The following is a 115,343-nucleotide window of genomic DNA, read 5'->3' on the forward strand; positions in this document are numbered from 1 at the left end:
TTCGTCGGCAAGCGCGTCGTGTGGTACTCGATCGGCGCGGCCGTCATCATTCTCGCGATCGCCTTCACGGCACTGCGCGGGGGGTTCGTGTTCGGCATCGAGTTCCGCGGCGGCTCCGAGTTCCGGGTCACGGGCAGCTCGGCCGCGATCGAGGGCACTGCAGCGGCGACGTCGATCGCCGTCGAGGCGGTCGACGAGGTCGTGACGGGCGCCAACCCGCGCGTCTCCATCGTCGGCGGCGACTCCGTGCGCGTGCAGACCGAGCAGCTCACGCCGGGGGAGACGGACGAGCTCAGGGCCGCCCTCGCGGATGCCTACGGCGTCACGCAGGCCGACGTGGCCTCGTCCTTCATCGGTGCGACGTGGGGCGCGGATATCACCCGGCAGGCGGTTCTGGCTCTCGTCGTCTTCCTGCTCTTCGCGAGTGTGGTCATGGCGCTCTACTTCCGCACCTGGAAGATGGCCGTCGCGGCGATCGTCGCGCTGTTCCACGACCTCATCATCACGACCGGCGTCTACGGCGTGCTCGGGCTCGAGATCACCCCAGCGGCGGTCATCGGCTTCCTCACGATCCTCGGCTACTCCCTGTACGACACGGTCGTGGTGTTCGACAAGGTTCGCGAGAACACGAGCGAGGACGGCGTCGAGTCGCGGCGCACCTTCGCGCAATCGGTGAACCTCGCCGTCAATCAGACTCTCGTCCGCTCGATCAACACCTCCGTCGTCGCGGTGTTGCCCACCGCTGCGATCCTGTTCATCGGCTCCCTGCTCCTCGGCGCGGGAACCCTGCGCGACATCGCGCTCGCGCTGTTCATCGGCACGCTCGTGGGAACGTACTCGTCGATCTTCCTCGCGGCGCCGCTGTACGTGCACTTGCGCGAGAACGAGCCCGAGGTCAAGAAGCAGGGCGCGCGGCAGAAGGCGGCACGCCCGGAGTCGGGCGCCGTCCGCTGATCGCACCTGAGCGGGAGGCTCGCCCACGCGCCGTAGAATCGCAGCAGGAGGCGCAGGGATGACCGAGACGACGCAGCAGCAGGGTCCTGCGCTGCGCGCGCTCCTGCCCCGCATCTTCTCGCGCTCGCAGCCCGCGGGCGGTCTCGAGAGTCTCACAAAGACGGTGCGGCAGCAGCATCCCAAGGCCGATATCGCCCTCATCGAACGCGCCTACAGGGTGGCGGAGCGGGCGCACGCTGGCCAGACCCGGAAGAGCGGCGAGCCGTACATCACGCACCCGCTCGCGGTCGCGCAGATCCTCGCCGACCTCGGCATCGGGGCGAAGACCATCTCGGCGGCGCTCCTGCACGACACGGTGGAGGACACTGCGTACTCGATCGATCAGCTGCGTGCGGACTTCGGCGACGAGATCGGGATGCTCGTGGACGGCGTCACGAAGCTCGACAAGCTCAAGTACGGAGATAGTGCGCAGGCGGAGACGGTGCGCAAGATGATCGTCGCGATGTCGAAAGACATCAGGGTGCTCATCGTCAAGCTCGCCGACCGTCTGCACAATGCGCGCACGTGGGGCTTCGTGCCGGCCGAGTCGGCTCAGCGCAAAGCGCAGGAGACGCTCGAGATCTACGCGCCGCTCGCGCATCGACTCGGCATCCAGACGATCAAGTGGGAGCTCGAGGACCTCTCGTTCGCCGTGCTCTACCCGAAGATCTACGTCGAGATCGAGAGTCTCGTCAAGGGGCGCACTCCCGAGCGCGAGGCCTTCGTGCAGCAGGTCATCGACGAGGTCAAGACCGATCTGCGGCAGGCGAAGATCAAGGGAGCCGTGGTCGGGCGGCCGAAGCAGTACTACTCGATCTACCAGAAGATGGTCCATCGCGGCCGCGACTTCGACGACATCTACGACCTCACGGGAGTGCGCATCCTCGTCGGGTCGATCCGAGACTGCTACGCGGTCCTCGGCGCCGTGCATGCGCGCTGGAACCCCATGCCCGGTCGCTTCAAGGACTACATCGCGACGCCGAAGTTCAACCTGTACCAGTCTCTGCACACGACCGTGTTCGGCCCGGGAGGCCGACCCGTCGAGCTGCAGATACGCACGCACGAGATGCATCAGCGCGCAGAGTTCGGGGTGGCGGCGCACTGGAAGTACAAGGAGCGCATGGCCGGCGCGGGCCGCGGTGAGGCGGGCACGGAGCGCTCGGACACCGACATGGCCTGGCTCGCGCACATCTCCGACTGGCAGGCGGAGACGAGCGACCCGACCGAGTTCCTCGACAATCTGCGCTACGAGATCGGGGCGAAAGAGGTCTACGTCTTCACGCCCAAGGGCAAGGTCATCGGGTTGCCGGCCGGCGCGACGCCCGTGGACTTCGCCTACGCCGTGCACACCGAGATCGGCCACCGCACGATGGGCGCCAAGGTGAACGGTCGGCTCGTCCCCCTCGAGACGGTGCTGGCGAGCGGGGACTCGGTCGAGGTGTTCACCTCGAAGAATCCCGACGCGGGCCCGAGTCAGGACTGGCTGAACTTCGTCACGAGCACGCGAGCGCGCTCCAAGATCCGCCAGTGGTTCACCAAGGAGCGCCGCGACGAGGCCGTCGAGCAGGGCAAGGATGCGATCGCGCGGGCGATGCGCAAGCAGAACCTGCCCCTCCAGCGCCTCATGACGCAGGATTCTGTGGCGCATGTCGCTCACCAGCTGCGCTACGAGACCGTCGAGGCCCTGTATGCGGCGGTCGGCGAGGGGCACGTGTCCACTCAGTCGGTCATCGAGAAGATCCTCGCGACCCTGCACGTGGAGTCCGAGTCGGACGACGAGCCCTTCAGCGTCCCCTCGCGCGTGCGCAGCCCGCTGAAGACGAGCGACTCAGGTGTCCTCGTGCGCGGCGCCCCCGACATCCTCGTCAAGCTCGCCAAGTGCTGCACCCCCGTGCCCGGCGACGCTATCGTCGGCTTCGTCACGCGCGGGCAGGGTGTCAGCGTGCACCGAGGGGACTGCACCAACGTGCAGTCGCTCCTGGCTGAGCCGGACCGCATGATCGACGTCGAGTGGGCACCGACCTCCAAGAGCGTCTTCCTCGTGCAGGTGCAGGTGGAGGCGCTCGACCGGGGCGGTCTGCTCTCCGACGTCACGCGCGTGCTGACCGAGCACCACGTCAACATCCTCTCCGCGAGCGTCAACACCAATCGCGACCGGCTCGCGATCAGTCGTTTCGTCTTCGAGATGGGCGACACGACGCATCTCGACCGTGTGCTCAACGCGGTGCGCCGCATCGACGCGGTGTACGACGTCTACCGGGTCAGCAACGGCTGAGCCGCTTCGGCGGCCGCCCGCTCCAGTCGTGCTCGCGCCCGGCGGCTGTGCGCGGCCCCGGGTCGACGCCGCAGAGCCTCGTCGATGCGCTCGGCACTCAGCCCTCTCGTCACCACGGCCTCCTGCAGGGCTGAGACGAGCACACGGGGAAGATCGTCGCCTTCGTCGTGCCGGGCGAGGTCGAGGAGCGTGCGCAGCGGGGTCGTGATCGCGACGCTCTCGAGCCTCACGGTCTCATCGAGGTCGATGACGACCTCCCGAGCCGCGAGAGCACGTCGCGCCGAGGAAGGAATGCGCTGACGGCTCGAGACGCAGCAGCACAGCGTGGGGCAGCTCGAGTCGGTCCAGCCCCAGACCCACGCCGCGCAGCGCCCGGCGATGATGACGCGATCGTCACCGAGTGCGGGGGCGAGGGCCGTCGCACGCGCCCGTGGGTCGAGAGGCACGTCGAGGGGCAGGTAGCTCCCCCCGAGCGGAAGCAGCTCTCCGTCGAGGACAGCGGCGCGCAATTCGGTATCGGTCAGGCGAAGCGGAGTGCGGGGCGTCATGCCGAGAGTCTCGCGCTCGCGCGGCCGCGAGACAGAGCATCCTCTCGAAAGGGGGAGAGCGCCGCGTCGAGCCGGACCTGGGGAGAACGCTCAGGCGTCGACGGCGGCCAGCCAGGCGCGTCGGGCCTCGAGAGCCTCGGTCAGCTCGGCGACCTTCGCCTCGTCCTTCGCCGCGCGGGCGGCTGCGAGGTCTGCCTCGAGGCCGGCGATCGCCGACTCCAGCTGCGCGGCGAGACCCTCCGAGCGTGCCTTCTTCTCGGGGTTCGAGGTGTTCCAGTGGTCGTCCTCGAGCTTGCGGACGGCCGTCTCGATGGCGCGCAGTCTGTCCTCGACCGACTTCATCTGATCGCGGGGGACCTTGCCGATCGCGTCCCACCGCTTCTGGATGTTCGTGAGCGTGTTGCGCGCTGCGACGCGATCGGTCGCGGTCAGGAGAGGCTTCGCCTCCTCGAGGATCGCGAGCTTCGCCTCGAGGTTGTCGGCGAACTCCTCGTTCTCCCGCGCGTCGACCTCGGCCTTGGCGGCGTAGAGCACGTCGCCCGCGGCCTTGAACGAGTCCCAGAGCGCGTCGTCGACCTTCTTGCCGGCCCTGCCCGCCTGCTTCCACTCGTCGAGGAGCCTCCGATAGGCGGGGATGCCCGCGGTGCCCTGGCTCGCGAGCGCCTCCGCGCGCGTGACGAGCTCCTGCTTGCGCTGCCGTGCATCCTTGTGCTCGGCGTCGAGCGCCGCGAAGAAGGCGCGCCGATGCGTCTCGACCGTCGTGCGTGCCGCACGGAAGCGCTTCCAGAGCTCGTCAGCCTGCTTCTTCGGCACGCGCGGGCCGGACTGCTGGTGCTCCTTCCAGCGGGAGAACAGGGCATCCAGCTCGGCCGTGGCCTGCTTCCACTGCACCGACTGCGGGTCCTTCGCCGCGAGGGCCTCCGCCGCGACGACGATCTGGGTGCGCTCGGCGAGAGCGGCCTCGAGCGCGGCAGCCGCTTCGGCCTTCTGCTCCTCCGTGAGCTTCTCGACCGCGACGGTGAGGGCGGAGACGCGCGTGCGCAGCGCCTCGAGGTCGCCGACGGCTGCGGCCGACTCGAGGGCCTCGGTGAGGCTCGTCACGGTCTTGGCGACGTCCGCAGCGGGAGCCCCGCCGCGCGCGCGCTGCTCGAGCAGTCGCACCTGGCCCTCGAGCTCCGCGTACTTGCGGGTGAAGTAGGCGAGAGCCTCCTCGGGAGTGCCGTCGGGATACTGCCCCACTGCGCGCTCGGTACCCCGGTCGGTGACGAAGACCGTGCCGGTCTCGTCGACGCGGCCCCACTGGGTCACACCGTTGTCAGTCACGTGGATCTCATCCTCTGGTCACTCGGTCGGCGGCGAAGGTCGTCGCACGGCTTTTCAGCATATTCCACGCGTCCCGCCGCCCGGCGGGTGGCGGAGGCGGCGCGGTGCATCGCTACTGGATCGTGATGCTCGTGATCGTCGTCGGAACGGTGGGCGCGCCGTCGGGAGCGCCGCCCTCGGCGCCCGCGTCGACGATGCCGGTCATGAGCGAGTCGAGCCCGCTCGTGATGCGGCCGAGCACCGTGTATCCACCGGCGGCATCCGAGGGGATGGTCGAGTCCTCGTAGACGATGAAGAACTGGCTGCCCATGCTCGACCCGTCGCCGCCCTGGCGCGCCATCGCGAGGGTGCCTTCAGGGTAGACGTCGTCCTCCGGTGCGTTCTCGATCGGCCCGAACCGGTAGTCGGGCCCTCCCGAGCCGTCGCCGGCGGGATCGCCGCACTGCAGCACGAAGATGCCCTCTGTCGTGAGGCGGTGGCAGGTGAGACCTGCGAAGAACTCCGTCTGCGCGAGGGAGACGAACGAGGCGACAGCCTGCGGGGCCGCCATGCCGTCGAGCTCGAGGCCGAGCTCGATGTTCTCGTTGAGGGTGAGCGAGCCCGTCCAGGTGCGGAACTCGCTGAGCTCAGGGGCGGGCGCCGCGGCGTCGGGCGTTGCGGACGGGGTGGCGGACGCCTCTGCTGTGGGGGTGATGACCGGCTCGGGCGCGCCCGGCCCGGCGACGTACGCCAGCTGCGCCGTCGTCGCGAGCGCAGCAACCACGACGAGCCCGATGACGGCGACGAGGTTGTCGCGCTTGCGGCGCGCAATCTTCGCCTCATGGACGGTCTGGCGCGCCTGGTACTGGCGCAGCCTCTCGCGGGCCTGACGGTCTCTGCTCGAGCTGGCTGCCACTGTGCTCCCTCACCTTGCGGATGCTGTGGGCGCCGGGGGAGGGCGCCGAGGTGAACTCTAGTCGAGGGCGGGCGCCGCCTCGGTCGTCGACCGTCCGCTCACGGGGCGGGCCGATAGCATCGCCCCATGGATGCACAGCCCGGGCTCGGCTCGAGCGCCGTTCCCCTGGCCGTGCGCATGAGGCCGACCTCGCTCGACGAGGTCGCGGGTCAGCAGCACCTCCTCGCTCCAGGCTCGCCCCTCGTCAGCCTCGCGAGCGACGATCCCGCTCGCACTCCGAGTGCCGTCTCGGTGATCCTGTGGGGGCCGCCGGGCACGGGCAAGACGACCCTCGCGCAGGCGATCGCGCGCAGCTCGGGCCGACGCTTCGTCGAACTCTCTGCGGTCACCGCGGGCGTGCGCGATGTTCGCGACGTCATGGAGCGCGCACTGTCGGATCGCGACCTGTACGGGTCGTCGACCGTTCTCTTCCTCGACGAGATTCACCGGTTCACGAAGGCGCAGCAGGACGCTCTGCTGCCGGGGGTGGAGAACGGCTGGGTGATCCTCATCGCCGCGACGACGGAGAACCCCTCTTTCTCGGTCATCGCACCTCTTCTGAGCCGTAGCCTGCTGCTCACGCTCGCCGCGCTCAGCGACGACGACCTGGGCGAGCTCGTCGATCGAGCGGTCGCCGATCCTCGCGGTCTCGGCGGCCGGGTCGTGCTCGAGCCCGCCGCGCGCGAGACGCTCGTGCGCCTCGCCTCGGGGGATGCCCGGCGCGCCCTGACCGCGCTGGAGGCGGCCGCGCAGTCCGCAGGAGCGCACGACGGCGCTTCGGAGCAGAGCGCTCGGGACGGGCATCCCGTGATTACCGCTGACATCGTCGCGCAGGCGGTCGACCGGGCACTGCTGCGGTACGACAAGCAGGGCGACGAGCACTACGACGTCATCAGCGCTTTCATCAAGTCGATTCGGGGCAGCGACCCGGACGCCGCGCTGCACTATCTCGCGCGCATGATCGAGGCGGGGGAGGACCCGCGGTTCATCGCGCGGCGCGTCATCATCTCGGCGGCGGAGGACATCGGCATCGCCGACCCGCAGGCGCTGCCCCTCGCCGTCGCAGCCGCGCAGGCAGTGCAGCTCATCGGCATGCCGGAGGGGCGCATCCCACTCGCCGAGGCCGTCGTCTACCTCGCCACCGCACCCAAGTCGAACGCCGCCTATCGGGCGCTCGACGAGGCGATCGCCGACGTGCGGGCGGGCGGGATCGGTCGCGTGCCCGCACCGTTGCGCGATGCGCACTACCCGGGTGCGAAGCTGCTCGGCCACGGCAAGGGCTACGTGTACCCCCACGACGAACCGGTGGGCGTCGCCGAGCAGCAGCACCTGCCTGACCCGCTCGTGGGGCGCGAGTACTACCGGCCGACGGAGCGGGGGCACGAGCGCGAGGTCTCCGCGCGGCTCGCGAAGCTGCGGGCCATCGTGCGCGGCGAGAAGCGCCAGGAGTGAGCGCTCCACGCCCGTCGCTCTGCTAAGCTTGCTCGGCCCGTCAGATATGGGCACACCCTCCCTCGTAGCCTCCACCGGATCGCCTCGGCGTGCGTTCGGACCGGACGGAGCGGTGTACGCCCGTGAGCCGCTGAAATTCTCGGCCACGCCCATGGAAGGACACCGTGTCTACCAAGTCACGCACTCGCAGCAAGACCCGCCTCTCTCGCGCACTCGGCATCGCCCTCACCCCGAAGGCCGCCAAGTACCTCGAGAAGCGCCCGTACGCTCCCGGTGAGCACGGCCGCACCAAGCGCAAGGCCGACAGCGACTACGCCGTCCGTCTGCGCGAGAAGCAGCGCCTGCGCGCCCAGTACGGCATTCGCGAGGCCCAGCTCAAGATCGCGTTCAACGAGGCGCGCCGCTCCGCAGGCCTGACGGGTGAGAACCTCGTCGAGCTGCTGGAGATGCGTCTCGACGCGCTCGTGCTGCGTGCAGGCTTCGCCCGCACCACCGCGCAGGCCCGCCAGATGGTCGTGCACCGCCACATCCTCGTCGACGGCCAGCTCGTCGACCGCCCGTCGTTCCGCGTGAAGCCGGGTCAGCTCATCCACGTCAAGGCTCGCAGCGAGGGCATGGAGCCGTTCCAGGTCGCCGCGGCCGGCGGTCACGTCGACGTGCTTCCCAAGGTTCCCGGCTACCTCGAGGTCGAGCTCGACAAGCTGCAGGCGCGCCTTGTGCGCCGCCCCAAGCGTGCCGAGGTTCCCGTGACGTGCGAGGTCCAGCTCGTCGTCGAGTACTACGCCGCCCGCTAGGGCACCACAGCACGTCCTGAACGGGGGCTCGGCGCATGCCAGGCCCCCGTTCCTCGTCTCCCGGCCCCGCTAGGCTGGGGTCTGCCCGCGCGCGGGAGAGCCCGCGACCGCACTACTGACCCGCACCACCGATTGAGGGAGAACCCCATGAAGAACATCGTCTGGCTCATCGTCGGCGCTGCCGTCGGTTTCGTCGCCGCCCACCAGGTCTCCAAGACTCCTCAGGGCAAGCAGTTCTTCGACGACGTCGATGAGAAGGCTCGCGAGTTCGGCTCGGCCGTCGTCGAGGGCTACAAGCAGCGCGAGGCTGAACTGCGCGCCGCGGTGGCCGAGGCAGAGGACACGATCGCCGACCTCACGAACCGCCTCAAGTAGCACGCCCCTCGTCGTCGGGTGGGGCCCGACAGCCCCGCCACCCGAGATTCAGGAACCCCCATGCAGACCGCCGACATCCAGCGCCGGTGGCTCGACTTCTTCGGAAGCCGCGGTCACACGGTCGTGCCCTCCGCCTCGCTCATCGCGGACGACCCGACGGTCATGTTCACGATCGCGGGGATGGTGCCGTTCATTCCGTACCTCACGGGAGTCGTGCCGGCACCGTACCCGCGCGCGACGAGCGTGCAGAAGTGCATCAGGACGAACGACATCGAGGAGGTCGGCAAGACCACCCGCCACGGCACGTTCTTCCAGATGAACGGCAACTTCTCGTTCGGCGACTACTTCAAAGCCGGTGCGATCGAGTACGCCTGGGAGCTCTTGACGCTGCCCGAGTCGGAGGGCGGTCTCGGCTTCGCGGAGAAGGACCTCTGGGTCACCGTGTACGAGGAGGATGACGAGGCGCGACGACTCTGGAAGAGCATCGCCGGTCTGCCCGACGAGCGCATCCAGAACATGGGCAAGGAAGACAACTACTGGTCGACCGGCCAGCCCGGCCCGGCCGGCCCGTGCTCGGAGATCTACTTCGACCGAGGCCCGGCCTACGGCCCCGAGGGCGGCCCCGCCGTGGACGACACCCGGTACATCGAGATCTGGAACCTCGTGTTCATGCAGTACGCGATCGACCAGGTGACGTCGAAGACCGAGTTCCGCATCCTCGGCGAGCTGCCGAACAAGAACATCGACACCGGCATGGGCATGGAGCGCGTCGCGTTCCTCAAGCAGGGTGTCGAGAACATGTACGAGATCGATCAGGTGCGCCCCGTGCTCGACGCGGCCGCGGGCCTCTCCGGTCGCCGCTACGGGGCCGACCCGGAGGACGACGTGCGCATGCGCGTCATCGCCGACCACGTGCGCTCCTCGCTCATGCTCATGACGGACGGCGTGGCCCCCGGCAACGAGGGCCGCGGGTACATCCTGCGCAGGCTCATGCGCCGCAGCATTCGCGCCATGCGCCTCCTCGGCGTCGACGCGCCGAGCGTCGAGGTGCTCTTCGGCGCCTCGCGCGACGCGATGAGCACCGCGTACCCGGACGTCGCGGAGAACTACGACCGCGTCTCGCGCCTCGCCCTCGGGGAGGAGGAGGCCTTCCTGCGCACGCTCGCAGCCGGGACGAGCATCCTCGACCTCGCTGTCGACCGCACCGCGAAGGCCGGCGGGGGAGTGCTCGCCGGCGACACGGCGTTCCAGCTGCACGACACCTTCGGGTTCCCCATCGACCTCACGCTCGAGATGGCGGCGGAGGCCGGGCTCTCCGTCGACCGTGCAGCCTTCGACCGGCTCATGAGCGAGCAGCGCTCGCGCGCCAAGGCCGACGCCAAGTCGAAGAAGTCCGTGCTCGCCGACGTCTCGGTGTACGGCGAGTTCCGCGCGCACGGCGAGACGCAGTTCCTCGGCTACGACCAGCTCGACACCGAGACGACCGTGCTCGGGGTCATCGTCGACGGTCGCAGCGTGCCCGTCGCCCACGCGGGGGAACACGCCGAGATCATCCTCGCCGAGACGACCCTCTACGCGGAGTCCGGCGGCCAGGAATCCGACGCCGGGTCGATCGTCGGCCCCGGCTACGAGCTTGAGGTGCTCGACGTGCAGCGCCCCATCGCGGGGCTCGTGAGCCACCGCGTGCACGTGCGCAGCGGCGAGGTGCAGGTGGGGCACGCCGCGACCACGCACGTCGACCCGCAGTGGCGTCGTGCCGCGACCCAGGCGCACTCGGCGACGCACGTGATCCACGCCGCCCTTCGGCAGACCCTGGGCGACGACGCCCACCAGTCCGGCTCCTACAACAAGGCCGGCTACATGCGGCTCGACTTCAGCTGGAACCAGGCGCTGAGCGCCGCGACGCGCAGCGAGCTCGAGGAGATCAGCAACATCGCCGTGCGCGACAACCTTCCCGTCGAGACCCGCGTCATGGGGCTCGACGAGGCGAAGTCGCTCGGAGCGATGGCGCTGTTCGGCGAGAAGTACGGCGATCGCGTGCGGGTCGTCGACATCGGCGGCCCGTGGTCGCGCGAGCTGTGCGCGGGTACGCACGTCGCGAGCTCGGCCGAGATCGGCATGATCAGTCTCGTGAGCGAGTCCTCGGTCGGGTCGAGCAATCGGCGCGTCGAGGCGCTCGTCGGTCTCGACGCGTTCCGCGAGTTCGCGACCGAGCGCGCGATCGTCGCGCAGCTGACGAGCAGTCTCAAGACGCCGAAGGAGCAGCTGCCCGAGCGCATCACGGAGCTCACGGCTCAGCTCAAGGCGGCCGAGAAGCGCATCGCGCAGATCGAGGCGAGCCGGTTGAGCGAGCGGGTCCCCGCTCTCGTCGCCTCGGCGGCACCCGTGGGCTCCGTCACCGCGGTCGTCGAGAACCTCGGCTCGGTCGGCGCGGCCGACGACGTGCGCACGCTCGCGACGAGTGTGCGGGCACGACTCGCCGATTCCGCGGCGGTGGTCGCGCTCGCGGCCGAGGTCGGCGGCAAGGCGACCGTGATCGTGGCCACGACGCCGTCGGCGCGAGAGGCCGGCGCGAAAGCGGGTCAGCTGGCCCGGGTGGCCTCGGGGGTGCTCGGCGGCGGCGGTGGCGGCAAGGACGACCTCGCCCAGGGGGGCGGCTCCGACCCCTCGGCCATCGGTGCGGCACTCGACGCCGTCGTGCGCGAGCTGCGCGCCTGAGCATGCGCAGCGGCGTGCGACTCGGCGTCGACGTGGGGCGCGCGCGCATCGGCATCGCGCGCAGCGACCTGCACGGCATGCTCGCGACACCGGTCGAGACGCTCGCGCGCCGCGGCGACTACGGTGCGGGCATCCGGCGCATCATCGACGAGACGGGGGCGACCGAGCTGGTGGTGGGCCTTCCGCTCTCCCTGAGCGGTGCCGAGACGGCGTCCACCGCGGATTCCCGGGAGGTGGCGCTCGAGCTCGCGCGCGCGCTCGGGATCGCCGTGCGACTTGTCGATGAGCGCCTCACCACGGTGACGGCCGCACGGTCCCTGCGCGAGGCGGGCCGCACCTCTCGCACGTCGCGCGCCGTCGTCGACCAGGTGGCCGCTGTTATCCTGCTCCAGCACGCCCTCGACCACGAGCGCGCCAGCGGCAGCCCGCCCGGCGAACTCGTCGACCCGGACGAAGGACACCCCTCATCGTGAGCGAGAACGACGACAACTGGGACGCAATCTTCCGCCCGGCTCAGGAGAGCGCGGCGCCTGATCAGCGCCGCGGCGAGCCCACCGGCCCGGTCGTCACCGAGGGCGCCCCGGCTCCTCTGTCGCGCCGAGCCGCGCGGGATGCTCGAGAGCGTCCCCGCGCCGGACGAGCTCCGAAGGAGCGCACCTCGGGTTCCCGCAGGCGCCGCTGGCCCTGGGTGCTCGGCATCGTGCTCGTGCTGATCCTCGGCGGCGCGGCGGGCGGCGCGTGGTACGTCTGGACGAACTACGAGACCCAGGTGCGCGAGGCGCTGGGCTGGGAGCTGCCCAACGACTACGAGGGCGCCGGCAACGGCACCGAGGTGCTCGTGACCATCTACAGCGGCGAGATCGGCGCCGATGTCGCCGAGTCGCTCACCGAGCAGGGCGTCACGATGACCTTCGACGCGTTCTACGATCTCCTTCTCGCCGACCCCTCCATCTCCTTCATTCCGGGAACCTACCGATTGCAGGAGGAGATGTCGGCGCAAACGGCGCTGGATGCCCTGCTCGACCCCGAGAACAAGGTGGAGTTGAGCGCGACCGTGCGCGAGGGCCTGCGCGCCGGCGAGGTCATCGAGGCGCTCTCGGCCGGCACGGGCATCGCGCTCGAGGAGTACGAGGCGGCCATCGTCGACCCGTCGATCTACGGCATCCCGGAGGTTGCGCCCAATATCGAGGGCTACCTGTTCCCGGCCACCTACCGGTTCGAGCCGGGTACGACGGCCGAAGACCACATCCGCACCCTGGTCGACGAGATGTTCGCCCGGCTCGATGCGGCAGGTGTCGCGGAGGAGGACCGCCACACCGTGCTCACGAAGGCCTCGCTCATCCAGCGCGAGGCGCGGCTCGCCGACGACTTCTACCGCGTTGCGCGGGTGATCGAGAACCGCCTCGCCGAAGATGCCCTGCTGCAGTTCGACTCGGCCACGCAGTACGGTGCGGGTGAGACCGGGTCGGTGTGGTCGAGCGGCGATGCCCTCGGTGCGGAGAACCCGTACAACACCTACGCCAACCCGGGGCTCCCGATCGGACCCATCGCTGCACCGGGGGACGTCGCCATCGACGCGGCCCTGAACCCGGCGGAGGGCGACTGGTTCTACTTCGTCACGATCAACCTCGCGACGGGGGAGACGAAGTTCTCGGAGACTCTCGCGGAGCACGAAGTGGGCGTTGCTGAGCTGCGCGCCTGGTGCCGTGCGAGCGAGGAGAACGCCGTCTACTGTGAGTGAGCGCAGGCTCGCGGTGCTCGGCCATCCCGTCGCGCACTCCCTGTCGCCGGTCATGCACGCCGCGGCGTACCAGGCGCTCGGCCTTCAGTGGGCGTACGGCCGGACGGACGTCCGTGAGCACGAGCTGGCCGGCTACCTCGACGGCCTCGATCGGTCCTGGCGGGGCATCTCGGCCACGATGCCGCTCAAGGAAGAGCTCGCGCGCCTCGGCGACCACCGCGACCGCGATGTTGAGCTGACGGGCGCCGCCAACACGCTGCTGCTCGCCGACGACGGTCGGCGCATCGTGCGCAACACGGATGTGGTCGGAGTCGAGCGCTCGTTGCGCGGGGCCGGACTGAGCTCAGCCGAGCATGCTGTGCTCGTCGGAGCCGGTGCCACGGCGCGGTCGGTCGTCGTCGCACTCGATGCGCTCGGCGTGCGGGGCATCACGGTGGCGGTGCGCGACGCCGCTCGTGCGGGCGGCATCCGCACTCTGGCCGAGGAGCTCGGGCTCGAGTTCGATGCGGTCGCGCTCGGCGACCTGGCCGCCGTGGTGGAGGAGACCGACGTCGTCGCGTGGACCCTGCCCAACGGCGTGCCCCTCGACGAGCAGCTGCCCGTGAGTGCGCGAGAGCACGCTGTCGCCCTCGACGTCACCTACCACCCGTGGCCGGGGCCGCTCGCCGCGCAGTGGCTCGCTGCGGGCGGTCGCGTGGCGTCCGGTCGCGACATGCTGCTGCACCAGGCGGTCCGGCAGGTGCGTCTCTTCGTCTCCGGCCAGACCGAGGTTCCGCTGGAAGCGGAGGCAACCGTGGAGGCCGCGATGGCCTCCGCGCTCGTGAAAGACTAGGGGCATGCTGCGCTGGTTGACCGCCGGGGAATCCCACGGCCCCGAACTGATCGCCGTCCTCGAAGGGCTGCCCGCGGGCGTGCCCGTTCTGCGGGAGGCCATCCAGGCCGATCTGCAGCGTCGCAAGCTCGGGTACGGTCGCGGCGCGCGCATGAAGTTCGAGCAGGACGAGCTCACGATCTCCGGTGGCGTGCGGCACGGCCTCAGCATGGGGAGCCCCGTGGCGCTGCGCATCGGCAACACCGAGTGGCCCAAGTGGACGACCGTCATGAGCGCCGACCCGGTGGATCCCGCCGATCTGCAGAGCGGGCGCGGTGCGCCGTTGACGCGCCCCCGGCCGGGCCACGCCGACCTCGTCGGCATGCAGAAGTACGGCTTCGACGAGTCGCGCCCGGTGCTCGAGCGTGCGAGCGCGCGCGAGACCGCGGCCCGCGTCGCGCTCGGGGCGATCGCGCGGTCCTTCCTCGCGGAGCTGGGAATCCGGCTCGTCGCGCACACGCTCAGCATCGGCCCTGTGCGGGTTCCCGAGGATGCTCCGCTCCCGCACCCCGACGACGTCGAGCGTCTCGACGCCGACCCGCTCCGCTGCCTGCACGCCGAGACGAGCGCGCGCATGGTCGAGGAGGTCGACGCCGCGCACAAGAGCGGTGACACCCTCGGCGGCGTCGTCGAGGTCGTGGCGTACGGGCTCCCGCCCGGTCTGGGCTCGTACGTCCACTGGGATCGCCGGCTCGACGCTCGACTTGCGGGCGCCCTCATGGGCATCCAGGCCATCAAGGGCGTCGAGGTCGGGGACGGCTTCGAGTCGACGCGCCGGCCCGGGTCCGCCGCGCACGACGAGCTCGTGCTCGAGAACGGGGTCATCCACCGCGAGAGCGACCGCGCGGGAGGCACCGAGGGCGGCATGAGCACCGGCGGAGTGCTGCGCGTTCGAGCGGGCATGAAGCCCATCGCGACCGTGCCGCACGCCCTGCGCACGATCGACACGGCCACCGGCGAAGCCGCACCCGCGCACCATCAGCGCTCCGACGTGTGCGCGGTGCCCGCCGCGGGCGTCGTCGCCGAGGCGATGGTGGCGCTCGTCCTCGCCGAGGCGGTGACCGAGAAGTTCGGCGGAGACTCGATCACCGAGACGCGTCGCAATCTCGAGGGCTACCTCGCGGCGATTCCAGCGACGCTCACGACAGCCGTCGCGGAGGGTCGTGCCTGAGCGGGGCGAGTCAGAGGCGGTCACGACGCAGGGCCTCTCCCCGCTCGCGGTGCTCATCGGGCCGCCGGCCGCCGGCAAGACGCGGCTCGGCAAGCGGGTCGCGCGCATCCTCTCCGTACCGTTCCTCGACACCGACACGCTCATCGAAGCCGAGCACGGCCCGATTCCCGGCATCTTCGCGGAGCACGGCGAGCCGGCGTTCCGCCGCTGGGAGGCGGAGGCGGTCTCCGCGGCACTCGGTCAATCCGCGGTCGTCGCGCTCGGCGGGGGAGCTGTCATGACCCCGGCGACGGCGGAAGCGCTGCGCGGCCTGCCCGTCGTGCTGCTCACCATCTCTCCCGAGGCGGTGGCGACCCGCATCGACAACGGCAAGCGACCGCTGCTCTCGGGAGGAATCGACCGTTGGACGGAGCTCGTCGCGGCGCGGATGCCCGTGTACGAATCGCTCGCGACCGTGCGCTGGGACACCTCGCGCCGGCCGCTCAGCCAGATCGCGGACGAGATCGCCACCTGGGTGCGCACGCTGCCCGTTCACGAGTCCCCGGGAGGGCCATCATGACCACTGCTTCGACCGCGATCCCGGTGACCGGAGAGTCGGCGTACGACGTGATCGTCGGCCGTGGCCTGCTCGCCTCGCTGCACGACTGGATCCCTCCCACCGCCGCGAAGGCTCTCATCGTGCACGCCCCCACCCTCGGTGCGGTGGCGGACGGGCTGCGGGAGGCGCTCGCGGGGCGTATCGAGGTGCTGCTCGCCGAGGTTCCCGACGCGGAGGCCGCCAAACGGGTCGAGGTGGCGGCGTTCTGCTGGCAGGTCATGGGCCAGACCGATTTCACCCGCACCGACGTCGTCGTCGGGCTCGGCGGCGGAGCGACCACAGACCTCGCGGGCTTCGTCGCGGCGACCTGGCTGCGCGGTGTGCCGCTCATCCAGGTGCCCACGACCGTGCTGGGAATGGTGGATGCCGCCGTGGGCGGCAAGACGGGGATCAACACGGCGGAGGGCAAGAACCTCGTGGGCGCCTTCTACGCGCCGCGCGTGGTGCTCGCCGACCTCGACCTCCTCGGCACCCTGCCGCAGAACGAGATCCTCGCGGGCTTCGCCGAGGTGGCGAAGTGCGGCTTCATCGCCGACCCGGTGATCCTCGACCTCCTGGAGGCCGACGTGACCGTCGCGACCGACCCGAGCAGCGACGTCTTCCGGGAGCTCGTGGAGCGGGCGATCACCGTGAAGGCGCGGATCGTGAGCGAGGACTTCACGGAGCAGGGTCAGCGCGAGATCCTCAACTACGGCCACACACTGGGCCACGCGATCGAGCATGCCGAACGCTACCGGTGGCGCCATGGAGCGGCGATCGCGATCGGCATGGTGTACGTCGCCGAGCTCGCGCACCTGGCCGGCTCCCTGAGCGCGGAGGCAGTCGACCGGCATCGCCGCATCCTGGCGTCGCTCACGCTGCCGACGGGCTATCCGCTCGGGCGCTGGAAGACGCTCCTGGCCACCATGCAGCGCGACAAGAAGGCGCGAGCGGGCATGCTGCGTTTCATCGTGCTCGACGACATCGCCCGACCGCGTGTTCTCAACGGCACTGACGAATCGATGCTCTTCGCCGCGTACCAGGAGGTCGGCGAGTAGTCGCTCGGTAGGCTGGAGGCATGACGTTCGACCGCGTGCTCGTCCTCAACGGGCCCAACCTCAACCGGCTCGGCACGCGCGAGCCCGAGATCTACGGCACAGCCACTCTGGAGGACGTGCGGGCGCAGCTCGCGTCGCACGCGGGCGCCGTCGAGATCGACCTCCGCCAGACCAACGACGAGGCGGCTCTCATCGGCTGGCTGCACGAGGCCGTCGATGCGCGCACTCCCGTCATCCTCAACCCCGCGGCCTTCACGCACTACTCCTACGCGCTGCGGGATGCTGTCGCCCTTGTGACCGAGACGGGTGTTCCCGTCATCGAGGTGCACCTGTCGAATCCGCATGCCAGGGAGGAGTTCCGGCACACGAGCGTCGTGAGCGCTGTCGCGACGGGCGTGATCGCGGGTTTCGGCGCGCAGTCGTACCAGCTCGCTCTCGACGCGATTCTGCGCTCCTCCTAGCCGCGCACTAGACTCGCTCGGCGGCGCACGCACCCCTGATGCGCCGCTCGTGACCCACGGAACGGATTGTGACGGCCTCATGGCGACCACCAACGACATCAAGAACGGCAGTGTGCTCAACCTCGACGGTCAGCTCTGGGCCGTCATCGAGTTTCAGCATGTGAAGCCCGGCAAGGGTGGCGCCTTCGTGCGCACCAAGCTCAAGAACGTGACGAGCGGGAAGGTCGTCGACAAGACCTTCAACGCCGGCACGAAGATCGACTTCGCGAACGTCGATCGTCGCGACTACCAGTACCTGTACCAGGACGGTGCCGACTTCGTCTTCATGGACACGACGGACTACGACCAGGTGACGGTGCCCGGCTCCGTCGTGGGGGACGCCGCGAACTTCATGCTCGAGAACCAGCAGGTGACGATCGCCATGCACGACGGCCTGCCCCTCTATCTCGATCTGCCCGCATCGGTCGTGCTCGAAGTCACCTACACGGAGCCGGGACTGCAGGGCGACCGCTCGACGGGAGGCACCAAGCCGGCGACGCTCGAGACCGGCTACGAGATTCAGGTGCCGCTCTTCCTCGAGACCGGCACGAAGGTCAAGGTCGACACGCGCTCGGGCGACTACCTCGGCCGCGTGAACGAGTAGAGACATGGGAGCACGCACCAAGGCGCGCAAGCGCGCCCTGGACATGCTGTACGTCGCCGATGTGCGGCAGGTTCCGCTGCAGGAGGTTCTCGGCGAGGAGGCGCGGCGTGCGGTCGCGCAGCCGCAGCGCGCGTCGAGCTGGCCATACGCCGAGCAGATCGTCCGCGGCGTCATCGAGCACCAGCGCGAGCTCGACGCCGAGCTCGAGGGGCGCGCTGTCGGATGGACGCTCGCCCGCATGCCCGTCGTCGACCGAGCCATCCTGCGACTGGCAGCCTGGGAGCTGCGCCACAACCCCGAGGTGCCGACCGCCGTGGTGATCGCTGAGGCCCTCGAATTCGCCACCGTGCTCTCGACGGAGGAGTCCGCCTCCTTCGTGAACGGGGTCCTGGGTGCCGTCGCGGAGGCCGTCCGAGCGTGAGCGACGGGCTCCTCATCCTCGACTTCGACGGCACTCTGTGCCTGGGGGATGCGCCCGTGATCGCGTACGCGACAGAAGTGGCGCGTGCTCTCGGGCACGCTGAGCGGAGCATCCTCGAACCGCTCGGGGCGTTCCTCGACGGGGCATCGGACGGCCCCTTCGCGGGGAACGCCGACGGTTACGGCGCCGTCGCGCAGTGGGCGCGCGAGCGCGGCCTCGGGGAGCAGGAGCTGGGCGAGGCCTACGTGCGATCGCGCGCGGCCCTCGACTCCGGGGATCTTGAGGTGAGCATCCCGCCCGGCATCACCGACTTCCTGGGCGGTTTCCGCCACTGGGACCGCGTGCTCGTGACGAACGCGCCTCGCGAGGGCACAGAACGGCTCGTGCACGCGCTCGGCCTCGCACCGCACCTCGAGCGCGTCATCGGAGACGCACGCAAACCCGACGGGCTGCGGGCTCTGACCGCGGAGGGCGCTGAGCTCGACACGGCGCGCTGGCCGCGCGTCCTCTCGGTCGGTGACATCTGGCGCAACGACCTCGAGCCCATCGCGGACCGTGGCGCTACGGCGCTCATCGAGCGCCATGGTCAACCGGATGCCCGGCCGACGTTTCGCTCGGCGCTCATCGAGACCCTCTACGGGGATCTTGCTCATTGGCGCACTGCATCGCCGACCACCGCGTGAACAGCACGTAAATTCCCGCGCCGCAACGCGACAGCACTAGGTCGGGGCGCCGTCGGCGGAATACGGTCTAAGGGTGGTCGCCCTCATGCGGGGGCCGCCGCGCACTGCATACACATACCTATGAGGAGTCCATTGTGAAGACCATGAACCGCCGCTGGGGCGCGATCGCCGCCGCCTCGGCCCTCGCACTCGGCCTCGCCGCCTGCGCGCCCACGGCGGAGGAGCCGACTGATGACGGCGCCGCGACCGAGTGGCCCGAAGAGATCGTCCTCGGACTCGTCCCCTCGCAGGAGGTCGACCAGCTCGTGCTCGATGCCGAGGTTCTCGGTGACCTTCTGAGCGAGGAGCTCGGCATCACCGTGCGCGCCGAGGTCACCGACAGCTATAACGCCCTCGTGGTGGCGATGCAGTCGGGCCAGGCCGCGATCGGCATGTTCGGGCCCATCGCGCTCGTCCAGGCTGCCGACCAGGCCGGTGCTGAGCCGATTCTGCAGTCGGTGCGCTTCGGCTCGAGCACCTACGTCACGCAGTGGTTCACCAACGACCCCGACCGCTTCTGCGAGACGGAGGTCGTGGTCGACGAGGACGGCTTCGCGTTCTGCAACGGCGTGCTCGACGCCGAGAGCGGCCCCGTGGGCGAGAGCGCCCTCGCACTCATCGAGCAGGACGAGGCCATCTCGTTCGTCGACGAGGGTTCGGCCTCGGGCTACTACTACCCGGCCACCCAGCTCGAGGAGGCCGGTCTCGACCCCTTCGCTCTGAGCGGCTCGTTCTTCGCCGGTGGTCACCCGAACTCGGTGCTCTCCGTCGCCCGCGGCGACGCGACCGTCGGCGTGAGCTTCAATGACGCCCGCGGCAACGTGGTCGAGGAGCTGCCCACCGTCGGTGAGGACGTCGTCGTGTTCGCCTGGTCGACGGCGATCCCGAACGACGGCGTCGCCGTCGCGGGTGACCTTCCGCAGGACCTGAAGGACGCCATCACGGAGGCGTTCCTCGCGATCGCAGACAGCGAGGAGGGCCTCGCCGCCCTCGACGCGGTCTACAGCATCGAGGGTCTCGTGCCCGCCGACCTCGACGCCCTCGACGCAGCGCGTCAGGTCGAGGCCAACTTCGGCGAGTAGTACCGTCGAGGGGGTCGGGGCTGTGCCTCGGCCCCCTCGTGCATCAGCTTGAGCCTCACCAGCTCCGACGAAAGCAGTCCCGTGATCTCCTTCCGTGACGTCACCGTCACCTATCCGACCGGCACCGTGGGCCTCGACGGCGTGACTCTCGACATCGCGCCCGGAGAGTTCGTCGTCGTCGTCGGTCTCTCCGGCGCCGGGAAGTCGACCCTCGTGCGGTCGATCAACGGCCTCGTACCGGTGACGGGCGGCGAGCTCCTCGTCGACAACGTCCACGTGGACGGTGCGAAGCCCGCGCAGCTGCGGCGACTGCGATCGCGCATCGGGATGATCTTCCAGTCGTTCAACCTGGTCGGGCGCATCTCGGTGCTGCAGAACGTGCTCGTGGGTCGCCTGCACGCCACGCCCCTCCTGCTCTCCCTCTTCGGGTTCTTCCGGCAGGCCGACAAGGAGAAGGCGTTCGAGGCCCTCGAACGCGTCGGCATCGTCGAGAAGGCCTACGTGCGCGCGTCCCAGCTCTCCGGCGGCCAGCAGCAGCGGGTTGCCATCGCCCGCGTTCTCGCTCAGGACCCGACGGTGATCCTCGCCGACGAGCCCGTCGCCTCCCTCGATCCGCCGACGGCGCACATGGTCATGCGCGACCTCGAGCGCATCAACGACGAGCTCGGCATCACGACGATCGTCAACCTGCACTTCCTCGATCTCGCTCGCCGCTATGCGGACCGCATCATCGGCATGCGCGAGGGTCGAGTCGTCTTCGACGGCCCTCCTGCCGAGGCGGATGACGCTGTGTTCGAGCAGATCTACGGGCGCTCGCTCACCGCGGACGACGTGCTCTCCGAGGAGGAGCAGGCGGAGGAGGACGCCCTGCAGGCTCAGGCCGCAGCGGACCTCGACGTCGAGGAGTCACGCAAGGCGACGCCCGCGTGACGACCACGACGGCTCACCGCACGGCGACCGTTCGCCCGCCCCGACCACGACCCCGGCTCGGCACCTACATCGGCCTCGCAGCCGTTGTCGCGATCACAGTGTGGGCGGGCATCGGCATCGAGTTCGACCTGCGGCCGCTCTGGACCGACATCGGTCGCGGTTGGTTCATCATCCAGGAGTTCCTCGCGCCCAATTGGGCGTACATCGGCCGCACGGTCGGCCCGTTCATCGAGACCCTCTCGATCGCGGTGATTGCGACGCTCGTCGGGTGCGCCGTCGGCCTGGGGATGTCCCTGCTCGCGTCGCGCGTGACGACGGCGAACCCTGTCCTCTACCGCGCCGCGAAGCTCTTCCTCTCCGTCGTGCGCTCGCTGCCCGATGTCGGCTACGGCCTGCTCTTCTTCGCCCTCGTGGGCGCGGGCTCGCTCGCCGGCATCCTCGCGCTCATCATGTTCAACATCGGCATCATCGCGAAGCTGACCTCCGAGACGATCGACGCCGTCGACCGCGGGCCGCTGGAAGCCGCCGATGCGACGGGGGCATCGGCGTTGCAGCGTGCGCGGTTCGCCGTGGTGCCGATGATCCTGCCCAACTACCTCTCGTACTGCCTCTACGTGTTCGAACTCAACATCCGCGCCTCCGTCGTCATCGGCATCGTCGGCGGTGGTGGTATCGGCTCGTCGATCAGCGTGGAGTTCGCGCGGTTCAACTACTCGAACGTCTCCGCGATCGTCGTGCTGCTCATCGTCGTGGTCTTCGCCATCGACCTGCTTTCCCAATCGCTCCGACGGAGGCTCACATGAGCGCCCCGACCACGCCATCGGATCGGCCCCGCCGCGGCGCCCCGCCGCGCCCCAGCGCGCCCAGCCGCTTGCGCTACACGCTCACCCAGCTCGGCGTGCTCGTGCTCGTCATCGTGTGCCTCGTCCTCGTCGATGCGAACTGGGCCAGGCTGCTCGAGGCGCCTGCGCTCTCCCTCAACTACGGCGGGCTCATGGTGCAGGGCGTCGTGCAGAACCCGTTCAGCGAGCCATACAGCCAGTACTGGAACGACGCGATCCTTCTCATGTTCGAGTCGCTGCAGATCGCCTGGATCGGCACTGTCATCGGCGCGATCTTCTCGTTCCCCATCGGATTCCTCGCCGCCTCGAACGTCTCGCCCCGCGGAGTCGTCATCGTCACGCGGCAGATCCTCAACATCATCCGCGCGGTACCGGAGCTCGTCTTCGCGATCGCGATCATGCTGCCAATCTTCGGTCTCGGTCCGCTCGCCGGCGCCCTCGCCATCGGCGTCGGGTCTATCGGCACGCTCGGCAAGCTCACGAGCGAGGCGATCGAGGCCGTGCCGACGGGGCCGGGGGAGGCGACGATGTCGGCGGGGGCCAGCACCCTGCAGACTCTGCGCTGGGCTGTGACTCCGCAGATTCTGCCCGAAGTCATCGCGTTCTGGCTGTACCGGTTCGAGATCAACATCCGCGCGAGCGCCATCCTCGGCATCCTCGGGGCCGGGGGAGTGGGATCCCTCCTCGCGCAGGTCTTCGAGCGCCGCGACTGGGAGCGCATCGGCATCACCCTCACCGTCATCATCGTCGTGACCGTCATCGTCGACCAGATCTCGGGCGCGGTGCGGCACCGCGTGATCTCGGGAGTGCCCATCGCGAGCGCGAAGGCGCTCGTCTAGGAGACTGCTGAACAAGGGGTCTTGACCGTGGTCGGCTGGGCCGTGTCGGTTCTCTGGGCGGGCGTCGGTGGCTCGGTTCTTGGTCTGCCGTGCCAATAGTTGTCTGCCCGGAAGGCGGCGTTGCGGCACTGTTGGCGGGGGTTCCGCCGAGCTGCGACCGTGATTGGGCGCACTGGCTGGCTCTATCCGAGCGCCCAGTTCCCGTTGTGGAAGGTGAGGCCGAGGTTGAGAAGTCGTTTGAGGTTGATTCCGGCGGCGCGGGTGACCCACCAGGCGTTGTTCTTCGCGACGCCACGGAACGGCACGCGTCTGGCGTCGCGGGTGAGCCACGCGATTGAGCGTTCGACCATTGGCCGGTGTTGCCGGTAATCGGCTTGGAAGCCAGGATCCGCGGCTCGGGCCCGGTGTTCGCGTTTGATCCGGTCATGCGCAGTCACGGTCATCTTCCGTCCTCCGCCGCCGTGGTGCATCGAAGCTTCAACGGACAGGAGGAGCAGACGCTGCCGAAGGTCACTGTTCCCTTGGCGGCGATCGGTCGGGTGACTCCGGCCGGGCAGGTCATCGTTCCCGCGGTGTCATCGACGGTGAAGTCATCGATGGTGAACCCGTCAGGAACCGCCCGGGCCAGCGGCATCGGCTTGATAATCGCGGTGTGACCGGCGGTTCCGATCTGGTCGAGCAGCTCACCGCTGCCGTAGGCCGAATCGGCCAGCACGTCGACCGGTTCCTCGCCGATGCTGGTATCGGCGGTGAGCAGCTCCGCCCCGCGGGCCGCGTCGCTGTTCGCCGCCCCGGACGCCTTCGTGAGGGCGGCAGCGGTGACCAGACCGGTGTCCGGCTCGATCACAACGTGGGCTTTGAAGCCGTCCTGCTTCTTCTCCCGCGACTTGTGCGCATGCCGGGTGTCCGGATCAACGGTTGAGATCATCCGCTCCGGGGCGACCTTCCGGGCGATCCGCCACCGCCCATCGGTGCCATCGGAATCCTCCGCCGGCTCAACGTCCTGCCCTGCGACCAGTGCCAGCAACGCCACCGTTTCCTGCTGCTTCTCGCTCAGTTCGACACCGTCGAGCTCCGCCAGCAGCGTCAACGCGTCGTTCACCAACGCTGAGACGAGCAGATCGCGGGCGGCCGGGTCATCCCAGGCAATGTCCGGCTTCCCAGGCGTGGAGTAGTCATGCCCGGGCAGGCCCGCGATGAGCTCCGCCGTTGCGGGGACCTCCCGCCCGACTCGGCGGATCTGCGCGATCAGCTGGGTCACCGTGTCCTGCCGGGCAACCGCATCGTCGAGGATCGTGGAATCGATCGCCCGTCGCCGTCGACCGGTCAACGCCCCCGACTGAGCGATGACCTCGGCCACGGCATCGAAGATGCGATGCGGCCGCTCACTGCCAGCCAGACGGCGCCGCCAATACGTCAACACCGACGGGTGGAACGCTGTCTGGGCCACCGCGAACCCACAGGCCGCTTTCCAGCGCAGATCAAACGTGACCGCCTCCGCAGTCTCCCGATCGGAGAGGTTATGAATCGTCTGCAACACCAACACCGACGCGATCACATCCGCCGGGATCGAGGGACGACCCCGCCCGGACGGGAACAGATCCGCGAACGCGTCATCCGGGAACAGTTGCCTCCGGTGAGCGGCCAGGAACGCGAACACCGACCCCCGCGGGAGCAAATGACCCGCCCAGGACTGAACATCCAACAGTTGACGCTGACCATCGTCACTACCCTGCATGAACCAAGTCTTAACCCGCAGCCCGGACCAGTCCGCAGGCGCGCCTTAAACCCCCGAATTGTTCAGCGGTCTCCTAGGGTCACCCGAGCGGGCCGCGGCCCTGTGTGACGTTCTGTTGCACTCCGTGTCGGACTGTGTCGTCGCCGTTTGGGGCGGGGCGCGAGCACCTCGTACGGTTGCGACGTGTCACTCAGCCAGCGCACGACCACGCTCGAGAGCCCGGCGCTGCCGGTCTCCTTGCGCGGTGTCGGACGCAGCTTCGGCTCGGGGCGCAAGGAGCTCCCGACGACGGTACTGCGCGATGTCGACCTCGAAATCACCGCCGGGGAGATCGTGGCGCTCATCGGCCCCTCGGGGTGCGGCAAGTCGACTCTGCTTCGCCAGATCAGCGGGCTCGACACACCGACGGCCGGCTCGATCACCATCGACGACCGCCAGATCGCGCCTGCCGATCAGCGCTGCGCCGTGGCGTTCCAGGAGCCCCGGCTCCTGCCGTGGCGCACGGCAGCGCGAAACGTGCAGCTCGGTCTGGCACGCGGCCTCGACCGCGCGCGCGGTGCGGAGCGCGTCGAGGAACTGCTCGAGCTCGTCCACCTTTCACACGCGCGGGACCAGCGCCCCCGAGAGATCTCGGGTGGCATGGCTCAGCGCGTGTCGCTCGCTCGAGCCCTCGCTCGTGGCCCGGGCGTGCTGTTGCTCGACGAGCCCTTCGGCGCCCTCGACGCGCTCACGCGCCTCTCCATGCAGGATCTCCTTGTCGACATCCACGCCGCCGAGCCGACAACCATCGTCTTCGTGACCCATGACGTCGATGAGGCGCTTATTCTTGCCGACCGCGTGGTCCTCCTCGGCTCGGAGCCGGATCTGCCCGGCGCGACGATCCGTCGCGTCATCACTGTTCCCGGTCGCAGGCCGCGCGACCGCGCGGACTCCGAGCTCGGTGAGTTGCGAGCCGAGCTGCTCGACGGGCTCGGCGTTCCCAGCCATCACTCGAACAACTAGGACGTCGCCGTTCTCCCCAGCCGCACCATCCCATCCACCCGCACGACCCATCTCGAAAGGCCATCATGACATCCCGCCGCTCACTGACCGTGCTCACCGCGACACTCGCCGCGACAGCGATGGCCATGACCGGCTGTGTCGCCGGCGAAGGCTCGAACCTCACGGACGACGACGCGACTACCGCCTCGGGCGCGTGGTCCGCCGACACGCTGTCCCTCGACTTCGCGACCTACAACCCGCTCAGCCTCATCATTCGCGAGCAAGGCTGGATCGAAAAGGCGGTTGGAGACGACGTCGACGTCACGTGGACGCAGTCGCTCGGCTCCAACAAGGCGAACGAAGGCCTGCTCGCAGGCGCGCTCGACGTCGGGTCCACCGCGGGCTCGGCGGCCCTGCTCGCTCGCGCCAACGGTTCGCCCATCAAGACCATCGACATCTACACGCAGCCCGAGTGGAGCGCCCTCGTCGTGGGCGCGGACTCCGGCATCGAGTCTGTCGAGGACTTGCGGGGCGCGACGGTGGCGGTCACGATCGGCACCGACCCCTACTTCTTCCTCCTCCAGGCGCTCGACGAGGCGGGAGTCGACCCGAGCGAGGTGGAAATCCAGAACCTCCAGCACGCTGACGGTGGCGCTGCACTCGTCAACGGCAGCGTCGACGCGTGGTCGGGTCTCGACCCGATGATGGCGACGACGGAGGCCGACAACGACACTCGCCTCGTGTACCGCAACGTGGACTTCAATACCTACGGCTTCCTCAACGCGACCGAGGAGTTCCTCGAGCAGAGCCCCGACCTAGCCCAGCTGGTCGTTGACGCCTATGAGCGTGCTCGCCAGTGGGCGCTCGACAACCCTGATGAGACGGCAGCGCTCCTCGCCGAGGTCTCGGGCATCGAGCTCGCCATCGCCGAGGTCGTGCTGCTCGAGCGTACGACGATCGATCTCGACCCGGCGCCCGGGGACGCGCAGCGCACGGTCCTCGAGGCGGTCGGCCCTATCCAGGTCGCCAACGGCGATATCGCCAACCAGGACCTCGTGGACGAGGCGCTCGCGTCACTCTTCGAGCCCCGCTTTGCCGACAGCGCCGACCCGAGTCGCGTCGGCCAGTAGCGGCGATGTCCGCCTCGATCGTCCCGAGCGAGCGCGCCGCTGACCGCGGCGCGCTCGCCGCGCCTCTTGACGACGGACCCCGCCAGCGCGAGGCGAGGGCGGGCCGACGCCGTTCCGTCACGCGCATCGCCCTGGGTGGTGCCCTACCGATCCTGCTCATCGCCCTCTGGTACGCCGCTACCGCCTTCGGCTGGGTGCCGGCGCACAAACTCCCCAGTCCCGACGCGGTCATCCTGGCGGGGATCGACCTGTGGGAGCGCGGGCTTCTGGGGATGCACATCGCAATCTCTGTCCAGCGAGTCCTCCTCGGCTTTGCGATCGGCGCCGCCGCGGGGCTCGTTATCGGGGCGATCGTCGGCCTCTCCCGATTTGCCGATGGCGTGCTCGCGCCGACGGTGGGAGCGGTCAGAGCCGTTCCCTCGCTTGCGTGGGTCCCGCTCCTCATCCTGTACCTGGGGTTCGGGGAGGACTCGAAGGTGACCCTCGTGGCCATCGGCGCACTGTTCCCGGTGTACACGACGGTCGCGGGTGCCCTCCGGCACGTGGACCCGCATCTCGTCGAGATGGGGCGCGCGTACGGCTATACGCGATCGCGCTTGCTCCTGACCGTGCAGCTGCCCGCCGTGATCCCCGCGATCATCTCGGGACTGCGGCTCGCGCTTGCGCAGGCGTGGCTCTTCCTTGTCGCCGCCGAGCTCGTTGGCTCCACGATGGGGCTGGGCTTCCTGCTGATCGAGTCGCAAGGGAACTTGCGCTACGACCGGCTATTCCTCGCGATCCTCGCACTCGGTGTGATCGGCAAGACGACCGACGCGCTCATCGGCATCGGCGAGCGCGCCCTGCTCAAGCGGTGGGGGTAGCCGCGCTAGACTGACACCGTTCGACGTCCTTTAAGAACCGTCCCGTGAGGCGGGGAAGGAGGTCACGGTGGTCGCACGTCCCGTGCTGCACGGCCCTGACATCACGCGCGCTCTGCGCCGCATCGCCCACGAAGTGCTCGAGTCCCGGCGCGGCGAGGGCCGTCTCGTCTTCCTCGGCATCCCGACACGAGGTGTCGCACTCGCGGCCCGCCTGCAGAGCATCGTCGACGAGATCGAGCCGGGCACGTCGAGCCAAGGCGCTCTCGACATCACCCTCTATCGCGATGACCTTGCTCGAACGCCCACGCGCACCCCGGCTCCGACGCGCATCCCTGCCGAGGGCATCGATGACGCGATCGTCGTGCTCGTCGACGACGTGCTCTACTCGGGCCGCACCATTCGTGCCGCGCTCGACGCTCTCGCCGACCACGGGCGGCCGCGCGCCGTGCGCCTCGCCGTGCTGGTCGACCGCGGGCACCGCGAGCTGCCGATCCGCGCCGACTTCGTCGGCAAGAACCTGCCGTCCTCGACGAGCGAGCGCGTCTCCGTGCGGCTCGACGAGTTCGACGGCGTCGACGAGGTCGTGATCGAGCCGTGAAGCACCTGCTCAGCACCCGCGACCTCGACCGCGAGACGGCGGTGCGCATCCTCGATATCGCGGAGGAGATGTCGCGCACCGCGGATCGCGCCGTGCGCAAGCTGCCGACCCTGCGCGGCAAGACGGTCGTCAACCTCTTCTTCGAGGACTCGACCCGCACGCGCCTCTCCTTCGAGTCCGCCGCCAAGCGGCTGAGCGCCGATGTGATCACCTTCAGCGCCAAGGGGTCGAGCGTGTCGAAGGGCGAGAGTCTCAAGGACACCGCGCAGACGCTCGAGGCCATGGGAGCCGACGCGATCGTCGTGCGCCACGGGGTCTCCGGCGCCGCCGAGCTTCTCGCGCACGCCGGCTGGATCGACGCGACGATCGTCAACGCAGGTGACGGCACCCACGAGCATCCCACCCAGGCACTCCTGGATGCCTACACGATCCGCGCGCGGCGCTTCGGCGACGACGCCCGCGGGCGAGACCTCGCCGGGCTGCGCATCGTCATCGTGGGCGACATCCTTCATTCGCGCGTCGCGCGCTCCAATGTCTGGCTGCTGACGACGCTCGGCGCGCACGTGCACCTCGTCGCGCCGCGCACGCTGCTGCCGAGCGGCATCGCGACCTGGCCCGTGACCGTGCACGAGAGCCTCGACGACGCGCTCAGCACCACTCCAGACGCCGTCATGATGCTGCGCATCCAGAGCGAGCGCATGCACGACGCCTACTTCCCCTCCGAGCGCGAGTACGCGCGCGAGTGGGGTCTCACCGCCGAGCGGGCGACCAGGCTCGGCCCCGATACGATGGTCATGCACCCGGGGCCGATGAACCGGGGGCTCGAGATCTCGTCAGTCGCCGCTGACTCGCCCGCGTCGACCGTGCTCGACCAGGTGTCGAACGGGGTCTTCGTCCGCATGGCCGTGCTGTACCTGCTCGTGGCCGGAGAATCGCAGGAGGAATCGTGACCAGCATTCTCGTGCGCGCCGCCGCCATGCTCGGTGGCGGTCGGGAAGATCTGCGCATCCGCGACGGAGAGATCGCCTCGCGGGGCTCCTTGACCCCGGAGCGCGGCGAGACCGTGATCGACGCCGACGGACTCGTGGCGCTGCCCGGTCTCGTCGACCTGCACACCCACCTGCGCGAGCCCGGTTTCGAGGCGAGCGAGACGGTGCTGACCGGAACGCGCGCGGCGGCGGCCGGCGGTTTCACGGCCGTCCACGCGATGGCGAACACCTCGCCCGTGGCCGACACCGCGGGAGTCGTCGAGCAGGTCGCGCGGCTCGGCGACGAGCACGGCTACGCGACCGTCCGCCCCATCGGGGCCGTGACGGTCGGACTCGCGGGGGAGCGGCTCGCCGAGATCGGAGCCATGGCCCGGTCGCGCGCGGCCGTGCGGGTGTTCAGCGACGACGGCCTGTGCGTCGCCGACCCCCTGCTCATGCGCAGGGCGCTCGAGTACGTCGCGACCTTCGGAGGCGTCATCGCCCAGCATGCGCAGGAGCCGCGTCTGACGGAGGGTGCGCAGATGAACGAGGGGGCTCTCTCCGGGGAGCTCGGCCTCGCCGGCTGGCCGGCAGTCGCCGAAGAGGCCATCATCGCGAGGGATGTCCTGCTCGCCGAGCACGTCGGTGCCCGCCTGCACATCTGCCATGTCTCGACCGCCGGGTCCGTCGACATCGTCCGCTGGGCGAAGGCGCGAGGCATCAGCGTGACCGCCGAGGTCACCCCGCATCATCTGCTGCTCACCGAAGAGCTCGCGCGCGGCTACGACGCGCGCTTCAAGGTCAACCCGCCGCTGCGTCGCGACGAGGACGTGCACGCCCTGCGGGCCGCCCTCGCCGACGGCACGATCGATATCGTCGCGACCGATCACGCTCCGCACCCGAGCGAGGCGAAGGAGTGCGCGTGGGCCGAGGCGGCGTTCGGCATGGTCGGGCTCGAATCGGCACTGAGCGTCGTGCAGCACGCGATGATCGAGTCGGGGATGCTCGACTGGGCTGATATCGCCCGCGTGCTCTCCGAGGCTCCCGCGAGCATCGGACGGCTCGACGGCTACGACGCCCCGCTCGCGATCGGGGCTCCCGCGCACGTCACTCTCGTCGACCCGACCGCGGCCCGCACCTGGTCGACCAGCGACCTGCGGGGGCGCAGCAGCAACACGCCCTTCGCGGGGCGCGTGCTGCCGGGCCGGGTCATGGCGACCATCCACGCTGGTGCGCTCACGGTGTCCGACGGCGAGGTCGTCGATGCTGCCGAGCTCGGCACGAAGGAGGGTGACTGACATGGAGAGGCTTCTCCCCGCCATGATCGTCGCCGCGGTGCTCGTGCTGCTGCTCGCGCTCATGCTCCTGGGCTGGCGTCGCCGCGTGCGCTCGCAGGCAGGGATGCCCCGCCCGGATGCCCCTCCGGCCGCTCTGCACGAGGCGCTCTGGCGCGGTGACGGGCTCTACGTCGCGACGACGCGCGGCGGCGACCGTCTCGACCGCATCACCGTGCACGGCCTCGGTTTCCGCGCTCGGTGCGCCATCGCCGTGCATCCCGAGGGCATCGTCCTCTCCCTGCGCGGGAGCGACCCGGTGTTCATTCCGCGAGAGTCGGTGCGGGGTGCGGGTCGCGCGACGTGGGCGATCGACCGCGTGGTCGAGCCCGGCGGCCTCATCGTGCTGGACTGGGTGCTCGACGCCGTGCCCCTGGACAGCTATCTGCGCCTGAGTGCCGAGAACGGCGACGCCATGCTCGCCGCGACGACGACCGTACTGACCCCTGCGACCCCCGAAGGAAGCCCCACGTGACTACCACGACCGCCGTCCTCGTCCTGGAGGACGGAACCCGCTACGAGGGCCGCGCCTACGGTGCCCGAGGCCGCACGTTCGGCGAGGCGGTCTTCGCCACCGGCATGAGCGGCTACCAGGAGACCCTGACCGATCCGAGCTACGCCGGGCAGCTCGTCGTCATGACCGCGCCGCACATCGGCAACACGGGCATGAACGATGAGGACGTCGAGTCCCGCCGCATCTGGGTCGACGGCTTCGTCGTGCGCGATCCCTCGCGCGTGGTCTCCAACTATCGTGCGACCCGCAGTCTCGACGACGACCTCGTTGCGCACGGCGTCGTCGGCATCAGCGGCATCGACACCCGCGCGGTCACTCGCCGTCTGAGGGACGCCGGCGTCATGCGCGCTGGCATCTTCTCGGGCGACGACGCCGACCTCGACCCTGCGGCGCAGCTCGCCCTCGTGCAGGAGTCGGCCGGCATGCTCGGACGCAACCTGTCGAGCGAGGTGTCGGTCGCCTCGGCGACCGTCGTGCCCGCCGAGGGGGAAGCCGTCGGCCGGCTCGCCGTGCTCGATCTCGGGGTGAAGGAGTCGACGCTGCGCCACCTGGCCGCGCGCGGTTTCGAGGTGCACGTCCTGCCGCAGTCGACGACGCTCGACGAACTGCTCGCGCTCGACCCCGTGGCCGTCTTCTACTCGAACGGGCCAGGCGACCCGGCGGCGAGCGAGGCCCACGTGGAGCTGCTGCAGGGCGTCCTGCGTGCGGGCCTGCCGTTCTTCGGCATCTGCTTCGGCAACCAGCTCCTCGGTCGTGCTCTCGGCTTCGGCACCTACAAGCTCCCGTTCGGCCACCGCGGCATCAACCAGCCCGTGCTGGACCGCGAGTCCGGCCGCATCGAGATCACGGCGCACAACCACGGCTTCGCTGTCGACGCGCCGCGCGAGCGAGCGGTGGAGAGCCCCGCGGGCTTCGGGCGCGTCGAGGTCAGCCACATCGGCCTGAACGACGACGTCGTCGAGGGATTGCGGGCCCTGGACATCCCCGCCTTCTCGGTGCAGTACCACCCGGAGGCCGCTGCCGGCCCGCACGACTCCACCTACCTGTTCGACCGCTTCCGCGCGATGGTCATCGCCGCGCAGACCCCTAAGGACTCCCAGTAATGCCCAAGCGCGACGACATCAGCAGCGTTCTCGTCATCGGCTCCGGCCCCATCGTCATCGGGCAGGCGTGCGAGTTCGACTACTCCGGCACGCAGGCGTGCCGCGTGCTGCGCGAGGAGGGGATCCGCGTGATCCTCGTCAACTCGAATCCGGCGACGATCATGACCGACCCCGACTTCGCCGACGCGACCTACGTCGAGCCCATCAACGCGGAGGTCATCGAGGCGATCATCGCCAAGGAGCGCCCGGATGCCGTGCTCCCGACCCTCGGCGGCCAGACGGCGCTCAACGCGGCCATCGCGCTGCACGAGCAGGGCATCCTCGAGAAGTACGACGTCGAGCTCATCGGGGCCTCCTTCGAGGCGATTCACAAGGCGGAGGACCGCCAGCTCTTCAAGGACCTCGTGCTCGCGGCGGGAGCCGATGTCGCGCGCAGCCACATCGCCCGCACGGTCGCGGAGGCCGTGGACTTCGCGGAGGATCTCGGATACCCGCTCGTCATCCGGCCCTCGTTCACGATGGGCGGTCTCGGGTCGGGCTTCGCCTACACGCGGGCGGAGCTCGAGCGCATGGTCGCCGACGGGCTGCACCAGTCGCCCACGACCGAGGTGCTGCTCGAGGAGTCGATCCTGGGCTGGAAGGAGTACGAGCTCGAGCTCATGCGCGACCACGCCGACAACACGGTCGTCGTATGCTCCATCGAGAATGTCGATCCCGTCGGCGTGCACACGGGAGACTCGATCACGGTCGCGCCCGCGCTCACTCTCACGGACCGCGAGTACCAGAACATGCGCGATGTCGGCCTGCAGATTATTCGCGACGTCGGCGTCGACACGGGCGGCTGCAATGTGCAGTTCGCCGTCGACCCCGCCACGGGGCGCCTCATCGTCATCGAGATGAACCCGCGCGTCTCGCGATCGAGCGCCCTCGCCTCCAAGGCCACGGGGTTCCCGATCGCCAAGATCGCTGCGAAGCTCGCGATCGGCTATCGCCTCGACGAGATTCCCAACGACATCACCAAGGTGACGCCGGCCAGCTTCGAGCCGACTCTCGACTACGTCGTGGTCAAGGTTCCGCGCTTCGCCTTCGAGAAGTTCCCGGGCGCCGACACCACTCTCACCACGACCATGAAGTCGGTCGGCGAGGCCATGGCGATCGGCCGCAACTACACGACCGCCCTGCAGAAGGCGCTGCGCAGCCTCGAGAAGCGGGGGAGCTCCTTCCACTGGGACGGGGAACCGGGCGATGCCGGCGAGCTGCTCGCGATCGCCGCGCGACCCACGGACGGGCGCATCGTGACGGTGCAGCAGGCGCTGCGCGCGGGCGCGAGCGTCGAGCAGGCCTTCGACTCGACAGGCATCGACCCGTGGTTCCTCGACCAGATGGTGCTCATCAACGAGATCGCCGACGAGATCGCGCAGGCCGCCGATCTCACCGACGAGCTTCTGCGCCACGCGAAGGACCACGGCTTCAGCGATGCCCAGATCGCCTCGCTGCGCGGCACGACGGAGTCGGCCGTGCGCGCTCAGCGCCACGCGACCGGGGTGCGCCCCGTCTTCAAGACGGTCGACACGTGCGGCGGCGAGTTCCCCGCCCTGACGCCGTACCACTACTCGAGCTACGACCGTGAGACCGAGGTCGTGCCGAGCGAGGCGCGCAAGGTCATCATCCTCGGCTCGGGCCCGAACCGCATCGGCCAGGGCATCGAGTTCGACTACAGCTGCGTGCACGCGAGCTTCGCCCTGCGCGACGCCGGCTTCGAGACGATCATGATCAACTGCAACCCCGAGACGGTCTCGACCGACTACGACACCTCCGATCGCCTGTACTTCGAGCCGCTCACGCTCGAAGACGTGCTGGAGATCGTCCACGCCGAGTCGCAGTCCGGCGAGCTCGTGGGCGTCATCGTGCAGCTCGGCGGGCAGACCGCACTGGGGCTCGCCCACGGACTCGCCGACGCTGGTGTGCCCATCCTCGGCACGTCTCCTGACGCGATCGATCTTGCGGAGGAGCGCGGCGCGTTCTCGCGAATCCTCGACGCGGCCGAGCTGCACGCGCCGCGCAACGGCACGGCGATCGACGCCCCGTCGGCCGTCGTCGTCGCCGAGGAGATCGGCTATCCGGTGCTCGTGCGCCCGAGCTTCGTGCTCGGCGGGCGCGGCATGGAGATCGTCTACGACAGCCCCTCGCTGCTCGACTACTTCGAGCGCGTTCAGGATCAGGCGATCATCGGTCCCGCGCAGCCGCTCCTCGTCGACCGCTTCCTCGACGACGCGGTCGAGATCGACGTGGACGCCCTCTACGACGGCGTCGAGCTGTACGTCGGCGGCATCATGGAGCACATCGAGGAGGCGGGCATCCACTCGGGCGACTCGGCGTGCACCCTGCCGCCCGTCACCCTGGGGCGCGACGTCATCGACCGCGTCGTCGAGGCGACGCGCAGGATCGCCGCCGGCATCGGCGTGCAGGGCCTCATCAACGTGCAGTTCGCCATCGGTCAGGGCGTGCTCTACGTGCTCGAGGCCAACCCTCGTGCCTCGCGCACGGTGCCCTTCGTCTCGAAGGCGCTCGACATCCCCCTCGCGAAGGCAGCGTCGTTGCTCATGGCGGGGTCGAGCATCCGGCAGCTCGTCGAGAGCAGGCTGCTACCGTCCCAGGACGGCTCGCGCGTGCCCATGGACTCACCCGTGGCCGTCAAGGAGGCAGTGCTGCCGTTCAAGCGGTTCCGCACGAGCGAGGGGCGCATCGTCGACTCCGTCCTGGGGCCCGAGATGCGCTCGACGGGCGAGGTCATGGGCATCGACCGCGACTTCCCCCGCGCCTTCGCCAAGAGCCAGGACGCCGCCTACGGCGGGCTTCCTGACACGGGCGTCGTGTTCGTCTCCGTCGCCGATCGGGACAAGCGCAGCGTCATCCTGCCCGTGCTGCGACTCACCCAGCTCGGGTTCACGATCTGGGCGACCGAGGGCACCGCGGAGGTTCTCGCGCGCTACGGCATCCCGGCCCGCGTCGTGCGCAAGTACTTCGAAGGGGCCGCGGTCGTGCCTGGCGCTGAGCGCTCCATCGTCGATCTCATCAACGACGGCGAGGTCGATATCGTCATCAACACGCCGAGCGGTCGGACGGCGCGGGCCGACGGCTTCGAGATCCGCACCGCGACGGTCGCGGCCGACAAGCCGCTCTTCACGACGATCGCCCAGGTCGGGGCCGCCGTGGCCTCGCTCGAGAGCGCGGGGGAGCCCGTGTCGGTCACGAGCCTGCAGGATTACGCGCTCGCGAGGCGGGCCCAGCGGTGACGTCGTTCGGGGAGCGGCTGCGCGTCGCGGTCGACACGCACGGGCGGCTGTGCCTGGGGCTCGACCCGCATGCCTCGCTGCTCGCCGAGTGGGGGCTGCCGGACTCTCCCGAGGGTGCGCGCGAGCTCGCCTTGAGCGCCGTCGACGCGGCCCAGGGCCGTGTGGGGGTGGTGAAGCCGCAGGTCGCCTTCTACGAGCGATTCGGAGCGGCCGGCTACGCGGTGCTCGAGGAGGTCATCGCCCATGCGCGGGCCCAAGGCCTCCTCGTCATCGCCGACGCCAAGCGCGGCGACATAGGCTCGACGATGGCCGCCTACGGCGCCGCGTGGCTCGACCCCGACTCTCCCCTCTCTGCCGACGCCATGACGGTCGTCGCCTATCAGGGACTCGATTCCGCAGCTCCGGTGATCGACCTCGCACGCACGCACGGTCGCGGTGTGTTCGTGCTGACGGCGACCTCCAACCCCGAAGCGCGTGACGTGCAGCAGTCGATCACCGGAACGGGTCGCACCGTCGCTGGCCAGCTCGCGAGGGACGTCGCGGTCAAGAATGCGGGAACCACCGGTTGGGGGATGCTCGGGGTGGTGATCGGCGCGACGGAGCCGATCACGCGCACCGGCATCGACCCGGTGCTGCTCGCCCATACTCCCGTCCTCGCTCCGGGCTTCGGCTTCCAGGGCGGACGGCTCGGATCGCTACGAGACCTGTACGGCCTCGCAGCCGACTCCGTGCTGGCGTCGGTCTCGCGCAGCGTGCTCGGCGCGGGTCGGGGCGGCGTCGCGGATGCCCTCGATGCCCACCGGCAGGAGCTCGCCGCGTGACTGACATGCCCGAGGTCGATCGCACCGCCGCCTCGCGGGCCGCGGTGCAGGCACGACGTGCCCGAGCAGCCGTCAAGGAGGCCGTGCGGTCCGGTACGAGGAGCGCGCTGGAGGTCGCCGAGGCTGCCTGGCGCGATCCCGCCTCAGCGGAGGGCGGGCTGCGGGTGCGCGACCTCCTGCAGTCGTTGCGCGGCCTCGGGCCGGCTCGAGCCGGCACCGTGCTCGAGCAGCTGGGCATCGCCGACGTCAAGCGTCTCGGCGGTCTCGGCTCGCGGCAGCGGCTGCGGCTGCGCGAGTACCTTCGTGAACGCGGTGCGGGGTCGGCTCGGGGCCGACTCGTCGTGCTCGCCGGCCCGACTGCCGTGGGCAAGGGGACCGTGTCGAGCTACATTCGGGAGCACTACCCGGAGGTGCTGCTGAGCGTCTCCGCGACGACGCGCTCCCCGCGACCGGGTGAGATCGAGGGCGTGCACTACTACTTCGTCGACGACGACGAGTTCGACGCGATGATCGAGCGCGGCGATTTCCTCGAGTGGGCGACCGTGCACAACCTGTCGCGCTACGGCACGCCCCGGCCGCCCGTGGAGGCTACGCTCGCGGCGGGCACGAGCGTCCTGCTCGAGATTGATCTGCAGGGTGCGCGGCAGGTGCGCGCGGCCATGCCGGACGCGGTGCTCGTGTTCCTCCTGCCCCCGAGCTGGGACGAGCTCGTGCGTCGGCTCGTCGGGCGCGGCACGGAGTCCGCGGCCGAGCAGGCGCAGAGACTGGCGACCGCCAAGGGAGAGCTCGAGGCGCAGGGAGAGTTCGACGTGCACATCGTCAACGACGATGTGCCGCGCGCGGCTCGCGAGGTCGTAGACTTGCTCGCAGTGCCCGGCGGCGCCCCGCGCCTCTGACACGCCGACTACGACAGACCAGGAGCACCCCATGGCCGACAAGAACTCCGGCATCATCGAGCCGCCCATCGACGACCTGCTCTCGAAGGTCGACTCGAAGTACCAGCTCGTCATCTTCGCCGCGAAGCGTGCGCGCCAGATCAACGACTACTACGCAGACCTGCACGAGGGCAGCCTGTTCGACAACGTGGGCCCCCTCGTCGACTCGACGGTGGACGACAAGCCGCTCTCCGTCGCCCTCCACGAGATCAACGAGGACAAGCTCGTCCTCACGCGCCTCACCGACTAGGTCGTCTCTCGTGTCCGAGCCGCTCGCCGCCTCGGAGCCCCGGCGCATGATCGTCGTCGGCATCACGGGCGGCATCGCCGCCTACAAGGCGGTCGGCGTCGTGCGGGGTCTCGTGCTCGCCGGGCACGACGTGCACGTCATCGCGACCGAGAGCGCTCTGCGCTTCGTCGGTCGCCCCACTCTCGAGGCGATCAGCCGCAACACCGTCCACACGGAGCTCTTCGAGGGCGTGGCGGAGGTGCGGCACGTCGCGCTCGGGCAGCGCGCCGACCTCATCGTCATCGCCCCCGCGACGGCGCACACCCTCGCCTCCCTCGCTGCCGGGCTCGCGGGCGACCTGCTGGGCACGACTCTGCTCGCGAGCGGCGCCCCCGTGCTGCTCGCACCCGCCATGCACACGGAGATGTGGGAGCATCCCGCGACGCAGGCGAACGTCGCGACCCTCCGGGAGCGCGGTCTCGTGCTCATCGGGCCCGCGACGGGGCAGCTCACCGGTGCCGACTCGGGGGCCGGTCGTATGAGCGAGCCCGAGGAGATCGTCGCGCGAGCCCTCGGCCTGCTCCGTCCGCGCGACCTCGAGGGCAGACGCGTGCTGATCTCGGCAGGCGGCACGCGCGAGCCTCTCGACCCGGTGCGGTACCTCGGCAACCGCTCGAGCGGCCGGCAGGGGGTTGCCCTCGCCGAGGCGGCGCGCTCGCGCGGAGCCGAGGTGACACTCGTGGCCGCGCATCTGGAGGTGCCGGCTCCCGCGGGGGTCGCGATCGAGCGGGTGGGCACAGCACGGGAGCTCGAGGCGTCCCTTCGTGCTCACGCGGCATCGCACGACACCATCATCATGGCGGCGGCGGTAGCCGACTTCCGGCCGCTCGCCGTGGCGGAGGAGAAGATCAAGAAGGACGCATCCGAGGGCGGACTGAGCCTCGAGCTCGAACGCACGCCCGACATCCTCGCGGGCCTCTCCGCCCATCGTGCGCCCGGGCAGCGCATCGTCGGCTTCGCCGCCGAGACCGCCGCCGATGAGGATGCCCTGCTCGCGCTCGGCGCCGCGAAGGCACGGCGCAAAGGCGTCGACCTGCTCATCGTCAACCGGGTCGGATGGGCAGAGGGCTTCGGCGCGGAGGACAACGCGGTCATCGTGCTCGATGCGGCGGGAGTCGAGCTGGCGCGCGTCGCGGGCGACAAGGTGTCGGTCGCACACCGTATCCTCGACGTGATCCCCTGACCGGAGCGGCGCACGGCCGCCACGACTCCGGTGCACCCCACACCTCGACACGACGGGACCTCTCCGGCATGAGCGCACTGCGACTATTCACGTCCGAATCGGTGACGGAAGGCCACCCGGACAAGATCTGCGACCAGGTCTCCGACGCGATCCTGGATGCCCTGCTCACGGTCGACCCCCACTCGCGGGTCGCGGTCGAGACCCTCGTCACGACCGGTCTCGTGCACGTCGCGGGCGAGGTGAGCACCTCGGGCTACGTCGACATTCCCGGCATCGTTCGCAAGACCGTGACGGGCATCGGCTACACGTCCTCCGACGTCTGGTTCGACGGGCGCTCGTGCGGGGTGTCGGTCTCGATCGGCGAGCAGTCGCCCGACATCGCGCAGGGGGTCGACTCGGCCTTCGAGACGCGCGAGGGCAGCAGCGTCGACGCGGACGATCAGCAGGGTGCGGGCGACCAGGGCATCATGTTCGGCTACGCGACGACCGAGACCCCCTCGCTCATGCCGCTGCCGATCTGGCTCGCCCACCGGCTCTCCGAGCGCCTGGCGTTCCTGCGGCGCAGCGGTGAGCTCGACTTCCTCGCGCCGGACGGCAAGACGCAGGTCACCGTCGGGTATGACGGTGTCGTGCCGCGCACCGTCGAGACGGTCGTGCTGTCGACGCAGCACTCGCCCTCCGTCACGACCGCCCACCTGCGCGCCGAGGTGGAGAAGCACGTCATCCGCCCGGTGCTCGCCGAGAACGGGTTCGGCGACGCTGCTCCGCGCATCCTCATCAACCCCACCGGCCGTTTCGAGATCGGTGGACCGCAGGGCGACGCGGGCCTCACCGGGCGCAAGATCATCGTCGACACCTACGGCGGCGCCTCTCGTCATGGCGGCGGTGCGTTCAGCGGCAAGGATCCCTCGAAGGTCGATCGATCCGCCGCCTACGCGATGCGATGGGTCGCGAAGAACGCTGTCGCCGCGGGGCTCGCCGAGCGGCTCGAGGTGCAGGTCGCCTACGCGATCGGCACTGCCTCTCCCGTCGGCCTCTATGTCGAGACCTTCGGCACGGGCGTCGTCGACGACGAGCGCATCATCGGTGCTATCCGTGAGGTCTTCGATCTGCGACCCGGAGCGATCATCCGCGACCTGGACCTCCTGCGCCCGATCTACGGGCAGACGGCGGCGTACGGGCATTTCGGTCGCGAACTGCCCGACTTCACGTGGGAGCGTCGCGATCGCGCCGACGCTTTGCGGGCTGCCGCCGGTCTCTGATGGCGGTGCGCTAGTGGTCGGTCAGTAGTGGAGGGGCGCTAGTGGAGGGCGCGCCGACCTTCGCCCGTGTCGTGCTCGACTCGCCGCTGCCGCAGCTCGACCGGCTGTTCGACTACCGCATTCCCGAATCCTTGCGCGCGATCGCGCACCCGGGCGCACGCGTCATCGTTCCGCTGCGCACCGCTGGCCGTCGGGCGCGGGGGTACATCGTAGAGCTCGCCGATGCGGTGGATTTCGACGGCCCGGTGCACGATCTCGAGGATGTCGTCTCCGAGGTGCCCGTGCTGGACGCGGCCGTCTGGCGTCTTGTACGGCGGGCCGCTGACCGTGCGGCAGGCACCGCGAGCGACCTCCTGAGACTCGCCGTGCCTGCGCGCATGGTGCGGGTCGAGAAGGCGTGGCTCGCCCGCGAAGGCGCCGCACCGCCTCTGCCGTCCGAGCGAGGGCTGACCGGCTACGACACCGAGCAGAGCCGCGCGCTCCTGGACGGCGCGTCACCCGCGCACAGCCAGCACCGCGTCGCCCTGCGCGCGCGTGCCCACCCCGTCGCCCTCGGCGATGGCACGTGGGTGCCCGCCTTCGCCCAGACCCTGGCTGAACTTGCCGCGATGACGCTGGCCGGGGGACGCAGCGCGATCGTGAGCGTGCCCGACTACCGAGACGTCGCTCACGTCGAGCGGGCGGCCCGCACGCTCCTCGATGAGGGCCTCATCGCACGCGTCGACGCGGGGCAGTCCAATCCCGATCGCTATCGTGGCTTCCTCCGCACCCTCGAGCGTCGACCGGTCCTCGTCCTCGGCACCCGCACGGCCGTCACGGCACCCGCGCACGAGCTCGGGCTCGTCGCCGTCTGGGACGACGGCGACCCGCTGCACGTCGAGCAGCACGCTCCAGGAGTGCACACGCGCGATCTGGCGCTCCTGCGCCAGGAGCATGAGCAGTGCGCGCTCGTCTTCGCCGGCCACGCTCCGAGCGCCGACGTGCAGCGCCTTCTCGAGCTCGGCTGGCTGACCGCGCTCACACCGAACCCCGAGACACGACGCCGGCTCACGCCGACCGCCCATCAGGTCACCTCCGAGCCCTCGGCGGAGCGCGCACGCATTCCGTCGAGCGCCTGGCAGACTGCGTCCCGGGCTCTCGAGCGCGGCCCCGTGCTGGTGCAGGTGGCGCGTCCCGGCTACGCCCCGCGACTCGCCTGCACCGACTGCGGCGAGACCGCACGATGCGCGCGCTGCCAGGGCCCCCTCGCTCTGCATGCTCACGGCGCCACACCCTCGTGCCGATGGTGCGGTGCCCTCGCGGTCGACTGGCGCTGCGGGACGTGCGACGGCGTGCGCTGGCGCACCGTGGGGCGGGGAACGGCCAGGACTGCCGAGGAGCTGGGCCGAGCGTTCCCCGGTGCGCGCGTGATCGTCGCAGATGCCAGCAACCCCGTGCAGAGCATCCCGCGAGGCCGCACCCTCGTCGTGTCCACCCGCGGGGCCGAGCCGCTCGTCGCCGGAGGGTATGCCGCCGTTCTGCTGCTCGACGGCGAGCAGATGCTCGCGCGGGAGAGCCTGCGCGTGGTCGAGGACTGCCTGCGCTGGTGGCTCAATGCCGCTGCCCTCGCCGCCCCCGACGCCCCCGTCATGCTCGCGGGCGTCGGTGGAGCCGTCGCGACCGCGCTCTCGCTCGGCATGCCCGAGCAGATCGTCGCGGCTGAACTGGCCGACCGCCGTTCTCTGCGGTTCCCGCCCGCGGTGCGCGTCGCGGCGGTCGTGGGCGAACCAGAGGCGGTCTCGCGCGCGGTGGGAGTCGTGGGCGATCTCGCGGGAGTCGACGTGCTCGGCCCGGTCGAGCTCGACGACGACCGGGTGCGCGCGATCGTGCGGTTCGACTACGCGCAGGGCGCGCTCGTCGCCGAACGGCTCAAGGCCGAGCTCATCCGCAGCGCGACGCAGCGGCCCAGGCCGCTCCCGGGGCGTCCACCGCGCCGGCGCGCCCCCCTCCTGCGCGTGCGATTCGACGACGTCGAGCCCTTCGACGATCCGGCGGGGAACCGCGCGCGTGCGGCGGGCGCGAACGCATCGGGGAGAATCGAGGGATGACCGCACTGAGCATCGCCTTCGCGGGCAGCCCCACGGCCGCTGTGCCGACGCTCCGCGCGCTCGCAGCCGGGCCGCATGCTGTCCGTACGGTCATCACGCGCCCCGCCACCCCGCAGGGTCGCAAGCGCGTCCTCACGCCGACTCCCATCGCGGTCGAGGCGCGCCGACTGGACCTGCCGGTGCTCGAGGCCACTCGTCTGCACGATCTCGAGTCCGAGCTGCTGCGTGAGCCCGTCGACCTGGGCGTCATCGTGGCCTACGGGTCGCTCGTGCGTGAGCCCCTTCTGTCGTGGCCTCGGCTGGGGTGGATCAACCTGCACTTCTCCCTCCTCCCGCGGTGGCGCGGCGCGGCGCCCGTGCAGCACTCCCTCATCGCGGGCGACGAGGAGACCGGCGCGACAGTGTTCCAGCTCACCCCCGGACTCGACGACGGCGACTGGTACGGGCAGCTCCGCGAGTCGGTGTCGAGCGGCACGACCGCGGGGGCCCTCCTCGAGCGACTGAGCGAGACGGGGGCGCAGCTCACGACGCAGGTCGTCGACGAGCTCGCGGCTGGCCGCGCCCGCCCTCGCGCGCAGGAGGGTGAGGTGACCTTCGCGCCCAAGCTCACGCGCGACGACGGCCGGCTGGAGTGGCGCGAGGATGCCCGCACCGTTCTCGCACGCTGGAGCGGCGTGACCCCGGAGCCGGGGGCGTGGACGACGGCGGAGGGCGACCACGTCGTGAAGATCCTCGACCTCGCGCCGGTCGATGATGCCCCCCATCTGGAGAGCGGAGCCGTCCTGCGCGATGCCGGTCGCGTCATCGTCGGCACGGCAGACGCCTCGCTCGAACTGCTGAGCGTGCAGCCCGCCGGCAAGCAGGCCATGCCCGCGGCCGACTGGTCCCGGGGCTGGGGTGTGGAGCCGCCCCGCTTCCGATGAGAGCGAGTCCGCGCCGCGTCGCGTTCGACGTGCTCCACGCCGTCTCGGTGGAGGATGCGTACGCGAACCTGCTGCTGCCGACTCGGCTGCGCAGCGCCGCACTCACGGGCGCGGACGCCGGCTTCGCCACCGAGCTCTGCTATGGCACGCTCCGGCGCCGCGGTCTCTACGATGCGGTGCTCGCACGTGCTGCAGGTCGCGCGGTCGACACGATCGATGCGCCCGTCCTCGACGTGCTCCGCCTCGGTGCTCACCAGTTGCTGGGCATGGGCACGCCCCCGCACGCGGCGGTCGACGAGTCCGTGCGACTCGCACTTGCCCTGCGGCTCGGTCGCGCGAAGGGGTTCGTCAACGCCGTGCTGCGGCGCGTGTCGGAGCGTACGGAGCCGCAGTGGGTGGATCAGCTCCTCTCCGGCGTGAACGACCCGTTCGAGAGGCTCGCGATCACGCACGCGCATCCCCGCTGGGTCGTCGCGGCGCTCGCGAGCGCGCTCACGGCCCAGAATCGCGGCGAGGAGCTCGAGGCCCTCCTCGCCGCCGACAACGTCCCTGCCCGCGTATCGCTCGTCGCCCTGCCCGGGCTTGCGGACGCGGCAGTGGGCGCCGTGGATGCCGAGCTCAGCGACTACTCTCCGCTCGGGATGCGGGCGCCGGGCGGAGACCCCGGAGCAGACCCTCTGGTGCGCTCGGGCGTCGTGCGCGTGCAGGACGAGGGCTCGCAGCTCGCCGCGCTCGCGCTCAGCCGCGCTCGGCCGATCGCCCCGGGAGAGCGCTGGCTCGACGTGTGCGCGGGCCCGGGCGGCAAGGCCGCGCTCCTCGGCGCGGAGGCGGCCCGAGCGGGGGCGCACCTGCTCGCCTCGGAGATCTCACCAGCCCGCACCGACCTCGTGCGTCGCGCACTCGCACCGCTCGGCGACGCGGTCTCCGTGCGCACCGCGGACGGGCTGACGCTCGGTGCAGACCCGCTCGAGCGCTACGACCGCATCATGCTCGACGCGCCCTGCACAGGTCTCGGCGCCCTTCGTCGGCGCCCCGAGGCGCGCTGGCGCAAGAGCGAAGACGACGTGGTCGAGCTCGCTGCCCTGCAGGCGAGCCTCCTGACCGCAGCCCTGTCGGTGCTGTCGCCCGGGGGAGTTCTCGCCTACGTCACCTGCTCGCCGCACCCGAGCGAGACGAGCGCGATCGTCGACACGGTGCTCGAGAGTCATCCGGCGATCGAGCGCCTCGACACCGCGGAGGTGCTCGACCGAGTGACCAAGGCGCCCCTTGACGCGCGCGCGGGCCGCGGAGCGGTGCAGCTGTGGCCCCACCGACACGGCACCGACGCGATGTTCATCCAGGTGCTCTCCCGCCCCGGACGCGCCTGAGGCGAGGGCGCGCCGCGTCGGCGCTGGCCGGGTCGCTCGGCGACGCGGTCGCTACCCTGGCACGGTGACCGTACGCATCAATCCGAGCATCCTCTCCGCCGACTTCGTCAACCTCCAGCCGGAGGTCGAGCGTCTCGAGTCCGCCGACCTCGTGCACGTCGACGTCATGGACAACCACTTCGTGCCGAACCTCACCTTCGGCCCGCGCATGGTCGAGCGTCTGCAGGCTGTTTCACCGGTGCCCCTCGATGTTCACCTCATGATCAGCGATGCCGATCGGTGGGCACCGGGCTATGCCGAGCTCGGCGCCTTCTCGGTGACCTTCCATGCTGAGGCCGCAGCCGACGTGCGCGCCACGGCCCGAGCTCTGCGGGAGCGGGGAGCGCGAGCGGGTCTCGCCGTCAAGCCCGGCACCCCGATCGAGCCGTACCTCGAGCTCGTGCCGGAGTTCGACCAGTTTCTCGTCATGACGGTCGAGCCGGGCTTCGGCGGTCAGTCCTTCATGCCCGAGACCATGCCCAAGCTGCGAGCGCTGCGCGAGGCCGTGAGGCGACACGGCGGGGATGTCTGGCTGCAGGTGGACGGCGGCATCTCCGTCGACACGATCGGTGTCGCGGCGGAGGCGGGCGCGGATACCTTCGTCGCGGGATCCAGCGTGTTCGGCGCTGACTCGGTGGAACGGGCGATCGAGGAACTCCGCGCCGCGGCGAGCGCGCATCGTCACGACGACTGACGGCGGCGTCGGGCGGCTCTCGACTCTGGTTGGATAGACGCATGACCGACAAGACCAAGCCCGAGATCGACTTCATCGAGGGCCCCGCGCCGCAGGAGCTCGTCATCACCGACCTCGTGGTGGGCGAGGGCGCCGAGGCAGCACCGGGTTCCACGGTCGACGTCCACTACGTGGGCGTCGAGTTCGAGACCGGCGATGAGTTCGACGCGTCCTGGAACCGAGGCTCGTCCATCAACTTCCCTCTCGGCAGCCTCATCGCCGGCTGGCAGCAGGGCATTCCCGGCATGCGCGTCGGCGGTCGTCGACAGCTCGTCTGCCCGCCCCAGCTCGCCTACGGGCCGGCTGGCGGGGGCCATCGACTCTCCGGCAAGACTCTCGTCTTCGTCATCGATCTGCTCGGCGTCTCCTAGCGCACAGCGCTCTCGCACTCCCGGTAGCCTGGAGGGCGTGAAGACTTTCGAGACGCTCTTCGTCGAGCTGAGCGAGAAGGCTGCCGCGCGACCGGCCGGCTCCGGCACCGTGGCGCAGCTCGACGCCGGCATCCACGCGATCGGCAAGAAGATCGTCGAGGAGGCCGCTGAGGTCTGGATGGCCGCCGAGTACGAATCGGACTCCGCCACGGCCGAAGAGGTCTCCCAACTGCTGTACCACCTTCAGGTCCTCATGATCGCCAAGGGGCTCACCCTCGACGACGTGTATCGGCACCTGTGATCCCGCGCCCGTCACTGCGGTGTCGGCGACCATGGAAGTGAACGATCAGATGCTCAAGATCGCCGTGCCCAATAAGGGCTCGCTCGCCGAGACGGCTGGCGAGATGCTGCACGAGGCCGGGTACACCGGTCGGCGCGACCCGCGCGCGCTCACCGTCGCCGATCCCCGCAACGGCGTCGAGTTCTTCTACCTGCGCCCGCGTGACATTGCGACATACGTGGGCTCGGGTGCCCTCGACGTCGGCATCACCGGGCGCGACCTGCTGCTCGACTCGCGGTCGGCAGCGACGGAGATCTCGAGTCTGGACTTCGGTCACTCGACTTTCCGCTTCGCGGCCGAGCCTGGAGTGGTGAGCGAGCTCGCCGACCTGCAGGGACGGCGCATCGCGACGAGCTACCCGGGGCTCGTGGAGGACTTCCTCCAGCGCCAGGGCGTCACGGCGCAGCTCGTGCGCCTCGACGGCGCGGTCGAGTCTGCTGTGCGCCTCGGCGTCGCCGATGCAGTCGCCGATGTCGTCTCGACGGGCTCCACGCTGCGCGCGCAGGGTCTCGAGATCGTCGGCCCGGTCATCCTCGAGTCGACGGCCGTGCTCATCAGCGCCCAGCCGGAACGCCCGGGCATCGCGACGCTGCAACGTCGCCTGCAGGGTGTGCTCGTCGCCCGCCAGTACGTGCTCATGGACTACGACCTGCCGCGCAGCCTCCTCGAGCGGGCTCAGGCGGTCACCCCGGGCCTGGAGTCGCCGACCGTGAGCGCTCTCGCCGACCCCGACTGGGTCGCGGTGCGCGCGATGGTGCCCCGCAACGACACCAATCACGTCATGGACGAGCTCTACGAGCTCGGCGCCCGCGCCATCCTCGTGAGCCCCATCCACGCCGCCCGCATCTGATGAGTCTCGCCGTCCGCGTCATCCCGTGCCTCGACGTCGCCGCGGGGCGCGTCGTCAAGGGCGTGCGCTTTCAGGGCTTGCGCGACGCGGGCGATCCGATCGAGCTCTCGCGCAGATACTTCGAGCAGGGAGCCGACGAGATCACCTTCCTCGACGTGAAGGCGACCGTCGACAACCGCGACACGATGTACGAGGTCGTGCGCGAGACCGCCGAGCAGGTCTTCATCCCCCTCACCGTCGGGGGAGGGGTCAGGACCGTCGACGATGTCGCGCGACTTCTCGCCCACGGCGCCGACAAGATCGGTGTGAACAGCGCGGCGATCGCCCGCCCGCAGCTCATCGACGAGATCGCGCAGCGCTTCGGCGCGCAGGTCTGCGTCGTATCGCTCGATGTGACGCGAGATACCGGGCAGCCGAGCGGCTTCGTCGTCACGACGCACGGCGGGCGGGAGCGTGCGGGCCTGGACGCCCTCGCCTGGGCCCGCGAGGCGATCGAACGCGGGGCAGGGGAGCTCCTCGTCAACTCGATCGACGCGGACGGGACCAAGCAAGGCTTCGACCTCGAGCTCACGAGCGCGATCGCGGCGCTCTCCACGGTGCCCGTCATCGCCTCCGGCGGCGCCGGCGCACTCGAGCATTTCGCGCCGCCGCTGATCGCCGGTGCCGACGCCGTTCTCGCCGCGAGCGTCTTCCACAGCGGAGAGCTCACCGTGGGCGAGGTCAAGGGCGCGCTGCGCGAGGAAGGGATGATGGTGCGATGAGCGAGAGCATGCAGGGCGCTGAGCCCGTACTGGCACGCATCCGCTTCGATGCCGCCGGGCTCATCCCCGCCATCATCCAGGAGGACGACGGCGGAGACGTGCTCATGCTCGGGTGGATGGACGCCGAAGCCGTGCGACGCACCCTCACCGAGGGGCGAGTCACCTTCTGGAGTCGCTCCCGGCAGGAGTACTGGCGCAAAGGCGACACGAGCGGGCACGCCCAGTATGTACGATCGGCCGCCCTCGACTGCGACGGCGACACCCTTCTCGTGCGCGTGCACCAGGTAGGTGCCGCGTGCCACACGGGCGCCCACGCGTGCTTCGACGTCGACCCCCTCCAGCCCGTGGTCCTCGTCCAGAGCCCGGAGGGGTCGTCGTGAGCGCGCCCGGGGACACGACGCGGGAGGCCTTCGCGCGCCAGTGCGCGCAGGCGCGCGTCGTACCGGTCATCCGCACCCTCTTCGCGGACGCCCTCACCCCGGTGGGGCTCTACCGCGCACTCGGCGAGGGACGCTCGGGCAGCTTCCTGCTCGAGTCGGCTGAGCAGGGGGGCATCTGGTCGCGCTACTCGTTCGTCGGAGTCCGGTCCTTCGGGGTGCTCACCGAGCACGACGGCGCGACCGCGTGGCTCGCCGACGGGCTGGAGGAGGAGCGCGCGTTCGGAGGCTCCGCACCGGCGCGCTCTCTCGACGCCCTCGAGACGCTCTACTCGCGGTGGCGGTCCCCGCACGACCCCGCGCATCCTCCGCTCACGGGAGGGCTCGTCGGCTTCATCGGCTGGGACACCGTGCGGCAGGTGGAGAACCTGCCTGATGCGCCGCCGAGAGACTTCCCGTGCCCCGAGCTCGCCCTCGCCTTCGTCTCCGAGCTGCTTGTGATGGACCACCGTCGCGGCACGGTCTCGCTCATCGTGAGCGCCCTCAACGATGGAGAGGCCACGCAGGATGAGCTGTGGCAGGACGCTCACGTGCGCCTCGATCGTCTCGAGCGCGCGATGACCATGACGGCCTCGCCGGACGTTGCCCGCATCGATCTCGAGGTCGCGCCCGCGCCGCATCACCGATCGACGCCGGCCGAGTTCCTCGCCGCCGTCGACCGCTCGAAGGAGTTCATCCGCGATGGGGATGTGTTCCAGGTCGTCATCGGCCAGCGGTTCGACCACGAGCTCACCGCGAGCGCTCTCGACGTCTACCGCGTGCTGCGTGCCCTCAACCCCTCGCCGTACATGTACACGCTGACCCTCGAGACGGTGGAGGGCAACCCCTACGCGATCGTCGGCTCGTCGCCCGAGGCGCTCGTCAAGGTGACCGGCGAGCGCGTCTACATGCACCCGATCGCCGGGTCACGACCGCGGGGCGACACGCCCGAGCGGGACGGCGAGCTCGCGGACGAGCTGCTCGCCGATCGCAAGGAGCAGGCCGAGCACCTCATGCTCGTCGACCTCGCACGCAACGATCTGTCGAAGGTCTGTCAGGCCGGCACCGTCGAGGTGACCGAATTCATGCAGGTCGAGCGCTTCAGCCACATCATGCACCTCGTCTCGAGCGTCGAGGGCTCCCTACGCAGCGATTCCTCTCCGATCGATGTCTTTCGCGCAACCTTCCCCGCGGGGACTCTGAGCGGCGCCCCGAAGCCCCGGGCCCTCGAGATCATCGACGAGCTGGAGCCGGCGCGGCGCGGTGTGTACGGCGGCGTGGTCGGCTACATCGCCTTCTCGGGCGACACCGATCTGGCGATCGCCATCCGCACGGCCTTCCTGGCCGATGGTGTCGCGCGCGTCCAGGCCGGTGCAGGGCTCGTCGCCGACTCGCAGCCCCACGCGGAGCTGCAGGAGACGGTCGCGAAGGCGGCCGCGCCTCTGCGGGCGGTCGCGATCGCGAACGCGCTGCGTGCTGTCGAGGGCGACGCGAGGGCCTGATCATGACCACGGATGCCCGGCGCGGCTCGCGCCTACGCCTCGTCTCCCTGCTCGCGCCCCCGGTGATCGCGGTGGCACTGTTCATCGTGTGGGCGCAGCCGTGGATCGTGCTCACCCTCGACGACGGCGTGCGCATCGCCGCGGGGGGAGACCGCGCAGCGGCTGTGCTGCCCGCCATCGCAGTCGCATCCCTCGCCCTCACCTCCGCGCTCGCGCTCGCCAGTGCGCGCATCCGCCCCGTCCTGGGCGCGTTGCTCGCGCTCCTGGGTGCTCTCGTCGTCGCCGTGAGCCTCCGTGCCGCCGGTGACCCCGTCGCGGCCGCCGCCTCGAGCGTGACCCAGCTCACGGGTGTGGAGGGGGAGCGATCAGTGCGTGCGCTCGTCGACACCGCGGCGCTGACCGCAGGGCCCGTGAGCGCCATCGTGCTCGGGGCAGTCCTCGGCGTCGCCGGTCTCGCCATCGCGGTCACGTCGCGCCGATGGCCGCGTCGGGTGGAGCGGTTCGACCGGCCCGAGGGTCCGTCTCCCGAGGGTTCAGCCGCCGACGGGACGGCCACCTACAGTGCACCGTCGGCGCCGTCAGACGCCGGCGACGCGAGCGACCGGCAGAGGGATCAGAGCATCGGCGACTGGGACGCGCTGAGCGACGGCCGCGACCCGACGACACGGTAGACTGACGGGGTACCTGCACTCGACGCGATGGAGAGACATGAACGCCCAGTCTGAGCCCGGCCACGGCCACTCGCCCGCCGCCTGGACGGCCGTCACGATCATGCTCGTCGGCTTCACGATCGGCACGATCGCGTTCTTCTTCTCCGTGGCCTGGGTCGTCTGGGCGAGCGCCGGCGTCGTCCTGCTCGGCTGGATCATCGGTGGCGTCATGGCGAAGGCGGGCTACGGGGTGCAGGGTCCGCGCTACATGCCGAAGGCGCACTCCTAAGTGCTCGATGGTCTTGTCGCCGGTGCGCGTGACGACGCGGCTCGGCGGAGACAGTCGCGTTCGCTGAGTGACGTGGAGGCGGCGGCGGTCGCCGCGCCTCCCGCCCTCGATGCGCGCGCGGCGCTGCAGCGCGGTGCGAACATCAAGGTCATCGCCGAGGTCAAGCGCGCGAGCCCCTCGCGCGGCGCGCTCGCGGAGATCCCCGACCCCGCCGACCTCGCGCGCTCCTACGCAGCGGGCGGTGCCGCCGCGGTGAGCGTGCTCACGGAGGAGCGCCGCTTCGGCGGCAGCCTCGACGATCTCTCTGCGGTGCGAGCGGCGGTCGACATCCCGGTGCTGCGCAAGGACTTCATCGCCGAGCCGTATCAAGTGCTCGAGGCCCGCGCCGCCGGGGCCGATCTCGTGCTGCTCATCGTCGCCGCGCTCGACGACGCGACGCTCGCTCAGCTGCACGCTCTCGTGCTCGAGTTCGGGATGACGCCGCTCGTGGAGACGCACGACGAGGAGGAGGTGCGGCGTGCGGTCGCGCTCGGAGCCTCCATCATCGGCGTCAACGCGCGCGACCTCAGCACCTTCGAGCTCGATCGCGATCTGTTCGGGCGGCTGGCGCCGAGCATCCCCGACGGAACGGTGCGCATCGCGGAGTCGGCCGTCAGCGGTGTCGCAGACGTCGAGCACTACCGTCGTGCGGGGGCCGATGTGGTCCTCGTGGGCGAAGCCCTGGTCACCGGTGGCGATCCCGTCGCCACACTCCACGAATTCTTGGCGGTCAGATGAGTCTGCGCGAACAGGTCGGCCCGTACTTCGGCTCGTTCGGAGGGCGCTTCGTACCCGAATCCCTCATCGCTGCGCTCGACGAGCTCGATGAGGCCTACCAGGCCGCTCGCGTTGATCCCGCGTTCGCCGCCGAGCTCGCCGAGCTGCACCGCAGCTACACGGGCCGCCCCTCGATCATCACCGAGGCACGACGGTTCGCCGAGCACGCCGGCGGAGCGCGCATCCTGCTCAAGCGCGAAGACCTCAACCACACGGGCAGCCACAAGATCAACAATGTGCTCGGCCAGGCGCTCCTCGCGAAGCGGCTCGGCAAGTCGCGCATCATCGCCGAGACGGGCGCGGGCCAGCACGGTGTGGCGAGCGCGACCGCTGCCGCACTGTTCGGTCTCGAATGCGTCGTCTACATGGGTGAGGTCGACACGGAGCGCCAAGCGCTCAATGTCGCGCGCATGAACCTGCTCGGGGCCACCGTCGTCCCGGTCACGGTGGGCTCCCGCACACTCAAGGACGCCATCAACGAGGCCCTGCGCGACTGGGTCGCGAACGTCGAGACGACGCACTACCTGCTCGGGACGGTCGCGGGGCCCCACCCGTTCCCGACCATGGTGCGCGACTTCCACGCCGTGATCGGCACGGAGGCGCGCGAGCAGGTGCTCGAGCTCACCGGACGCCTGCCCGACGCCGTCGTGGCCTGCGTGGGCGGCGGCAGCAACGCGATGGGCATCTTCCACGCCTTCCTCGACGACGCGGAGGTCCGGCTCGTCGGCAGCGAGGCCGCCGGTGACGGCGTCGACACGCTGCGCCACGCCGCGACGATCACCCGCGGCCGCCCGGGCGTCCTGCACGGCGCGCGCAGCCTCATGCTGCAGGACGAGGACGGCCAGACCATGGAATCGCACTCGATCTCGGCGGGTCTCGACTATCCCGGCGTCGGCCCCGAGCACGCCTGGCTCGCCGAGATCGGGCGAGCCGAGTACCACGGTGTCACCGACGCCGAAGTCATGGATGCTCTGCGCCTGCTCAGCCGCACGGAGGGCATCATCCCCGCCATCGAGACGGCCCACGCCCTGCACGGCGCCCTCCTGCTGGGCCGCGAGCTCGGGCCAGACGGTACTGTGCTCGTCTCCCTCAGCGGCCGCGGCGACAAGGACATGGAGACCGCTGCGCGCTACTTCGGGCTTCTCGACGCGGCCGAGGCGGGGGAGGACTCGTGACCACGAGCAGCGTCGAGACCACGATCGCCACTCGGGTCGACGCCGGTTCGGGGGCTCTCATCGGCTACCTGCCGGTCGGGTTCCCCGATCTCGACACGAGCGTCGAGGCAGCCGTGGCTCTCGTCGAGAACGGCGTCGACATCATCGAGCTCGGTCTCCCGTACAGCGACCCCGTCATGGACGGCCTGGCCATCCAGGCGGCGACGCAGGCCGCGCTCGAGCGCGGCTTCCGGCTGCGGGACGGCTTCACGGCGCTCGAGCGCATCCGCTCCCGGGTGGACGCTCCCGTCCTCGTGATGACCTACTGGAACCCGGTCGTGCAGTACGGCGTCGAGCGCTTCGCGAGTGCCTTGCGCGACGCGGGCGGTGCGGGGCTCATCACCCCCGACCTCATCCCCGATGAGGCCGCCGAGTGGCTCTCGGTCTCCGACGGGCTCGGTCTGGACCGGGTGTTCCTCGCCGCGCCCTCGTCGAGCACGGCCAGGCTGCAGAGGGCAGTGGAGGTGAGCCGCGGCTTCGTCTACGCAGTCTCCACGATGGGCATCACGGGAGCGCGCGCCGACGTCGACGCTGCGGCACGCGGCGTCGTGACCCGCCTGCGCGACGCGGGCTCGACCTCCGCGTGCGTCGGGCTCGGCATCTCCACGGCCGATCAGGTACGCGATGTCCTCGAGTACGCGGATGGAGCGATCGTGGGCTCCCGACTCGTCACCGCGCTCGCGGAGGGCGGCGTGAGCGCCGTCGCGAGCGCGGCAGCCGAACTCGCCGCGGGCACCGACTGACCCCCAGAGCCGCACCCGACGCCGCTAGGCTGATCGAGCCCTCCGGCCAGAAAGGTACCTCGTCACCGTGACCCACCCCATGAGCATCCCGAGCCCCGATCCCGAGTGGCAGGTCTTCAACCTCGGGCAATGGCTGCGCGACCTGGGTCTGAGCTGGTTCAGCTTCGACCTGAACATCTACGCATACGCGCTGTGCATCCTCGCAGGCATCATCGCAGCCGTGCTGCTCACGCACTACCGCCTCACGCGCCGTGGTGCTGAGCCCTGGATCGTGCTCGATATCGCGCTCTTCGCCGTTCCCTTCGGCATCATCGGCGGTCGTGTGTACCACGTGCTGACGCATCCGAACGACTACTTCTTCGAGGGAGCAGACCTCTTCGCCACGCTGCGCATCTGGGAGGGCGGCATGGCGATCTTCGGCGCGCTTCTCGGCGGCGCGATCGGCGCATGGATCGGCTGCCGCGTGACGGGTGTGCGGTTCACGGCCTTCGCCGACGCCCTCGCACCGGGCCTCCTTCTCGCGCAGGCCTTCGGACGACTGGGCAACTGGTTCAACCAGGAGCTCTTCGGTCTGCCGACCAACGCGCCCTGGGGTCTCGAGATCGACCGACCGAATGCGGCGATCCCCGTCGGCCTCCCCGACGACACCCTCTTCCACCCCACGTTCCTCTACGAGATCATCTGGAATCTCGCCGGCGTGGCCGTGCTCCTCCTGCTCGATGCTCGCCTGCGCGTCCAGTGGGGCAAGCTGCTCGGCGCCTACCTCATCTGGTACGGGGTCGGCCGCAGCGTCTTCGAGACGATCCGCCTCGACCCCAGCGAGCTCTTCCTGGGCGTGCGCGTCAACGTGTGGGCGGCCTGGGGCGCGGTACTTCTGGGTCTCATCATCGTGCTCGTGCAGAGGCGTCGTCACACGGGCGACGAGCCCTCGGTCTACCAGCCCGGCCGGGAGTGGGATCCGACCGCTGGGGTAGACTCTGACGACGTGTACTCCGACTCGGACGACGACGGCAACGACGCTGCGGAGTCCGGCGCACGCGCTGGGTCTTCCTCCGCCACAAGCGGGGCCGGCGCCACACCATAGCGCCGCGGTCGCCACCCTCGACCACTCGACGGGGTCGACGAATCCCTGCCGCGCGACCAGTTCATCATCGGGCCAGCGACGTCCCGTACGCCTCCAGTCTCACCGTGAGGACGGTTCTTCCATGGCTTCAGCCTCTCCCTACGAGCGGTTCTCCTCCGTGCCTGCCGCGCAGGGCCTGTACGACCCTGCGCGCGAGCACGATGCGTGCGGCCTCGCGATGGTCGCTACTCTGCGGGGCACGGCAGGTCATGACATCATCCAGGCGGCGCTCGACGCGCTGCGCAACCTCGAGCACCGCGGCGCGATCGGGTCCGATGCCGGCACGGGCGACGGTGCGGGCATCCTCACGCAGATTCCCGATGAGTTCCTGCGTGCGGTGACGGCCTTCGACCTACCGCCCGTGGGGGCGTACGCCGTCGGCATGGCTTTCCTGCCCACCGACGACGACGAGCGGGCGACCGAGAGGAGCGAGATCGAGCGCATCGCCGGCGAGGAGGACCTCGAGGTCCTCGGCTGGCGCGAGGTGCCCATCGACCCCGACAACATCGGCAACCTGGCGCGCGCGGCGATGCCGACCTTTGAGCAGCTCTTCGTGCGGTCCCGCCGTCACGACGCCGACGGCGAGGCGCTGGTCGGCATCGCTCTCGACCGCCAGACCTTCCGTCTGCGCAAGCGCGCCGAGCGCGAGCTCGGGTCGTACTTCCCCTCGCTCTCGAGCCGCACACTTGTCTACAAGGGCATGGTCACGACGCTCCAGCTCGAGCCGTTCTACCCCGACCTGAGCGACGAGCGTTTCGCGTCGAAGCTCGCTCTCGTGCACTCGCGCTACTCGACGAACACCTTCCCGTCGTGGCCGCTCGCGCAGCCGTTCCGCATGATGGCGCACAACGGTGAGATCAACACCGTGCAGGGCAACCGCAACTGGATGCGCGCCCGACAGTCTCAGCTCGAGAACGAGGTCTTCGGCGATCTGAGCGACGTGTTCCCGATCGTCACGCCCGGCGCGAGCGACTCGGCCTCGTTCGACGAGGTCGTCGAGCTTCTCGAGCTCGGGGGCCGACCACTGCCTCACGCGATCATGATGATGGTGCCCGAGGCGTGGGAGAACCAGGTCGATATCGACCCCGACATCCGAAGCTTCTACGAGTACCACGGCATGCTCATGGAGCCGTGGGACGGCCCTGCGGCGCTGACCTTCACCGACGGCGACCTCGTCGGCGCGACCCTCGACCGCAACGGGCTGCGTCCCGGCCGGTTCCTCGTCACCGACGACGGCCTCGTCGTGCTCGCGAGCGAGATCGGCGTGCTCGACATCGATCCGGCCCGCGTCGTGCGCAAGGGCCGGCTGCGCCCTGGCCGGATGTTCCTCGTCGACACCGCCGAGGGCCGCATCATCGAGGACGACGAGATCAAGAGCGAGATCGCCGGATCCGGCCCGTGGGGCGAGTGGCTGGAGACCCAGCGCATCAACCTCAAGGATCTCCCGGAGCGGGAGCACATCGTGCACACCCCCGCCTCGATCGTGCGCCGCCAGCGCACCTTCGGCTACACGGAGGAGGAGGTGCGCATTCTCCTCACCCCCATGGCGAGGACGGGTGCCGAGCCCCTCGGCGCCATGGGGTCCGACACTCCCATCGCCGTGCTCTCCGATCGTCCGCGGCTCATCTTCGACTACTTCACCCAGCAGTTCGCGCAGGTCACGAACCCGCCCCTCGACTCGATCCGAGAAGAGGTCGTGACCTCGATGCGGCTCGGCCTCGGGCCGGAGCGCAACCTGCTCGCGGCCACTCCCCGGCACGCGCGCCAGGTCGTCCTCGACTTCCCCGTGATCGACAACGACGAGCTCGCAAAGATCCAGCACATCGATCCGCGTCCGGGCAGCTCGCTCACCAAGACGATCCGCGGGCTCTACCGTGTGGATCGCGGCCCCAAGGCGCTCGAGAAGCGACTGGCGGCGGTGTGCGCCGAGGTCGACGAAGCGATCGACGACGGCGCGGAGTTCGTCGTGCTGAGCGATCGCGACTCGAACGCCGATCTCGCGCCGATCCCCTCCCTGCTGCTGCTCTCCGCGGTGCACCACCATCTCATCCGCTCCGAGAAGCGCATGCGCGTCGGGATCATCGTCGAGGCTGGCGACGTGCGCGAGGTGCACCACATCGCGCTCCTCATCGGCTTCGGCGCCTCCGCCGTCAACCCCTACCTCGCGATGGAGACCGTCGAGAACCTCGTGCGCTCCGGCATGATCACGGGCCTCACGCCCGAGGCGGCGGTGCGCAACGTCATCAAGGGCCTCGGCAAGGGCGTGCTCAAGATCATGTCCAAGATGGGCATCTCGACCGTGAGCTCCTACGCAGGCGCTCAGGCCTTCGAGGCGGTCGGTCTTGACCAGGACTTCGTCGACGAGTACTTCACGGGTACGACGAGCATCCTCGGCGGTGTCGGCATCGAGACGATCGCGCGCGAGAACGCCGCGCGCCACGCGCTCGCCTACCCGCCGAGCGTGCCGGTCAACCCGCACGAGCGGCTGCAGACCGGTGGCGAGTACCAGTGGCGCCGCGAGGGCCCGCCGCATCTGTTCGATCCGCAGACGGTCTTCCGCCTGCAGCATGCAACGCGCTCGAAGCGCTACGACATCTTCCGTGAGTACACCCGGTCTGTCGACGAGCAGGCAGAGCGGCTCATGACGCTGCGCGGGATGTTCCGCCTGAAGACCGGCGAGCGTCCTCCCGTTCCACTGGACGAGGTCGAGTCGGTCGCCTCCATCGTGACCCGGTTCACGACGGGGGCGATGAGCCTCGGTGCGATCAGCCCGGAAATGCACGAGACGCTCGCCATCGCCATGAACCGGCTCGGGGGCCGATCGAACACGGGCGAGGGCGGGGAGTCGACGGAGCGCCTGCTCGATCCCGAGCGGCGCAGCGCGATCAAGCAGGTCGCCTCGGGCCGATTCGGCGTCACGAGCATGTACCTGACGCACGCCGACGACATCCAGATCAAGATGGCCCAGGGTGCGAAGCCGGGGGAGGGCGGTCAGTTGCCCTCCAACAAGGTCTATCCGCTCATCGCGCGGCTGCGGCACGGAACTCCCGGTGTCGGGCTCATCTCGCCTCCGCCGCACCACGACATCTACTCCATCGAAGACCTCAAGCAGCTCATCTTCGACCTCAAGCGCTCCAACCCGTCCGCGCGCATCCACGTCAAGCTCGTGAGCCAGTCGGGCATCGGCGCGGTGGCGGCGGGAGTGGCGAAGGCCAAGGCCGATGTCATTCTGGTATCCGGTCACGACGGCGGCACGGGGGCGAGCCCGCTCAACTCGCTCAAGCACGCGGGAACCCCGTGGGAGCTCGGTCTCGCCGAGGCGCAGCAGACGCTCATGCTCAACAACATGCGGGATCGCGTGACCGTGCAGGTCGACGGCCAGATGAAGACAGGCCGCGATGTCGTGATCGCTGCGCTCCTCGGCGCCGAGGAGTTCGGCTTCGCCACGGCACCCATGGTGGTCTCGGGCTGCATCCTCATGCGCGTGTGCCACCTCGACACGTGCCCGGTCGGCGTCGCGACGCAGAATCCTGTCCTGCGCGAGCGTTTCACCGGCACGCCCGAGTTCGTCGTGAACTTCTTCGAGTTCCTCGCCGAGGAGGTGCGCGAGTACCTCGCCGAGCTCGGCTTCCGCTCGCTCGACGAGGCGATCGGGCGCACCGAGCTGCTCGACATCGATCGTGCCGTGCGCCACTGGAAGGCTGATGGCCTCGATCTGCGCCCGATCCTCGAAGGGCCCGTGTTCGCCGACGACGTGCCGCGCATCAAGACGGTCGAGCAGGATCACGAGATCGACGAGCACTTCGACAACGAGCTCATCCGCCTGAGCGGTGACGCCCTCGAGAACGGTGGTCCCGTGCGCATCGACCTGCCCGTGCGCAACACGGCGCGCGCGGTCGGAACAATGCTCGGTCACCAGGTCACGCTGCGGCACGGAGAAGAGGGCCTCGCGACCGACACGATCGACGTGACGCTCACGGGCTCCGCTGGTCAGAGCCTGGGTGCCTTCCTCCCGAACGGCATCACCCTGCGACTCTTCGGCGACAGCAACGACTACGTCGGCAAGGGGCTCTCGGGCGGGCGCGTCATCGTGCGCCCGCACCGCGAGAGCGTCTTCCATGCCGAGCGCAACGTCATCGCCGGCAACGTCATCGGCTACGGCGCGACGAGCGGTGAGATGTTCATCCGCGGCATCGTGGGCGAGCGGTTCCTCGTGCGCAATTCGGGGGCAACCGCCGTCGTGGAGGGCGTGGGCGACCATGCTCTCGAGTACATGACCGGCGGCACGGCGCTCATCCTGGGGGCCACCGGCCGCAATCTGGGCGCCGGCATGTCTGGCGGGACGGCGTACGTGCTCGACCTGGTTCCCGAACGCGTCAATCGCGATGCGATCGACTCGGGCGAGCTCACTCTGCGCCCGCTCACCGACATCGAGCGCGACGAGGTCACGGAGCTTCTCCGCCGGCACCGCGACGAGACCGAGTCGGCTCTCGCCGACCGCCTGCTCGACGACCTCGACACGACCCTCGGTCGCATGACGACCGTCATGCCGCGCGACTTCGCCGCGGTGATCGAAACGCGCCGCACGGCGGCGGACGAAGGACTGGATCCGGACGGCGACGTCGTCTGGGAGAGGATTCTGGAGGTGACCGGTGGCTGACCCCCGCGGCTTTCTGAAGACGACCGAGCGCGAGCTGCCGCCGCGCCGGCCCGTGCCGATTCGACTCATGGACTGGAAAGAGGTCTACGAGCAGGGCGACCCGGCGCAATTGCGCCGCCAGGCCGGGCGGTGCATGGACTGCGGAGTGCCCTTCTGCCACCAGGGATGCCCCCTCGCGAACCTCATCCCGGAGTGGAACGACCTGACCTGGCGCGGTGAGGGTCGCCAGGCGATCGAGCGACTGCACGCGACCAACAACTTCCCGGAGTTCACCGGCAAGCTGTGCCCCGCTCCGTGCGAGGCCTCGTGCGTGCTCGCGATCAACCAGCCTGCCGTGACGATCAAGCAGGTCGAGGCGTCGATCATCGAGAACGCGTGGAACAACGGCTGGGTGCAGCCGATCCCGCCCGAGCGGCTCACCGGCAAGACCGTCGCTGTCGTCGGAAGCGGCCCCGCAGGCCTCGCTGCCGCCCAGCAGCTCACGCGCGTCGGCCACACCGTCGCCGTCTTCGAGCGGGATGACCGCATCGGCGGCCTGCTGCGGTACGGCATCCCCGATTTCAAGATGGAGAAGCGCCATCTGGATGCCCGGCTCACGCAGATGCAGGCTGAGGGCACCCGGTTCCGCGCCGGGGTGACGATCGGCCGCGACATCACCTGGAGCGACCTGCGCGACCGCTACGACGCCGTCATCGTCGCCACGGGCGCCCCGCAGCCGCGCGACCTGCCCATCCCGGGGCGCGATGCACTCGGCGTGCACTTCGCGATGGAGTACCTCACGCAGTCCAATCGCGTGCAGGCGGGCGACACCGTCGACGACCAGATCACGGCCGAGGGCAAGCACGTCGTCGTCCTCGGCGGCGGCGACACCGGTGCCGACTGCATCGGCACCGCGCATCGCCAGGGCGCCCTGAGCGTCACCAACCTCGCGATCGGCGTGCAGCCGCCCGCGGAGCGCCCCGAGCACCAGCCGTGGCCCCTGCAGCCGACGCTCTTCGAGATGCAGAGCGCCCACGAGGAGGGCGGCGAGCGGCGCTACCTCGCCTCGACGGTCGAATTCCTGCGCAACGACGCTGGTGAAGTGCGCGCCCTGCGCGTCGCCGAGACCGAGTTCGTCGAGGGGCGCCGCGTGCCGAAGGCCGGCACCGAGCACGAGATCCCCGCAGACCTCGTGCTGCTCGCCCTCGGCTTCACGGGGGCCGAGCGCGACACGCTCGAGCCCCAGCTGTCCATCCCGTTCGAGGACCACGGCACGGTGTCGCGCGCTGCCGACTACACGACCTCCGAGCCCGGCGTCTTCGTCGCGGGCGATGCGGGCCGCGGAGCCTCGCTCATCGTCTGGGCGATCGCCGAGGGCCGCGCAGCGGCTGCCGAGGCGGACCGCTACCTGCAGGGCAGCAGCGAGCTGCCTGCGCCCGTGCGCGCCACCGACCAACCGCTACGCGTCTAGCGGCCCGCCCACCCTTACGCACCTCCCTTCTCCACCCCACCACCACCACAGTGAAGGAAGCCATGAGACGAGCAAAGATCGTCGCCACCCTCGGGCCGGCGACGTCGAGCTACGAGAACATCCGAGCGATCATCGAGGCCGGCGTCGACGTCGCTCGCATGAACCTCAGCCACGGCACGTACGACCTGCACGAGGAGGTGTACGGAAACGTGCGCAAGGCCGCGGAGGACACGGGGCGCCCGGTCGCCGTCCTCGTCGACCTGCAAGGCCCCAAGATCCGGCTCGGGAAGTTCTCCGACGGCCCGCACGAGCTCGCCGAGGGCGACATCTTCACGATCACGACCGAGGAGGTGCTCGGCACGAAGGAGCAGTGCGGCACGACCTTCAAGGGCCTGCCGCAGGACGTCAAGCCTGGCGACTTCCTGCTCGTCGACGACGGCAAGGTGAAGCTGCGCGTGCTCGACACCGACGGAGTGCGCGTGCGCACCGAGGTCGTCGTCGCTGGCGCAGTCTCCAACAACAAGGGCATCAACCTGCCCGGCGTCGCCGTCAACGTCCCCGCTCTGTCGGAGAAGGACGAGGACGACCTGCGCTGGGGCCTGCGCCTCGGTGCCGACTACATCGCGCTCTCGTTCGTACGCAACGCGGGCGACATCACGCGCGTCCACGAGATCATGCGTGACGAGGGCGTGACGCTGCCCGTCATCGCGAAGATCGAGAAGCCTCAGGCGGTCGACGCACTCGAGGAGATCGTCGACGCCTTCGACGGCATCATGGTCGCGCGCGGCGACCTCGGGGTCGAGCTTCCCCTGGAAGCCGTGCCGATCGTGCAGAAGCGGGCCGTCGAGCTCGCGCGCCGCATGGCGAAGCCCGTCATCGTGGCGACTCAGATGCTCGAGTCGATGATCAGCAGCCCGATCCCGACGCGCGCCGAGACGAGCGATGTCGCCAACGCCGTCCTCGACGGTGCGGACGCGGTCATGCTCAGTGGCGAGACGAGCGTGGGGGAGTTCCCCGTCATCACCGTCTCCACGATGGCGCGCATCGTCGCCGCGACCGAGGAGCACGGGCTCGAGCGCATCCCGCCGCTCGGCACGAAGCCGCGCACGCAGGGCGGCGCCATCACGCTCGCCGCCGCAGAGGTCGCAGAGTTCGTGGAGGCCAAGTACGTGTGCGTCTTCACCGAGGGCGGCGACTCGGCTCGTCGCATGTCGCGGCTGCGGTTCCGCATCCCGATGAAGGCGTTCACGCCGAACCCGAACGTGCAGCGCCGCATGTCGCTCACGTGGGGCATCGAGTCGTTCCTCGTCAAGAGCGTCACCCACACCGATGCCATGTACCGACAGGTCGACGACGTACTCCTCGGGCGCGGTCTCGCGGAGACCGGCGACAAGGTCGTCGTGATCTCCGGCTCGCCTCCCGGAGTCTCGGGCGGCACCAACGACATCCGCGTGCACACCGTCGGTGACACGGTGGGCACCGAGCTGCCCGCGTGGATCGCGGGCGGCAGCGTCGAGTAGAGCACTCCGCGCGGCGTAGCCGATGTGCGCTCGCGTTCATGACGGGACGCGAGCTGCATCGGCCTGGTCGCCGGGATCGGATGATCGGCTGTGGCGTAGCCCTGGCCGTTGTTCTCGTCGTCGCAGGGTGCACCGGGCCTTCTGAGCCCGGCGTGGCGCCCGCCGCCGCTGAGACGGCGCCAGTCGAGCCCGGGGTGCTCGGCGCCGCCCCGCGTCCGACGCTCGACGCCGGGGAGGTCGTCGCGACGGGGACCCTCGCGGGCGACGCGACCGGCACGGTGACCATCACCGCAACGGGTGACGGAGGCTTCGGTGTGCGCATCGACGACCTCGGGACCAAGTTCGACGGTCTGCTGACCCCCTACCTGGGCACGGAGACCTTCGTGCCCGGCGAGTACTGCGCGTCGACGCGTGCGGGTCTGCACGGGTTCGGCGATTTCGTTCCGGCGCCGACGTACTCGTTCGCCCTCGGCGGCTTCGGTCATGGAGACTCCCCGTGGCCCGACCCCGCCTACCTCGACGACCTGGTCCTGACGCGCTCAGGGGAGCCTCTCGACGACTGCATCTCCGCGGTCGCCGGAGTGGCGCCGCTCACCTGGACGTTGCCCGACATGCGGCCGGGGCTGGCCGTGACCGATGACGGGCCGACCGGGGGAGCGCGTGGCGAGGTCGAGCTGTCGGATGGCTACCCGGTCGCCTACTCGGTGGTGGACGACGATCTGCTGCCCTCGATCGCGGCGCGCTTCGGCGTCACCCTCGACGACCTTCTCTACCTCAACCCAGCGCGGGCCGTGCCCGGCGACGACCCCGCGCTCGCCTACGTGGGTGAGACCCTGAGTCTCGATCCCGCGAATCGCTAGTGGTGCGTACCGGCTGTGGGATTCGAACCCCGCGACGCACCGCGTCGCGCAGAACCGCACGGTTGTGTCGTGCGACTCGTGGTGCGTACCGGCTGTGGGATTCGAACCCCGCGACGCACCGCGTCGCGCAGAACCGCACGGTTGTGTCGTGCGACTAGTGGTGCGTACCGGCTGTGGGATTCGAACCCACACGCCCTCTCGGACAAAGCATTTTGAGTGCTCCGCGTCTACCATTCCGCCAAGCCGGCCACGCCGCTTCGTTAGCGGCATGTTGACGATACCGTAGGCTCGTGACCGTGAGTGATCAGGAACAGAGCACGTCAGCACCTCGACGCGTCGTCGTCGCCGAGGATGAGTCGCTCATCCGCATGGACATCGTCGAGATCCTGCGCGACAACGGCTTCGATGTCGTCGGTGAGGCGGGTGACGGTGAGACGGCGGTAGCCCTCGCGACCGAGCTGCGCCCCGATCTCGTCATCATGGACATCAGGATGCCCCAGCTAGACGGCATCGAGGCGGCCAAGCGCCTCAGCGAGAACCACATCGCTCCCGTCGTGCTGCTGACGGCGTTCAGCCAGAAGGAGCTCGTCGAGCAGGCGAGCGAGGCGGGCGCCCTGGCTTACGTCGTGAAGCCGTTCACGCCGAACGACCTGCTGCCGGCGATCGAGATCGCCCTGAGCCGCTACCAGCAGATCCTCACGCTCGAGAGCGAGGTCGCCGACCTGGTCGAGCGCTTCGAGACGCGCAAGCTCGTCGATCGTGCGAAGGGACTTCTCAATGAGCGCATGGGATTGAGCGAACCGGAGGCGTTCCGATGGATCCAGAAGGCGTCGATGGACCGCCGCACGACCATGCAGGCCGTCGCCCAGGCTGTCATCGAGCAGCTCGCGCCGAAGAAGGACGCCCCCGCGAAGAAGGCCGCGGCAGAGCCCTCCGACGACTGAGCCGTCCGGGACTGACCCCTTTGTCGACCTAGCGGTCTCGCAGCAGGTTGGTGATGCGCACGGTCGACAGCCGGCGGCCCTCGTCGTCGGTGATGACGATCTCGTGCGTGCACAGCGTGCGGCCGAGCACGAGAGCCGTGCACGTCCCCGTGACCATGCCCTCGGTGACGGACCGGCTGTGCGTGGCGTTGATCTCGATGCCGACCGCGTAGCGCCCCGGCCCGGCGTGGATGGCGGAGGAGATCGAGCCGAGGCTCTCTCCGAGCACGACGTGGGCGCCCCCGTGCAGCAGACCGATGACCTGCGTGTTGCCCGCGACGGGCATCCGCGCGATGGAGTGCTCGGCGGAGAGCTCCACGAAGTCGATCTCCATCTTCTGCGCGAGTGCTCCGCCGCGCGTCGTGACGAGCCGCTCCACGAGCTCCGGGTCGAGATCATCGGGCAGTCGGTTCATCGGTTTCCTCTCGAGGGGCGTCGGCAGGCCCGGGCGACGGTCGGTGCGCCTCGCTAGGCTGACCGCGTGACGGACTCAGAAAAGTGTACGCTCCTCATCGTAGACGGCCACTCGCTCGCCTTCCGGGCGTTCTACGCGCTGCCCATCGACAGCTTCGTCACGCGAGACGGGCAGCACACGAACGCCATCCACGGCTTCATCTCGATGTTCCTGGGGCTTCTGGCGAAGGAGAAGCCCACCCACGTGGCGGTGGCGTTCGACATCTCGCGCTACTCGTTCCGCACGCGCGAGTACCCGGAGTACAAGGGAACGCGCGGAGAGACCCCGCCCGAGTTCGTCGGTCAGGTTCCTCTCCTGCAGGAGGCACTCGCCGCGATGAGCGTGACGACGATCACCAAGGAGGACTACGAGGCCGACGACATTCTCGCCACGCTCGCCTCCCAGGGAGCCGCAGAAGGCATGCACGTGCTCGTCGTCTCAGGCGACCGCGACACGATCCAGCTCGTCACCGACGACGTGACGCTCCTGTATCCGAACGCCCGCGGAGTGTCGGAGCTCAAGCGGTACGACCCGGAGACGGTGCGCGAGCGCTACGGCATCGCTCCCGAGCAGTACCCGGAGATCGCCGCCCTCGTGGGCGAGACGAGCGACAACCTTCCCGGCATCGACAAGGTCGGCGAGAAGACCGCGGTGAAGTGGATCACCCAGTACGGGTCGCTCGAGGGCATTTGGGAGCACATCGACGAGATCGGGGGAGTGGTCGGCAACAATTTGCGCGAGCAGCGTGATCGTGCCGAGCGCAACCGTCGCCTCAACCGCCTCGTGACCGATGTCGAGCTGCCGGTCGGCCCGCGCGACCTCGAGCGGCGGCCGATGGACGTGCCCGCCGTCAAGGAGGTTTTCGAGCGCCTGCAGTTCCGCACCCTCACCGAGCGCGTGCTCAAGATCGCCGCGAGCGAGGGCACCGTCGTCGACGACGCACCCGCCGCCCCGCACGCCGACACGCCCGCGGTGCGCACGCTCGTGGACGAAGAGCTCGCGGCCTGGTTGCGCGCCGCGAGCAAGGCCGGCGGCGACATCGCCGTCATCGTGGATGCTCCGCTCGGCGAGCTCGACGCGATCGGGCTCGCGACCGCGACCGAGAGCGTGCAGGTGAACTGGGCCGCGCACCGTCCCGACTACGCCGCTCTCGAGCAGTGGCTCGCGAGCGACCACCCGAAGGTGCTCGCCGACGCGAAGTCGGCGCACTCGGTCCTCAGCGCGCTCGACATCACCCTCGCCGGTGTCGTGTGGGACGCGAAGCTCGCCGCGTGGATCGAGCGGCCCGGGGCGAAGTCCTACGCGCTCGCCGACCTCGTGCACAGCGTGCTCGGCGACACGCTGCCCGAGGCCGACCCCAACCAGCTCGTGCCCGACACCGGCGCCGTCTCGCCCGCGACCTCGGCGTGGTACCTGCACCGCGTGGCCGCTGCGCAGCGCGAGTCGCTCGTGCCGAGCAGCGCTACCGTGCTCACCGACCTCGACCTGCCGACTGCACCCGTGCTCGCGGCCATGCAGCGCGCGGGAGTCGCCGTCGACCGCGCGGCGCTCGAGGCGCTCAGCACCGAGTTGGGCGACACCGCAGCAGAGCTCGCGCAGAAGGCGTTCGCCGAGATCGGGCACGAGGTCAACCTCGGGTCGCCGAAGCAGTTGCAGGAAGTGCTCTTCGAGGAGCTCGGCATGCCCAAGACGCGCGCGACCAAGACTGGGTACACGACGGACGCGGCCGCCCTGGCCGATCTCCAGGAGGCGCATCCCCACCCCTTCCTCGGTCTGCTCCTGCAGCACCGCGACGCGACGAAGCTGCGTCAGATCATCGAGACGCTCGTCGCCTCGATCCATACCGACGGTCGCATTCGCACGACCTACGAGCAGACCGGCACGACGACCGGCCGCATCTCCTCGACCGACCCCAATCTGCAGAACATCCCCGTGCGCACCGAGGTCGGGCACCGTATTCGAGCGGCCTTCGTGGCCGGGGAGGCCTACGAGAGCCTGCTCACCGCCGACTACTCGCAGATCGAGATGCGCATCATGGCGCACCTCTCGGGGGACGATGGGCTCATCGAGGCGTTCCGCTCGGGGGAGGACCTGCACCGTTTCGTCGGCGCGCGCATCTTCTCGGTCGACCCCGCCGACGTGACCCCCGCCATGCGCACCAAGGTCAAGGCGATGAGCTACGGGCTCGCCTACGGGCTCAGTGCCTTCGGTCTCAGCAAGCAGCTGCGCATCCCCTCCGCGGAGGCGAAGCAGCTCATGACCGACTACTTCGCACGATTCGGTGCCGTGCGGGACTACCTGCGCAGCGTCGTCGCGCAGGCGAAGGTCGACGGCTACACCGAGACGATCTTCGGGCGGCGTCGTCCCTTCCCCGATCTCGCGAGCCCCAATCGAGTGCTGAGGGAGAACGCCGAGCGCGCCGCCCTCAACGCGCCCATCCAGGGTTCGGCCGCCGACATCATGAAGATCGCCATGATCGGCGTCGCCGACGACCTGCGCGCGCGGTCGCTGGGGTCGCGCCTGCTCCTGCAGGTGCACGACGAACTCGTGCTCGAGGTGGCGCCGGGGGAGCGGGAGGCAGTCGAGGCCATCGTGCGCGAGCGGATGGGGAGCGCGGCCGAACTGGCCGTCCCTCTCGACGTGCAGGTGGGCATCGGTGCCGACTGGGACGACGCCGCTCACTAGACTGACCCGCATGACCGACTTTGCTCCCGCCCGCACCCCCAGCCGCGTCGACGCGATCGCGGAAGGCTGGGTGGGCACCCTCGCCCAGCTCGACCCCGACGTGGCCATCTACGCGGGAGTGCCCGGGCCCGTCGAGACGTTCGCCGACTACTCGCCGGAGGGCACCGCGGGCCTCGCCCAGGCGGCCCGGTCGGTGCTCGCCGAGCTCGAGGCCGCGGAGGCCGTCGATGGGGTCGACCGCGTCACGATCGCCGACCTGTCGAGCGAGCTGCGCCTGCACCTCGAGCTCGACGATGCGGGGTGGACGGAGCGCGACCTCAACGTCATCGCGTCACCCGCGCAGAGCATCCGGGAGATCTTCGACCTGCTGCCGACCGGCACCGAGTCGGACTGGCACACCATCGCCGTCAAGCTCGGCAACGTACCGCGCGCGCTCGAGGGCTACGCGTCGACCCTGCGCGAGGGAATCCGGCTCGGCCGCACACCCGCACGGCGCCAGGTCGAGCGCGTGCTCGCGCAGGCCAGGCAGCACTCGGCCGCCGACGGCTTCTTCGGCGAGTTCACCGAGAGTGCGGCGCTGCCCCAGGGCGAGCTGAGCACCGCGCTGCGCACCGAGCTGCGTCGTGGTGCCGAGACCGCGGCGACCGCCTACAGCGCCTTCGCCGACTTCCTCGAGCGGGAGCTCGCTCCCGCAGCGACGGAGACCGACGCCGTCGGGCGCGAGCTGTACGCGCTTCACTCGCGTCGATTCCTCGGCGCCACGATCGACCTCGACGAGACCTACGAGTGGGGCATCGAGGAGCTCGCGCGCATGGTCGAGGAGCAATCCCGCACCGCCGACCTCATCCTGCCCGGCGCGAGCGTCGAGGACGCGATCGCGCACCTCGAGCGCGACCCTGCCCGCAAGCTGCACGGTCGCGAGGCGCTGCAGCAGTGGATGCAGCAGCTCAGCGACACCGCCGTCGAGGAGCTCTCGCGCACCCACTTCGACATCCCCGAGCCCGTGAAGCGCCTCGAGTGCATGATCGCGCCCACGGCCGGCGGTGCGATCTACTACACGGGCCCGACCGACGACTTCTCACGGCCGGGTCGCATGTGGTGGAGCATCCCGGAAGGAGTCGACGAGTTCAACACCTGGCGCGAGGCGACGACGGTCTACCACGAGGGGGTGCCCGGCCATCACCTGCAGATCGGTCAAGCGGTCTACAACCGCGCGCAGCTCAACTCCTGGCGCCGACTGCTCGCCGGCACGAGCGGGCATGCGGAGGGCTGGGCCCTCTACGCCGAGCGGCTCATGGAGGAACTCGGCTACCTCGACGACCCGGCCGACCGCCTCGGGATGCTCGACGGCCAGCGCATGCGGGCAGCGCGCGTGGTGCTCGACATCGGCGTGCACCTCGGCAAGATCCACCCCGAGACGGGCGCGGTCTGGACGAGCGAGGACGCCTTCGCGTTCCTGCACCGCCACGTCAATATGAACGACGGCTTCATCGATTTCGAAGTGCATCGCTACCTCGGCTGGCCAGGGCAGGCGCCCTCCTACAAGGTCGGCCAACGCATCTGGGAGCAGCTGCGCGCCGAGACGCGAACCCGAGAAGGAGCGTCGTACAGCGACAAGGCGTTCCACAAGCGCGCACTCGACCTCGGAGGAGTGGGGCTCGACACCCTGCGCGGCGCGCTGCTGGACTAGTGGATCAGAGGACGGGCGGTTTGCCGGTCCCGAGCCGAGCAGGATAGGCTGGAGAGTCGTCGATTTGACGACCATCCTGTCCGCATACCCGAAACGACACTCCAGCACCACGTCGTCCCGGGCCTGAATCATGTCCGCATCGGAGCACTCATCTCTATGACCACCGTAACGACCAAGGCACCCGAGCAGATCGCCATCAATGACATCGGCTCTGCAGAAGACTTTCTGGCCGCGGTCGAACTGACCCTCAAGTTCTTCAACGACGGCGACCTCATCGAAGGAACCGTCGTGAAGATCGACCGCGACGAGGTCCTCCTCGACGTCGGCTACAAGACCGAGGGCGTCATCCCCTCGCGCGAACTCTCGATCAAGCACGACGTCGACCCCACCGAGGTCGTCTCCGTCGGCGACATGGTCGAAGCCCTCGTCCTCCAGAAGGAAGACAAAGAAGGCCGCCTCATCCTCTCCAAGAAGCGCGCGCAGTACGAGCGCGCCTGGGGCGATGTCGAGAAGATCAAGGACGACGACGGTGTTGTCACCGGCACCGTCATCGAGGTCGTCAAGGGCGGCCTCATCGTCGACATCGGCCTGCGCGGCTTCCTGCCCGCGTCGCTCATCGAGCTGCGCCGCGTGCGCGACCTCACGCCGTACCTCGGCCAGGAGATCGAGGCGAAGATCCTCGAGCTCGACAAGAACCGCAACAACGTCGTGCTCTCGCGCCGCGCACTGCTCGAGCAGACGCAGTCCGAGACGCGCTCGACGTTCCTCAACAACCTCGCCAAGGGCCAGGTGCGCAAGGGCGTCGTCTCGTCGATCGTCAACTTCGGCGCGTTCGTCGACCTCGGCGGAGTGGACGGACTCGTGCACGTCTCCGAGCTCAGCTGGAAGCACATCGAACACGCGAGCGAGGTCGTCGAGGTCGGCCAGGAGGTCACCGTCGAGATTCTCGAGGTCGACCTCGAGCGCGAGCGCGTCTCGCTCTCGCTCAAGGCGACGCAGGAGGACCCGTGGCAGGTCTTCGCGCGCACGCACGCGATCGGTCAGGTCGCACCGGGCAAGGTCACGAAGCTCGTTCCGTTCGGCGCGTTCGTGCGTGTTGCAGACGGCATCGAGGGCCTCGTGCACATCTCGGAGCTCTCCGCCAAGCACGTCGAGCTCGCCGAGCAGATCGTGTCGGTCGGTGACGAGGTGTTCGTCAAGGTCATCGACATCGACCTCGAGCGCCGTCGCATCTCGCTGAGCCTCAAGCAGGCGAACGAGGGCGTCGACCCCGAGGGCACCGAGTTCGACCCCGCGGTCTACGGCATGCCCACCGAGTACGACGAGGCCGGCAACTACAAGTACCCTGACGGCTTCGACCCCGAGTCGGGCGAGTGGAAGGACGGCTTCGACGAGCAGCGCGCCAAGTGGGAGCAGGACTACGCTGCCGCGCAGGCCCGCTGGGAGCAGCACAAGAAGCAGGTCGCGACCGCGCTCGTCGAGGACGAGAACCTGGATGCTCCGTCCACGGGCGGCGCAGGGTTCAGCTCCGACGCCTCCGGTGCGGGCACCCTCGCCGACGACGCGTCGCTCGCCGCGCTGCGCGAGAAGCTTTCCGGCAACGTCTGAACTGAGTCACCGCACGGCACGCCCAGCGCGTGATCCGGGCAGAATGGGCCGCACTCCTCGCGAGTGCGGCCCGTTCGTGCGTGCGGGTCGCGGCGCCAGTGCGGTGAGAGGCGCTCGTGCGGTGAGGGGCGCTCGTGCGGTGACGGGCGCTAGTGCGGTGAGGGGACGGGCTCGACGGACTGGCGTCGACGCCCGGCTCGCCGGAAGGCGAGCACTACCGCGAGCACGAGCCCGAGGAGGGCGACGATCACGAGCACGGGGATGAGAAGGGCGAGGAGGCTCAGCACGACCGCGCCGATGTCCTCACCGGTCGACAGCACGGGCGCGGCAGCGCCCGCGGTGAGAGTGTTGGCCGCGGGCCGAGCGAGCATCTTGCCGCCGTGCACGACGAGAGCGATCACGATGCCGACGACGACGGGCACCCACTGATCGCTCTCGAAGAAGGCTGCCGGATCGCTGACCGCGGCCGTCTGCGTCGCGCTTCCCGTGCCGAAGACGATACCTCCCGCTGCCGGACGGATGAGCGTCTGGAGCCAGTCGTTGATGGAGTCGACCGCGGGAGTCTTGTCGGCGATGATCTCGATCACGAGCAGTGAGCCGATGATGATGAGCACCCAGTCGTGGGAGAGCCAGACCCACGCCGCGGGCAACTCGATACCGTCCATGAAGCGTCCGGCGAGGCCGAGGATGAGGAGAGGGATGTAGGCGTTGAGACCCGCGGCGACCGCCAGGCCCGTTCCTGTGAGAATCTCGAGCACTCCGCCCTCCCTCGCCGTCGCTGAGCGCCATGATATCCGCATCGGCCGCGCGAGCGCCGTTAGGCTGGATCGCGTGGATGTGATCGCGCTGACGGGGGGAATCGCCGCGGGCAAGAGCACCGTCGCGCGCCGATGGCGCGAGCACGGAGCGGTGATCATCGATGCGGATGCGCTCGCTCGGGAGGCGGTCGCCCCCGGGTCGGCGGGTCTCGAGGCCGTCGTCGAGCGCTTCGGTGCCGATGTGCTCGACGAGCACGGCGCCCTCGACCGCAGTGCGCTGGGCCGCCGGGTCTTCGCCGATGAGGCTGAGCGCTCCGCCCTCAATGCGATCGTGCATCCCGAGGTTCACCGCCTCTACCGTGAGGCCGTAGCCCGGGCTCGCGACGCCGACCCGCAGGCACTCATCGTCTACGACGTGCCGTTGCTGGCTGAGGCACGCGCGCGCGACGAGTTCGGCGTCGTCGTGGTGGTGGATGCTCCGGCCCCGACGCGCGTGCGGCGTCTGGTCGAGCATCGCGGCATGACCGACCAGGAGGCGCGCGAGCGTGTCGCGGCCCAGCTCACGGACGACGAGCGGCGTGCTCTGGCTGACATCGTGCTCGACGCCTCCGGCACCCTCGAGCGCACCCTCGAGCAGGCGGACGAGGTGTGGAGCACGCTGCGCTCTCGGTTGGGTGTCGGGGGCGCCGAATAGGCTGACGGCATGCAGCCGACCCGATCCGTGCGCCCCTTCGAGGTCGTCAGCGACTACCAGCCGAGCGGTGACCAGCCTCAGGCGATCGCCGAGCTCGCCGCGCGCATCAATGCGGGCGAGACCGACGTCGTGCTCCTGGGCGCGACGGGCACGGGCAAGTCGGCGACGACCGCCTGGCTCATCGAGCAGGTGCAGCGCCCGACGCTCGTGATGGCGCACAACAAGACCCTCGCGGCGCAGCTGGCGACGGAGTTCCGCGAACTGCTGCCCCACAACGCGGTCGAGTACTTCGTCTCGTACTACGACTACTACCAGCCGGAGGCCTACGTGCCTCAGACGGACACCTTCATCGAGAAGGACAGTTCGATCAACGCCGAGGTCGAGCGGCTGCGTCACTCGACGACCAACTCGCTCCTGAGCCGGCGCGACGTCGTCGTCGTGTCCACGGTGTCGTGCATCTACGGTCTCGGCGCGGCGGAGGAATACCTCGAAGCCATGGTGGCGCTACAGGTCGGGGAGACCATCGCGCGCGACGACCTCATCCGTCGCTTCGTCGGCATGCAGTACCAGCGCAACGACGTGGACTTCTCGCGCGGCAAGTTCCGCGTACGGGGAGACACCATCGAGATCATTCCCATGTACGAAGAGCTCGCCATCCGCATCGAGATGTTCGGCGACGAGATCGAGGCGCTCTACGCCCTGCACCCGCTCACCGGCGACGTCGTGCGCTCCCTCGACGCGGTATCGGTCTTCCCGGCGACGCACTACGCCGCCTCGCCGGCAACCATGGAGCGCGCGGTCGGCACGATCCGGCTCGAGCTGGAGGAGCGGCTGGCCGAGCTCGAGCGCCAGGGCAACCTGCTGGAGGCCCAGCGGCTGCGCATGCGCACGACCTTCGACCTCGAGATGATGGAGCAGATCGGGTTCTGCAGCGGCATCGAGAACTACTCCCGCCACATCGACGGCCGCGCGGCGGGGGAGCCGCCGAACTGCCTCCTCGACTACTTCCCCGAAGACTTCCTCGTCGTGATCGACGAGAGCCACGTGACCGTGCCCCAGATCGGCGCGATGTTCGAAGGTGACGCCTCACGCAAGCGCACACTTGTCGAGCACGGTTTCCGCCTGCCGAGCGCGATGGACAACCGGCCTCTGCGTTGGGAGGAGTTCCTCGCCCGCACCGGGCAGAAGGTGTACCTCTCGGCGACCCCCGGCAAGTACGAGCTCGGCATCACCGACTCGGTGGTCGAGCAGATCATCCGCCCCACGGGTCTCATCGACCCGGAGATCGTCGTCAAGCCGAGCAAGGGCCAGATCGACGATCTGCTCGAGCAGATCCGCCAGCGCACCGAGCGCGACGAGCGCGTGCTCGTCACGACGCTCACGAAGAAGATGGCGGAGGAGCTCACGGAGTTCCTCACGGAGGCGGGCGTGCGCGTGCGCTACCTGCACTCCGACGTCGACACCCTGCGCCGCGTGGAGCTGTTGCGCGAGTTGCGCCAGGGCGTGTACGACGTGCTCGTCGGCATCAATCTGCTGCGCGAGGGGCTCGATCTGCCGGAGGTCTCGCTCGTGGCGATCCTCGACGCCGACAAGGAGGGCTTCCTGCGGTCGGCGACCTCGCTCATCCAGACCATCGGTCGCGCGGCCCGCAACGTGAGCGGCCAGGTGCACATGTACGCCGACACCGTGACGCCCTCGATGGCGCAGGCGATCGACGAGACGACGCGCCGCCGCGACCGCCAGATCGCCTACAACACCGAGATGGGCATCGATCCGACACCGCTGCGCAAGCGCATCGCCGACATCACCGATCAACTCGTGCGCGAAGGTGCCGACACCGAAGCCCTGCTCTCGGGGCGTGGCGAGGGCAAGCGCGCTCCAGCACCGATCGCGCGCCGGGAGGGTCGCGCCGCCTCGGGCGCGGCCGAGCTCGAGTCGATCATCGCCGACCTCAACGCGCAGATGCTCACCGCGGCGGACGAGCTGAAGTTCGAGCTCGCCGCTCGCCTGCGGGACGAGGTGCAAGACCTCAAGAAGGAGCTGCGGCAGATGATCGAGGTCGGGCACGTGCGCTGAGCCCGTCCTCCGCGTCGGGTGCGCACGGCTCGTTGTCGGGCCCCCCACCTACAATGACGAGAGTGCCGGCTACTCCTGACGAATCCGTTCCCCACCTGAGCGTGCGCGGTGCGCGCGTGCACAACCTGCGCGACGTCGACCTCGTCATTCCGCGCGACTCGCTCGTGGTCTTCACAGGGCTCTCGGGCTCCGGGAAGAGCTCTCTCGCCTTCGACACCATTTTCGCGGAGGGGCAGCGTCGCTACGTCGAATCGCTCTCCGCGTACGCGCGCCAGTTCCTCGGCCAGGTCGATCGACCCGATGTCGACTTCATCGAGGGCCTGAGCCCGGCCGTCTCGATCGACCAGAAATCGACCAACCGCAACCCGCGGTCGACGGTGGGCACGATCACCGAGATCTACGACTACATGCGCCTGCTCTGGGCCCGCGTGGGGATTCCGCACTGTCCCGAGTGCGGGGAGCGCATTCAGCGCCAGACGGTGCAGCAGATCGCCGACGAGCTCATGACGCTCGAGAGCGGACGCCGCTACCAGGTGCTCGCTCCCGTCGTCAGCCAGAAGAAGGGCGAGTTCGTCGACCTCTTCAAGGAGCTCGCGGCGGGCGGCTACTCACGTGCGGTCGTCGACGGCGAGGTCATCCAGCTCAGCGATCCGCCCACTCTCAAGAAGCAGGTCAAGCACGACATCGCCGTCGTCGTCGATCGGCTCGTCGCGAAGGACGACATCCTCACGCGCCTCACCGACTCGCTCGAGACCGCGCTGCGGCTCACCGACGGCCTCGTCGTGATCGATTTCGTGGACGAGGAGGGGGAGAGCGCGACCCGCACCTTCAGCGAGAAGCTCAGCTGCCCCAACCGTCACCCTCTGCGCCTGACCGAGATCGAACCTCGTACCTTCTCGTTCAACGCACCTTTCGGCGCCTGTCCCGTGTGCTCCGGGCTCGGCACACGACAAGCGGTCGACGTCGACCTGCTCATCGGTGACCCGAGCCTCACCCTCAACGACGGCGTGATCCTTCCCTGGAACCAGCAGGGCAAGGGCCTCTACAGCTACTTCCAGAAGCTCTTGGGTGGACTGGCGAACGACCTCGGGTTCTCCCTCGACACACCGTGGGGCGAGCTCGAGGAGAGCACGCAGCACGCCGTGCTGCACGGCAACGACTTCGACGTGCGGGTCAAGTGGCGCAACCGCTACGGGCGCGATGTCACCTACACGACCGGCTTCGAAGGGGTCATCCCCTACATCGAGCGCAAGTACCGGGAGGCCGAGAGCGACTGGTCGCAGCAGCGGTTCGCAGAGTATCTGCGCGAGGTCCCCTGCCCCGAGTGCGACGGCGCCCGTCTCAAGCCCGAAGTGCTCGCCGTGCTCGTCGACGACCGCAACATCGCCGAGGTCGCCGAGCTGAGCCTGCAGGATGCCTATGCGTTCGTCACCGCGATCAGCCTGACCGATCGGGAGGCCTCGATCGCCGCGGCCGTGCTGCGCGAGATCCGCGCCCGCCTCGAGTTCCTCCTCGAAGTCGGCCTCGGCTATCTGACGATGGCCCGTGCGGCCGGCAGCCTCTCCGGCGGCGAGGCGCAGCGCATCCGGCTCGCGACGCAGATCGGCAGCGGGCTCACCGGGGTGCTCTATGTGCTCGACGAACCGAGCATCGGGCTGCACCAGCGCGACAACAGGCGACTCATCGACACCCTCGTCAAGCTCAAGAACCTCGGCAACACCCTCATCGTCGTCGAGCACGACGAAGACACCATCCGCACCGCCGACTGGATCGTCGATATTGGGCCGGGTGCGGGGGAGCACGGCGGGCGCGTCGTGCACTCCGGCTCCTATGCCGGCCTGCTGAAGAACAAGGAGTCGATCACCGGGGACTACCTCGCAGGTCGGCGGCAGGTCATCGAGCGCGTGACACGGCGGCCGATCGACCGCGGGCGCATCCTCACGGTGGAGGGCGCACGGGCCAACAACCTACAGAACGTGACCGTCGAGTTCCCTCTCGGCGTCTTCGTCGCGGTGACGGGGGTGAGCGGCTCCGGCAAGTCGTCGCTCGTGAACGACATCCTCTACAAGGTGCTCGCGAACCGCCTCAACGGCGCACGGCAAGTACCCGGCAAGCACGCGCGCGTGCACGGGCTCGAGCATCTCGACAAGGTCGTGCACGTCGATCAGGCGCCCATCGGACGCACGCCCCGCTCGAACCCCGCAACGTACACGGGCGTCTTCGACCGCATTCGTTCACTGTTCGCCGAGACGCTGGAGGCGAAGTCGCGCGGCTACCTGCCCGGACGTTTCAGCTTCAACGTCAAGGGCGGCCGCTGCGAGAACTGCGCGGGCGACGGCACCATCAAGATCGAGATGAACTTCCTCCCGGACGTCTACGTCGCGTGCGAGGTCTGCCATGGAGCCCGCTACAACCGGGACACGCTCACCGTGCACTACAAGGGCAAGAACATCTCAGAAGTGCTCGACATGCCCATCGAACAGGCCGCGGAGTTCTTCGAGCCCATCTCGGCCATCCACCGCTACCTGAAGACCCTCGTCGACGTGGGCCTCGGATACGTGAGGCTCGGCCAGAGCGCCACGACGCTCTCGGGTGGCGAGGCGCAGCGCGTCAAGCTCGCGACCGAGCTGCAGAAGCGATCCATGGGCCGCAGCGTGTACGTGCTCGACGAGCCGACGACGGGGCTGCACTTCGAAGACGTGCGCAAGCTGCTCGTCGTGCTGGGCGGCCTCGTCGACAAGGGCAACACCGTCATCGTCATCGAGCACAACCTCGACGTCATCCGGGCGGCCGACTGGCTCATCGATCTCGGTCCCGAAGGCGGAGCCGGCGGCGGTCAGGTGCTCGTCACGGGCACGCCAGAGCAGGTGGCCGAGCACGCCGACAGCTACACCGGGCAGTTCCTCGCCGAGCTGTTGCCGCAGACCGAGGTCATCGGCGCCTGACATGTCCACGCGCGAGCACTGGCGCCCCGCACGCGGAGAGATCCCCGTCGAACCGGGGGTTTATCGCTTTCATGATGAGAGCGGTCGAGTTCTCTATGTCGGCAAAGCCAAGAACCTGCGCTCCCGTCTCAGCAACTACTTCCAGCCGCTCACGAGCCTGCACGAGCGCACCCGCCGCATGGTCACCTCGGCGCGCGGTGTCGAGTGGACCGTCGTCGGCAGCGAGCTCGAGGCCCTGCAGCTCGAGTACACCTGGATCAAAGAGTTCGACCCTCCCTTCAACGTGCAGTTCCGGGACGACAAGACGTACCCTTACGTCGCCATCACCCTCGGCGAGAGGGTGCCGCGGGTCATGGTGACGCGCACGCGCGGCATCGACGGTGCCCGGTACTTCGGCCCGTACACGAAGGTCTGGGCCGTGCGGGAGACCATCGACATCCTGCTCAAGGCCTTCCCCATGCGCTCCTGCTCGAATGCCATCTACCAGCGCGCACAGCGGGCTGGTAGGCCCTGCCTGCTCGGCGACATCGGCAAGTGCGCGGCGCCCTGCGTGGGCCGCGTGACGCCGGAGCAGCACCGGGGCATCGCGCTCGATCTCGCGTCCTTCATGGCGGGCAACGACGAGCGATTCGTGCGCGATCTCAAGCAGCGGATGGCCGCCGCGGCGGCCGAGCTCGACTACGAGAGCGCCGCGCGGCTGCGCGACCAGGTCGGCGCGCTCGAGACCGCCCTCGCGAAGAACGCGATCGTGCTCGCCGAGGACGTCGATGCCGACATCTTCGGTGTCGCGTACGACGAGCTCGCAGCGGCTGTGCAGCTTTTCATCGTGCGCGGCGGGCGCATTCGCGGCGTGCGCGGCTGGGTCGTCGACACCGAGCTCGATGTCACACTCGCCGAGCTCGTCGACACGGTGCTGCAGAAGGCCTACGACGATGGCACGGTACCGGCGCGCGAGGTGATCGTGCCCGCGGTGCCCGACGACGCGGCCGCCCTGCAGACCCTGCTGGGGGAGCGGCGGCGCGCCGCGCACGAGCGCGGCGGCGTCACGGTGCGGGTCGCCCAGCGCGGCGAGAAGGCAGCCCTCGCGCAGACCGTCGCCACCAACGCGCAGGGCGCCCTGAGCCTCTACAAGACCCGGCGGAGTGGCGACTTCACGGCCCGCTCCCAAGCGCTTGCCGACCTCCAGGAGGCCCTGGGGCTCGCGAGCGCGCCATTGCGACTCGAGTGCTTCGACGTCTCCCACCTCGGCGGTACCAACCAGGTGGCGTCCATGGTGGTCTTCGAGGACGGGCTCCCCAGGAAGAACCAGTACCGCACCTTCGCGATCCCGCAGGCGCGTGACGACACCGATGCGCTCTACCAGGTGCTGCGACGGCGTCTCGCCCATCTCGACCGCGCCGCGAACCAGGACACCGGGGCGGCAGCTGTGCTCGCCGACACCGGCGATGCGGCGGTCGGCGAAGGAGAGGTCGTCCAGGAGGCGCCGAGGCACTCCTTCCACTATCGACCGGGACTGCTGGTCGTCGACGGCGGGCAACCTCAGGTGGAGGCCGCAGCCCGCGCTCTGCGCGACGAAGGCATCGACGACATCGCCGTCTGCGGCATCGCCAAGCGGCTCGAGGAGATCTGGCTGCCGGGAAACCCGTACCCCGTGATCCTGCCCAGAACCTCCGATGCCCTCTTCCTGCTGCAGCGCCTCCGCGACGAGGCGCACCGCTTCGCGCTCCGCTACCAGCGCACGACGCGCTCGCGGGATATCCGCAGTCAGCTCTCCACAGTGCCGGGCCTCGGCCCCACACGCATCAAGCGGCTCCTGCAGCACTTCGGCTCCGTGTCGCGCCTGCGGGCAGCGTCCACCGAGGAGATCGAGAAGGTCGACGGCATCGGCGCCGTCGTGGCGGCAGCGATCCATCGCGAGCTTCGCGATGGCGCGGGCGTCTAGGCTGGTGCCGCCCCGTCCCCGACCTGAGCAAGAGGCCACTGTGAGCGAGAGCACGCCGAACGACGTCCTCATCGTGACGGGCATGTCCGGCGCGGGGCGGTCCACCGTCGCGAACGCCCTCGAAGATCTCGACTGGTACGTCGTCGACAATTTGCCGCCGCAGATGCTGCGCCCGCTCCTCGACCTGGCCATGCATCCGGGCAGCGCGCTGCCCTCCATCGCTGCCGTCGTCGACGTGCGCGGAGGGAAGCTCTTCGCAGACCTTGCGAGCATCATCGGGGAGCTGCGCGAGCGCACGCCCGTGCGCGTCGTCTACCTCGATGCGACCGATCAGGCGCTCGTCCGCCGCTTCGAGCAGGTGCGACGACCGCACCCGCTGCAGGCCGACGGCACCCTGCTCGACGGCATCGCGCGCGAGCGCGCGCTCATGACCTCCGTGCGCGAGCTCAGCGACCTCATCATCGACACGAGCGAGTACAACATCCACCAGCTCGCCACGACCGTCACGGAGCTCTTCGCCGACGAGGGCAGGGCGCTGGTCCGAGTGACCCTCGAGAGCTTCGGCTTCAAGTACGGCATCCCGACCGACGCGGACATCGTGGCCGATGCGCGCTTCCTGCCCAATCCCTTCTGGCAGGACGACCTGCGCCGTGCCACGGGCCAGGACCCGCGCGTGAGCGAGTTCGTGCTCGAGCAGGAGGGCGCTCGGGAGTTCGTGCAGCACTTCGTCGCCGCGCTGGGCCCCGTGCTCGCCGGGTACGCTCGGGAGAACAAGCCGCATGCGACCATCGCGATCGGCTGCACGGGGGGCAAGCACCGGTCCGTCGCGCTGGTAGAGGAGTTCGCGGCGCACCTTCGCGGCATGCCTGGCATCGATGTGACGGTGAAGCACCGCGACCTCGGACGCGAGTAAGGTCGAGTGTCATCCCGACCCGCTGGGCGAGGACGAAGCAGAACGAGAGGAGCGCGATTGTGGCGCTGACCGCCGACGTGAAAGAAGAACTGGCACAGTTGGCGGTCACCAAGACCACCGTGCGTGCGGCCGAGCTTGCGACCGTGTTGCGCTTCGCGGGAGGACTCCATCTGATCTCCGGTCGTGTGGCCGTCGAAATCGAGGTCGACGCGCCCGCGATCGCGCGCCGCGTGCGGAAGGATCTCGCCGAGCTCTACGGCATGCGCAGCGACGCGGCTGTCATGTCGCCGAGCGGCATTCGCAAGACTCCCACCTATCTCGTGCGAGTTCTCGAGGGCGGAGAGACTCTCGCACGGCAGACCGGCCTGCTGGATGCGCGACGACGCCCCGTGCGCGGCCTTCCGAACCGTCTGACGACAGGCACGAAGGAGGAGCTCGCGGCCGTCTGGCGCGGCGCCTTCCTCGCGCACGGCTCCCTCACCGACCCGGGCCGATCAGCGGCACTCGAGATCAGCTGCCCCGGCAACGAGTCCGCGATGGCGCTCGTGGGAGCTGCCGGACGACTCGGCATCCCCGTCAAGGCCCGCGAGGTGCGCGGAGTGCACCGCGTCGTGATTCGCGACGGCGACAAGATCGGGCTCATGCTCCGCACGATGGGAGCCGAGCGCACGGTCGAGGACTGGGAGGCGATGCGGCAGCGCCGCGAGGTGCGGGCGACCGCGAACCGCCTCGTCAACTTCGACGACGCCAACCTCCGACGCTCCGCGCAGGCCGCCGTGGCGGCGTGCGCCCGCGTCGAGCGCGCCCTGCAGATCCTCGAGGACGACCTGCCCGACCATCTGCGCTACGCCGGTGAGCTGCGGCTCAACCATCGCGATGCGAGCCTGGACGAGCTGGGCCACCACGCCGACCCTCCGATGACCAAGGACGCGGTCGCCGGGCGCATCCGGCGCCTGCTCGCGATGGCGGACAAGAAGGCCGAGCAGCTCGGCATTCCCGGTACCGAGGCCGGGCTCCCCGCCGAGGTCGACTGAGCGTGAGGTGGGTATCGGGAACAGCCTGGGAGGCCGCGGCGTTGCCGTCACTAGACTGATCACCCGTCAGGAGGGTCGCGCGCTCAGCGTTGCGGCCTGACGAGAATTCGCGAGGAGAGATACGCACATGTCCGTCTACACCCTTCCCGAACTGTCCTACGACTACGGTTCGCTCGAGCCGCACATCAGCGGCCGCATCATGGAGCTCCACCACTCGAAGCACCACGCCGCCTACGTCGCCGGCGCCAACGCCGCTCTCGAGGGCATGGCGGCCGCGCGCGAGTCAGGTGACTTCGCCAACATCAATCGTCTGGAGAAGGACCTCGCCTTCCACCTTGGCGGCCACATCAACCACTCCATCTTCTGGACCAATCTGTCGCCCGAGGGCGGGGACAAGCCGACCGGCGAGCTCGCGACCGCGATCGACGAGTTCTTCGGCTCGTTCGACCAGTTCGTCGCCCACTTCACCGCGGCCTCGATGGGCATCCAGGGCTCCGGCTGGGGAGTACTCTCCTGGGACCCGATCGGCCGTCGCCTCGTCATCCAGCAGCTCTTCGACCAGCAGGGCAACACCGCTCAGGCGACGGTGCCGCTGCTGCAGCTCGACATGTGGGAGCACGCCTTCTACCTCGACTACGTGAACGTCAAGGCCGACTACGTCAAGGCTTTCTGGAACATCGTCAACTGGCAGAACGTCGCCGACCGCTTCGCGGCGGCGCGCTCAGGCAGCGACGCCCTCCTGCTACTGTCGTAATCGGCATCGTGGCCGGGGCGATGTCCCCGGCCACACTCATGTCACCATCACCACCACCACCCGGACCACCCCACGGCGCCGTGGAGCGCCCCCACGACAAGGAGCTCACGTGAGCGTGAAGATCGGCATCAACGGATTCGGACGCATCGGCCGCAACTACCTGCGCGCGGCCCTCGCCCAGGGCAGCGACCTCGAGATCGTCGCGGTCAACGACCTCACGGACAACGCGGCCCTCGCTCACCTGCTCAAGTACGACTCCGTCGGCGGCCCGCTCGCCCACGATGTCTCGCACGACGGCGACTCGATCACGGTGGGCGATCAGCGCATCCGCGTCTTCGCCGAGCGCGACCCCTCCGACCTTCCCTGGGGCGACCTCGGCGTCGACATCGTCATCGAGTCGACCGGTCGCTTCACCAAGGCCGAGGACGCGAAGAAGCACATCGCCGGCGGAGCGAAGAAGGTCCTCATCTCGGCCCCGGCCTCCGGCAACGACGCGACGATCGTCATGGGAGTCAACGAGGAGAGCTACGACCCCGCTTCCGACGTCATCATCTCGAACGCGTCGTGCACGACGAACTGCCTCGCGCCCCTCGCGCAGGTCTTCAACGACGCCTTCGGCATCGAGCGCGGCTTCATGATGACCGCGCACGCCTACACCGCCGACCAGAACCTGCAGGACGGCCCGCACAGCGACCTGCGTCGTGCGCGCGGCGCGGCCATCAACATCGTTCCCGCCTCGACCGGCGCCGCCAAGGCCATCGGCCTCGTGCTGCCCGAGCTCAACGGCAAGCTCAGCGGCTCCTCGTACCGCGTGCCCGTGCCCACCGGCTCGATCGTCGACCTCACCGTCATCACCTCCGCCGAGGGTCTGACTGCCGAGACGATCAACGCGGCGTACAAGGCCGCCGCGGCGGAGGGGCGCCTCCACGGCATCCTCCAGTACACGGAGGACCCGATCGTCTCGAGCGACATCCAGCTCAACCCGCACTCGTCGATCTTCGACTCGGAGCTCACGAACGTGAGCGGCAACCTCGTCAAGGTCTCGGCGTGGTACGACAACGAGTGGGGCTACTCCAACCGACTCGTCGACCTGACCGAGTACGTCGGCGCACGGCTCTAGCTGAGCATCCAGGAGAACCGTCGTGGCCCTGCGCACGATCGAATCCCTCGGAGACCTCTCCGGCCGGCGCGTGATCGTCCGGTGCGACCTCAACGTGCCGCTCGCCGACGGCGTCGTGACAGACGACGGTCGCATCCGCGCCTCGCTGCCGACGCTCAACGCGCTCCTGCACCGCGGAGCGCGCGTCGTCGTCGTCTCCCACCTGGGCCGACCGGATGGCGCGCCGGATGCGCGCTACAGCCTGAAGCCCGTCGCCCAGCGACTGTGCGAGCTGCTCGGCTCGCCTGTCGCCTTCGCCGAGGACACCGTCGGGTCGGCTGCCGAGAAGACCGTCGAGGCTCTCGAGGACGGCCGTATCGCGCTGCTCGAGAACCTGCGGTTCAACGCGGGGGAGACGAGCAAGGACGACGCGGAGAGGCGCGCGTTCGCCGAGCGTCTCGCGCGCTTCGGCGACGCGATGGTCTCGGACGGCTTCGGGGTCGTGCACCGCAAGCAGGCGAGCGTCTTCGAGCTCGCCCAACTGCTGCCGAGCGCAGCGGGTTCGCTGATCGCCACGGAGCTCGAGGTCCTGGACCGCCTGACCGAGACGCCTGAGCGCCCCTACACGGTCGTGCTCGGCGGGTCGAAGGTCTCCGACAAGCTCGGCGTCATCGCCCACCTGCTGCCCCGGGTCGATCGGCTCCTCATCGGTGGAGGCATGCTCTTCACCTTCCTCAAGGCACAGGGGCACGCGGTCGGCGCGAGCCTGCTCGAGGAGGATCAGCTCGACACGGTGCGCGCTTACCTCGACGAGGCGCGTGAGCGGGGTGTCGAGATCGTCCTGCCGACCGACGTCGCCGTCGCGGAGTCGTTCTCCGCCGACGCCGCCTACACCGTCCAGCGAGCAGACGACCTGGAGGGCGGGCCCGCGGGCGCCGCCGGTATCGGTCTCGACATCGGCCCGGACACGGCGGCGCGCTTCGCCGAGCTGGTGTCGTCGTCCTCGACCGTGTTCTGGAACGGGCCCATGGGCGTCTTCGAGTTCCCGGCATTCGCGGCGGGCACGAAGGCGGTCGCCGAAGCGCTGTCTCGGATGCCCGGTCTCGGCGTCGTCGGCGGTGGCGACTCCGCCGCCGCCGTGCGCGCGCTCGGATACCGCGACAGCGATTTCGGCCACGTCTCCACGGGGGGCGGCGCCAGCCTTGAGTTCCTCGAGGGCAAGAAGCTACCCGGACTGGAGGTCCTCGGATGGTCATGACACGCACCCCGCTCATCGCGGGAAACTGGAAGATGAACCTCGACCACCTGCAGTCGATCGCCTTCGTGCAGAAGCTGGCGTGGTCGCTGCGGGATGCGAAGCACTCCTCGGCCGAGGTGGAGGTAGCGGTCTTCCCGCCCTTCACCGATCTTCGCAGCGTGCAGACGCTCATCTCCGCAGACAAGCTCGACCTCGCCCACGGCGGACAGGATCTCTCCGCGCACGACAGCGGCGCCTACACGGGCGAGATCTCGGGAGCCTTCCTCGCGGCTCTCGAGTGCCGCTACGTCATCATCGGCCACTCGGAGCGTCGGCAGTACCACCACGAGGACGACGCCATCGTCGCCGCGAAGACCGTCGCCGCTCTGCGGCATGGCCTGACGCCCGTCGTGTGCGTGGGCGAGACCGCGGAGGACCTCGAGGCGCACGGCCCCTCGGCGGTGCCTGTGGGTCAGCTGGCGGCTGTTCTCGCCGAGCTCGATCCCGAGCAGGAGATCGTGGTCGCATACGAGCCGGTGTGGGCGATCGGATCCGGCCAGGCAGCGACGCCCGAGCAGGCGCAGCAGGTGTGCGCCGCGCTGCGCGCGGAGATCGAGACCGCCCTCGGGGCGGACGCTGCTCAGCGCACGCGCATCCTCTACGGCGGCAGTGTCAAGGCCGCGAACATCGCCGGATTCATGAAGCAGAAGGACGTCGACGGCGCCCTTGTCGGGGGAGCGAGTCTCGACGTGGACGAGTTCTCCGCCATCGCCCGCTTCCCGAAGCACGTCGGCACTGTCTGACGCCCCAGCCCTTCCCTGTCCGGTAGGGTAGGAGACTGTCCGAAACGCTCGAGAGGTTCTATCCGTGGAAATTCTTCAGGTCGTGCTCCAGGTCATCCTGGGAATCACGAGCCTCCTGCTGACGCTCATGATCCTGCTGCACCGCGGTCGCGGCGGCGGGCTCTCCGACATGTTCGGCGGCGGCGTCACGTCCAACCTCGGTGCTTCCGGGGTGGCGGAGCGGAACCTCAACCGCATCACGATCATCCTCGCCCTCGTCTGGGTGTCCGCGATCATCGTGCTCGGTCTCATCACGCGCTTCGACGCGGCATAGGGGGAAACGACATGGTGTCAGGAGGAAGCGCTATTCGCGGTTCCCGCGTTGGTTCAGGCCCCATGGGGGAGCAGGACCGCGGGATCCAGGCCGAGCGCCTCACGATCTCGTACTGGGATGCGCTCGGCAATGAGACCGTGCGCCATTTCGCGGCGAATTTGCCCGAGGAGGAGATTCCCGAGACGATCGATTCACCGGCCTCGGGGCTGCCTGCGGGGCGCGACAAGAACAATCCGCCCGCGATGGCGAAGAACGAGCCGTACAAGACGCACCTCGCCTACGTGAAGGAGCGCCGCAGCGACGAGGAGGCCAAGCAGATCCTCGATGAGGCTCTGCAGCGCCTGCGACAGCGCCGCGGTACCGCTTAGCCGCTCAGCGTCTGTCCCGACTCGGCACTCATCGTGACTCGGTCGGGCGCCACGTCTCGGGCTGCCAGTCGGACTGATCCATCGCACCCGTCCAGTACGACGTCGGTGCGATGAGCGCCTCCGGCACCTCTGCCGAGGCGTCTTCGTCGACGAAGAACACCGTGCGCTTGGTGCCCTTCGCCCCGGCTGCCGGTACGTCGGCGAAGGAGGCACCGGCGAGGGCCAGGCCCAGCGCCGGAGCCTTGTCCGCTCCGGCGAGCACGAGCCAGATGCGCTCGGAGCGGCGCAAGAGGGGCAGGGAGAGGCTCAGGCGACCGGGCGGTGGCTTCGGGGAGTCGTGCACGGCGATGACACCGGCCCGCTCGATGGTCGGGCCTTCCCGGTCCGGGAAGAGCGACGCGATGTGGCCATCGGGGCCGACGCCCAAGAACGTGATGGCGAACGTGGGGAATTCCGCTCCATCGGAGTGCGCGCGCAGAGTCGCTTCATAGCGCTCGGCCGCCTCCTCGAGCTCGATGCCCTCGTCCGATGCCGGGAACGGGTGCACATTGTTCGGCGGAATCGCGATGTGATCGATGAGCGCCTGGCGGGCCTGGGTCTCATTGCGATCCGCGTCACCGCGCGGCAGCCACCGCTCGTCCCCCCACCACAGGTGCACAGCATGCCAAGCGACGCTGTCGCGTCCGGGGGAGTGCGCGATCGCCTCGAGAACCTCGATGCCCACGCTGCCCCCCGTGAGCACGACGTGCGCCCTGCCCTCGTCCTCGATGAGGTCGACGAGCTTGGTGAGGAACCGGGCCGCCACCGCTCCCGCGAGAGTCGAACGGTCAGGATGAACGAGCACGCGTCGATCGGTGGTCACGAGTATCACGAGCCTTTCAGGTGGGGCGGGGTGCGGCGACGTCTCAGTGCGTGGCGGGGGCGCTCTCTCGAGACGCGGCGAGCACGGCACCGAACACGTCGTCGGGGTCGAGCCTACGCAATTCCTCAGCCAGGCACTCCCGCAGACCGCGCCTCGGCAACGAGATCTCATGATCGGGCTGTCCGGGCTGGGTGAGGGTTCCCACGTCGGGCTCCGTGCGCGCGAGGCGGATCGGACCGCTGGCACGGTGCAGGACCACGCTGTGGATGCCGGACGCAGGCGCATAACCCTCGGTGTGCACCTCGACGGGAACCTCGAGCCGCCACTTCAGCCACGCTGCGAGCAGCGTCGTCGAGGGTGCCTCAGGCGCCCCGGAGACCTCCACCGCCGTGATGCTCTCGTACGGCGGCTGATCCAGCGCCGCCGCGAGCTGGGCGCGCCACAGGGTCAGTCGCGTCCAGCCGAAGTCCGTGTTTCCGGGTCGATAACCTGCGGCGACGCGATCGAGCGCGGCAACGGGGTCGCCGCTCGCCGCCGAGTCGGTGATCCGGCGCTGCGCTAGTCGGCCGAGCGGCGTGTCGCAAACGCCCTCGGGGCATTCCTTGGGCCACCAAGAGACCACCGGGGCGTCCGGCAAGAGAAGCCCCGTGACGAGGCCTCGCTGGTCGCTCGCCGTCTCACCGTAGGCACGCAGCACGATGACCTCGCTCGCCCCGGCGTCCCCACCGACGCGGATCTCGGCGTCGAGTCGCGGGGACTGCGCCGTGTCATCGGTCGAGACGACGATGATGCGCATGGGGTGCTCGCGCGACGCCTCGTTGGCGGCAGCGATGACCTCCTCCTCGTCGCCGATCGTCGAGACGATGATGAGCGTGAGCACGCGGCCGAGCGCGACGGCGCCCGCTTCGTCGCGAATGCGCACGAGAGTCTTCGAGACCGCGCTCGCGGTCGTGCTGGGCAGGTCGATGATCATGGGCGCCTCCAGACTCGTCCATCGCGTGCGAGCAGATCGTCGGCGGAGGCGGGCCCCCAGGTTCCGGGGGCGTAGGACTCGGGTGCGCCCTGCGTCGCCCAGAACTCCTCGATGGGGTCGAGGATCTTCCAACTGAGCTCCACCTCCTCGTGACGGGGGAAGAGCGGTGGCTCGCCCAGCAGGACATCGAGGATGAGACGCTCGTATGCCTCGGGGCTCGCCTCGGTGAAGGCGTGGCCGTAGCCGAAGTCCATCGTGACGTCGCGCACCTGCATGCCGGCGCCGGGAACCTTCGACCCGAAGCGGATCGTCACCCCTTCATCGGGCTGCACACGGATGACGAGAGCGTTCTGGCCGAGCGCCGAGGTCTGGCTCTCCGCGAAGAGGTATTGGGGAGCTCTCTTGAACACGACGGCGATCTCGGTCACGCGGCGCCCGAGCCTCTTGCCCGCGCGCAGGTAGAAGGGAACACCCGCCCACCGGCGCGTATTGATGTCGAGTCTCATGGCGGCATAGGTCTCGGTCACCGACTCGGGGTTCATGCCCTCCTCCTCGAGGAAGCCGGGAACCCACTCGCCACCCTGCCAGCCACTGGCGTACTGACCGCGCGCGGTGCCGGTGGCGAGATCCTTCGGCAGGCGCACCGCGGAGAGCACCTTCTCCTTCTCCGCACGCAGATCCGCCGCGGCGAACGAGACGGGCTCTTCCATGGCGGTGAGGGCGAGCAGCTGCAGGAGATGGTTCTGGATGACGTCGCGGGCAGCCCCGATGCCGTCGTAGTACCCGGCACGACCGCCGACGCCGATGTCCTCCGCCATCGTGATCTGCACGTGGTCGACGTAGTTCGCATTCCACAGCGGCTCGTAGAGCATGTTGGCGAAGCGCATGGCCAGGATGTTCTGGACCGTCTCCTTGCCGAGATAGTGGTCGATGCGGAACACCGAGTCTGGCGGGAAGACGGACTCGACGACATCGTTGAGCTCGCGCGCCGTGCGCAGGTCGCTGCCGAAGGGCTTCTCGATGACGACGCGCCGCCACTGGCCGTCGTCGGCCTCCGCGAGTCCACTGCGTCGCAGCTGCTCCGTCACCAGCGGGAACGACTTGGGAGGGATCGACAGATAGAAGGCGTGGTTGCCCATCGTGCCGCGATCGCGGTCCAGGTCGGCGACGGTCTCGGCGAGCCGGGCGAACGCATCGTCGTCGTCGAATTCCCCGGACACGAAGCGGATTCCATGCGTGAGCTGGCGCCAGACATTCTCGTCGAACGGAGTCCGCGCATACTGCTTCACCGCGTCGTGGACGACCTTCTCGAAGTCCTGCGAGTCCCAGTCGCGCCGGGCGAAACCCACGAGCCCGAAGCCCGGCGGGAGCAGACCGCGGTTGGCGAGGTCGTACACCGCAGGCATGAGCTTCTTGCGCGAGAGATCGCCCGTGACGCCGAAGATGATGAGTCCGCTGGGGCCCGCGATGCGGTTGAGGCGTCGATCGTCGAGCGATCGCAGCGGATTGTGGTCGGAGGAGATCTCGACCGGTGACATGAAGCTCCTAGCGGTCAGGTCGATCAGGAAGCGGCGGCGATGACGGCCGCGATCGCGGCTGCGTCACTCACGGTCAGGGTCACGACGGGGCGCCCGTGCTCGGCGAGCACGGCGGAGTCGCCCGCAGCCTGCGCCGCGATGAGCTCGCCGAAGGTGAACGGGCGCTCGGCGATCTCGAGGTCCGTGGTCGATCGACCGACGATCTGCAGGAAGACCCCGTGGGCGGGACCGCCCTTGTGGTACTGCCCCGTCGAGTGGAGGAAGCGCGGGCCCCACCCGAAGGTGACGGGTCGACCAGAGCGGGCAGCAAGGTGGTGGCGCACTGCTTCGAGCTCGGGGTGAGCCTGCCGGTCCAGGTAGGCGTGCACGGAGATGTAGCCGTCGGCGGGCGTCGCCTCCCGGAGACGATCGATCGCCTCGGCGACGGTGGATGCTCCGGCGAGCAGCTCCTGCGGCCCCCGCGCCTCGACGCCGCCCTCCGCGAAGAGGGGCTCCGTCGGCTCGGGTCGGTGGTCCAGCAGCCCGCGCGCGGCGATCTTCGCCGATTCCACGTCCGGCTGGTCGAAGGGGTTGATGCCGAGCAGGCGACCGGCGACCGCCGTGGCGTACTCCCACGTCATGAGCAGCGCACCCAGGGACCCGGAGATCTCGATCTCGTCGTCCGCGACCTCGCGTGTGGCGCGCGAGTCCCCGACGAGGCGCAGCACCTGAACGTCGGGGGCGCCCGAGCTGAGCTCGGGTGCGTCCGGTCCGACGACGACCGGCAGGATGCCCGTGCCTTCCTTGCCCGTGGACTCTGCCACCAGCTGCTCGATCCAGTCGCCGAGGCCGACGACGTGGGTGCCGTCGGCGACGATCACGAGCTTGTCGCGGCGCGGCGTCGCTCCGGCGATCGCGGCGGCGAGCCGCAGGCCGGGGTTCGAGGGGGAGTCGACCGCGAGGGGCAGCGATGCCGCCTCGGCCTCATCCAGCAGCTGGTCGAGGTCGACGCCAGCGAGCCCGGAGGGCACGAGCCCGAACGCAGTGAGTGCCGAATAGCGGCCACCCACGGTGGGGTCTGCGAGGAAGACGCGATAGCCGGCTGCGCGCGAGGCCTCCTCCATGGGGGAGCCCGGGTCGGTCACGACGACGATGCGCTCGGCAGGATCGATACCCGCCGCGCGGAACGCTGTCTCGAAGGCGCGCTTCTGGCTGTCGGTCTCGACCGTCGAGCCCGACTTGGAGGAGACGACGACCGCGGTGGACTCGATGCTCTCCTCCACGGCGGAGCGAACCTGACCGGGGTCGGTCGCGTCGAGGACGACGAGGGGCACTCCCGCGGTGCGCGTGATCACCTCGGGGGCGAGCGAGGAGCCTCCCATCCCGCACAGCACGATGCGAGTCACGCCGACCTCCGCGAAGTGGTCGCGCAGCGCGGCGATCTCGCCCACGAGGGGGCGCGACACGGTCACTGCCTGCGTCCACCCGAGTCGCTTGCCGGCCTCGTCCTCGGCCTCCGCGCCCCACAGTGTCGCGTCGCCCGCCGTGATCCGGCTTGCGACGAGCTCGTCGACGAGCGCCGGCACGAGTCGGTCGATGGCCTCCTGCGCCGACCCGCGTGCCGCGACGACGACCGTCATCGTGCAGCCTCCAGCGCGGCGGTGACGGTGTCGAGCAGCTCGTTCCAGCTGACGACGAACTTCTCCACGCCTTCCTTCTCGAGGAGGGCCGTCACCTCGTCGTAGGAGATGCCGAGATCGGCGAGGCTGCTGAGCACGGCCCGCGCATCGTCGTAGTGGCCGGTGACCTGGTCGCCCGCGATGGCGCCGTGGTCGAAGGTGGCCTCGAGCGTCTTCTCGGGCATCGTGTTCACGGTGTTCGCGACCGCGAGCTCGGTGACGTACAGGGTGTCGGGCAGGCTCGGGTCCTTGACTCCCGTCGAGGCCCAGAGCGGTCGCTGAGCGTTCGCGCCCGCCGAGAGCAGCGTCGCGGCACGGTCGCTCGCGAACGAGCTCTCGAACAGCTCGTAGGCGAGACGTGCGTTGGCGACACCGGCCTTGCTCTTGAGCGCGAGGGCCTCGGGCGTGCCCAGATCGACGAGGCGCTTGTCGATCTCGGTGTCGACGCGCGAGACGAAGAACGACGCCACCGAGTGGATGGTCGACAGATCGATGCCCGCGGCGTGCGCCTTCTCGAGGCCCGCGAGGTAGGCCTCGATGACCTCGCGGTAGCGCTCGAGGCTGAAGATGAGCGTGACGTTGACACTGATGCCCGCCCCGATGGTCTCCGTGATCGCTTCGAGGCCTTCGCGCGTCGCGGGGATCTTGATCATGGCGTTGGGGCGGTCGACGGTCGACCAGAGAGCGCGCGCTTCCGCGATCGTGCCGGCAGCGTCGTGGGCGAGGCCGGGCTCCACCTCGATCGAGACGCGGCCATCGCGCCCGTTCGTCGATGCGTAGACACCGGCGAAGATGTCGCTCGCTGCGGCCACGTCGCTCGTGGTGATCGCGAAGACGGCATCGGTCACGCTCGCCTCGGCGCGTGCGAGCTCACCCACCTGCTCGTCGTAGGTCGTCCCTGTCGCGAGAGCGGCAGCGAAGATCGTCGGGTTGGTCGTCACGCCGACGACGTTGCGGCTCTCGATGAGCGCCGCGAGTGCGCCGGACGAGATGCGGTCGCGAGAGAGGTCGTCGAGCCAGATGCTGACACCGAGCTCGCTCAGCTGTGCGGTGGGGGTGGAGGTCATGGTGTTCTCACTTCTGTGGATGGCGGGCGATGAGGTCGGGGAGTGTCAGCCAGCGGCGAGGGAGGCGCGCGCCGCATCGACGACGGCGTCCGTCGTGATGCCGAACTCGCGGAAGAGCGTCTGGTAGTCCGCCGAGGCACCGAAGTGCTCGATCGAGACGGCGCGGCCGCGGGATCCGAGATAGCGGTGCCAGCTGAGCGCGAGTCCAGCCTCGACCGAGACGCGGGCGGTGACGGCGCTGGGGAGCACCGACTCGCGGTACTCGTCGCTCTGCTCGTCGAACCACTCGAGGCAGGGAGCGGAGACCACGCGGGCGTTCACGCCCTCCTCGGCGAGACGCGTGCGCGCCTCGACGGCGAGCTGCACCTCGGAGCCGGTCGCCAGCAGGATGACATCGGGGGTTCCTCCCGGGGCTTCCGCAAGGATGTAGGCGCCGTGCGCGGCGAACCGCGCCGAGGCGAGCGTGTCGCCCTCCGCCGCGTCCTCTCCGCGCTCGAAGACGGGGATGTTCTGGCGGGTGAGCGCGAGGCCGACCGGTCGGTCGTGGCGCTCGAGCACCGACTTCCAGACCCAGGCGGTCTCCGTCGCGTCCGCAGGTCGGGCGATGTCGAGGCCCGGGATCGCCCGCAGCGCGGCGAGCTGCTCGATCGGCTGGTGCGTGGGGCCGTCCTCGCCCAGAGCGACCGAGTCGTGGGTCCACACGTAGGTCACGGGGATGCGCATGAGCGCCGCGAGGCGCACTGCGGGGCGCATGTAGTCGCTGAAGATGAGGAACGTGCCGCCGAAGACGCGCGTGCGGCCGTGCAGGGCGATGCCGTTGAGGATCGACCCCATCGCGTGCTCACGGATGCCGAAGTGCAGGACGCGACCGTAGGGGTGGCCGCTCCACTGCTCGGTCGAGTGCTCCGTGGGCACGAAGGAGCCACCCTGGGCGATGGTCGTCAGGTTCGACTCGGCGAGGTCGGCGGATCCGCCCCAGAACTCGGGCACGACGCCCGCGATGGCGTTGATGACCTTGCCGGAGGCGGCGCGGGTCGAGACGCTCGAGCCCGCCTCGAAGGTGGGCAGGGCATCCTCGAGGCCGCTCGGGAGCTCGCCTGCCTGCATGCGGTCCAGGAGCGCCGTGCCCTCGGGGTTCGCCGCCGCCCAGGCGTCGAAGCGCTTCTGCCAGGCGGCACGACGCTCGGCACCGCGCTCGACGGCAGCGCGCGTGTGGGCGAGAACGTCGTCGCTCACGTCGAAGTGCTTCTCGGGGTCGGCACCCATCGCGACCTTCGTCGCGGCGAGCTCGTCGCCGCCGAGGGCCGAGCCGTGAATCTTGCCCGTGTTCTGCTTGGTGGGCGCGGGCCAGCCGATGATGGTCTTCACGACGATGAGCGAGGGCTTGCTCGACTCGGCCTTGGCGGCCTCGATGGCCGCGTGCAGGGCGTGGACGTCCTCGACGTACTCGCCCGTCTTCTTCCAGTCGACGGTCTGCACGTGCCAGCCGTAGGCCTCGTAGCGAGCAGCGACGTCCTCCGTGAAGGCGATGTCGGTGTCATCCTCGATCGAGATCTGGTTGGCATCGTAGATCGCGATGAGGTTGCCGAGCTGCTGGTGACCGGCGAGCGAACCTGCCTCGCTCGTCACACCCTCCTGGACGTCGCCATCGCTCGCGATCACGAAGATGTGGTGGTCGAAGACGCTCTCTCCCGGCGCGGCGTCCGGGTCGAGGAGTCCGCGCTCGAAGCGAGCTGCGTAGGCGAATCCCACGGAGGAGGCGAGGCCCTGGCCGAGAGGGCCGGTCGTGATCTCGACGCCGTCGGTGTGGCCGAACTCGGGGTGGCCGGGAGTCTTGGAGCCCCACGTGCGCAGCGACTTGAGGTCGTCGAGCTCGAGGCCGTAGCCGCCGAGGTAGAGCTGCACGTACTGGGTGAGCGAGCTGTGCCCGGCGGAGAGGATGAACCGATCGCGGCCGAGCCAGTGCGGGTCGCTCGGGTCGTGCTGCATGACCTTCTGGTGCAGGAGGTAGGCAACCGGCGCGAGGCTCATGGCGGTACCGGGATGCCCGTTGCCCACCTTCTCGACGGCATCGGCCGCGAGCAGTCGGGCCGTGTCCACGGCGGCGGAATCCAGTTCGTTCCAGATGAGGTCGGTCATGGCAGCGGTGGTGCCCTTTCTCGAATCGACCGCGGGACCTTCTTGGGTGGCGCCCCGCGAGGTAGCCCCTTGCCCGGATCGGCCTCGATCCTGTCCGCACTCCACCCGAGCGCGATGCGCTCCGTTCGAGAGACGGAATACGTGCGGTTGACAAGCACAGCCCAGTATAGGGAGGCCGCTCGCACCGGGCAGCATGCGCCCCGGCGGCCGCTCAGGGCGGCTCCCGTAGACTGTGCGTGCTCGACACGGCCGAAGAGGAGACATGGATACCGCGCTCGATCAGCCTCTGACCTCCCGTCGCCGCGGATTCCGCCGTCTCCTCACCGCCTACGTCGCTCTGACGAAGCCGCGCGTGATCGAGCTCCTGCTGATCACGACCGTGCCGGTCATGTTCCTGGCCGAGGGCGGCGTGCCCGATCTGGGGCTCGTGGTGGCGACTCTCGTCGGCGGATCTCTCGCCGCAGGCTCGGCGAACGCGTTCAACATGTACCTCGACCGCGACATCGACCGCATCATGAACCGCACGCGCAAGCGGCCTCTCGTGACGGGCGAGCTCAGTGATCGCGAAGCGCTCGGCTTCGCGTGGATCATCGGCGTCGTCTCGATCGCGTGGCTGCTCCTGACGACCAACGCGCTCGCGGCAGGGCTCGCGCTCGCCGCGATCCTCTTCTACGTGTTCGTGTACACCCTCGTACTCAAGCGACGCACCGAGCAGAACATCGTGTGGGGCGGGATCGCGGGATGCTTCCCGGTCCTCATCGGCTGGAGCGCCGTGACGGGCTCACTCGACTGGGCGCCGCTCATCCTCTTCCTCGTCATCTTCCTGTGGACGCCCCCGCACTACTGGCCGCTCTCGATGAAGTACCGCGCCGACTACGCCTCCGTGGGCGTGCCGATGCTGTCGGTGGTGCGCGAGCAGGCCGTGGTGAGCATCCAGGTCGTCCTCTACGCCTGGGCCACCGTCGTCATGTCTCTCATGCTCATCCCGGTCGCGGGCATGGGCGCCCTCTACAGCGCGATGGCGGTCGTGGCCGGCGGCTGGTTCGTGGTCGAGAGCCACCGCCTGTACTCGCGGGCGTCAACCGGGCGGGAAGCCGCGCCGATGCGGGTGTTCCACGTGAGCAACACCTATCTGACGCTGCTCTTCGTCGGCGTCGCGATCGACCCGCTGCTGCCCTTCTGATCCGGCGCGCCCGCCTGCGACGCTGACCCCTCGCTCACCCGCAAGGTGAGGAGCACGTGCGTGAGTGCCGCGACGAGCACGCACGCGAGCACCATGTGCGCGCCCACGAGGAGTTCGGGCAGCCCGAGACGCGCTTGCGCGAGCCCGACGGCCATCTGCACCGCCTCGACAGCGAGGAGTCCGAGGACAGCGCGGCGCAGGGGAGCGTGACCGACGCGCACCGCGGCGACGAGCAGCAGAACGCTGAGCGCCGCGGTGATGTAGGCGGGCCAGGAGTGCACGTGCTGCCACACCGCGGGATCGAGGCCGTTGCGCGGCGTGTCGGCGTCGCCGGCGTGCGGACCCGAGCCCGTGACGACGATGCCGACGAGAACAGTCACCCAGACGCCGACGGCGGTCGCGTGTGCCAGGAGGCGCACGGGAGCCGGGACGGCGAAGCGAGAAGTGACGCGACCGCGATAGACGCGGTGCACCAGCACGGCGGCGAGGGCCACGAGCACGCTCGACACGACGAAGTGCAGGCCGACGATCCAGGAGTTCAAGCCCGTGAGCACCGTGATGCCGCCGATGATCGCCTGCGCGATGATGCCGAGACCCAGGGCAAGCGTGAGCCGCAGCAGCTCGGGGCGCTCGCGTCGCATCCGCACGACGAAGAGGAACGCCAGCAGGGCGATGACGATGAGGACGAAGGTCAGCAGTCGGTTGCCGAACTCGACGATGCCGTGGATGCCCATCTCGGGCGTCGCCACGAACGAGTCGGCCGTGCACCGGGGCCACGTGGGGCAGCCGAGGCCCGACCCGGTGAGGCGCACCGCGCCCCCCGTGCCGACGATGAGGATCTGCGAGACGAGCGACGCCCAGGCGACCACGCGCACTCGGCGGTCGATCGTGGTCGGGAACCATTGCCACAGCCGATTCACGGTCTGCTTCCTCCTCATTCCAGTGCGGGCCTGTAGGATCGCGGGAGCTCATCAATCAGTGACGATCGCGAGATTCGCGAGAACTGCAGCGCCCAGCCTCGAGTACGAGGTCAGTGTATGCGCGTTCATTGAGCAACAACCCGACGCCTGCGACGGAGAGCGCACACCGCACGATCAGGCGCAGGAATGCCCGAGGGCGATCTCGGGTTGGGTTCGGCAAAGGAGAGGAATCGCATGTCAGACGTGCTCATCGACCGACCCGAACTGGAGGGGCTCGGCCAGTACGAATTCGGCTGGGCCGACTCCGATACCGCGGGAGCGACCGCGCGCCGCGGCATCAACGCCGACGTCGTCACCGACATCTCGCGTCTCAAGAACGAGCCGGAGTGGATGCTCAAGAAGCGCCTGCGCGGCTACGAGATGTTCGGCAGGAAGCCGATGCCGCTGTGGGGCGCCGACCTCTCCGGCATCGACTTCGACAACATCAAGTACTTCGTGCGCTCGACCGAGAAGCAGGCGACGAGCTGGGAAGACCTGCCGGACGACATCAAGGAGACGTACGAGAAGCTCGGCATCCCGGAGGCGGAGCGTCAGCGCCTCGTCGCGGGTGTCGCCGCTCAGTACGAGTCGGAGGTCGTCTACCACCAGATCCGCGAGGACCTCGAGCAGCAGGGTGTCATCTTCATGGACACCGACACGGCGCTGCGGGAGCACCCCGAGTTCTTCGAGGAGCACTTCGGCACGGTCATCCCCGAGGGTGACAACAAGTTCGCCGCTCTCAACACGGCCGTCTGGTCGGGCGGATCGTTCGTCTACGTGCCGCCTGGCGTGCACGTCGACATCCCGCTGCAGGCCTACTTCCGCATCAACACGGAGAACATGGGTCAGTTCGAGCGCACGCTCATCATCGCCGACGAGGGCTCGTACGTGCACTACATCGAGGGCTGCACGGCGCCGATCTACAAGAGCGACTCGCTGCACTCCGCGGTCGTCGAGATCATCGTCAAGAAGAACGCCCGCGTGCGCTACACGACCATCCAGAACTGGTCGAACAACGTGTACAACCTCGTCACGAAGCGGGCTGTCGCCCACGAGGGTGCGACGATGGAGTGGATCGACGGCAACATCGGCTCCAAGGTGACGATGAAGTACCCCTCGATCTTCCTCATGGGAGAGCACGCGAAGGGCGAGACGCTCTCCGTCGCCTTCGCCGGCCCCGGCCAGCACCAGGATGCGGGCGCGAAGATGATCCACATGGCGCCGCACACGACGTCGTCGATCGTCTCGAAGTCGATCGCCCGTGGTGGCGGTCGCGCGGGCTACCGCGGCGAGGTGCGCGTCGATGCCACGGCTCACCACTCGGCCAACACCGTGCGCTGCGACGCCCTGCTCGTCGACACGATCTCGCGATCCGACACCTACCCGGCGATCGACATCCGCGTCGACGACGTGCAGCTCGGCCACGAGGCCACCGTCTCGCGCGTGAGCGAGGAGCAGCTGTTCTACCTCATGTCGCGCGGACTCGAGGAGGATGAGGCCATGGCCATGATCGTGCGCGGGTTCATCGAGCCCATCGCCCGCGAGCTGCCCATGGAGTACGCACTCGAACTCAACAAGCTCATCGAGATGAGCATGGAAGGATCCGTAGGCTAGATGAGTTCCGCCATCGACACCGATCGCGTCGTGCCCGGTGCCACTGAGCACGCGCACGGCCCCGGTTCACCCGTTCCCGTCCAGACACGCTCTGAGCGCTTCGCGTCGGCGCTGCACGACGACTTCCCCGAGGTCACGGGGCGCGAGCTCGAGTGGCGATTGACGCCCGTCGACTCTGCTCGCGACCTCATCGACGATGCCCTCGACGGCAGCCCGCTTCCCGTCGAGGTCACGGACGCCCCGGGCGTCACGAGCGAGTGGATCGCGCGCGATGACCCGCGTGTCGGGTCCGCGGGGCTCGCGGAAGAGCGTGCCGCCGCCAACGCGTGGGGCTCCTTCGAGAAGGCGCACGCGGTCACGCTCACCTCAGAGACCCCTGTCGAGGTGACCATTCGGCGCGCGAGCCCGGACGCCGCACCTCGAGCGGCCCACACTGTGATCACGGCGCGCCCCAACGCGCGCGGGCTCGTCATCATCGACAACTCGGGCCCCGCCCGGCTGTCGGAGAACGTCGAGATCGTCGTGGAGCAGGGCGCGCAGCTCACGGTCGTGAGCCTGCAGGAGTGGGACGACGAGGCCGTGCACCTCTCCAGCCAGTTCGCGCGTGTCGACCGCGACGCGAGCCTCAAGCACGTCGTCGTCTCCCTCGGCGGTGCGCTCGTGCGGGTGAACCCGTCGGCACGACTCGCGGGGGAGGGCGCTCACGGCGAGCTGCTCGGGCTCTACTTCGCCGACGCAGGGCAGCACCTCGAGCAGCGCGTCTTCGTGCACCACGTCGCGCCGCACACCGTGAGCCGCGTCAACTACAAGGGCGCTCTCAACGGCGCCAAGGCGCGCACCGTCTGGGTCGGTGACGTGCTGATCGGTCGCGATGCGACCGGCACCGACTCCTACGAGCAGAACCGCAACCTCGTCCTGAGCGATGGCACGCGCGCCGACTCGATCCCGAACCTCGAGATCGAGACCGGCGATATCGCCGGAGCTGGCCACGCGAGCGCCACCGGCCGATTCGACGACGAGCAGCTCTTCTATCTGCGCTCCCGCGGTGTGCCGGAACCCGAGGCGCGCCGTCTCGTCGTGCACGGCTTCCTCGTCGAGGTCGTGCAGAAGATCGGCAACGCCGCCCTCCAGGAGCGCCTGCTCGCGGCCATCGAGGCAGAGCTCGCCCAGATCGAGGTGATCTAGTCGTGGCCGCTACTCGTGTCTGCTCCGATGCCGAGCTCGCGCCCGCGACAGCGATGCGCGTCGTGATCGAGGGCACTCCCATCGCGGTGGTCAAGGACTCCTCGGGCGCCGTCCACGCGCTGGGCGACACCTGCACGCACGGCGAGATCTCGCTCTCCGAGGGCTTCGTCGAGGACGAGGCCATCGAGTGCTGGGCCCACGGGTCGAAGTTCGATCTCGCGAGCGGCGCTCCCCGCAACTTCCCGGCCTACGAGCCGGTGCCCGTCTACGCCGTCACGATCACCGACGGCGACATCTTCGTCGACCCGACACCCAAGCCGTAAAGGACTGTCAGACCATGACTTCTCTCATCATCCGCGACCTCCACGTGAGCATCGAGACCGACCAGGGCACGACGCCGATCCTCCGCGGCGTCGACCTCACGATCAACTCGGGCGAGATCCACGCCATCATGGGCCCCAACGGCTCCGGCAAGTCGACTCTCGCCTACACGATCGCTGGCCACCCGCGCTACACCGTCGACTCGGGGTCGATCACCCTCGACGGCGAGGATGTGCTCGCGATGAGCGTCGACGAGCGCGCCAAGGCCGGGCTCTTCCTCGCCATGCAGTACCCGGTTGAGATTCCCGGCGTCACCGTCTCAAACTTCCTCCGCACCGCGAAGACCGCTCTTGACGGCCAGGCCCCGCCGCTGCGGTCGTGGGTCAAGGACCTCAAGACGTCGATGGAAGCTCTGCGCATGGACGCGGGCTTCACGGAGCGCAACGTCAACGAGGGCTTCTCGGGCGGCGAGAAGAAGCGCCACGAGATCGTGCAGCTCGAGCTGCTGAAGCCCAAGATCGCGGTGCTCGACGAGACCGACAGCGGGCTCGACGTCGACGCGCTCAAGATCGTCTCCGAGGGCGTCAACCGCGTCAAGGACAACACCGATCTCGGGGTGCTCCTCATCACGCACTACACGCGCATCCTGCGCTACATCACGCCCGACTTCGTGCACGTCTTCGTCGAGGGCCGCATCGCCGAGCAGGGTGGCGCCGAACTGGCAGAGCGCTTGGAGAACGAGGGCTACGATCGCTACACCGCGGGCGCCCCCGTACACTGATCGCCATGCCCACTGCACTCGAACCGAAGCTCTTCGACGAGGTCGAGGAGGGGCTCAAGGATGTCGTCGACCCCGAGCTGGGGGTCAACATCGTCGACCTGGGCCTCGTCTACGACCTCGCCTGGGATGAGGAGTCTGACGCCCTCATCATCTCGATGACTCTCACGAGCGCGGGATGCCCGCTCACGGACGTCATCGAGGAGTCGATCGCGAACTCGCTCGACGGCATCGTCGAGCAGTTCCGCATCAACTGGGTCTGGATGCCCCCGTGGGGCCCGGAGCGGATAACCGACGACGGCCGCGACATGATGAGAGCGTTGGGCTTCAGTATCTGAGAGCCCAGTGGGCTCTCAGTGACCAACGCTCCGCCGACAGGCGGTTGGGCTTCAGCATCTGAGAGCCCAGTGGGCTCTCAGTGCCCAACGCTCCGCCGACAGGCGGCTCGGATTCAGCATTTGACGGTCCAGTGGACCGTCAATTCCGAGCGCTCCGCCGACAGGCGGTGGGGCTTCAGCATCTGAGCCCCGCGCGAACTACTCGGCCGTTCGCTCGCGCTTCTCGGCCGCACGCCAGAGCAGCGGCATGAGCGCTGCGGCGATAGCCGCCTTGATCACTCCGCCGATGATGAAGGGCAGGAAGCCCGAGGCGAGAACCGCGCCAACGTCGTTCGGCAGGCCGAGCTGGCCGAGGGAGAGGGCGAGCCACGGAAGCCCGATCGCGAAGACGACGATCGACCCGCCGATGAAGGTCACGAAGGGCTTGAACCACCCGCGGTCCCACTGGCGCTCAGCAGCCCAGCCGACGATCGCGGCGGAAGCGATGAAGCCGAGGATGTACCCGCCGGTGGGGCCCAGGAGCACCGTCCAGCCGGATGCCGCGTCACTGTAGATGGGCAGGCCGAGTCCGCCGAGGAGGGCGTAGAGCGACAACGAGGCGGCTCCGCGCGCGGCACCGAGGGATGCCCCGACGAGCAGGACGGCGAGGGTCTGGCCCGTGACGGGTACCGGCCACAGCGGAATCGCGACCTGCGCGAGGATCGCGACGAGCGCGGTACCGGCGACGACGAGGGCGGCGTCCGTCGCGAGGCTGCGGCTCACGACGCGGTCGACGAGGGTGGGGCGAGGCAGGGCGGGGGAGGCGATCGTCACAGTGGTCTTCCTCACACAGGGTCAAGGGTCGGGACACGGCTAGACTATCGGGCTGGCCCCCGTGCGCCGGGTCCACCGAATCCCACCAAAGAACAGGACGTTTGCTGTGCTCGCTGTGCAAGACCTCGAGATCCGGGTCGGTGCGCGCCTGCTCATGGCGGATGTCTCCTTCCGGGTCGACAAGGGCGACAAGGTCGGCCTCGTGGGGCGCAACGGCGCCGGCAAGACGACGATGACGCGCGCCCTCGCGGGGGAGGGCCAGCCCACTGGTGGCACGATCACGCGCACGGGCGAGATCGGCTACCTACCGCAGGACCCTCGCGCGGGCGACCCCGAGCAGCTGGCCAGAACCCGCATCCTGGATGCCCGGGGACTCGGCTCGATCGTCCTCGAGCTGCAGCAGGCCGGGGTCGAGATGGGCAGCGACGACCCCGCCGTCGCCGAGAAGGCCATGGCCCGCTACAGCCGTCTGACCGACCGCTTCCAGTCGCTCGGTGGCTACTCGGCCGAGGCGGAGGCTGCGGCGATCGCGAGCAACCTCAACCTGCCCGACCGCATTCTCGGCCAGCCGTTGAGCACGCTGTCGGGCGGTCAGCGGCGCCGCATCGAGCTGGCCCGCATCCTCTTCAGCGACGCCGAGACGATGATCCTCGACGAGCCGACCAACCACCTCGATGCCGACTCGGTCGTGTGGCTGCGGGAGTTCCTCAAGGCCTACCAGGGCGGCTTCATCGTCATCAGCCACGATGTGGCGCTCGTGGAGGAGACCGTCAACCGCGTCTTCTACCTCGACGGCAACCGCCAGGTCATCGACATCTACAACATGGGCTGGAAGCACTACCTGCGTCAGCGCGAAGCGGACGCTGAGCGTCGCAAGAAGGAGCGCGCCAACGTCGAGAAGAAGGCGACGGCGCTGCAGCTGCAGGCGGCGCGCTTCGGGGCGAAGGCGTCCAAGGCGGCCTCCGCGCACCAGATGGTCGCGCGTGCCGAGCGCATGCTGTCCGGCCTCGATGAGGTGCGCGCTGTCGACCGCGTCGCCAAGCTCCGGTTCCCCGACCCCGCACCGGTCGGCAAGACGCCCCTGCAGGCGCACAACCTCTCGAAGAGCTACGGCTCGCTCGAGATCTTCACCTCCGTCGACCTCGCGATCGACCGCGGATCGAAAGTGGTCATCCTCGGCCTCAACGGCGCGGGCAAGACCACCCTCCTGCGCATCCTCGCGGGCGTCGACGAGCCCGACACGGGCGTGCTCGAGCCCGGTCACGGACTGCGCATCGGCTACTACGCGCAGGAGCACGAGACCCTCGACACCCGCCGCAGCGTGCTCGAGAACATGATGAGCTCCTCCGACGCCATCACCGAGCGCGAGGCCCGCAGCGTGCTCGGCTCCTTCCTCTTCGTCGGCGACGACGTGCAGAAGCCGGCCGGAGTGCTCTCGGGCGGCGAGAAGACGAGGCTATCGCTCGCGACGCTCGTCGTATCGAAGGCGAACCTCCTGCTGCTCGACGAGCCGACCAACAACCTCGACCCCGCGAGCCGCGAGGAGATCCTGGGTGCCCTGGCCGCCTACTCGGGCTCGGTCGTGCTCGTGAGCCACGACGAGGGCGCTGTCGAGGCGCTCAACCCCGAGCGCGTGCTCATCATGCCCGACGGTGTCGAGGACCTCTGGACGAAGGACTACGCCGAGCTCATCGCGCTCGCCTGACCCGCCGCTGCTGCCCTGGCCGCCGCGACGGGTGCGGCCGCGTCAGCGCCGTTCGTCGAGCAGAGCATCCTCTTCATCGGCGTCGCTCGGGCCACGCCGCGACGGTGCCGCCTCGATGCCGCGCAGCCCGCGCCACTCCTGACGCAGGGCCCAGCCGTAGCCCACGAAGCCGAGGAGTGCGAAGAGGTACCACTGGAAGGTGTAGCTCAGGTGCGGGCCCTCGTCCGCCACGGGCCGTGTCGCCGCGACCGGCCGCTCGACCGTCGCCGGGTCCTCCTCCGCGAGCAGCCCGTACGCGCCCGTGATGACCTCGCCCTGGTCGACCTCCTGCGCGATCGTGGGCAGGTGGATCGTCGCCACCTGCCCCTCGGGCGCACCGCGGCCGGGCAGGGTCGGCTCGCCGGGCTTGAGACGGGCGATCACCTCGACGCGGCCCCGAGGTGGAGCCGGCACCGCGTCGGGGGAGTCCTGCTGCGAGCCCGTCGGCAGCCACCCGCGATCGACGATGAGAACCCTGCCGTCCTCGAGCGCGAACGGGGTGAGAACCTCGAAGCCCGGCCTGCCGGCGAAGGGACGATTGCGCACGAGCAGCTGATCGTCGAGCAGGTACTCGCCCTCGACGACGACGGGCGTCCACTCCCGCTCGGGGTCGAGCGGCGCGCCGCCCGGGAGCACCTCGGTCAGCGGCACGGGAGCCGCATCCCAGTTCTCGGCGACGACGCGAATATCGGCGACGGCGTCGAGACGGCGAGCCCACTGCCACTGAGCGAGCGCGACGCACACGACGGCGAAGAGCGCTGTGAAGGCGAGCCACCCCAGCCAGCGTCGGCTCGCCGCGAGGCTTAGGATGCTCACGGGCCTATTCTTCCTGATCGCGCGGACCGTCCCGGTCGGGAAGGCTCTCCACGACAGTGCCGGCCGGTGTGAGCGTCACCGGGAAGCCGCGTGCGTCGACGTAGTCGTACAGGTAGTCGCGGTGCTCATCGCACGCGAGCCACACCTTCACGCGGTCGAGGCCGTGAATGCGCGGGTTGCGCCAGTTCACCGCCCACTCCGCCGCCGCACGGCACCCGCTGCGGGAGCACCGCGTGCCGGAGATCGCACCGGGCAGATCGATCACGCCGCGTCACCCTGCGGGATCACGCGCACGATGGAACCGGGGCGCTCGACGTCGCGCCCTCGCGGCGACGCGACCGTGTTGGCCGCGACGACGGCGATGTACGGCAGGATCACGGCGCCCGCAGCGGGCAGGAGCATCCACCAGCCGGGCACGACGAAGCACGCTGCGATGCACAGCATGCGCACGCCCATGGCGATCGAGTACTTGATCATGCGGTCGCGCCGCTCGTCGTCGGGGGACTCCGGCAGGCTCGTGATCGCGGCGGATGCGGGCTTCATGGTGAGGCGATCGTACCCCGCGGGCCTGCGCATATGCTTGATGCCCATGACCACCCAGCGCACCGTTCTCGTGACCGGCGGCAATCGCGGCATCGGCTTCGCGATCGCCGAGGAATTCCTCGCCCAGGGCCACCGCGTGGCCGTGACAGCACGCTCAGGCTCCGGACCGGAAGGGGCCCTCACGGTCACGGCCGATGTGACGGCTTCCGCCTCGCTCGACGCCGCGTTCACGGCGGTCGAGACCGAGCTCGGGCCCGTCGAGGTGGTCGTCGCGAACGCCGGCATCACGCGCGACACGCTCCTGATGCGCATGTCGGAGGACGACTTCACGGACGTGATCGACACGAACCTCACGGGCGCGTTCCGCACGGTCAAGCGCGCATCGAAGGGGATGCTCAAGGCGCGTTTCGGCCGCGTCATCCTCATCTCGAGCGTCGTCGGACTGCTCGGCTCCGCGGGTCAGGTCAACTACAGCGCGTCGAAGTCGGCTCTCGTCGGCTTCGCGCGCTCGCTCACGCGCGAGCTCGGGGGTCGTGGCATCACGGCGAACGTCGTCGCCCCGGGCTTCATCGAGACCGACATGACTGCTGCCCTTCCCGAGGACCAGCAGGCCACCTACCGCGCGAGCATCCCCGCTGGGCGCTTCGCGACCCCGCAGGAGGTCGCGCGCGTCGTCACGTGGCTCGCCGGCGACGACGCCGCCTACATCAGCGGCGCCGTGATCCCCGTCGACGGCGGCCTCGGCATGGGGCACTGACCCGCGCAGGCCGACTAGCTGCGCAGGCCCAGCACCGCAAGCACCGCGGAGAGATCGCGCTCAGGCACGCACACGCTCGCGGTCGCGCACACGACGGGCTTCGCATCGAACGCGATCGAGAGCCCCGCGACGCGCATCATCTCGAGGTCGTTGGCACCATCACCGACGACGATCGTGCGCTCGAGCGGCAGCCCGTGCGCCGTCGCCCACTCGCGCACGGCATCGGCCTTCGCCGCGGCATCCACGACCGGCCCATCGGTCGTGCCGGTCAGCACGCCCGCGGCGACGCCGAGCCTGTTGGCGCGATGGTGGTCGAGCCCGAGCGAGGCGGCGAGAGGATCCAGCAGCTCGTGGAACCCGCCGGAGACGACGCCGATCACCCCGCCGCCGGCGTGCACGCCGTCGACGAGATCGAGAGCGCCGGACGTGAGATGGATGCTCGGGGCCAGCTCGGCGAACACCGCACTGCTGAGACCCGCGAGCGTCGCGACGCGCTCGCGGAGCGACTCGGCGAAGTCGAGCTCGCCGGCCATCGCGCGCGCCGTGACCGCGGCCACGAGATCGCCGGAGCCCGCTTCTCGTGCGAGCAGCTCGATCGCCTCCTCCTCGATGAGGGTCGAGTCGACATCGAGGACGACGAGGAATCGCGCCATGGGGTGGGAGGGCTCCTTCTCGACTCCAGCGGAGAGCGGCCGGTTCAGGCCTCGACGACCGTGCCCTTGCCGACCACGGTGATGCCCGTCTCGGTGACGGTGAAGCCGCGAGCGCGGTCGGCGTCGTGGTCGACACCGACCTGCGCGCCGGGTGCCACGACGACGTCCTTGTCGAGAATAGCGCGCCGCACGGTCGCTCCTGCGCCGATCGTCGTGCGCTCGAACACGACGGCATCCGTGATGCTCGCGGACTCCACGACCACCCACGGGCCGAGCACGGAGCGCTCGATGTGGCTGCCCGAGATGACCGAGCCGAGCGACACGATCGAGTCGATGACGTCTCCGTTGCGACCTTCCGCGTCGCGCACGAACTTCGCGGGAGGGGAGTTGAGCTGCTGGGAGTAGATCGGCCAGTCGGCGTTGTAGAGGTTGAAGATCGGCAGGGCGGAGATGAGGTCCTGATGGGCCTCGAAGAACGACTCGATCGTTCCCACGTCACGCCAGTAGTCACGGTCGCGATCCGTCGAGCCCGGCACGACGTTGCGCTTCATGTCGTAGACGAAGGCCTCGCCCTTGCGCACGAAGTCGGGCACGATGTCACCGCCCATGTCGTGGTTCGACTCCGCGTTGTCGCTGTCGCGCACGACGGCGTCCATGAGCACATCGGCGTCGAAGACGTAGTTGCCCATCGAGGCGAGCACCTCGTGCGGTGCATCCGCGAGCCCCACGGGATTCTGGGGCTTCTCGTGGAAGGCGGCGATGCGCTGCGGGTTGGCAGGGTCGGTCTCGATGACGCCGAACTGGTCGGCGAGCGCGATCGGCTGACGGATTCCGGCGACGGACACACCGGCCGAGTTCTCGATGTGGGCCTCGATCATGGGGCGGAAGTCCATGCGGTAGACGTGGTCGGCTCCGACGACCACGACGATGTCGGGCTTCTCGTCGCGGATGAGGTTGAGGCTCTGGTAGATGGCATCGGCTGAGCCAGAGAACCACCGCTTGCCCAGGCGCTGCTGGGCGGGCACGGACGCGACGTAGGCGTTGAGCATGCCCGTGAGCCGCCAGGTCTGGGAGATGTGACGGTCGAGGGAGTGGCTCTTGTACTGCGTGAGCACGACGACCTGGCGCAGGCCGGAGTTGATGAGGTTGGAGAGCGCGAAGTCGATGAGCCGATAGCCGCCCGCGAAGGGCACCGCGGGCTTCGCTCGATCCTCCGTGAGGGGCATGAGGCGCTTCCCCTCGCCACCGGCGAGCACGATTCCAAAGACTTTCGGTGACGGCATAGACCCACAGTAGGCGAGCGTGGGGTGCGGGGCCAGAGGCACCGCTGTACTACCGTCGAGTCATGCGCGTCGACATCGTGACCAGGGAGTACCCACCGGAGGTCTACGGCGGGGCGGGTGTGCACGTGACCGAGCTCGTCCACGCCCTGCGCCGTCAGCTCGACGTGCGCGTGCGGTGTTTCGGCGCCCCGCGCGACGAGGAGGGCACCCAGTCGTACCTCGTGCCGGGCTCCCTGACCTCCGCGAATCCTGCGCTCGCGACGCTCGGCGTCGATCTGGCGATCGCGGAGGACGTCGCGGGCGCCGACCTCGTGCACTCGCACACCTGGTATGCGAACGCAGCGGGGGAGCTGGCGCAGATGCTCCATGGCATCCCGCACGTCGTCACGGCGCACAGCCTCGAGCCGCTGCGTCCCTGGAAGGCCGAGCAACTCGGCGGCGGCTACACCATCTCGCGATGGATCGAGCAAGGGGCCTTCGAGACGGCCGACGCCGTCGTCGCCGTGAGCGACGGGATGCGCCGCGACATACTACGCTGCTACCCGGGACTCGACGAGTCGCGGGTCTCGGTCATCCACAACGGTATCGATCTCGACCGGTGGCGCCGCGTCGACGATCCGGAGGCCGTGCGCGCCCTCGGCATCGATCCCGACCGACCCTCCGTCGTCTTCGTGGGCCGCATCACCCGGCAGAAGGGGCTTCCCTACCTGCTCGCCGCGGCACGCCGGCTCCCACCCGAGGTGCAGCTCATCCTGTGCGCTGGCGCTCCGGACACCCCGCAGATCCTGGAGGAGGTCCGGGCAGGGGTCGCGTCCCTGCAGGAGGAGCGCTCGGGTGTCGTGTGGATCGACCAGATGCTGGGCATCCACGACCTCTCCGCCGTGCTCTCAAGCGCCACGACCTTCGTCTGCCCGAGCGTCTACGAGCCCCTCGGCATCGTGAATCTCGAGGCCATGGCCTGCGGCGCGCCCGTCGTGGGCACCGCCACGGGAGGCATTCCCGAGGTGGTCGATGACGGCGTGACCGGCAGGCTCGTGCCGATCGACCAGGTGAACGATGGCTCGGGCACGCCCCTGGACCCCGAGCGCTTCATCGCCGATCTCGCCGCCGTCCTCACCGAGGTCGTGAGCGATCCCTCCGCCGCTGCCGCGATGGGCGCTGCCGGCCGGGATCGCGCCGAGAAGGAGTTCTCCTGGTCGAGCATCGCCGAGCGCACGAGCGCGCTCTACCGCAGCCTCGCGCACTAGTCCCCGTGCTCTACGCTGGAGACATCATGGCTGGCGTTCTGCACTTCGACGATGTCTCTCTCACGCGCGACGGCTCGGCGATCCTCTCCGACATCACGTGGCAGGTCGGCTCCGAGCAGCGCTGGGTCGTGCTCGGGCCCAACGGTGCCGGCAAGACGACCCTCCTGCAGCTCGCCTCCTCACTCCTGCACCCCTCGAGCGGCAGCGCGACCGTGCTCGACGAACGACTCGGGTCGAGCGACGTGTTCGAGCTGCGGCCGCGCATCGGCTTCGCCTCCACCGCGCTCGCGCGGCGCATCCCGCAGGACGAGCGCGTGCTCGATGTCGTCATGACGAGCGCGCATGCCGTCACGGGGCGATGGAACGAGAGCTACGACGACGTCGACGTTCGGCGCGCTCAGCGCGTGCTGCGCGAATGGCGCCTCGACTCGTTCGAGGACCGTCGCTTCGGCAGCCTCAGCGATGGTGAGCAGAAGCGCGTGCAGATCGCGCGCGCGATCATGACCGACCCCGAGCTGCTGCTGCTCGACGAGCCGGCCGCGAGCCTCGACCTCGGTGCTCGCGAAGAGCTGCTGCAGCTCCTCGGCGCCTATGCCTCCTCGACGGAGTCGCCCGCGATGGTCATGGTCACCCACCACGTGGAGGAGATCCCCGCGGGGTTCACCCACGCGCTCCTCCTCACCGACGGCAGGATCACGGCGAGCGGCCCGCTCGCGGAGGTCATCACGAGCTCGGCGCTCACGAGCGCATTCGGCCTCGACCTCGTCGTGCAGCGCGACGGCGATCGCTTCACCGCGCGCGCCGCGTAGCGCCCTCGCTCGCTCCTGCTCTGCTATCGTTGACCCTTGGCTCTGCCGCTGGCGCGGCGCCACCGAGACCCCTGTCTCACCCCAGACCTGCAGCACCTCGACCTCGAATGAACACAAGGACAACGAGCATGAAGACTGACATCCACCCCGAGTACGCGCCGGTGGTCTTCCGCGACCTGGCGTCGGGCGAGACCTTCCTGACCCGCTCCACGGTCAGCAGCGAGAAGACGATCGAGCTCGACGGCGAGACCTACCCCGTCATCGACGTCGAGATCTCCTCCGCGTCGCACCCGTTCTACACGGGCAAGCAGCGCATCCTCGACAGCGCCGGCCGCGTCGAGAAGTTCAACCAGCGCTTCAAGGGCTTCGGCAACTAGCCTCGGCACACCAGTTGCACGAAGGGTCCCGTCGACAGACGGGACCCTTCGTCGTTGCAGGGGCACTGGGTGCGCGATCGCACCCCCGGCTTACGACAGACGGACGGGCCACCCGCGGTCGGCCGTGAAGTGCTGGTCGCGCTGCGTGCGCATGTAGTCCTCGAAGCTGTCGGCCTGGGTGTCGTGCCACGCGATCTGGGTGGCGTGCAGCCCCTCGAGCGTGTCGGGCATGGCAGCGGAGTGCTGCGCGACGATCGCGCGGGCCACGTGGCCTGCCGCGATCGCGTCGATACTCGCGTCGTGCGCACCGTCGAGAAGCACGCCGTAGTGGGCGCACGCGGCCTCGAGAGTGCGCTTGCCGCGTCGGTAGCGGTCCACCGCCTTGTCGATCACGAGGGGATCGATGACGGGGGCGGGGGCGACGAGCGGCTCGAGGCCGTGCCGCACAGCCTCGTGAGCGAGGAGCGTCAAGTCGTACGGCGCGTTGTAGACGACGAGGGGGAGCCCACGGTCGAGCACCGAGCGCAGCTCGACCAGCACCTCGGCGACGACCTCCGAGGCAGGGCGCCCCTCGGCGCGTGCCCGTTCGGTCGTGATGCCGTGGACGGCGGCGGCCCCCTCCGGTATCTCGATGCCGGGGTCGGCCATCCATGACCGCGAGGAGACGACGGCTCCCGCGGTGTCGAGCACCCCGACGTACGCCGTCACGATGCGCGACGTGCGCACGTCGACGCCCGTCGTCTCGAGGTCGAACACGGCGAGGTCGCGCAGCAGATCGGTCACGCGGCAAGCCTAGGCGGGGGCTGCGACACTCCGTTCGCCGACATGCAGCCAGTAGAAGTTCTGACTGCCGAGGGTGAGCGTGAGCCGCCCGTCCTCCCCGATCGTGGGGAAGGCGGAGCCGCCGAAGAGGTCGGAGAGCGCACGACCCTCGAACCCGGGCAGATCGACCGTCACGGAGACGGGATTGTGGGCGAACGAGAAGACGCACAGGATGCGCTCGGCGGGATCGCCGAGCTGGCTGCCGGAGCCTTCGTACTCTCGCACGAACGCGAGCACGGACTCGTGATCGGTCTCGAGCACGCGCATCGTGCCCAGACCGAAGGTCGGGTGGGCCTTGCGAACGTGGATGACGTTGCGGATCCAGTGCAGGAGCGATCGCGGCTGGGCGAGCATGCTCTCGACGTTGATCTGGTTGTAGTGGTAGACGAGCGACTGCACGACGGGGAGGTAGAGCTTGCCTGGATCGGCGTGCGAGAAGCCCGCATTGCGGTCGGGCGTCCACTGCATGGGCGTGCGCGAGCTGTCGCGGTCGGGGAGCCAGATGTTGTCGCCCATGCCGATCTCGTCTCCGTAGTACAGGAACGGGCTGCCGGGAAGGGCGAAGAGGAGCGCGTGCGCGAGCTCCAGCTCGGCCCGCGAGTTGTCGAGCAGGGGAGCCAGGCGACGGCGAATACCGATGTTGGCGCGCATCCGGGGGTCGTATGCGTACCAGCCGTACATGGCCTGCCGATACTCCTCGCTCACCATCTCGAGGGTGAGCTCGTCGTGATTGCGCAGGAAGACGCCCCAGGCGCTGCCGGGAGGCGCTGCGGTCTCCTCGCCGAGCTGACGCTGCAGCTCGGTCGCCTGCTGCGAGCGCAGCGCGTAGAAGATACGGGGCATGACCGGGAAGTCGAAGGCCATGTGGCACTCCGGCTCCTCTGCGGTGCCGAAGAACTCGGCCACCTCCGTGGGCCACTGGTTCGCCTCGGCGATGAGGACGCGGCCCGGGTACTCGGTGTCGACCATCGTGCGCAGCTTCTTGACGAAGTCGTGCGTGGCCGGCTCGCCCTCGCCGTTGCCCCCGTCAGTCTCGTAGAGGTAGGGGATGGCGTCGAGGCGGAAACCGTCGACCCCCAGATCCGCCCAGAAACGGAGCACGTCGAAGATCTCCTCGTGCACCTTCGGGTTCTCGAAGTTGAGGTCGGGCTGGTGCGAGAAGAAGCGGTGGAAGTAGAACTGTCGGCGCTCGGCGTCGAATGCCCAGTTCGACTCTTCCGTGTCGACGAAGATGATGCGGATGTCCTCGTACTTCTCGTCGGTGTCGCTCCACACGTAGTAGTCGCCGTACGGCCCCTCGGGGTCCTCTCGAGAGGCGATGAACCACGGATGCTGGTCGGAGGTGTGGTTGATGACGAGGTCGATGACGATGCGCATGTTGCGCTCGTGGGCCTTGGTGACGAGCTCGCGGAACTCGTCGATCGTGCCGAACTCGGGCAGCACCGCGGTGTAGTCGCTCACGTCATAGCCGCCGTCGCGCAACGGCGACTGGAAGAACGGCGGCAGCCACAGCGCGTCGACGCCGAGCCACTGCAGATAGTCGAGCTTGGAGATGAGGCCGGCGAGGTCGCCCGTGCCGTCGCCGTTGCCGTCGACGAAGGAGCGCACCATGACCTCGTAGAACACGCTCCGGCGATGCCAGTTCGGGTCGAGGGTCAGGCCGGGAAGGGTGATCGGTGCAGTGAAGTTCACAACGCTCCTCGGCGCCGGGGGCGGACAGTGATCACCACTGTAGACCGCGTCGACAACCGGTTCCACATGCCAGGCCGACCTAGACTGATCGGGATGTCCGCCCCGTCTCCCTACGCCGCCTCGCTCGCGCGCATTCCCCGCCGCGATCGCGCGCTCGACGTGCTCGGTTCGCGCACGCACCTCGTCGAGTACGGCCCCGCCGAGGCGCAGCGCACGCTCGTGCTCGTCCACGGTTTCCGCGGCGACCACCACGGCTTGGAGCCGGTCATCGCGCATCTGCCCGAGTTCCGCATCCTCTCGCCCGATCTGCCCGGCTTCGGCCTTTCGGCGCCGCTCGAGGGCCGAGCGCACGACATCGCCTCCTACGCCGCCTGGCTCGACGCGCTCCTGGAGGAACTGGGAATCCGCGGTGAAGCGGTCGTCCTCGGCCATTCGTTCGGGTCGATCGTCGCGAGCGCCGCGGTCGCGAGCGGCACTCCCACGCCCCACCTCGTTCTCGTGAACCCGATCGGCGCACCAGCCCTCTCCGGCCCTCGGGGAGTGCTCACGAGGCTCGCCGTGGCCTTCTACCGCGCGGGCGCCGCCCTGCCCAGCCGCCTCGGCTTCGCCGTCCTCCGCAGCAGAGCCGTGACGCGCATCATGAGCGTGACGATGGCGAAGACGCGCGATCGCGCTCTGCGCCGCTGGATCCACTCTGAGCACGACCGCTATTTCTCGGGCTTCGCCACGCGTGACATGCTGCTCGAGGCCTTCCGCGCCTCGGTCTCGCACGACGTCTCCGAGTTCGCGGCCGACATCGCATCGCCCACCCTCCTCATCGCCGCCGTCGACGATGACATCACGCCGATCACGCGCCAGCGCGAGCTCGTCGCGCTGTTTCCCGACGCCCGCCTCGTGGAGATTCCCGATGTCGGCCACCTCATCCACTACGAGACGCCCGAGGCCGCCGCCTCGGCGATCCGCGAGTTCCTCGCGTGAAGATCGTCGTCGACTGCCGATACGTGCGCTTCCCGCGCCACGACGGCATCAGCCGGTTCACAGCCGGCATCGTGGATGCTCTGCGCCCGCTCCTGCGCGACTCGGAGTCACTCGACCTGCTCATCAGCGATGAGCGTCAACTCGCGATGCTGCCCGAGGGTCTTCCCTGGCATCGCGTGAGCGGGCCGACGAGTGCCCGGGAGCCTCTCGTCGCCCGTCAGGTGAACCGCCTCGAGCCCGACGTGGTGTTCTCGCCCATGCAGACGATGGGCGCGCTCGGCCGCCGCTACCCGCTCGTGCTGACCCTGCACGACCTCATCTACTACGCGCACCCCACACCGCCGCGTGATCTGCCGTGGCCCGTGCGGCTGGGCTGGCGCCTGTACCACCTGGCGTGGTGGCCGCAGCGACTGCTGCTGAACCGCGCGGACGCCGTCGTGACCGTGAGCGAGACGACGCGTGCGCTCATGCTCGAGCACCGCCTCACGCGGCGCGCGATCACCGTCGTGCCGAACGCGGCCGAGCGCCCCGCGGGCGTCAAGCCGCGCATCCGCCCCGAGGGCATCGAGCTCGTCTACATGGGCTCGTTCATGCCGTACAAGGGTGTCGAGACGCTCGTGGCGGCGCTGCACCTCCTCCCGGGAGCGCGGCTGCACCTGCTGAGCCGCATCCGCCCCGGCGACCGCGCGCGCCTCGAGGCGGCCGCCCCTGCGGGAGCGCTCGTCGTCCACGACGGCGTCAGCGACGAGGAGTACGCGGACCTGCTCGACCGGGCCGCGGCACTCGTGAGCGCCTCCCGCGACGAGGGTTTCGGCATCCCGCTCGTCGAGGCGATGGGGCGCGGCACGCCCGTCGTCGTGAGCGACATCCCGATCTTCCGCGAGATCGGCGGCGAGACCGCGCTGTATGCGGCGGTCGGGGATGCTCAGGCCGTCGCCGCCCGCATCACCGAGCTGCTCGAGCCGGGGGAGTGGGAGCGCCGCTCCGCCGCCGCACCCGCCGAGGCTGCACGCTTCGACTGGGGCCGATCGGCGGCCGTGCTGATCGAACTGCTGCGCGCGCAGGCCGCTCGTGGTCGCGAGTCCTGAGCGCTCAGCGCGTGCCGATCGCGGCGAGGAGGCCGCCGGACCAGTCGACGAGCTGCTGAGGCGCGGCCGGGAACACGTCGTTCGCACTGCCCGCGGCCGACCACACGGTCGAGTAGCGCAGAAGGTCGCGGTCGACGACCGTGCGCACGGGCGCCGGGTGCCCGATCGGGGGCACTCCTCCGATGGAGTAGCCCGTGGCGCGCTTGACGGTCGCCGCATCCGCCTTCTCGATGCGCGCTCCCAGTACCACTCCGAGTGCCGCGAGGTCTGCCCGATTGTCCCCAGACACGAGAGCGAGCACGGGTTCGTCGTCGGCGAGGAAGACGAGCGACTTCACGATCGCGCCGACCTCGCAGCCCACGGCAGCCGCAGCGTCGGCGGCCGTGTGGGTCGAGTCGGGCATCCGCTGCGGTGCCAGGCCCAGGTGGGCGGTCGCCGCGGCGAAGCGCTCCGCACCCGACGCGGCCATCAGGAGGCGCTCCGAGCGTCGTCCTCCCGATGGGCGAGCGGGTTCTGGTCGAGGAAGTCCTCCGCGAAGGGGAAGATCGACTGCTCGTCGAGCGGATCGTCGAAGCGCACGAGCTCGAGACCGGCGTCGGCGTGCAGGAACGAGTGCACCGAACCGTTGGTGATCGGCTCGCGATGACGGCCAGGCGCGACCGCTTCCAGCACGCTGCGGATCACACCGCCATGCGCGACGACGATGATCGACTCGCCCGGATGCTCGGCCGCGAGCCGGTGCAGCGCGGCGACGATGCGCTCGCCCACCGCCTCGCGCGACTCGCGCCCCGGCACCTGGACACCCTCGGGAAAGCGCTCGTCGAGCTCGGCACCCGTGAGTCCCTCGGCCTCGCCGTAGTTGCGCTCGACGAAGGCGCCATCGAGCTCGGGATCGGCGAGCCCCGCCTCCTCGGCGATGAGCCGTGCCGTCTCGGCGGCCCGCACGAGCGGCGAGGCGACGATGCGGCTCCAGGCTCGGCCCGCGACCACACGGCCCGCGGCCCGTGCCTGCTCGCGCCCCGTGTCATTGAGGGGGATGTCGGTGGATCCCTGAATGCGCCGAGCGCGGTTCCAGTCGGTCTCGCCGTGGCGCACGAGCGCGAACGCAGTCACGCAACTCCCTCCGCCGGTCGGCGAAGGTCGCGCGCACCGGTCAGGCCCGCAGAGCCTCGCGCAGAGCGGCGAGCGTCTCGGTCGTGCCCGCTTCGATCTTAACCGCTGCCCGAGCGTCCGCCTTGGTCTCGCCGCGGTTCACGATGATCGTCGGGATGCGCTTGCGACCCGCCTGCACGACGAGCCGGACGCCCGAGTTCACGACGAGGGAGGAGCCCAGGATGAGCAGGGCGTCGGCGCGCGCGACGAGCCCGCGGGCCTCCTCGAACTTCACGGAAGGCACGAACTCGCCGAAGAACACGATGTCGGGCTTGAGCGTGCCGCCGCACACCGAGCACTCCGGCACCTCGAAGAGGCTGATGTCGTCGACCTCGGCATCGCCGTCCGGGTTGATGCGGTGGTTGTCGCCCGCCACGAGCCACGGGTTGAGCGTCGCGATGCGGTTCGCGACCGCGGCCCGCGAGAAGGTCTGGCCGCAGTGCAGGCAGCGCACGCGGTCCATGCTGCCGTGCAGGTCGACGACGCGGCGCGAGCCCGCGCGCACGTGCAGGCCGTCGACGTTCTGGGTGATCACGCCCGTCACGGTGCCGTCGGCCTCGAGCTGCGCGAGAGTCTCGTGGCCGGAGTTCGGCCGTGCCTGGGCGAAGCGCTCCCACCCGAGGTGGCTGCCGGCCCAGTAGCGCTTGCGATACGGCTCATCGGCGAGGAACTGGCTGTAGGTCATGGGGGTGCGCACGGGCGCGCCGGCGCCACGGTAGTCGGGAATGCCCGAATCGGTGCTCACGCCCGCTCCCGTGAGCACGGCGATACGGCGCCCGGCGAGAATCTCCGCGGCCTGGGCGAGCGAGGCCTGCGCGAGGGCATCGAGGGGCCGAGCATCCGCCGCCATCATGCTCACGGTCGCCTCCCCAACGCCTCAGTGACCTGTCTACGAGACTAAACGCCCGCGGTTTCCGATATGTTTCCACGGGCTGGGACACGCCTACCGAAAGGACTCGCACATGCGCCTCGAGCGACTCACGACGCTCGACGGCGCCGACCTGAGCGACTACGCCCGCCTCACCGACGTCGCCCTGCGGCGCGTGCAGGAGCCCGCGGGAGGCCTCTATCTCGCCGAATCGATCACCGTCATCGGGCGCGC

107 protein-coding genes, 1 tRNA gene and 1 pseudogene (2 of these 109 cut by a window edge) are annotated in these 115,343 nt (G+C 69.5%); 84 read left to right on the forward strand and 25 right to left on the reverse strand.

Annotated elements, in window-relative coordinates; genetic code table 11:
* Window positions 1-954, forward strand: the 3' portion of a protein-coding gene (secF, locus tag HUJ41_RS06035) for a protein translocase subunit SecF (protein WP_179873756.1). Its footprint begins 57 nt before the window's first position; the window shows 954 of its 1,011 coding nt (coding positions 58-1,011); its start codon lies off the left edge, out of view; it ends in the stop codon at window positions 952-954.
* Window positions 955-1,012: 58 nt separating this feature from the next.
* Window positions 1,013-3,268 (forward strand): RelA/SpoT family protein, encoded by a 2,256-nt coding sequence (locus HUJ41_RS06040; protein WP_179873757.1) that lies wholly within the window; start codon window positions 1,013-1,015, stop codon window positions 3,266-3,268.
* On the opposite strand, the gene HUJ41_RS06045 is transcribed toward HUJ41_RS06040, so the two are convergent.
* The 3 genes from HUJ41_RS06045 to HUJ41_RS06055 form a co-directional block, all read right to left on the reverse strand.
* Window positions 3,247-3,816, reverse strand: coding sequence for a type IV toxin-antitoxin system AbiEi family antitoxin (locus tag HUJ41_RS06045; RefSeq protein WP_179873758.1), 570 nt, complete (start codon window positions 3,814-3,816; stop codon window positions 3,247-3,249). The genes HUJ41_RS06040 and HUJ41_RS06045 overlap by 22 nt on opposite strands.
* A gap of 90 nt (window positions 3,817-3,906) precedes the next feature.
* Window positions 3,907-5,139, reverse strand: a complete 1,233-nt coding sequence (locus HUJ41_RS06050) for a DUF349 domain-containing protein (RefSeq protein WP_179873759.1) — start codon at window positions 5,137-5,139, stop codon at window positions 3,907-3,909.
* A gap of 112 nt (window positions 5,140-5,251) precedes the next feature.
* Entirely contained in the window at window positions 5,252-6,034 is a 783-nt protein-coding gene (locus HUJ41_RS06055) for a peptidylprolyl isomerase (protein WP_179873760.1), read from the reverse strand.
* Between the two features lie 126 nt (window positions 6,035-6,160).
* Here HUJ41_RS06055 and HUJ41_RS06060 point away from each other — a divergent pair, with 126 nt between their 5' ends.
* The 18 genes from HUJ41_RS06060 to phnE (HUJ41_RS06145) all read left to right on the forward strand — a co-directional run bounded on the left by HUJ41_RS06060 (window position 6,161) and on the right by phnE (HUJ41_RS06145) (window position 22,770).
* Window positions 6,161-7,525: a replication-associated recombination protein A gene (locus HUJ41_RS06060; RefSeq protein ID WP_179873761.1), complete on the forward strand. Its 1,365-nt coding sequence runs from the start codon at window positions 6,161-6,163 to the stop codon at window positions 7,523-7,525.
* 164 nt (window positions 7,526-7,689) lie between these two features.
* Entirely contained in the window at window positions 7,690-8,319 is a 630-nt protein-coding gene (rpsD, locus tag HUJ41_RS06065) for a 30S ribosomal protein S4 (protein ID WP_179873762.1), read from the forward strand.
* A gap of 147 nt (window positions 8,320-8,466) precedes the next feature.
* Window positions 8,467-8,694, forward strand: a complete 228-nt coding sequence (locus HUJ41_RS06070) for a hypothetical protein (protein ID WP_152582895.1) — start codon at window positions 8,467-8,469, stop codon at window positions 8,692-8,694.
* A 60-nt stretch (window positions 8,695-8,754) separates the two neighbouring features.
* A complete protein-coding gene (gene alaS, locus HUJ41_RS06075; RefSeq protein ID WP_179873763.1) occupies window positions 8,755-11,412 on the forward strand; it encodes an alanine--tRNA ligase in 2,658 nt (885 codons plus the stop codon).
* Window positions 11,413-11,414: 2 nt separating this feature from the next.
* Window positions 11,415-11,885 carry a Holliday junction resolvase RuvX gene (gene ruvX / locus HUJ41_RS06080; RefSeq protein ID WP_179873764.1) on the forward strand — a complete coding sequence of 157 codons (471 nt, stop codon included), beginning with the start codon at window positions 11,415-11,417 and terminating at the stop codon, window positions 11,883-11,885.
* Complete coding sequence (gene mltG / locus HUJ41_RS06085) at window positions 11,882-13,153, forward strand: endolytic transglycosylase MltG (protein WP_246299339.1); 1,272 nt, start codon at window positions 11,882-11,884, stop codon at window positions 13,151-13,153. Before ruvX ends, mltG begins: the two co-directional genes overlap by 4 nt.
* The gene (locus HUJ41_RS06090) at window positions 13,146-13,985 is read left to right on the forward strand and encodes a shikimate dehydrogenase (protein ID WP_179873765.1); all 840 of its coding nucleotides are present in this window, start codon (window positions 13,146-13,148) and stop codon (window positions 13,983-13,985) included. Before mltG ends, HUJ41_RS06090 begins: the two co-directional genes overlap by 8 nt.
* Window positions 13,986-13,989: 4 nt before the next feature.
* Complete coding sequence (gene aroC, locus HUJ41_RS06095) at window positions 13,990-15,195, forward strand: chorismate synthase (protein ID WP_179873766.1); 1,206 nt, start codon at window positions 13,990-13,992, stop codon at window positions 15,193-15,195.
* Window positions 15,188-15,754: a shikimate kinase gene (locus HUJ41_RS06100; RefSeq protein WP_224744603.1), complete on the forward strand. Its 567-nt coding sequence runs from the start codon at window positions 15,188-15,190 to the stop codon at window positions 15,752-15,754. The genes aroC and HUJ41_RS06100 overlap by 8 nt, the downstream gene beginning before the upstream one ends.
* Window positions 15,751-16,830, forward strand: coding sequence for a 3-dehydroquinate synthase (gene aroB, locus HUJ41_RS06105; protein WP_179873767.1), 1,080 nt, complete (start codon window positions 15,751-15,753; stop codon window positions 16,828-16,830). Before HUJ41_RS06100 ends, aroB begins: the two co-directional genes overlap by 4 nt.
* Before the next feature lie 20 nt (window positions 16,831-16,850).
* Window positions 16,851-17,291, forward strand: coding sequence for a type II 3-dehydroquinate dehydratase (aroQ, locus tag HUJ41_RS06110; protein ID WP_179873768.1), 441 nt, complete (start codon window positions 16,851-16,853; stop codon window positions 17,289-17,291).
* A gap of 79 nt (window positions 17,292-17,370) precedes the next feature.
* A complete protein-coding gene (efp, locus tag HUJ41_RS06115) occupies window positions 17,371-17,934 on the forward strand; it encodes an elongation factor P (RefSeq protein WP_179873898.1) in 564 nt (187 codons plus the stop codon).
* Window positions 17,935-17,938: 4 nt separating this feature from the next.
* A complete protein-coding gene (gene nusB, locus HUJ41_RS06120; protein ID WP_179873769.1) occupies window positions 17,939-18,355 on the forward strand; it encodes a transcription antitermination factor NusB in 417 nt (138 codons plus the stop codon).
* The gene (locus HUJ41_RS06125) at window positions 18,352-19,038 is read left to right on the forward strand and encodes an HAD family hydrolase (protein ID WP_179873770.1); all 687 of its coding nucleotides are present in this window, start codon (window positions 18,352-18,354) and stop codon (window positions 19,036-19,038) included. The genes nusB and HUJ41_RS06125 overlap by 4 nt, the downstream gene beginning before the upstream one ends.
* Window positions 19,039-19,181: 143 nt before the next feature.
* On the forward strand, window positions 19,182-20,159 hold the full coding sequence (gene phnD, locus HUJ41_RS06130) for a phosphate/phosphite/phosphonate ABC transporter substrate-binding protein (RefSeq protein WP_179873899.1): 978 nt from the start codon (window positions 19,182-19,184) through the stop codon (window positions 20,157-20,159).
* Window positions 20,160-20,240: 81 nt separating this feature from the next.
* Window positions 20,241-21,089 carry a phosphonate ABC transporter ATP-binding protein gene (phnC, locus tag HUJ41_RS06135; protein WP_179873771.1) on the forward strand — a complete coding sequence of 283 codons (849 nt, stop codon included), beginning with the start codon at window positions 20,241-20,243 and terminating at the stop codon, window positions 21,087-21,089.
* On the forward strand, window positions 21,086-21,892 hold the full coding sequence (gene phnE, locus HUJ41_RS06140) for a phosphonate ABC transporter, permease protein PhnE (RefSeq protein ID WP_179873772.1): 807 nt from the start codon (window positions 21,086-21,088) through the stop codon (window positions 21,890-21,892). The genes phnC and phnE (HUJ41_RS06140) overlap by 4 nt, the downstream gene beginning before the upstream one ends.
* On the forward strand, window positions 21,889-22,770 hold the full coding sequence (gene phnE / locus HUJ41_RS06145) for a phosphonate ABC transporter, permease protein PhnE (RefSeq protein ID WP_179873773.1): 882 nt from the start codon (window positions 21,889-21,891) through the stop codon (window positions 22,768-22,770). Before phnE (HUJ41_RS06140) ends, phnE (HUJ41_RS06145) begins: the two co-directional genes overlap by 4 nt.
* Window positions 22,771-22,952: 182 nt before the next feature.
* Here the strand turns inward: phnE (HUJ41_RS06145) and HUJ41_RS06150 are convergent.
* Window positions 22,953-24,508: pseudogene (locus tag HUJ41_RS06150) on the reverse strand (IS1182 family transposase).
* Window positions 24,509-24,691: 183 nt separating this feature from the next.
* Between HUJ41_RS06150 and HUJ41_RS06155 the strand changes: the two are divergent.
* The 34 genes from HUJ41_RS06155 to HUJ41_RS06320 all read left to right on the forward strand — a co-directional run bounded on the left by HUJ41_RS06155 (window position 24,692) and on the right by HUJ41_RS06320 (window position 62,496).
* A complete protein-coding gene (locus HUJ41_RS06155) occupies window positions 24,692-25,510 on the forward strand; it encodes an ABC transporter ATP-binding protein (protein ID WP_179873774.1) in 819 nt (272 codons plus the stop codon).
* Window positions 25,511-25,575: 65 nt separating this feature from the next.
* The gene (locus tag HUJ41_RS06160; RefSeq protein ID WP_179873775.1) at window positions 25,576-26,619 is read left to right on the forward strand and encodes an aliphatic sulfonate ABC transporter substrate-binding protein; all 1,044 of its coding nucleotides are present in this window, start codon (window positions 25,576-25,578) and stop codon (window positions 26,617-26,619) included.
* Window positions 26,620-26,624: 5 nt separating this feature from the next.
* Window positions 26,625-27,479 (forward strand): ABC transporter permease, encoded by an 855-nt coding sequence (locus tag HUJ41_RS06165; RefSeq protein ID WP_179873776.1) that lies wholly within the window; start codon window positions 26,625-26,627, stop codon window positions 27,477-27,479.
* A 67-nt stretch (window positions 27,480-27,546) separates the two neighbouring features.
* Entirely contained in the window at window positions 27,547-28,077 is a 531-nt protein-coding gene (gene pyrR, locus HUJ41_RS06170) for a bifunctional pyr operon transcriptional regulator/uracil phosphoribosyltransferase PyrR (RefSeq protein ID WP_179873777.1), read from the forward strand.
* The gene (locus HUJ41_RS06175) at window positions 28,074-29,027 is read left to right on the forward strand and encodes an aspartate carbamoyltransferase catalytic subunit (protein WP_179873778.1); all 954 of its coding nucleotides are present in this window, start codon (window positions 28,074-28,076) and stop codon (window positions 29,025-29,027) included. Before pyrR ends, HUJ41_RS06175 begins: the two co-directional genes overlap by 4 nt.
* A complete protein-coding gene (locus HUJ41_RS06180; protein WP_431356482.1) occupies window positions 29,021-30,343 on the forward strand; it encodes a dihydroorotase in 1,323 nt (440 codons plus the stop codon). Before HUJ41_RS06175 ends, HUJ41_RS06180 begins: the two co-directional genes overlap by 7 nt.
* 1 nt (window position 30,344) lies before the next feature.
* A complete protein-coding gene (locus tag HUJ41_RS06185; RefSeq protein ID WP_179873780.1) occupies window positions 30,345-30,854 on the forward strand; it encodes a PH-like domain-containing protein in 510 nt (169 codons plus the stop codon).
* Window positions 30,851-31,996 (forward strand): glutamine-hydrolyzing carbamoyl-phosphate synthase small subunit, encoded by a 1,146-nt coding sequence (gene carA, locus HUJ41_RS06190; protein WP_179873781.1) that lies wholly within the window; start codon window positions 30,851-30,853, stop codon window positions 31,994-31,996. The genes HUJ41_RS06185 and carA overlap by 4 nt, the downstream gene beginning before the upstream one ends.
* Entirely contained in the window at window positions 31,996-35,292 is a 3,297-nt protein-coding gene (carB, locus tag HUJ41_RS06195) for a carbamoyl-phosphate synthase large subunit (RefSeq protein WP_179873782.1), read from the forward strand. The genes carA and carB overlap by 1 nt, the downstream gene beginning before the upstream one ends.
* On the forward strand, window positions 35,289-36,113 hold the full coding sequence (pyrF, locus tag HUJ41_RS06200) for an orotidine-5'-phosphate decarboxylase (protein WP_179873783.1): 825 nt from the start codon (window positions 35,289-35,291) through the stop codon (window positions 36,111-36,113). Before carB ends, pyrF begins: the two co-directional genes overlap by 4 nt.
* A 5-nt stretch (window positions 36,114-36,118) precedes the next feature.
* Window positions 36,119-37,009: a guanylate kinase gene (gmk, locus tag HUJ41_RS06205; RefSeq protein WP_179873900.1), complete on the forward strand. Its 891-nt coding sequence runs from the start codon at window positions 36,119-36,121 to the stop codon at window positions 37,007-37,009.
* A 31-nt stretch (window positions 37,010-37,040) separates the two neighbouring features.
* Window positions 37,041-37,298, forward strand: coding sequence for a DNA-directed RNA polymerase subunit omega (rpoZ, locus tag HUJ41_RS06210; protein WP_100822798.1), 258 nt, complete (start codon window positions 37,041-37,043; stop codon window positions 37,296-37,298).
* Between the two features lie 46 nt (window positions 37,299-37,344).
* Complete coding sequence (gene coaBC / locus HUJ41_RS06215) at window positions 37,345-38,520, forward strand: bifunctional phosphopantothenoylcysteine decarboxylase/phosphopantothenate--cysteine ligase CoaBC (protein WP_179873901.1); 1,176 nt, start codon at window positions 37,345-37,347, stop codon at window positions 38,518-38,520.
* Between the two features lie 68 nt (window positions 38,521-38,588).
* The gene (gene metK / locus HUJ41_RS06220; protein ID WP_179873784.1) at window positions 38,589-39,782 is read left to right on the forward strand and encodes a methionine adenosyltransferase; all 1,194 of its coding nucleotides are present in this window, start codon (window positions 38,589-38,591) and stop codon (window positions 39,780-39,782) included.
* Between the two features lie 41 nt (window positions 39,783-39,823).
* The gene (locus HUJ41_RS06225) at window positions 39,824-41,869 is read left to right on the forward strand and encodes a primosomal protein N' family DNA-binding protein (RefSeq protein ID WP_179873785.1); all 2,046 of its coding nucleotides are present in this window, start codon (window positions 39,824-39,826) and stop codon (window positions 41,867-41,869) included.
* A gap of 5 nt (window positions 41,870-41,874) precedes the next feature.
* Window positions 41,875-42,792, forward strand: a complete 918-nt coding sequence (fmt, locus tag HUJ41_RS06230) for a methionyl-tRNA formyltransferase (protein WP_179873902.1) — start codon at window positions 41,875-41,877, stop codon at window positions 42,790-42,792.
* Window positions 42,789-44,159 carry an RsmB/NOP family class I SAM-dependent RNA methyltransferase gene (locus HUJ41_RS06235; protein WP_179873786.1) on the forward strand — a complete coding sequence of 457 codons (1,371 nt, stop codon included), beginning with the start codon at window positions 42,789-42,791 and terminating at the stop codon, window positions 44,157-44,159. Before fmt ends, HUJ41_RS06235 begins: the two co-directional genes overlap by 4 nt.
* Before the next feature lie 64 nt (window positions 44,160-44,223).
* A complete protein-coding gene (gene rpe, locus HUJ41_RS06240) occupies window positions 44,224-44,892 on the forward strand; it encodes a ribulose-phosphate 3-epimerase (protein WP_179873787.1) in 669 nt (222 codons plus the stop codon).
* Window positions 44,893-44,933: 41 nt separating this feature from the next.
* On the forward strand, window positions 44,934-45,302 hold the full coding sequence (locus HUJ41_RS06245; protein WP_179873788.1) for an FKBP-type peptidyl-prolyl cis-trans isomerase: 369 nt from the start codon (window positions 44,934-44,936) through the stop codon (window positions 45,300-45,302).
* Window positions 45,303-45,339: 37 nt separating this feature from the next.
* Window positions 45,340-45,603 (forward strand): phosphoribosyl-ATP diphosphatase, encoded by a 264-nt coding sequence (locus tag HUJ41_RS06250; RefSeq protein WP_179873789.1) that lies wholly within the window; start codon window positions 45,340-45,342, stop codon window positions 45,601-45,603.
* Window positions 45,604-45,652: 49 nt separating this feature from the next.
* Window positions 45,653-46,492, forward strand: coding sequence for an ATP phosphoribosyltransferase (gene hisG / locus HUJ41_RS06255; protein ID WP_179873903.1), 840 nt, complete (start codon window positions 45,653-45,655; stop codon window positions 46,490-46,492).
* Entirely contained in the window at window positions 46,492-47,253 is a 762-nt protein-coding gene (gene hisF / locus HUJ41_RS06260) for an imidazole glycerol phosphate synthase subunit HisF (RefSeq protein WP_179873790.1), read from the forward strand. Before hisG ends, hisF begins: the two co-directional genes overlap by 1 nt.
* Window positions 47,250-47,633, forward strand: a complete 384-nt coding sequence (gene hisI, locus HUJ41_RS06265; protein WP_179873791.1) for a phosphoribosyl-AMP cyclohydrolase — start codon at window positions 47,250-47,252, stop codon at window positions 47,631-47,633. Before hisF ends, hisI begins: the two co-directional genes overlap by 4 nt.
* The gene (locus tag HUJ41_RS06270; RefSeq protein ID WP_179873792.1) at window positions 47,630-49,171 is read left to right on the forward strand and encodes an anthranilate synthase component I; all 1,542 of its coding nucleotides are present in this window, start codon (window positions 47,630-47,632) and stop codon (window positions 49,169-49,171) included. The genes hisI and HUJ41_RS06270 overlap by 4 nt, the downstream gene beginning before the upstream one ends.
* Before the next feature lie 2 nt (window positions 49,172-49,173).
* Window positions 49,174-49,842, forward strand: coding sequence for a Trp biosynthesis-associated membrane protein (locus HUJ41_RS06275; RefSeq protein WP_179873793.1), 669 nt, complete (start codon window positions 49,174-49,176; stop codon window positions 49,840-49,842).
* 37 nt (window positions 49,843-49,879) lie between these two features.
* Entirely contained in the window at window positions 49,880-50,110 is a 231-nt protein-coding gene (locus HUJ41_RS06280) for a DUF6704 family protein (RefSeq protein WP_152582863.1), read from the forward strand.
* Window positions 50,111-50,887 carry an indole-3-glycerol phosphate synthase TrpC gene (gene trpC / locus HUJ41_RS06285; RefSeq protein WP_179871840.1) on the forward strand — a complete coding sequence of 259 codons (777 nt, stop codon included), beginning with the start codon at window positions 50,111-50,113 and terminating at the stop codon, window positions 50,885-50,887.
* Window positions 50,884-52,101, forward strand: a complete 1,218-nt coding sequence (gene trpB / locus HUJ41_RS06290; protein WP_179871841.1) for a tryptophan synthase subunit beta — start codon at window positions 50,884-50,886, stop codon at window positions 52,099-52,101. Before trpC ends, trpB begins: the two co-directional genes overlap by 4 nt.
* Complete coding sequence (gene trpA, locus HUJ41_RS06295) at window positions 52,098-52,883, forward strand: tryptophan synthase subunit alpha (protein ID WP_179871842.1); 786 nt, start codon at window positions 52,098-52,100, stop codon at window positions 52,881-52,883. The genes trpB and trpA overlap by 4 nt, the downstream gene beginning before the upstream one ends.
* A 79-nt stretch (window positions 52,884-52,962) precedes the next feature.
* Window positions 52,963-53,967, forward strand: coding sequence for a prolipoprotein diacylglyceryl transferase (gene lgt, locus HUJ41_RS06300; RefSeq protein ID WP_179873904.1), 1,005 nt, complete (start codon window positions 52,963-52,965; stop codon window positions 53,965-53,967).
* A 121-nt stretch (window positions 53,968-54,088) separates the two neighbouring features.
* Window positions 54,089-58,666: a glutamate synthase large subunit gene (gene gltB, locus HUJ41_RS06305; RefSeq protein WP_179871843.1), complete on the forward strand. Its 4,578-nt coding sequence runs from the start codon at window positions 54,089-54,091 to the stop codon at window positions 58,664-58,666.
* Entirely contained in the window at window positions 58,659-60,116 is a 1,458-nt protein-coding gene (locus HUJ41_RS06310) for a glutamate synthase subunit beta (protein WP_179871844.1), read from the forward strand. Before gltB ends, HUJ41_RS06310 begins: the two co-directional genes overlap by 8 nt.
* Window positions 60,117-60,178: 62 nt before the next feature.
* Window positions 60,179-61,636 carry a pyruvate kinase gene (gene pyk / locus HUJ41_RS06315; RefSeq protein ID WP_179871845.1) on the forward strand — a complete coding sequence of 486 codons (1,458 nt, stop codon included), beginning with the start codon at window positions 60,179-60,181 and terminating at the stop codon, window positions 61,634-61,636.
* A 38-nt stretch (window positions 61,637-61,674) separates the two neighbouring features.
* Complete coding sequence (locus tag HUJ41_RS06320) at window positions 61,675-62,496, forward strand: LysM peptidoglycan-binding domain-containing protein (RefSeq protein ID WP_179871846.1); 822 nt, start codon at window positions 61,675-61,677, stop codon at window positions 62,494-62,496.
* 165 nt (window positions 62,497-62,661) lie between these two features.
* Here HUJ41_RS06320 and HUJ41_RS06325 read toward each other — a convergent pair.
* Window positions 62,662-62,744, reverse strand: a tRNA-Leu gene (locus HUJ41_RS06325).
* Window positions 62,745-62,792: 48 nt separating this feature from the next.
* On the opposite strand from HUJ41_RS06325, the gene HUJ41_RS06330 reads away from it, so the two are divergent.
* A complete protein-coding gene (locus tag HUJ41_RS06330) occupies window positions 62,793-63,440 on the forward strand; it encodes an ANTAR domain-containing response regulator (protein WP_179873905.1) in 648 nt (215 codons plus the stop codon).
* Window positions 63,441-63,468: 28 nt separating this feature from the next.
* Here the strand turns inward: HUJ41_RS06330 and HUJ41_RS06335 are convergent, their stop codons facing one another.
* Window positions 63,469-63,894 (reverse strand): hotdog fold thioesterase, encoded by a 426-nt coding sequence (locus tag HUJ41_RS06335; RefSeq protein WP_179871847.1) that lies wholly within the window; start codon window positions 63,892-63,894, stop codon window positions 63,469-63,471.
* 66 nt (window positions 63,895-63,960) lie between these two features.
* On the opposite strand from HUJ41_RS06335, the gene polA reads away from it, so the two are divergent.
* The 3 genes from polA to rpsA all read left to right on the forward strand — a co-directional run bounded on the left by polA (window position 63,961) and on the right by rpsA (window position 69,916).
* Entirely contained in the window at window positions 63,961-66,618 is a 2,658-nt protein-coding gene (gene polA, locus HUJ41_RS06340; RefSeq protein WP_179871848.1) for a DNA polymerase I, read from the forward strand.
* Between the two features lie 10 nt (window positions 66,619-66,628).
* Window positions 66,629-68,308 (forward strand): DUF885 domain-containing protein, encoded by a 1,680-nt coding sequence (locus tag HUJ41_RS06345; RefSeq protein WP_179871849.1) that lies wholly within the window; start codon window positions 66,629-66,631, stop codon window positions 68,306-68,308.
* Window positions 68,309-68,464: 156 nt separating this feature from the next.
* Complete coding sequence (gene rpsA / locus HUJ41_RS06350; RefSeq protein WP_179871850.1) at window positions 68,465-69,916, forward strand: 30S ribosomal protein S1; 1,452 nt, start codon at window positions 68,465-68,467, stop codon at window positions 69,914-69,916.
* A 149-nt stretch (window positions 69,917-70,065) separates the two neighbouring features.
* Here rpsA and HUJ41_RS06355 read toward each other — a convergent pair whose 3' ends face one another.
* Window positions 70,066-70,674: a DUF4126 domain-containing protein gene (locus HUJ41_RS06355; protein ID WP_218925586.1), complete on the reverse strand. Its 609-nt coding sequence runs from the start codon at window positions 70,672-70,674 to the stop codon at window positions 70,066-70,068.
* A 73-nt stretch (window positions 70,675-70,747) separates the two neighbouring features.
* Between HUJ41_RS06355 and coaE the strand changes: the two genes are divergently transcribed.
* The 12 genes from coaE (at window position 70,748) to HUJ41_RS06415 (ending at window position 84,852) form a co-directional block, all read left to right on the forward strand.
* The gene (gene coaE / locus HUJ41_RS06360) at window positions 70,748-71,368 is read left to right on the forward strand and encodes a dephospho-CoA kinase (protein WP_179871852.1); all 621 of its coding nucleotides are present in this window, start codon (window positions 70,748-70,750) and stop codon (window positions 71,366-71,368) included.
* Window positions 71,369-71,377: 9 nt separating this feature from the next.
* The gene (gene uvrB, locus HUJ41_RS06365) at window positions 71,378-73,444 is read left to right on the forward strand and encodes an excinuclease ABC subunit UvrB (RefSeq protein WP_179871853.1); all 2,067 of its coding nucleotides are present in this window, start codon (window positions 71,378-71,380) and stop codon (window positions 73,442-73,444) included.
* Between the two features lie 53 nt (window positions 73,445-73,497).
* On the forward strand, window positions 73,498-76,389 hold the full coding sequence (gene uvrA, locus HUJ41_RS06370) for an excinuclease ABC subunit UvrA (protein WP_179871854.1): 2,892 nt from the start codon (window positions 73,498-73,500) through the stop codon (window positions 76,387-76,389).
* Between the two features lies 1 nt (window position 76,390).
* Window positions 76,391-78,331 carry an excinuclease ABC subunit UvrC gene (gene uvrC, locus HUJ41_RS06375; RefSeq protein WP_179871855.1) on the forward strand — a complete coding sequence of 647 codons (1,941 nt, stop codon included), beginning with the start codon at window positions 76,391-76,393 and terminating at the stop codon, window positions 78,329-78,331.
* 40 nt (window positions 78,332-78,371) lie between these two features.
* Complete coding sequence (gene rapZ, locus HUJ41_RS06380; RefSeq protein ID WP_224744382.1) at window positions 78,372-79,244, forward strand: RNase adapter RapZ; 873 nt, start codon at window positions 78,372-78,374, stop codon at window positions 79,242-79,244.
* Window positions 79,245-79,303: 59 nt separating this feature from the next.
* Window positions 79,304-80,278 carry a DNA-binding protein WhiA gene (gene whiA / locus HUJ41_RS06385; protein ID WP_152582843.1) on the forward strand — a complete coding sequence of 325 codons (975 nt, stop codon included), beginning with the start codon at window positions 79,304-79,306 and terminating at the stop codon, window positions 80,276-80,278.
* A 127-nt stretch (window positions 80,279-80,405) separates the two neighbouring features.
* Complete coding sequence (locus HUJ41_RS06390; RefSeq protein WP_179871857.1) at window positions 80,406-81,032, forward strand: superoxide dismutase; 627 nt, start codon at window positions 80,406-80,408, stop codon at window positions 81,030-81,032.
* A 109-nt stretch (window positions 81,033-81,141) separates the two neighbouring features.
* The gene (gene gap / locus HUJ41_RS06395) at window positions 81,142-82,152 is read left to right on the forward strand and encodes a type I glyceraldehyde-3-phosphate dehydrogenase (RefSeq protein ID WP_179871858.1); all 1,011 of its coding nucleotides are present in this window, start codon (window positions 81,142-81,144) and stop codon (window positions 82,150-82,152) included.
* A gap of 22 nt (window positions 82,153-82,174) precedes the next feature.
* Window positions 82,175-83,389 carry a phosphoglycerate kinase gene (locus HUJ41_RS06400; protein WP_179871859.1) on the forward strand — a complete coding sequence of 405 codons (1,215 nt, stop codon included), beginning with the start codon at window positions 82,175-82,177 and terminating at the stop codon, window positions 83,387-83,389.
* A complete protein-coding gene (gene tpiA / locus HUJ41_RS06405) occupies window positions 83,386-84,171 on the forward strand; it encodes a triose-phosphate isomerase (RefSeq protein WP_179871860.1) in 786 nt (261 codons plus the stop codon). The genes HUJ41_RS06400 and tpiA overlap by 4 nt, the downstream gene beginning before the upstream one ends.
* Before the next feature lie 64 nt (window positions 84,172-84,235).
* Window positions 84,236-84,484 carry a preprotein translocase subunit SecG gene (gene secG, locus HUJ41_RS06410; RefSeq protein ID WP_152582838.1) on the forward strand — a complete coding sequence of 83 codons (249 nt, stop codon included), beginning with the start codon at window positions 84,236-84,238 and terminating at the stop codon, window positions 84,482-84,484.
* Window positions 84,485-84,495: 11 nt separating this feature from the next.
* On the forward strand, window positions 84,496-84,852 hold the full coding sequence (locus HUJ41_RS06415) for an RNA polymerase-binding protein RbpA (protein ID WP_152582837.1): 357 nt from the start codon (window positions 84,496-84,498) through the stop codon (window positions 84,850-84,852).
* Between the two features lie 28 nt (window positions 84,853-84,880).
* Here HUJ41_RS06415 and pgl read toward each other — a convergent pair whose 3' ends face one another.
* From pgl to tkt, 6 genes are read right to left on the reverse strand one after another with little or no spacing between them, the layout of a single operon-like run.
* Complete coding sequence (pgl, locus tag HUJ41_RS06420) at window positions 84,881-85,714, reverse strand: 6-phosphogluconolactonase (protein ID WP_179871861.1); 834 nt, start codon at window positions 85,712-85,714, stop codon at window positions 84,881-84,883.
* Between the two features lie 43 nt (window positions 85,715-85,757).
* Window positions 85,758-86,687, reverse strand: coding sequence for a glucose-6-phosphate dehydrogenase assembly protein OpcA (locus HUJ41_RS06425; protein WP_179871862.1), 930 nt, complete (start codon window positions 86,685-86,687; stop codon window positions 85,758-85,760).
* Complete coding sequence (gene zwf / locus HUJ41_RS06430; RefSeq protein WP_179871863.1) at window positions 86,684-88,225, reverse strand: glucose-6-phosphate dehydrogenase; 1,542 nt, start codon at window positions 88,223-88,225, stop codon at window positions 86,684-86,686. The genes HUJ41_RS06425 and zwf overlap by 4 nt, the downstream gene beginning before the upstream one ends.
* Window positions 88,226-88,248: 23 nt before the next feature.
* Entirely contained in the window at window positions 88,249-89,844 is a 1,596-nt protein-coding gene (locus tag HUJ41_RS06435; protein WP_179871864.1) for a glucose-6-phosphate isomerase, read from the reverse strand.
* Complete coding sequence (gene tal / locus HUJ41_RS06440) at window positions 89,841-90,950, reverse strand: transaldolase (protein WP_179871865.1); 1,110 nt, start codon at window positions 90,948-90,950, stop codon at window positions 89,841-89,843. Before tal ends, HUJ41_RS06435 begins: the two co-directional genes overlap by 4 nt.
* Before the next feature lie 45 nt (window positions 90,951-90,995).
* Window positions 90,996-93,089, reverse strand: coding sequence for a transketolase (gene tkt / locus HUJ41_RS06445; protein ID WP_179871866.1), 2,094 nt, complete (start codon window positions 93,087-93,089; stop codon window positions 90,996-90,998).
* 262 nt (window positions 93,090-93,351) lie between these two features.
* On the opposite strand from tkt, the gene HUJ41_RS06450 reads away from it, so the two are divergent.
* Entirely contained in the window at window positions 93,352-94,272 is a 921-nt protein-coding gene (locus HUJ41_RS06450; RefSeq protein ID WP_179871867.1) for a heme o synthase, read from the forward strand.
* Here HUJ41_RS06450 and HUJ41_RS06455 read toward each other — a convergent pair.
* Entirely contained in the window at window positions 94,218-95,192 is a 975-nt protein-coding gene (locus HUJ41_RS06455) for a COX15/CtaA family protein (RefSeq protein WP_224744383.1), read from the reverse strand. The genes HUJ41_RS06450 and HUJ41_RS06455 overlap by 55 nt on opposite strands.
* 234 nt (window positions 95,193-95,426) lie before the next feature.
* Here HUJ41_RS06455 and sufB point away from each other — a divergent pair, with 234 nt between their 5' ends.
* The 5 genes from sufB to HUJ41_RS06480 are packed head-to-tail and all read left to right on the forward strand — an operon-like array spanning window position 95,427 to window position 99,467.
* Complete coding sequence (sufB, locus tag HUJ41_RS06460; protein ID WP_179871869.1) at window positions 95,427-96,845, forward strand: Fe-S cluster assembly protein SufB; 1,419 nt, start codon at window positions 95,427-95,429, stop codon at window positions 96,843-96,845.
* On the forward strand, window positions 96,846-98,030 hold the full coding sequence (sufD, locus tag HUJ41_RS06465) for a Fe-S cluster assembly protein SufD (RefSeq protein ID WP_179871870.1): 1,185 nt from the start codon (window positions 96,846-96,848) through the stop codon (window positions 98,028-98,030).
* A gap of 2 nt (window positions 98,031-98,032) precedes the next feature.
* Window positions 98,033-98,353: a non-heme iron oxygenase ferredoxin subunit gene (locus HUJ41_RS06470; RefSeq protein ID WP_179871871.1), complete on the forward strand. Its 321-nt coding sequence runs from the start codon at window positions 98,033-98,035 to the stop codon at window positions 98,351-98,353.
* A 14-nt stretch (window positions 98,354-98,367) separates the two neighbouring features.
* Entirely contained in the window at window positions 98,368-99,132 is a 765-nt protein-coding gene (gene sufC, locus HUJ41_RS06475; RefSeq protein ID WP_152582825.1) for a Fe-S cluster assembly ATPase SufC, read from the forward strand.
* Window positions 99,133-99,137: 5 nt separating this feature from the next.
* Window positions 99,138-99,467: a metal-sulfur cluster assembly factor gene (locus HUJ41_RS06480; protein WP_100822755.1), complete on the forward strand. Its 330-nt coding sequence runs from the start codon at window positions 99,138-99,140 to the stop codon at window positions 99,465-99,467.
* A gap of 198 nt (window positions 99,468-99,665) precedes the next feature.
* Here HUJ41_RS06480 and HUJ41_RS06485 read toward each other — a convergent pair whose 3' ends face one another.
* On the reverse strand, window positions 99,666-100,280 hold the full coding sequence (locus HUJ41_RS06485) for a biotin transporter BioY (protein WP_179871872.1): 615 nt from the start codon (window positions 100,278-100,280) through the stop codon (window positions 99,666-99,668).
* Window positions 100,281-100,386: 106 nt separating this feature from the next.
* Between HUJ41_RS06485 and HUJ41_RS06490 the strand changes: the two genes are divergently transcribed.
* Window positions 100,387-101,985 carry an ABC-F family ATP-binding cassette domain-containing protein gene (locus tag HUJ41_RS06490; RefSeq protein ID WP_179871873.1) on the forward strand — a complete coding sequence of 533 codons (1,599 nt, stop codon included), beginning with the start codon at window positions 100,387-100,389 and terminating at the stop codon, window positions 101,983-101,985.
* A gap of 42 nt (window positions 101,986-102,027) precedes the next feature.
* On the opposite strand, the gene HUJ41_RS06495 is transcribed toward HUJ41_RS06490, so the two are convergent.
* Genes HUJ41_RS06495 through HUJ41_RS06505 form a run of 3 tightly spaced genes read right to left on the reverse strand, consistent with a single transcriptional unit; the run spans window position 102,028 to window position 103,383 of the window.
* Window positions 102,028-102,840 (reverse strand): SURF1 family cytochrome oxidase biogenesis protein, encoded by an 813-nt coding sequence (locus HUJ41_RS06495; RefSeq protein WP_179871874.1) that lies wholly within the window; start codon window positions 102,838-102,840, stop codon window positions 102,028-102,030.
* A gap of 4 nt (window positions 102,841-102,844) precedes the next feature.
* Window positions 102,845-103,105 (reverse strand): hypothetical protein, encoded by a 261-nt coding sequence (locus tag HUJ41_RS06500; RefSeq protein ID WP_348531826.1) that lies wholly within the window; start codon window positions 103,103-103,105, stop codon window positions 102,845-102,847.
* Window positions 103,102-103,383 (reverse strand): DUF3099 domain-containing protein, encoded by a 282-nt coding sequence (locus HUJ41_RS06505; protein WP_179871875.1) that lies wholly within the window; start codon window positions 103,381-103,383, stop codon window positions 103,102-103,104. Before HUJ41_RS06505 ends, HUJ41_RS06500 begins: the two co-directional genes overlap by 4 nt.
* Window positions 103,384-103,429: 46 nt before the next feature.
* Here HUJ41_RS06505 and fabG point away from each other — a divergent pair, with 46 nt between their 5' ends.
* Window positions 103,430-104,140 carry a 3-oxoacyl-ACP reductase FabG gene (gene fabG, locus HUJ41_RS06510; RefSeq protein ID WP_179871876.1) on the forward strand — a complete coding sequence of 237 codons (711 nt, stop codon included), beginning with the start codon at window positions 103,430-103,432 and terminating at the stop codon, window positions 104,138-104,140.
* A gap of 14 nt (window positions 104,141-104,154) precedes the next feature.
* Here fabG and serB read toward each other — a convergent pair whose 3' ends face one another.
* The gene (gene serB, locus HUJ41_RS06515) at window positions 104,155-104,793 is read right to left on the reverse strand and encodes a phosphoserine phosphatase SerB (protein ID WP_179871877.1); all 639 of its coding nucleotides are present in this window, start codon (window positions 104,791-104,793) and stop codon (window positions 104,155-104,157) included.
* A 44-nt stretch (window positions 104,794-104,837) separates the two neighbouring features.
* Complete coding sequence (glgC, locus tag HUJ41_RS06520; protein ID WP_179871878.1) at window positions 104,838-106,076, reverse strand: glucose-1-phosphate adenylyltransferase; 1,239 nt, start codon at window positions 106,074-106,076, stop codon at window positions 104,838-104,840.
* A 62-nt stretch (window positions 106,077-106,138) separates the two neighbouring features.
* On the opposite strand from glgC, the gene glgA reads away from it, so the two are divergent.
* From glgA to HUJ41_RS06535, 3 genes are all read left to right on the forward strand, one after another.
* Window positions 106,139-107,323 (forward strand): glycogen synthase, encoded by a 1,185-nt coding sequence (glgA, locus tag HUJ41_RS06525; protein ID WP_179871879.1) that lies wholly within the window; start codon window positions 106,139-106,141, stop codon window positions 107,321-107,323.
* A gap of 26 nt (window positions 107,324-107,349) precedes the next feature.
* Window positions 107,350-108,132 (forward strand): ABC transporter ATP-binding protein, encoded by a 783-nt coding sequence (locus HUJ41_RS06530; RefSeq protein WP_179871880.1) that lies wholly within the window; start codon window positions 107,350-107,352, stop codon window positions 108,130-108,132.
* Between the two features lie 128 nt (window positions 108,133-108,260).
* Window positions 108,261-108,509: a type B 50S ribosomal protein L31 gene (locus tag HUJ41_RS06535; RefSeq protein ID WP_152582814.1), complete on the forward strand. Its 249-nt coding sequence runs from the start codon at window positions 108,261-108,263 to the stop codon at window positions 108,507-108,509.
* Window positions 108,510-108,599: 90 nt separating this feature from the next.
* Here the strand turns inward: HUJ41_RS06535 and HUJ41_RS06540 are convergent, their stop codons facing one another.
* Both HUJ41_RS06540 and treS read right to left on the reverse strand, forming a co-directional pair.
* Entirely contained in the window at window positions 108,600-109,292 is a 693-nt protein-coding gene (locus HUJ41_RS06540; protein ID WP_179871881.1) for a 3'-5' exonuclease, read from the reverse strand.
* Between the two features lie 9 nt (window positions 109,293-109,301).
* Entirely contained in the window at window positions 109,302-111,023 is a 1,722-nt protein-coding gene (gene treS / locus HUJ41_RS06545; RefSeq protein ID WP_179871882.1) for a maltose alpha-D-glucosyltransferase, read from the reverse strand.
* A 93-nt stretch (window positions 111,024-111,116) separates the two neighbouring features.
* Between treS and HUJ41_RS06550 the strand changes: the two genes are divergently transcribed.
* Entirely contained in the window at window positions 111,117-112,001 is an 885-nt protein-coding gene (locus tag HUJ41_RS06550; protein ID WP_179871883.1) for an alpha/beta fold hydrolase, read from the forward strand.
* Window positions 111,998-113,089, forward strand: a complete 1,092-nt coding sequence (locus HUJ41_RS06555; protein WP_179871884.1) for a glycosyltransferase family 4 protein — start codon at window positions 111,998-112,000, stop codon at window positions 113,087-113,089. Before HUJ41_RS06550 ends, HUJ41_RS06555 begins: the two co-directional genes overlap by 4 nt.
* Before the next feature lie 4 nt (window positions 113,090-113,093).
* Here HUJ41_RS06555 and HUJ41_RS06560 read toward each other — a convergent pair whose 3' ends face one another.
* From HUJ41_RS06560 to HUJ41_RS06570, 3 genes are read right to left on the reverse strand one after another with little or no spacing between them, the layout of a single operon-like run.
* Window positions 113,094-113,558, reverse strand: a complete 465-nt coding sequence (locus HUJ41_RS06560) for a YbaK/EbsC family protein (RefSeq protein WP_179871885.1) — start codon at window positions 113,556-113,558, stop codon at window positions 113,094-113,096.
* The gene (locus HUJ41_RS06565) at window positions 113,558-114,202 is read right to left on the reverse strand and encodes a histidine phosphatase family protein (protein WP_179871886.1); all 645 of its coding nucleotides are present in this window, start codon (window positions 114,200-114,202) and stop codon (window positions 113,558-113,560) included. Before HUJ41_RS06565 ends, HUJ41_RS06560 begins: the two co-directional genes overlap by 1 nt.
* A gap of 40 nt (window positions 114,203-114,242) precedes the next feature.
* Window positions 114,243-115,091, reverse strand: a complete 849-nt coding sequence (locus tag HUJ41_RS06570) for a Sir2 family NAD-dependent protein deacetylase (protein ID WP_179873907.1) — start codon at window positions 115,089-115,091, stop codon at window positions 114,243-114,245.
* A gap of 112 nt (window positions 115,092-115,203) precedes the next feature.
* Between HUJ41_RS06570 and HUJ41_RS06575 the strand changes: the two genes are divergently transcribed.
* Window positions 115,204-115,343, forward strand: the 5' end (the start) of a protein-coding gene (locus HUJ41_RS06575; RefSeq protein WP_179871887.1) for a TrmH family RNA methyltransferase. It continues 691 nt past the right edge of the window; 140 of the gene's 831 nt are visible here — the first part of the coding sequence; its start codon is at window positions 115,204-115,206; its stop codon lies beyond the right edge, outside the window.

Source organism: Microcella indica, from assembly GCF_013414345.1.
In the GTDB taxonomy this organism is placed as follows: Bacteria; Actinomycetota; Actinomycetes; order Actinomycetales; family Microbacteriaceae; genus Microcella; species Microcella indica.

Bases quoted from the DNA above. Each gene is read 5' to 3' on its own strand.
- carB (WP_179873782.1), top strand. From the start codon at position 31,996: ATGCCCAAGCGCGACGACATCAGCAGCGTTCTCGTCATCGGCTCCGGC.
- HUJ41_RS06435 (WP_179871864.1), bottom strand. From the start codon at position 89,844: ATGACGGTCGTCGTCGCGGCACGCGGGTCGGCGCAGGAGGCCATCGAC.
- tkt (WP_179871866.1), bottom strand. From the start codon at position 93,089: ATGACCGACCTCATCTGGAACGAACTGGATTCCGCCGCCGTGGACACG.
- HUJ41_RS06280 (WP_152582863.1), top strand. From the start codon at position 49,880: ATGAACGCCCAGTCTGAGCCCGGCCACGGCCACTCGCCCGCCGCCTGG.
- HUJ41_RS06045 (WP_179873758.1), bottom strand. From the start codon at position 3,816: ATGACGCCCCGCACTCCGCTTCGCCTGACCGATACCGAATTGCGCGCC.
- aroC (WP_179873766.1), top strand. From the start codon at position 13,990: ATGCTGCGCTGGTTGACCGCCGGGGAATCCCACGGCCCCGAACTGATC.
- pyk (WP_179871845.1), top strand. From the start codon at position 60,179: ATGAGACGAGCAAAGATCGTCGCCACCCTCGGGCCGGCGACGTCGAGC.
- zwf (WP_179871863.1), bottom strand. From the start codon at position 88,225: ATGTCACCGGTCGAGATCTCCTCCGACCACAATCCGCTGCGATCGCTC.
- trpB (WP_179871841.1), top strand. From the start codon at position 50,884: ATGAGTCTGCGCGAACAGGTCGGCCCGTACTTCGGCTCGTTCGGAGGG.
- nusB (WP_179873769.1), top strand. From the start codon at position 17,939: ATGGGAGCACGCACCAAGGCGCGCAAGCGCGCCCTGGACATGCTGTAC.
- phnE (WP_179873773.1), top strand. From the start codon at position 21,889: ATGAGCGCCCCGACCACGCCATCGGATCGGCCCCGCCGCGGCGCCCCG.
- uvrA (WP_179871854.1), top strand. From the start codon at position 73,498: ATGACGAGAGTGCCGGCTACTCCTGACGAATCCGTTCCCCACCTGAGC.
- efp (WP_179873898.1), top strand. From the start codon at position 17,371: ATGGCGACCACCAACGACATCAAGAACGGCAGTGTGCTCAACCTCGAC.
- HUJ41_RS06245 (WP_179873788.1), top strand. From the start codon at position 44,934: ATGACCGACAAGACCAAGCCCGAGATCGACTTCATCGAGGGCCCCGCG.
- ruvX (WP_179873764.1), top strand. From the start codon at position 11,415: ATGCGCAGCGGCGTGCGACTCGGCGTCGACGTGGGGCGCGCGCGCATC.
- coaBC (WP_179873901.1), top strand. From the start codon at position 37,345: ATGATCGTCGTCGGCATCACGGGCGGCATCGCCGCCTACAAGGCGGTC.
- rpsA (WP_179871850.1), top strand. From the start codon at position 68,465: ATGACCACCGTAACGACCAAGGCACCCGAGCAGATCGCCATCAATGAC.
- aroQ (WP_179873768.1), top strand. From the start codon at position 16,851: ATGACGTTCGACCGCGTGCTCGTCCTCAACGGGCCCAACCTCAACCGG.
- fabG (WP_179871876.1), top strand. From the start codon at position 103,430: ATGACCACCCAGCGCACCGTTCTCGTGACCGGCGGCAATCGCGGCATC.
- phnD (WP_179873899.1), top strand. From the start codon at position 19,182: ATGAACCGCCGCTGGGGCGCGATCGCCGCCGCCTCGGCCCTCGCACTC.
- HUJ41_RS06550 (WP_179871883.1), top strand. From the start codon at position 111,117: ATGTCCGCCCCGTCTCCCTACGCCGCCTCGCTCGCGCGCATTCCCCGC.
- HUJ41_RS06530 (WP_179871880.1), top strand. From the start codon at position 107,350: ATGGCTGGCGTTCTGCACTTCGACGATGTCTCTCTCACGCGCGACGGC.
- serB (WP_179871877.1), bottom strand. From the start codon at position 104,793: ATGGCGCGATTCCTCGTCGTCCTCGATGTCGACTCGACCCTCATCGAG.
- sufD (WP_179871870.1), top strand. From the start codon at position 96,846: ATGAGTTCCGCCATCGACACCGATCGCGTCGTGCCCGGTGCCACTGAG.
- HUJ41_RS06415 (WP_152582837.1), top strand. From the start codon at position 84,496: ATGGTGTCAGGAGGAAGCGCTATTCGCGGTTCCCGCGTTGGTTCAGGC.
- sufC (WP_152582825.1), top strand. From the start codon at position 98,368: ATGACTTCTCTCATCATCCGCGACCTCCACGTGAGCATCGAGACCGAC.
- hisF (WP_179873790.1), top strand. From the start codon at position 46,492: ATGAGTCTCGCCGTCCGCGTCATCCCGTGCCTCGACGTCGCCGCGGGG.
- HUJ41_RS06335 (WP_179871847.1), bottom strand. From the start codon at position 63,894: ATGAACCGACTGCCCGATGATCTCGACCCGGAGCTCGTGGAGCGGCTC.
- sufB (WP_179871869.1), top strand. From the start codon at position 95,427: ATGTCAGACGTGCTCATCGACCGACCCGAACTGGAGGGGCTCGGCCAG.
- HUJ41_RS06165 (WP_179873776.1), top strand. From the start codon at position 26,625: ATGTCCGCCTCGATCGTCCCGAGCGAGCGCGCCGCTGACCGCGGCGCG.
- HUJ41_RS06570 (WP_179873907.1), bottom strand. From the start codon at position 115,091: ATGGCGGCGGATGCTCGGCCCCTCGATGCCCTCGCGCAGGCCTCGCTC.
- HUJ41_RS06425 (WP_179871862.1), bottom strand. From the start codon at position 86,687: ATGATCATCGACCTGCCCAGCACGACCGCGAGCGCGGTCTCGAAGACT.
- uvrB (WP_179871853.1), top strand. From the start codon at position 71,378: ATGCAGCCGACCCGATCCGTGCGCCCCTTCGAGGTCGTCAGCGACTAC.
- tpiA (WP_179871860.1), top strand. From the start codon at position 83,386: ATGACACGCACCCCGCTCATCGCGGGAAACTGGAAGATGAACCTCGAC.
- gltB (WP_179871843.1), top strand. From the start codon at position 54,089: ATGGCTTCAGCCTCTCCCTACGAGCGGTTCTCCTCCGTGCCTGCCGCG.
- HUJ41_RS06185 (WP_179873780.1), top strand. From the start codon at position 30,345: ATGGAGAGGCTTCTCCCCGCCATGATCGTCGCCGCGGTGCTCGTGCTG.
- rpoZ (WP_100822798.1), top strand. From the start codon at position 37,041: ATGGCCGACAAGAACTCCGGCATCATCGAGCCGCCCATCGACGACCTG.
- HUJ41_RS06505 (WP_179871875.1), bottom strand. From the start codon at position 103,383: ATGAAGCCCGCATCCGCCGCGATCACGAGCCTGCCGGAGTCCCCCGAC.
- aroB (WP_179873767.1), top strand. From the start codon at position 15,751: ATGACCACTGCTTCGACCGCGATCCCGGTGACCGGAGAGTCGGCGTAC.
- HUJ41_RS06560 (WP_179871885.1), bottom strand. From the start codon at position 113,558: ATGGCCGCGTCGGGTGCGGAGCGCTTCGCCGCGGCGACCGCCCACCTG.
- HUJ41_RS06480 (WP_100822755.1), top strand. From the start codon at position 99,138: ATGCCCACTGCACTCGAACCGAAGCTCTTCGACGAGGTCGAGGAGGGG.
- tal (WP_179871865.1), bottom strand. From the start codon at position 90,950: ATGACCTCCACCCCCACCGCACAGCTGAGCGAGCTCGGTGTCAGCATC.
- HUJ41_RS06235 (WP_179873786.1), top strand. From the start codon at position 42,789: ATGAGAGCGAGTCCGCGCCGCGTCGCGTTCGACGTGCTCCACGCCGTC.
- HUJ41_RS06535 (WP_152582814.1), top strand. From the start codon at position 108,261: ATGAAGACTGACATCCACCCCGAGTACGCGCCGGTGGTCTTCCGCGAC.
- HUJ41_RS06320 (WP_179871846.1), top strand. From the start codon at position 61,675: ATGACGGGACGCGAGCTGCATCGGCCTGGTCGCCGGGATCGGATGATC.
- hisG (WP_179873903.1), top strand. From the start codon at position 45,653: ATGCTCAAGATCGCCGTGCCCAATAAGGGCTCGCTCGCCGAGACGGCT.
- HUJ41_RS06390 (WP_179871857.1), top strand. From the start codon at position 80,406: ATGTCCGTCTACACCCTTCCCGAACTGTCCTACGACTACGGTTCGCTC.
- hisI (WP_179873791.1), top strand. From the start codon at position 47,250: ATGAGCGAGAGCATGCAGGGCGCTGAGCCCGTACTGGCACGCATCCGC.
- glgC (WP_179871878.1), bottom strand. From the start codon at position 106,076: ATGCCGTCACCGAAAGTCTTTGGAATCGTGCTCGCCGGTGGCGAGGGG.
- HUJ41_RS06450 (WP_179871867.1), top strand. From the start codon at position 93,352: ATGGATACCGCGCTCGATCAGCCTCTGACCTCCCGTCGCCGCGGATTC.
- alaS (WP_179873763.1), top strand. From the start codon at position 8,755: ATGCAGACCGCCGACATCCAGCGCCGGTGGCTCGACTTCTTCGGAAGC.
- HUJ41_RS06345 (WP_179871849.1), top strand. From the start codon at position 66,629: ATGACCGACTTTGCTCCCGCCCGCACCCCCAGCCGCGTCGACGCGATC.
- glgA (WP_179871879.1), top strand. From the start codon at position 106,139: ATGCGCGTCGACATCGTGACCAGGGAGTACCCACCGGAGGTCTACGGC.
- HUJ41_RS06040 (WP_179873757.1), top strand. From the start codon at position 1,013: ATGACCGAGACGACGCAGCAGCAGGGTCCTGCGCTGCGCGCGCTCCTG.
- HUJ41_RS06060 (WP_179873761.1), top strand. From the start codon at position 6,161: ATGGATGCACAGCCCGGGCTCGGCTCGAGCGCCGTTCCCCTGGCCGTG.
- lgt (WP_179873904.1), top strand. From the start codon at position 52,963: ATGAGCATCCCGAGCCCCGATCCCGAGTGGCAGGTCTTCAACCTCGGG.
- HUJ41_RS06070 (WP_152582895.1), top strand. From the start codon at position 8,467: ATGAAGAACATCGTCTGGCTCATCGTCGGCGCTGCCGTCGGTTTCGTC.
- gmk (WP_179873900.1), top strand. From the start codon at position 36,119: ATGCCCGAGGTCGATCGCACCGCCGCCTCGCGGGCCGCGGTGCAGGCA.
- HUJ41_RS06275 (WP_179873793.1), top strand. From the start codon at position 49,174: ATGACCACGGATGCCCGGCGCGGCTCGCGCCTACGCCTCGTCTCCCTG.
- HUJ41_RS06160 (WP_179873775.1), top strand. From the start codon at position 25,576: ATGACATCCCGCCGCTCACTGACCGTGCTCACCGCGACACTCGCCGCG.
- metK (WP_179873784.1), top strand. From the start codon at position 38,589: ATGAGCGCACTGCGACTATTCACGTCCGAATCGGTGACGGAAGGCCAC.
- uvrC (WP_179871855.1), top strand. From the start codon at position 76,391: ATGTCCACGCGCGAGCACTGGCGCCCCGCACGCGGAGAGATCCCCGTC.